The sequence below is a fragment of the Erythrobacter sp. R86502 genome, from assembly GCF_042466465.1.
GTDB lineage: Bacteria > Pseudomonadota > Alphaproteobacteria > Sphingomonadales > Sphingomonadaceae > Erythrobacter.
This window is the reverse complement of sequence record NZ_JAXHCJ010000001.1, coordinates 1-115343: the sequence shown is the minus strand read 5'-3', so window position 1 is coordinate 115343 and position 115343 is coordinate 1. Positions and strand designations below refer to the sequence as shown.

Sequence of the window (115343 nt, the reverse complement as noted above, 5' to 3'; positions counted from 1 at the left end):
CGAACACAGCATCGCGGCAAGATCAGTCTGGGAGATCATGGATTTGTTCAGTTTCCGGCGTGTAGGAGACACATGAGACACTGTCTAAGAGTAAAAAACCCGGCTTGCCAACCGGCACGGGCGCTTGTCCGGTCAAATGGATGCAAAAAGGCGGCAAAAACGATTTTCATCGGGCGATCACTACGTATCGGACACGGTGTAGGAAAGCGCGGCGAAGCCATCGGGGGCATCGCGCCAGAACCGCACTTCATCGCTCGCAATGATCGCCCAGATGCGTCCATCACCTGCCGCGCAAGCACGGTCGGTGGCTGAAGGTGCTGGCGGGCCATGCGGATGCGAATGGTAATATCCGATCACCTGCAACCCGCCCGCCCGCGCTGCCCGGTGTGCATCGATCAGGGTTTGCGGATCGATTTCAAAATGCGTCTCGGGCGTTAGATGCACGTTGGCGGCCTTGCGGACATCGGTAATGCGCACGCCATCCCCCAGCAAAATCCCGCACGCCTCGAACGGGTGGGCGGCGGCGGCAGCGGCCAGCATCTGACCACGCGCCCGGCTTGTCACGTGAACTTGCATCGCGCATGGCCATAGCATGTCCGAACCCGAAATCATCACCGGCGCTACCATCGCCCCCGCCCGCCTTGACAAGGCGCTTGCCGAAGCCACGGCTCTCAGCCGTGCGCGGGTTCAGGGGTTGATCGATGAAGGCCGGGTCGACGTTGCAGGCAAGACCGCCACATCGGCTTCGATGAAGGTGGCAGGCGGCACACCTTTCCGCATCATCATTGCCGCTGCCATGCCTGCGCAGGCCGCGCCAGAAGACATTGCGCTGACCATCGCTTACGAAGATGCGCACCTGATCGTGGTGGACAAGCCTGCAGGCATGGTTGTCCACCCGGCAGTGGGCAATATCACCGGTACGCTGGTCAACGCGCTGCTGCACCATTGCCGGGGCAATCTGTCGGGCATCAACGGTGTGGCGCGGCCGGGTATCGTGCACCGGATCGACAAGGATACATCGGGCCTGCTGGTGGTTGCCAAATCCGATGCCGCGCATGAAGGTCTGGCGGTGCAGTTTGCGGCGCACACCGTCCATCGCCGTTACATCGCCGTATGCGCGGGGCATCCCGCGCCATCCGAAGGCACGATCAACGCCCGCATCGGCCGGTCGGACGCTGACCGAAAGAAAATGACCGTGCTGCCCAACAATTCCTCACGCGGGAAAACCGCGATCACGCATTACAAGATGATCGAACGGCTGGACGGGGCGGCGATGATCGAATGCCGGCTGGAAACCGGGCGTACCCACCAGGTGCGTGTTCACTGTGCGTCAATTGGTCATGCGCTATTGGGAGATCCTGCTTACAGCAAGACCCCCAAGGCGCTTCGCCCGGTTCTCGATCAGCTGGCCTTTGCGCGGCAGGCGCTACACGCGGCCGAACTGGGATTTGTGCATCCGGTGACAGGAGAAGGCATAGAGTTTCGAAGCGAGCTACCAGCGGACATGCAGGAACTTATCGACCAACTGCGACTTAGTTATCGATGAAACGCGCATACGTTGGGCAGCGTTTTGCGTATATATAGAACCCGTGACCCGGATCACGGGATGCCCATCAGGGGTCCTGTGCAAGCGGTTGACACCAGAAAGGTTAGGTAAAACGTGGCCAGTTCCAGAAGTTCTTCGGTGCCCGCGCTGAGTGGTGAGCAAAGCCTCAACCGCTATCTGTCCGAAATCCGCAAGTTCCCGATCCTGACGGCAGAGCAGGAATACATGCTCGCCAAGCGGTATCAGGAACACGAAGACCCCGAAGCAGCAGCCCAGCTTGTCTCAAGCCACCTGCGCCTCGTCGCAAAGATTGCGATGGGGTATCGCGGCTATGGCTTGCCGGTGTCCGATCTGATTTCGGAAGGCAATGTGGGTCTGATGCAGGGCGTCAAGAAATTCGAACCCGATCGCGGGTTCCGCCTTGCCACCTATGCGATGTGGTGGATCAAGGCGTCGATGCAGGAATTCATCCTGCGGTCGTGGAGCCTTGTGAAAATGGGCACCACCGCAGCCCAGAAGAAGCTGTTCTTCAACCTGCGCCGGATGAAGAAGCAGCTTGAAGCCTATGAAGACAGCGACCTGTCGCCCGAAGACGTGACCAAGATTGCAACCGATCTGGGCGTGCCGGAACAGGAAGTCATCAACATGAACCGCCGCATGATGATGGGCGGCGATGCGTCGCTCAACGTCAGCTTGCGCGGGGATGAAGAAGGCGCCGGACAGTGGCAGGACTGGCTGGCCGATGACCGCCCCTTGCAGGACGAAACCGTCGCCGATGCCGAAGAATCGCAGATGCGCATGGCAATGCTTGGCGAAGCGATGGAAAGCCTGAACGAACGCGAGCGGCATATCCTGACCGAACGGCGTCTGACCGACAAGCCGCAAACGCTTGAGGAGCTGAGCCAGGCCTATGATGTCAGCCGCGAACGTATCCGCCAGATCGAAGTGCGCGCCTTTGAAAAGCTGCAGAAGGCGATGCAACGGATCGCAGGCGAACGGTTGTTGGCCGGCGTCGCATAAGCTGCCTCGCAATTGATCGAAAATGAAAAGGGCGCTGCAATCCGATTGCAGCGCCCTTTTTCATTGCCTTGCAGTGCAGGAACGGCGCGGGTCTGGTTGCAAGCGCAGACGCTTCCCTCACCCCGGGCGCTGCGCTAGAGCTACCGATGTGTTCACGGTTCTGCGTATTCTTGCCAAGGCGTTCGGCGCCTTTTTCGCCCTGACGCTGGCGTTGGTCCTGCTTTACAGCTTTCTGCCCGTCCCCGTTACGGCGACCATGCTGATGGATGAAAACGGCATCACCAAGGACTGGGAAAGCCTCGACGATATCGATCGCAATCTGGTCAGCGCGGTGATCGCTGCCGAAGATTCACGCTTCTGCGAACATTACGGCTTCGATGCCGAAGCGATCGAGCAGGCGATGCGCGAGAATCTGGAGGGCGGACGCGTCCGCGGCGGGTCCACGATCAGCCAGCAGACGGCCAAGAACGTGTTCCTGTGGCAGGGCGGCGGGTTTTTCCGCAAGGGTCTGGAAGCATGGTTCACCTTCTGGATCGAGACCGTGTGGAGCAAGCGCCGGATCATGGAGGTCTATCTCAACGTCGCGGAAACCGGGATCGGCACTTATGGCGCCGAAGCAGGGGCGCAGCGCTATTTCGGGCATACCGCAGCGCGTCTTTCAGCCGATGAGGCCAGCCGGATGGCCGCAGCGCTGCCCAGCCCCAAGACGCGCAGCGTCAGGAACCCCGGCGGGTGGCTGGCGCGCCACGGTAACAGCATCGAACGCCGTATCGGCCTCGTCAGGCGTGACGGGCTTGACGCTTGCGTCTACAACTGACCGACAATGGCCCACGCCCCCCATCTTCACACCCACGACAACGCCCCATCCGATTGCCACGGGCTGCATAATGCGCATGGGCACCATCATGGGCCGCAGGACTTCGGCAATGCCTTCCTGATCGGTATCGGGTTGAACATCATCTTCGTGGTGATCGAAGCCAGTGCAGGCGTGATCTACGGGTCGGTGGCGCTGGTGGCCGATGCCGGTCACAATCTGTCCGATGTGCTGGCCCTGGTGCTGGCCTGGGCCGCCAGCCTTGCTGCGCGGCGTCCGCCTTCGGGCCGGTTCACCTATGGCTACAAGAGCTCCACGATCCTTGCAGCTCTCGCCAATGCGCTGCTGCTGGCGGTTGCTGTGGGTGCCATCCTGTTCGAGACGGTGAACCGGATGGCGACACCGCAGGAACCGCAGGGTCTGGTCATGGTCATCGTCGCCGGGATCGGTATTGCGATCAATGCGTTGACAGCCATGCTGTTTCTCAAAGGTCAGGACGACATCAACATCCGCGGCGCCTATCTGCACATGGCGGCTGACGCGCTGGTGTCGCTGGGCGTGGTGATCGCAGGGCTGGCAATCATCGTTACCGGATTGTGGTGGATCGATCCGCTGGTCAGTCTGGTTATTGTGGCGGTGATCGCGTGGGGCACATGGGGCCTTGCACGCGACAGCCTGACGATGGGCCTGCTGGCCGCGCCCGCCCGGATCGATCTGGCCGCGGTCAAACATCACCTTGCCAGCTTTGACGGCGTGACGGCGGTACACGACCTGCATGTCTGGCCAATGTCGACCACCGAAGTGGCACTGACCGCGCATCTGGTCATGCCCGGCCGCCCTGCATCCGACAGTTTCCTGCGCGATCTGGCGGCTTCGCTCGACGCGCGCTTTGGCGTGGGCCATGCGACGATCCAGGTGGAAAGCGGCGAACACCCTTGCGGAGGCGGCTGCTGATGGCTGCCCGGCCCCGGTCTTCAAGCGACGAAGCACGCGAGGCGCTGCGCGATGCGATGGCACGACTGGCCGCGGGCGATCAGGCTGCGCTGGAAGAAATCTATCGTGCGACGCGGGTGAAACTCTTCGGCATAACCTTGCGTATCTTGGGCGACCAAAAGGAAGCCGAGGACGCCTTGCAGGACGTCTATATCAATCTGTGGCAGCGGGCCGACCGCTATGACCCTGCGCGGGCAAGCCCGATCGCGTGGCTGGCAGCGTTTGCCCGCAACAGGGCCATCGATCGGCTGCGCACCGGCAAGGTCCGCAGCGGCGCCGTGGCGGTGGAGGAAGCAGCGCCGCTTGCAGACACCACACCACTGGCGGACATGATGATGGTCGATGCGCAGCAGGCCGCACAGATCCACAAATGCTTGGCCGCTCTGGATGCCCGCACCCAAGGACATATCCGCGCCGCGTTCTTTGAAGGCTACACCTACGCACAGTTGGCCGAGACGGCCGATGTGCCGCTGGGCACGATGAAAAGCTGGATCCGCCGCGGCCTGCAACGGCTGCGCGCCTGCCTTGAAGCGAGTGAGACGACATGACGTCTCCCGATCAGACTGACGATACCGGCGTGACCCGCGATGATCCGATGATCGCAGCCGAATGGGCACTGGGCCTGCTCGAAGGCGAAGAGCTGATGGCTGCGCGCGGCAAGGCTGCGACCGATCCCGATTTTGCCTGGCGCAAGGACTGGTGGGACGATTGGTTCGCGCCGTTGACCGATGCCATTCCCGGCGCCGAACCAGGCCCGCACGTGTGGGACGGCATCACTGCGCATATCACGGCGCAGCCGCATCCCGGTGCGGTATCCGGATTGACCGCAGGCAATGTCACCGTGCTGGAGACCCGTGTGCGGCGCTGGCAATGGGTCGCTGGACTGACATCGGCCGCTGCCGCGGTTATGCTGGCCTTGTTCCTGTTTGTCCCCGGACAGCCCCCTTCCGGCGATGCCCCAAGCCAGATTGCCGCCGCGCCAATAGTTGCGACCATGCCGATCGGGGATTCCGGATTGCGGCTTGATGTGACTTACATGCCCGAAGTTGAAAAAATGCTGGTTTCGGCCATCGGCCTGACCGCTGATGGCGTGCATGATCACGAATTGTGGCTGGTGTCCGGTGATGGTTCTGCGATGCAATCGCTGGGAATCGTCGATCCGGGTGCAGTGCGCAGCCTGACCTTGCCTCGCACGGTCACTGCCAATCTGAACGCGGGCGCGCGCGTGGTTCTGACGCGTGAACCCATCGGCGGCAAACCGGCCGGTGCGGAACCGGGGCCCGTGGTGGCCGACGCCGCCTTCAACGCGGTCTAGGCCAGTTCGTCTCGCCGCGTCTGCGCGGCGCTTCATCCAAATTCGTCCCAACATCGCGCAACCCTTGCGCGGGGCGATGCGTATCCTTTTGCGACGACGGGAGAAGTCAACACACACGATTTTCTCAAGGAGTATGGTCCATGACCTCGAAGAACACCTTTGCCGCCCTGATTGCCGCTGGCCTCATGGCTTCCACCGGCCTTGTTGCCGCACCGGCGCTGGCCGATCACCACATGGAAAAGAAGGCAAGCGCCAACATCGTCGAAACCGCGATGGGCACCGGGATGCACAACACGCTGGTTGCCGCAGTAAAAGCGGCCGGCTTGGTCGACACCCTCAGCGGCCCCGGTCCGTTCACGGTCTTCGCGCCCACCGATGCGGCGTTCGGCAAGCTTCCCGCCGGCACCGTTGACACGCTGGTCAAGCCTGAAAACAAAGGCACCCTGACCACAATCCTGACCTATCATGCCGTGCCCGGTAAGGTCACGTCAGCCGATCTGGTCAAAATGATCAATGACAACGGCGGCAAGGCCACAATCACGACGGTCCAGGGCGGAACGCTGACCGCGATGCTCGAAGGCGGCAAGGTTGTGATTACCGACGCCAAGGGCGGCAAGACCACGGTCGCCAAGGCAGACGTAATGACCACGAACGGCGTGATCCATGTGACCGACGGCGTGTTCATGCCCGGCTGATGCAATAATCGGTTAGCGCTGCTCCACCCCATCCCCCCAAACGGGGCAGCGCTTCTCCCGGCCCCGTCCGGCCTTTCTCCTTGGCCGGGCGGGGTTTATGCCTGGCGGGTCCGGCGCATCAAAAAAGGCCCCTTCCGGAAGGAAAGGGCCTTTTTGCAATTCAGCGGTAAGGGTGCATAACCCTTACACGCGCGACGGACCGATCAGGCCGCCTCTTCCTTCTTCGCTTCGCCGATCACGCGGATCGGCTCTTTCTTGCCGGCAACCACATCGGCATCCAGAACGATTTCGGTCACGCCTTCCATGTCGGGCAGATCGAACATCGTGTCGAGCAACAGGCCTTCGACGATCGAGCGAAGCCCGCGAGCGCCCGTCTTACGCTTGATCGCACGTTCGGCAATCGCCTGCAGTGCGTCGGGCGTGAAGGTCAGTTCCACATCTTCTAGCTCGAACAGCTTCTTGTACTGCTTGACCAGCGCGTTCTTGGGCTCGTTCAGGATCGTCACCAGCGCCGGGATGTCGAGATCGTGCAGCGTCGCGATCACTGGCAGACGGCCAACAAATTCGGGGATGAGACCGAACTTGAGGAGATCTTCAGGCTCGCTCTTTTCCAGCAATTCGCCCACGCGGCGCTTGTCGGGATCGGCGACGTGCGCGCCGAAGCCGATCGAACGCTTCTGCAGACGGTCGGCAATGATCTTGTCGAGGCCCGCAAAGGCCCCGCCGCAGATGAACAGGATGTTCGTGGTATCGACCTGCAGGAATTCCTGCTGGGGGTGCTTGCGCCCGCCCTGCGGCGGCACCGACGCGGTGGTGCCTTCCATCAGCTTGAGCAGCGCCTGCTGCACGCCCTCACCCGAAACGTCGCGCGTGATCGAGGGGTTTTCGGCCTTGCGCGTGATCTTGTCGATCTCGTCAATGTAGACGATCCCGTGCTGCGCCTTCTCGACGTTGTAATCCGATGCTTGCAGCAGCTTCAGAATGATGTTCTCGACATCTTCGCCCACATAGCCAGCTTCGGTCAGCGTGGTCGCATCGGCCATCGTGAAAGGCACATCGAAAGTGCGCGCCAGCGTCTGGGCGAGCAGCGTCTTGCCCGAACCGGTGGGACCGACCAGCAGGATGTTCGACTTGGCCAGCTCGACCTCGCCCGACTTGCCCGAGTGCTTCAGCCGCTTGTAGTGGTTGTGCACTGCCACCGACAGCACGCGCTTGGCGCGGTCCTGGCCGATCACGTAATCGTTCAGGGTCGTGAAGATATCCATCGGCGTCGGGATTTCGCCATCCTTCTTGCCAGCGATCCCTGCCTTGGTTTCTTCGCGGATGATGTCGTTGCACAGTTCGACGCATTCATCGCAGATGAACACGGTTGGGCCTGCAATAAGCTTGCGCACCTCATGCTGCGACTTCCCGCAGAAGCTGCAATAGAGAGTGCTCTTGCTGTCGGATCCGCTCAATTTGGTCATTCCTGTGTCCTCGAATCCATCTGTGCAGGCGCCAAGACACGCTGCGCGGATTCGTCAAGTGTATCGCTCACGCCAGATGAATCAACACATGGCGCGCTATTTGGTGTTGTTACCATAGCCGGGCTTTCCGCGTACCCGCGGAAAAAACGTATCCCGCGGCAGACTGTCCGCACCGGTGCAGCCTGCCGGGAACGTGCGAGCACAAGGCTTAGGCAGGCGCGCCGCCCGACCCGTTGTCATCGCCGCTTTCGTCATTTTCGGGCCGGGTTTCAAACACCTTGTCCACCAAACCGAAGGTCTTGGCTTCCTCGGCTTCAAGGAAAGTGTCGCGGTCCATGGCCTTTTCGATTTCTTCGAGCGTGCGGCCTGTGAACTTCACGTAAAGATCATTCATCCGGCTGCGGATGCGCAGGATCTCACGCGCCTGAATTTCAATGTCCGACGCCATCCCGCGCGCCCCGCCCGAGGGCTGGTGGATCATGATCCGTGCGTTGGGGAGCGCGATTCGCATGCCTGGCTCACCTGCCGCGAGCAGGAAACTGCCCATCGAAGCGGCCTGCCCCATGCACACGGTCGACACGCGTGGCTTGATGTACTGCATGGTGTCGTAAATCTGCAGACCGGCTGTCACCACCCCGCCGGGCGAGTTGATGTACATGCTGATCGGCTTCGAAGGATTCTCGCTTTCGAGGAACAGCAACTGCGCTGTGACAAGGCTGGCCATGCCATCTTCAATCTGACCGGTGACGAAGACGATGCGTTCGCGCAGCAACCGGCTGAAGATATCGAAGCTGCGTTCGCCCCGGCTGGTCTGTTCCACAACCACAGGCACCAGCGCGCCAGTGTACGGATCGCGCGTGAACTGGCCCTGGGTGCCGTAGGTTTCGCCGGAATTGCCGAACAGATCGATCATGGGAGCTGCTTTTCCTTCGTATGTGTCGAGATGGCTATGTCGGACGCGGGGGGGCAATTTCAAGGGTGTTTACCTTGTCCCTGTGAATTGCCTTGCGCCGATCGCGGTCAGGCGGGGGATATCTTCAAGCAGGCCACAAAGAAAAGGCGCAGGCAGCCCAGCTGCCCGCGCCGTTATTTCTTTCAAGACAACAAGCGTTGAGATTAACCTCACCGCCCGCGCTCGATCACGCCTTGGGCGCAGCCTTCTTGGCCGCGGGCTTGGCTTCGCCTGCATCGGCAGCCTTCTTGGCCGAAGCCTTCTTGGCTGCGGGCTTGGCTTCGGCTTCGGCATCATCAGCCTTGGCCGCTGCGGCCTTCTTGGCAGGCGCCTTCTTTGCCGGCTTCTCGTCAGCGGCGGGGGCGCCTTCGCCCTCAACATCGGCCTTCTTGGCTGGCGCCTTCTTCTTGGCTGCGGCCTTCTTGGGCGCAGGGGCCGCTTCGGCGCTGTCTTCGGCTTCGATTGCGGCCTGAAGTTCCTCGATGGTCACTTCACGCTCGGTCACGTCGGCCTTGTCGAACAGGAAGTCGACCACCTTGTCTTCATACAAGGGCGCGCGCAGCTGAGCAGCGGCCATCGGTTCGGACTGGATGTATTCAACAAACCGCTGACGATCTTCCGGACGGTACTGCTGGGCCGCCTGCTGCATCAGCATGCCCATTTCCTGCTGGGTAACTTCCACGCCGTTGGCCTGGCCGATTTCCGAAAGCAGCAGACCCAGACGCACGCGGCGTTCGGCGATGCCCTTGTATTCGTCCTTTTCGTCTTCGATCTGCTTCAGCGCAGCCGCCGGATCTTCATCATTGGCCGCTTCCTGCTGGAGCTGCTGCCAGATCTGGGCGAATTCGGCGTCGACCATCGTGGCGGGAACTTCAAAGCTGTGACCGGCAGCGAGCTGATCGAGCAGCGCACGCTTCATCTGGGTGCGGGTAAGGCCGGCGGTCTGCTGTTCAAGCTGCGCCTTCATGATTTCGCGCAGCTTGTCCATGCTGTCGAGGCCAAGGCTCTTGGCGAATTCATCATCAAGCGTTGTTTCGGTTTCGGTCTTCACCGCCTTGACGGTGATGTCGAAGGTGGCGTCCTTGCCCGCCAGATGCGCGGCCTGATAGTCTTCGGGGAAGGTGACGGTGATGGTCTTTTCCTGACCCGTCTTCACGCCAACCAGCTGATCTTCAAAACCAGGGATGAAGGTGCCCGAACCCAGGACCAGCGCGGCATCTTCGGCCTTGCCACCATCAAATTCGACCCCGTCAAGCTTGCCGACGAAATCGATAATCAGCTGATCGCCGTCAGCCGCCTTCTTGGTCTTGGCGGCATCCTTGTAGCTCTTGTTCTGGCCCGCAATGTTGCCGAGTGCTTCATCGATCTGTTCGTCCGTCACCGGCACGGTCAGCTTTTCAAGCTTCAGACCATCAGTGCTGGGGGTGTCGATCGTGGGCAGCACTTCAAGGCTGACGGTGATTTCGGCGTCCTTGCCTGGCTCGTAATCGTCATTGAGAGCGATTTCGGGCTGCATAGCCGGACGCAGCGCCTCGTCGCGCATCAGCTTGTCGACCAATTCGCGGATCGTGTCGTTCACGACCTGGCCGTGCATGGCTTCGCCGTGCATCTTCTTTACGAGGTTTGCGGGCACCTTGCCCGGACGGAAGCCGGGCATCCGGACCTGCGGGGCAACCTTCTTGATCTCGGCGTCGATCTTCGCAGTGAGATCGGCAGCGGGAATCGTGATCAGGTAGGCGCGCTTGAGCCCTTCGTTGACGGTCTGCTTGGTTTGCATGGTGACTGGTCTAAAGCCTTCTTGCCAAAAATTCCGATGGTACGGGCATGATCAGGGCGAAGTTGGTGCGGGCGAAGGGACTCGAACCCCCACATCTTTCGATACCAGAACCTAAATCTGGCGCGTCTACCAATTTCGCCACGCCCGCATGCCCGAACGAAGCCGCGCGGGAAGCTGAGGGCCTCCCGCGCGTATTAGTCGCCGCCATTATCGCTCCTGAGCCAAAAGGGCAAGCAGAACACGCGTGCCAACCCGCTTGAACGCTTTTGGATTGGCAGATAAGGGCGCCGCCATGACCGAAGAAACACCCGAATCCGCTCCGACGACCGCTGCCACCTCGGGCAATGCGGACGTGCCGCCCGATCATCTGTCGGTCAATCCGCGCAGCCCGTTCTTTGATGCGGAAAAGCTGCAACGCGGGGTCGGTATCCGGTTCAAGGACCGTGTGCGCACCGATATCGAGGAATATTCGATCGCCGAAGGTTGGGTGCGTGTGCAGGCAGGCAAGGCGATGGATCGCAAGGGCCAGCCCTTGACGCTCAAGCTGAATGGCCCGGTCGAAGCTTGGTATGAGGACCTAGGCGAGAACCCGCCCGTCGCCAAAAAGGCCTGATCCAAGGGTCACGCTTGCCAAAATGGGCAATTGCGCCCACTTGGCGGGTGATATGCCCCTCCCCAAAAAGCCAGAAGTCGTCATCATCGGCCGCCCCAATGTGGGCAAGTCCACGCTGTTCAACCGACTGGTGGGCAAAAAGCTCGCGCTTGTTGACGATCAGCCGGGCGTTACCCGTGACCGCCGAATGGGCGATGCCAATATTGCCGGCCTGAAATTCACCATCGTCGATACCGCCGGGTGGGAGGACGAGGACGAACTCAGCCTGCCGGGGCGGATGCGCAAGCAGACCGAAGCCAGTCTGGCGGGCGCGGATGCCGCGGTGTTCGTCGTTGATGCGCGTGCGGGCCTCACCCCGCTCGACGAAGAAATTGCCCGCTACCTGCGCGAACAGGAAGTCCCGGTGGTGGTGGTGGCCAACAAGGCTGAAGGCAAAAGCGGCGAAGCCGGCGCAATGGAAGCCTATGCGCTGGGTCTTGGCGAACCGCTCGCCATGTCGGCCGAACACGGTGAAGGCATCGCTGACCTGTTCGGAGGGCTATGGCCGATTATCGGCGCGGCATCGGAAGAATGGGAAGAGATCAACGACATCAACCGCGCGGAAATCGCGGCGATGGAGGAAGAGGATCGCCCCACTGGCCCGCTCAAACTGGCGATCGTGGGCCGCCCGAACGCGGGCAAATCCACGCTGATCAACCGGCTGCTGGGCGAAGATCGCCTGCTCACCGGTCCTGAAGCCGGGATCACCCGCGATTCGATTGCGATTGACTGGGACTGGACCGATCCCAAGACCGGCGAGACGCGCGAGATCCGGCTGATCGATACCGCCGGGATGCGCAAGAAGAAGAACGTCACCGAAAAGCTTGAAAAGCTGTCGGTCGCCGATGCGCGCCGCGCTGTCGATTTTGCCGAGGTCGTGGTCTTGCTGCTCGATGCGACGCAGGGTCTTGAACATCAGGACCTGAAGATTGCCAGTCTGGTGCTGGAAGAAGGCCGCGCGCTGATGATCGCCATCAACAAGTGGGATGTGGCCGAAGACGCGAGCAAGCTGTTCAATGGCATCCGCGGCGCGCTGGACGATGGATTGGCGCAGGTGCGCGGATTGCCGCTGTTTGCCGTCTCGGCCAAGACCGGCAAAGGGCTCGATCAGATGCTGGGCGGTGCCTTTGAGCTGCGCGATGCCTGGTCAAAGCGCGTTTCAACTGCAGCCTTGAATCGCTGGTTCGATGATGCGCTGGAAGCCAATCCGCCCCCTGCGCCCGGCGGCAAGCGAATCAAGCTGCGTTATATCACGCAAGCCGGCACCCGCCCGCCCCGCTTTGTCATCTTCGGCACACGGCTCGATCAACTGCCCACCAGTTACGAACGATATCTGGTGAACGGCATCCGGGCCAAGCTGGGCTTTGATGCCGTGCCAGTGCGCGTAACATTGAAAACCAACAAGAATCCCTTCGCCAAGGACTAGCAGGTCATTATGCTGGAGCTGCTCGCCGCCGCCGCAGAGGCACGCCTGCCCTTCGCGTTGGAAATTTTCGAACGCACGGCATCGACCCCGCGCGTGCAGCAGGTGGTTCAGTTGAGCCTGGCGCCAGCGTTCCTGCTATCGGGCATCGGGGCGATCATGAACGTCATCATGAGCCGGATGATCTGGATCGCCAAGCGAATCGAGACCATCGAAGACAAGATGGAAGACCAGCGCACGCCGCGCCAGATTCGCGAATTTGGCTGGCTGATGCGCCGCCGCCGTTTGATGCAGGGCGCAATCATGTTTTCGACTGCATCGGCGGTGATGATCAGCGCGGTGATCGCGATGCTTTTCATATCAGCTTACATCACGGCACAGATTGGAACGCTGATCGCGTTCATGTGGGTGCTGACCATGGCACTGCTGGTCACGGGGCTGGGATTCTTTCTGCTGGAAACACGGCTAGCCGCGATCGGCGCGCGGGCGCCCAAGGAATAACCCACGCCAACGCAAAAAGGGCAGTGCCATCGACCGGCCCTGCCCTTTAATTCAATCACCCCTGCGATGAAGCCTTAGCTTTCCCCAGCGGGCTTGCTTTGCAGCTGGCAGTAATTGTGAAGACCCATACGCTCGATCATCTCGAACTGGGTTTCGAGGAAGTCGACATGCTCTTCCTCGTTCTTGAGGATGTAATCGAACAGGTCGCGGCTGACATAGTCGCGCACGCTTTCGGCGTATGCGATCGCGTCGCGCAGCAGCGGGATCGCCTCTTCCTCTAGCGCCAGATCGGCCTTCAGGATTTCCTCGACCGTCTCCCCGACCTTCAGCTTGTGGATTGCCTGAAAGTTGGGGAGGCCATCAAGAAACAGGATACGCTCGGCCAGTTTGTCGGCGTGCTCCATCTCCTCGATTGATTCGTGCCGCTCGTACGCGGCAAGCTTGGTGATGCCCCAGTGATCGAGCACGCGGTAATGCAGCCAGTACTGGTTGATCGCCGTCAGTTCGTTGGTGAGGCACTGGTTGAGATAGTCGATGATCTTGGCGTCGCCCTTCATGGGGAAGTCCTTTGCGTTGTATCAAAGCCGGATCGCGGCATTGCCTGCGATATACACGCTGCCGGGCTCTGTCCGCAAGGGCGCGCTAAGGATTATCTTTGCGAATCAGTAACTTGCGATCCGTTCGCAATCGCGGTTCAGGCAAGTTCTACTGCGAATCTCTTGCAAGCAACAGCGATCCGTTCGGCGTCGATAATTTCCTGAGCATCATCAAGGCACTGGCCGCAGTTGGGTCGCTTGCCCAGCGTGGCGTAGGTCGCCTCGGCGTCACCTTCGCACGCAAGCGCGGCTTTACGCAAATCAGTCTCACGAATGGCATTGCAGATGCAGATGTACATAGGTGCGCGAATCTTTCCTGCGAAGCGTTTGCAAGAAGCTTTGTATGCGAACCATTCTTAATAACAAGAAGATTTTTGTCTTAGTCTTCGAAACCCGCCACGCGCGGTCGTGCTCGCGATCGTTTCTGTTTGCACCGTATCTGCTGCAACGACGGTGCTTTTTACCGCCGCAACGGGAAAATCTGCCGATAGGTCAGGCACCGCCACAGCCATTCCAGCGGCCCGTAACGATACCGATCGAGCCATGGCTTTGACCATGCCAGCATCAGCGCACAGGTCAGCGCCACCACGATGTAAAGCTGCGGCCGATTGAGCTGTCCGAACAGCCCCAGCGCCCATCCGTGAAACACCAGCATCATCAATACCGATGTGCCAAGATAATTGGTGAACGCGGCCCGGCCCGCTGCGCGTACGCGGTCGCCCAGCCAGCCCGTTGCAAACGGCGCGAAGGCGACCAGCAAGGCGGCCAATCCCAGCACCATCCATAAACGCGGCAAAGTGCTCCAGCCGATGAAACCGGCCAGCGTGCCAAAATAGCTGAACCCGCCCGCCTTCACGACAAGCCCGATGACAAGGTGCGCAATTCCGCCCGCGATCAACCCGATCCAGCCCCATTTCAGCAGCTTTGCCCGATCGAAAGCACCGCTGAAGAACCCAAGCCGGTAGAAAGCCATTCCGATCAGTATCAGCGGCAAGGTTTCAAACCCGAACAGCGCAGCATTGGTCAGCGGCTCTGACCATTGTTGCGTGATACGGTGGTTCACAAGCGCGCCGTAATCGCCCGACAGGATAGCCTGCGTGGGGACCTTGCCCGCCGCAAGCGCAGGTTCGATGCTGGCCCTTATCTCCGCGCTTTCCTCGATCAGTTCGGGGCTCGAGTCGCCGAAGGATGTCTCGGTCATCGCCCATGGTACCGTAAGCGAAGCGCCCATGATGAGGGCACCGACCAGATAGCCTGCCAATCCCACCCAAAGCTGGGTTTTCACCTGCCATCTGAGGCAGGTGAGCGCGATAAGGCCGAACAGCGCGTAATAGAACAGAATGTCGCCTGCCCATATGAAGAAGAAGTGGATCATCCCGAACATCATCAGGATCACCAGACGCCAGGCCTGAAGCCACCGGGTTGCTCCGCGGGCCCAGGCCTTTTCCATGAACAGGACCATCCCGGCGCCGAACAACAGCGTGAACAGGCCGCGCATCTTGCCATCGATTAGGACGAATTGCGCAATCCACATCCAGCCACCCGGATCTGCCGGATCGGTCAGGAAGGCGGCGGGGTACATGTACGCTTCGAACGGCTGACCAAAGGCCACGATGTTGGCGGCCAGTATCCCCATCACCGCAAGGCCGCGAATGAAGTCGAGCGTATCGATCCGCTCAGCTGCGGCAACAGGCGCAACGGGCGGCGTGGGCGCAGTTAGGTCTGCTGCCCCCTGATCTGGCGTAAGAGTATTCTTCATGGCTGATCCCCGCCCTGTGTCCGGACAGTGATTAGCAGCAATCGGCCACTTGCAAAGCCGGTTAGCTTTGCCCCGTCACCACACAGTCCTTGCCATCGCGCTTCAGCGCGGCGCAGGCGCGTACCGCTTCGCCTTCAGTGTTGAAGCCGGCCGCAAGCAGCCGCGTCAATTTGCCGCTGACTACCAGAGTTTTCTTGGTGCCGGACAGCGCCGCGTGATTGCGCAGCTGTCCCCACATGCGGTCGGCGTTGGCGGCAACGCCAAAGGCGCCAAGCTGCACCCGCCATCTGCCCTGTTTTGCTGCAGGCGCCGGGGCAGGCGTACGTACCACCGCCGGTGCAGGCGCATCAGCCGGTTCGGCTGCAGCGGCAACCGTTACAGGTGCAGCAACCGGCGCCACAGCGGGGACGGTCCTTTGGGGCATTGCAACCGGAGCCGTCTGCGGCGGCGGGGCGACTGTACCCAGTTCGGCCGCAGCAAGTTCGGTGTTGCGCTGCGAATTTGCGCCTTTTTCCAGCTCACGCGCCAGCGACTGTGCCTGACTGCGCTGACCCTGGGGGATATACGTATCCATCTGCGCCAGCGCGCCGCTTGCTTGCGGCAGACCCGCGCCGTTTGCCAGCGTCATCAAGGCATAGGCGCGCACCCAGTCTCGTGCGGCATAGTCGGCATTGAAGTGCGACAATCCCAGCACATATTGCGCGCGCGGATCGCCGCGATCGGAAGCGGCGCGAATCAGCGGCATCGCCTTTTCCTGTTCGCCTTCCTGAAACAGCATGAGCCCGTAATTGTCGGCGGCCTTCACATGACCGCGGCTGGCTGCATCTTCATAGAGCTTGCGGGCGCGGACATTGTCGATGTCGACCCCCCGGCCCAGCCGGTACGCCTGGGCAAGATTGAACATTGCATCGGCATCACCAGCCGCCGCGGGCCCTTCCCATTCGGCCACGGCACGCGCAAAATCACCCGCGCTCCAGGCATCGACCCCCGCTTTCACATCGGCGAGCGCGGGCGGTGCAGTCATCACCAACGCTGCGGCGCACACCCCCGCCACAGCCGCCCGTGCGGCGCCGATTGCCCTGTTCGCTGCCAAATTGCGTGCCATCATCGTCCTGCTTTGGATAAGTGTGGGAAATCGAAACATCGCCAAAGTCCTAGCCGAAACACGGTTAGCAAAAGGTTGCCGTCCTGTCAGGCGCGCTACGGCGGCTTGCGACACCATGCAACGCGCCTGTCTCTCTTGCGCAAGGGTCAACCCCTTTAACCCTAAATTAGGGGTATCCTGCGATTCCGGTGTCTATCCAGCCGACAGCAGGCGTCGCAATAGGGCGGCCCGCAGCGGTTCAATCCAGGGGGACCCAAGCGTTGCGTGTACTCGCTTTGGCATCGCAGAAAGGTGGATCGGGCAAAACCACCTTGTCCGGACATCTCGCCGTTCAGGCCCAGCGCGCAGGCGCCGGGCCGGTCGTGCTTATTGATATTGATCCACAAGGCTCTCTCGCCGATTGGTGGAACGAGCGTGAGGCGGAATATCCCGCCTTTGCGCAAACCACAGTGGCGCGCCTTGCCAATGACCTTGCGGTGCTGCGCCAGCAGGGGTTCAAGCTGGCGGTGATTGATACCCCGCCTGCCATTACGATGGCGATCCAGTCGGTCATCAGTGTGGCCGAACTGATCGTGGTCCCAACCCGCCCCAGCCCGCACGATCTGCGCGCCGTGGGCGCCACCGTCGATCTGTGCGAGCGCGCGGGCAAGCCACTGGTGTTCGTTGTGAACGCCGCGACCCCCAAGGCCAAGATCACTTCGGAAGCCGCAGTCGCGCTGTCGCAGCACGGCACCGTTGCCCCGATCACGCTACACCATCGCACCGATTTTGCCGCCTCGATGATTGATGGCCGCACAGTCATGGAAGTCGATCCCGAAAGCCGCTCCGCCGCTGAAATTGCGGCGCTGTGGCGTTACATTGCTGATCGTCTTGAAAAGAATTTCCGCCGCACCGTGTTTGCGCCCACCCCCAATGGTCAGGCGCAGCAGTTGGGCGGTGTGCCGCGTCCCGCTGGCGGCTTCGGTCGCCGGGTCGCACAGTAAACGTGCGGAGGCGCTAGGCCATGTCCGAACCCGGTTTTGCCTCGCTTGGCCCATCGCTGCTCGCCCGCAAGGGTGGTGCGAAGCCCGCAATGCGCCCGCAGGTCGCGCCGCTTGTGGCCGATGAAGCGGCCATCGCTGCGCTTGCAGAAGAACAGCTGGAAGACCTTGGCTGGAACGACATGGGCGATTCGGACGCGGATGGTAGCCATCTTTCCTCCGCAGAGATCGTGCCGATCAATGCCGATGTCGCTGCCGATGATTTCGTCGCTGGCGCTGGCCCCATTGTCCGCCGCCAGCAACGCCGCCTTGAAGAGCGTGTGCTTGCCGATGCGGTGATGAACGGGCCCGACGATACCGAGACCGATGACGAAGACGCTGGCCAGCCCGTTTACGGCGAAGCATTCGGCAACAACGATCAATGGGACGACGAAGACGAACAGTACGAAACAGACGAAGGCGCCCAATTCGCCGCGCTGGCTTCGGGCCTGTCTTCCTCTGTCGTACCTGCAAGTTCCGTGATGCCGGAACCTGTCCGGGCCGCGCCAGCGGCGCGCGCACAGAAACTTGCCCGCATCCCGGCCCCGCTAGGCGGACGCCGCGCCGCCTTCACGCTTCGGCTCGATGCGGATCGCCATCTCAAGCTGCGACTGGCTGCGACAATGCAGGGGATCAGCGCGCAGGCGCTTGTGACCGAAGCGCTTGATCGTCTGCTCGCGGAATATGACGATCTCGACATCATTGCCAATCATCTGAAACGCCACTGAACGGCGATCAAACCTACCAAAGCCGACCACCATCAGGGGGAAATTGACTATGGACCGCAGCACCCAGACAGGCACCCGCGCCGCGCCGCGCATTGCGCTTGCGCTCACCACGGCGATTGCCGGTCTGACGTTCGCCAGCATGGCCGCTAACGCAGCGCCGCGCGCCGAAGAATCGTTCAGCGATGCACAGACCGCACTGAGCAAGGGGCAGGTCAACAAGGCAATTTCCCATGCCGAAGCCGCGGTGCAGGCGGATCCGCGCAATCCGGGCTATCGCGCCTTGCTGGGCGCTGCCTATCTTGAAGCGGGCAGGTTTGCATCTGCCGCCACCAGCTTCAACGACGCGCTGGATCTGGGCGACGACAATCCGCGCACCGTGCTAAGCTATGCGCTGGCGAAGATCGCCACGGGCGATTCCCGCGGTGCGGTTGCTGCGCTTGATGAATATGCGCAGGCCATTGATCCAACCGACCTGGGCCTTGCGCTCGCGCTTGCGGGCCAACCAGAGCGGGGAATGCACGTACTGATCAATGCTGTGCGTTCGGCTGAACAATCCACACCCAAGCTGCGCCAGAACCTTGCCTACACCTATGCGCTGTCAGGCAATTGGCGCGCGGCGCGCGTGATGGCTGCCGAAGATGTTCCCGGCGATCAGCTGGATGCGCGCTTGTCGGAATGGGCCGCCATGAGCGCGCCAGAACTGTTCCAGCACCGCATTGCCAGCCTTCTTGATGTAAAGCCGCGCAGCGATGCGGGACAGCCGCAGCATCTGGCGCTTGTCAATTTCCCGCAAGAAGGCGTGGCCCTTGCTGCGACCGAAGCTGAGGCATCCAATCTTCCCGCACCCGCTGCACCGCAGTTGGCAGTTGCCGACCCTGCCCCGGCCGCGGTCCGCGCAGTTCCATCGGCGCCAACTGCTACTTTTGCGCAAACCTTTGCCCAGTCGGAACCTGCAGCCCAAACCGCTTCATCATCCGGAATGCGCTATGTGTCGAACCCAGTGGTGCAGCAATTGCCTGCACGCGCCGCGCCTGCGCAGACGCGGGTCGCGGCGGCCTCGCCGCAGCGCCGCATGGCTCCGTCAGCGCGTCCAGCAGCTCCCATCCCGGCAGTCAGCGACAAGGCCGCAGCATCGCACCTTGTGCAATTGGGATCGTACAACAGCAAAGTCGAGGCCGAACGTGGTTGGAATGTGCTGATGGCCAAGTTCCCGCAGCTCAAGGATCACAAGCCTGTCATCACGCAAGCCGTGGTGAAGGGCCGCAATTTCTGGCGCGTGGCAGCCGCTGGCTTTGGCCCCAACAGCGCGCAGTCGATGTGCGGCGCGGTCAAATCGGCAGGACGCGGCTGCTTCGCCTATGCGGCCACCACGCCACCGGCTGGCGGCGTGAAACGCGATGTCCAGGTGGCATCACGCGCACGCTGACGCATCGCGCTTTTCCCTTTTATGAGCGCCTGCTCCCGGACGGCCCATCGCTGTCCGGGAGTTTTTTTGGATGGGATATGGCGGCCAGCGGCTCAGCCGACGACGCGCATTCCGCCCTTCCAAAGACCCAGCACGCGGCCCTGCGTGCCTTGACGATCGAAAGGCGTGTTGTCAGCGGTCGCCTCCATTTTGGCGCGATCGATGATCCAGGGCGCGTCGGGGTCGACAAGCGCAAGATCCGCTTCCTGCCCTACAACCAGTCGGCCTGCCGGGACGCCCAGCAAATCTGCAGGGTTGCGTGCAAGGCAATCGAAGGCGCGGACTGTGTCGATTACTCCGTCGCGCACCAACCCCAATGTCATGGCAAGCAGCGTTTCGGCCCCGGCCATGCCCGGTGCAGCGTCAGCGAAAGGCAAACGCTTGTCTTCCGCGCCGCGCGGATCGTGCCCGCTGGCAATCACATCGACCGTCCCGTCGCTGATGGCCGCAAGCGCAGCCTGACGGTCCTGCTCGCTGCGCAAAGGGGGTGATATGCGCGTAAAGGTGCGGAAGTCCGCGGTTGCGAGATCGGACAGCATGAAGTGCGCAGGCGTAATTCCGCATGTCACAGCGATCCCGCGTGCCTTGGCCTGACGCACCAGTGCAAACCCGCGTGCAGTCGTCACCTGCCGGATATGGAGCCGCGCTCCGGCAAGCTCGGCCAAGGCAATATCGCGAGCGATGGCCAGAGCTTCGGCTTCGGCTGGCGCAGCGGGCAGTCCCAATCTTGTGGCGATCTCGCCCGCAGTGGCAGCGGCCTCACCGGTCAGGCCGCCATCTTCGGCGTGCGTCACGACTACAAGATCCAGCATGGCCGCGTATTGCAGCAATCGCAGCATCACGCCGCTGTCTGAAATCCACCGCCGCCCCGTCGCGATGCCACGCGCACCAGCATCCTGCATCAGCGCGATTTCCGCCAGTTCACGCCCTTCAAGTGCGCAGGTGGCCGCAGCAAGCGGATGGACCCACAGATCCGGCTTGCCGCTTTTCGCGATGAAATTGACCCTGCTCGGCAAATCGAGCGGGGGCGACTGATCGGGCATCAGCGCCGCACGGGTGATCCCGCCGAAATGAAACGCAGGCTTGTCGACCGCGAATACACCCAGATCGACCAGCCCCGGCGCAAGCAGCTTACCCTTGGCCGAGAGGCGCTCGTCGCCCTCTTGCGCTGCGACATTCGGTCCCAACGCTGCGATCGCGCCGTCCACACAGCGCAGTGCCCCCGCAATAACACCTTCGGGCGTCACCAGCTGCGCATCGGTGATGGTGAGCGGCCGCACCTGTTTCATGCCGCCCATCCTTCGACGCCGCGGGCTTCGCGGGTGAGGATTTCCAGGCACGCCATGCGGATCGCCACGCCCATTTCCACCTGCCGCGTAATCAACGACTGCCCCACCAGATCGGCAACATCGCTGTCAATTTCGACCCCGCGGTTCATCGGCCCGGGATGCATCACCAAGGCGTTCGGCGCCGCCAGCGCCAGCCGCTTGGCTGTCAGCCCGTAAAGATGGCGATATTCGCGCGCGGACGGGACGAACTGCCCGCTCATCCGTTCGGATTGCAGCCGCAGCATCATGACCACCTCAGCGCCTTGCAAGGCCTTATCGAAATGATGGAACACCTCCACGCCCATCGCTTCGATCCCTGCCGGCATCAGCGCAGGCGGCGCGCAGACACGGACATTGGCGCCCATCGCGGTAAGGCACAAGATATTGGATCGTGCGACCCGGCTATGCAGAATATCACCGCAAATCACGACATTGAGGCCGGTGAAATCCTCTGCCCCCTCACCCCTCTCAGCCAGCGCATGGCGCAGCGTCAGGGCATCAAGCAAGCCTTGTGTCGGGTGTTCGTGGCTGCCGTCGCCTGCGTTCAACACCGGGCAATCGACCTTGTCGGCAATCAGCCCGGTTGCGCCGGACGATCCGTGACGGATCACGATCGCATCAGCGCGCATCGCATTCAATGTGATCGCGGTGTCGATCAGCGTTTCGCCTTTTTTCACGCTTGAGGTGGCAGCGTGCATGTTAACGACATCCGCCCCCAGCCGCTTGCCCGCGATTTCGAAACTCAACATCGTCCGTGTCGAGTTTTCGAAAAACGCATTGATGATCGTAAGCCCTGCAAGAAGATCGCTGTGCTTGGTGCGCTGGCGGTTCAGCGCGACCCATTGTTCGGCTTCGTGCAGCAGATAAAGTATCTCGTGCCGCTGCAGCTTTCCGATTCCGGTCAGATCACGATGGGGAAACGCCAGTCGCCCGGCTGGAAATCGGCCTGAAGCCGATGAAGTTTCGTGCGCGTTCATCAAGCCAAAGCCCCTAGTCGAGCCGCATCCGCTGCTCAACCCGTCGCGTAAGGTTTGCGATAGAAGTTATCGGCCAAAGCCCCTAGATCGGCTCGGACGATAAAAAGGGACGATTGCATGAGTTTTGTTGGCAAGGTCTGGAAGGTCCTGGTGGGGATCAAGGACGGGCTTGTGCTCCTGTTCATGCTGCTGTTCTTCGTGTTGCTGTTCGGCATCCTGTCGGCGCGCCCCAACCCCGGACAGGTGCGCGAAGGTGCGCTGCTGATTGCGCTGGAAGGCGTGGTGGTGGAAGAAAAGTCGGTCCTCGACCCGATCGGGGCACTGCTCTCAGGCACAGCGCCTATGGGGGAATACCGTGCCCGTGACATCGTGCGAGCGCTGGATGCGGCCGCGGGGGATGACCGGATCAAGGCTGTCGTGCTTGATCTGACGATTTTCCTTGGCGGGGGTCAGGTGCACCTGACCGAAATCGGCGAAGCCATGGATCGCCTGCGCAAGGCAAACAAGCCGGTGCTGACCTATGGCATCGGTTATGCCGACGATCACATGCTGCTTGCTGCCCACGCCAGCGAAGTTTGGCTTGACCCGCAGGGACTGGCCGTGATTTCCGGCCCTGGAGGCAATCAGCTGTATTTTGCCGAACTGCTGGAAAAGCTCAGCATCAACGCGCGGGTCTACCGCGTCGGTGCGTTCAAATCAGCGGTAGAACCCTATTCACGCTCTTCGATGTCGGATGAAGCGCGGGAAAATCTTGCCGGATTGTACGGCGCAATTTGGGAAGAATGGCAGGCTAATGTCAGCAAGGCGCGGCCCAAGCTCGCCCTTGCCCGCGTGACCAGCGATCCTGCCGCCTGGATCGAGGGCGCAAACGGCGATCTGGCGCGCGCGGCGCTGAATGCTGGCTTGGTTGACAGGCTGGGCGACAGAACACAGTTCGGGGCCCGTGTCGCGCAAATGGCGGGCAAGGACCCGTGGAGCGAATTGCCCGGCACCTATGCCTCCAGCGAGCTTGATGCTTTTCTTGCCGATCTGGGCACCGAACGCAGCGGCAAGGCCATTGGCGTTGTGACCATCGCAGGCGAAATCGTCGATGGCGACGCTGGCCCGGGAACCGCGGGTGGCAGGCGTATTGCCGACCTGCTTGATGACGCGCTTGATGATGATCTGGCCGCGCTGGTTGTCCGGGTGGATTCGCCCGGCGGATCGGCCACTGCTTCGGAAGAAATACGCCGCGCCATTCAACGCCACCGCGATCGCAAGATTCCGGTCGCGGTGTCCTTTGCCAATATCGCGGCAAGCGGCGGCTATTGGGTCAGCACTTCGAGCGACCGGATCTTTGCCGAACCGGGCACAATTACCGGATCGATCGGTGTGTTCGCAGTAATCCCGACATTCGAACAAGCCGCCGCCAGACTGGGCGTCAATGCCGATGGTTTCCAGACGACCCCGCTATCGGGCCAGCCTGACCTTATCGCGGGATTTACCCCGGCGATGGACACGTTGCTGCAATCGTCCATCGGCGGCACCTATAGCGATTTCATAAAGCTGGTCGCCAAGAACCGGGGCATGTCCGCCGAACGGGTTGAAGCGATTGCGCAGGGGCGTGTGTGGGATGGCGGTACCGCGCGGCAAAACGGTCTTGTCGACGAATTTGGTGGGCTTGACGAAGCGCTGGCTTGGGCCGCTGCCAAGGCTGGCCTCGAGGATGGTGGCTGGCACGCCGTGCATCTAGGCGCACAGAGCGACAATTACGATTTGCTGATTCGCCAGCTGGCCACCAGTCAGGCCGCGCGCGTGCCTGCGGTCAACAACGGCGATCTGTTCGCCATGACGGCAGCACGCAGTGCAAACCTCGGCACGCGGCTTGCGAAGGATGCTGACCGATTGCTGGGAACACGCGGCGTTCAGGCCTATTGCACCGAGTGCCCCGCACCTCTGGCGATGACAAAGCCGATGTCGGTGCGCAGGCAGCCTGAAGGGCTGTTTGGATTGCTGACATGGCTCGTTACGCGCTGAGCCATCGCGGATTCGCAGGAAATGGCGCCACCAACGCTTGCCAAGTCGGCAAGGCCGGATTAAAGGCGCCCCCCTGTCCGGGCCTCACGGCCCCTGGCCGGGCGCGTAGCTCAGCGGTAGAGCACACCCTTCACACGGGTGGGGTCACAGGTTCAATCCCTGTCGCGCCCACCATCTTTTCAATGACTTGGAAGAGATGGTGCCGGTTTCCATGGAAAAAACATGAAAAACGCGGTGTGGGCTGCCACCCGTTACCGGCGAATGAACTGGCTCTCAGAACGAGCTCAACTGGATTCCTCGCGATAGGCGCTGAAGATGTCCCGACCGCCGGCCTCAAGCAGAAGCCACGCAGCGTGGAACAGAACAGACCATCCGATTTCCGCTAGTACATAGGACGTTTGTCGCCCAAGCCTGATACGACCTTGCTTGATCCGCGCCTTCAATTCCGTCGAAGAAATTTGCCATCGACCTTGGTCTTTGTTTCGACGGATGGGCAATATAGCTTCAAGACCGCCTATCTCAGGTGCTTCGTCGACGCCCAAAGGTAACGCCTCATCTACAGCGACAATCTTCTTGGTCAGTGGGTCAGCATAAATGGGGTAGAACATTGACTCCCGATCAGCTCGTGCAGCTTCAGAGCCACGACGCATCATGGATGTCCAATCAGGCTCAATCCTCCGAATGCCTTGCTCGGCAAAGCCCTCCTCCTCCAAAGGCGCGATCACCTTTGATGTTCCACTAACGATTGACGATGGTGACCATTCGTTGCTCAAACGGATTCGCTGCGGCGCGGCGTCGCCAAGCATCACAAAGAACAGATATTCATCCGCTCGACGGAAGCCACCCGCAACCGAAACGCCCTTTGGGTTTATGATACTTGACACCATCTGCATCCGCGCATCTGGAAATATTTGGTTCAAGAGCAAGCCGAAACGGAGATATTCGCGCGCATCAATCGTAACGATCAATATAGAACGCCTGTGATTCAACAACTCCCTAGCAATTAGAAGCCGTCGCTCAATCATTGCGAGCCATTTTGAATGTCGATAAGCGTCGTCCTTTTCGACATACGAATTATTATATTTCCAATCAGTTGCACCAGAATTGTAGGGTGGATCGATATAGATCGCATCCACCTTGCCGCGATGGGTGAAGGTCAGCGCCTCCAGCGCGTGGAAATTCTCGCCATTAATCACGGTGTGAAACGGCTTGTCCCCGCCGCGCTCAACCTTCCCGGTGCTAACAAGGCCGGGATAGATGTAGTCTCGAAACTCGGCGACCACGCACAAATCGGCAACCAGTGCGTCGACCTGCTCCGGCTCATCGGTGTAAATCAAGGAAAGGCTGGCCGCGCGCTCAGCGCCCTTGCCAGCAAGGCTCATCACCTTCCAAAGCCGCGGATCGGGCGACCGGGAAGCTCGACATTCTCCGGGCGGTGCCGCTCAAAGTTGAGGCCAAACGCGCGGCGCGAAGACAGCGCTCGAAACTCCCGCTCCAGCTCCCGCCCCAGATCGGCATCCTTGGCCTTGGCCTTGGCAATCAGATCAGTCAGGCGCGACGTGGCACACCGCACGCTCGAAGCTGGATCAGACACACAAACGGAATTTTGGGCACTTAGAAGGCTCCCCTGCTAGGCCGCGCTCCTAACAGGAAAATAGGCGCGGCTGGAAGGCTTTATCGGCCACTTTCAAGCCGGCGATTTTTCCTAAGCTCGGCTCTTGTGTGTGTTCCGCAATCGCCGCACAAGGCTCGGACGGAGGTTTCAATGCAAACCGTATTCCGCTCTGTTGATGATCGCCCAGTTATCGAATTTACTGATGGGCTGGCATTTGTTTGGCGAGACGCTGAAGCCGGATGGTTGCCTGAGGACGGCGCTTGGGCCGAAGCGCGTGGGCTGTTCGGCAAAGAAGGTTCAACAATGTCGGTGGCTGCCTTCGTAGCGAAATTTCCTCACGCTGACCTATCGGTTATGCCTGAGATTGCGCGAACGTCCGCTTCCCCGCCACCTGAGAACAAGTCGCCAGCCTCGGCTATAATGAGCAAAGTTTTCGATAGGCAGTCGGAAGTGGCGAGGACGGAGACAGAGAAGGCCTACAAACGGGCACTGGCAGCCGATGCGCAAGCCAAAAGCCAACTTCGCTGAGCAACTGCAAAATTTGTGAAACCGGGGCGAAGGACTTGTCCTCTCTCTGCTCGATGGGTTGTCGACCGGTCGCCAACAGGCTCGGTGCTGAGCGGAAATCGCCATCGCGACGTTATCATACACTGTGCATCCGCTGCAGCGTCTACCCTAGTTAACCAGAAATTTAGGCAATCTGCGTCTACCTCGCCGGATGGCAAAGCGAACTATGATCTCCCCTGGCGAAGCATGCAGGTTAGTCAGCGTCAAATTTGACACGCGGAAGACCGCACAGTCCTTTCTCCTGAACTATGCTGGAGTTGGAAGCATCTACGTGCATGCAATCAACACACTTGAAAAGTCCGGAAAGGAGGCTTCCAACAAGCAGATATCGAGAACCATTTTCCAAAGGCAAAGAGGGACTATTGCGCCCTCATTCTGGAGCTCTGGACAGTGGGTGTATGGACGCACCACCTTCACTGGGATCCAGTTCGATAGGGATGACGTCCTCAAGGTCGCGGCCAGCCATGCGCCCGGATTTACGCGGGATCCGGCACGTGATCCAATACCCGGCAGCGGTCGGGATTCAGGAAAGCACGGGGAGCCCATAGCTACGATTGCGCTCCGCTATATAGACAGGCCAAGCGCCGAGATCGCTCGGATCACCGCAACATCGCTTCGCGACGAACTGGCTGCCGAATACAAACGCATCGGGAAGTCTGCGCCAGCGCCCAAGAACATGGATGGGATTTGCGCGGGCATACTCAGAGCCATCAAGACCAAGCAATCTGAAGCCTGAAACCCGCAGAAAACCTAATTCCGCCGCTTTCCCGGAGGTTTCGCTGGGAAGTAAACGCCTGATCTGGCGCGCATCTCACCGACCGTTCGCAACTCACTGTGAGTCGCGTCAACGGGAAGTGAAAAATGGAATTGATTACGATAAGTGAAACCATGCGGCGCCTGTCACTGGGCCGCACGAAAGTCTACGAACTGCTCGCAGACGGAACCCTGCAATCCATCAAAATTGGGAGATCCCGGCGCATTCTCGTGCAGAGCGTCGACGCGTTCGTGGGAGGTGCAGCATGAGCGTCCCCGCAACCGCAAGCCACCTTGGCTTCCGCGTAAAGAACGGCCAGCGCGTGGTGGCCACGTTCTACTTTCACGATGAAAAGGGCCGCATACGTTATCGCAAGCACCGTATCGAACCGGGCGAGAACGGAAGATCAAAGTCGTTCATTTATGACTCTCCGGACGTCAGCGGCGGGTGGAAAATCGGCAAGGGCGAAAAGGGCCTTCCTTACAGGTTGCCCGACCTGCTGCAGGCGCCTGATGGTGGAGCAATTTACATGACCGAGGGAGAGGCAAAAGCCGACAAGCTCGCCAAGTGGGGTTTAACGGCCACCTCGTTCAAAGATTGGCGTCCAGAGTATGCGCGCCTTGTCAGAGGCCGGGTGGTTTACATCTTACGCGACAATGACGAGCCCGGGCGCAGGCAGGCCGAAAAGGCGTACAGTGTGCTTCTGGCTTCCGGCGCATTTCCGAAAATCGTCGACCTTCCAGGGCTCCCCCACGGTGGCGACATCATCGACTGGCGTGGCAGCCGCAGGGACCTTGGCAACATTGTGAAGAAGGTCGCAGGCCCGGACAAGAATCCAGAGGGTTCTCCCGCTCCTTCGCCTGGCTCCGGTGGCTTCGAGTTCGTGCACGCCAGCGAGCTCAGGTTCACCCCGCCCGAGTTCGTGGTCGATGGCCTACTGGAGACCGACACGCTGGGCTTGGGCTTCGGGGCTCCCGGGTCGGCAAAATCATTTCTGTTCGTCGACATGGCGCTAAGCGTTTCAACAGGAACAGACTTCCACAACCGCAAGGTGAAGCAGGGCATGGTGTTTTACATTGCGGGTGAAGGGCACAACGGTCTTGGCCGCCGCTTCCAGGCGTGGAGCCGTCACCGCGGTGTGCCATTAGGCGATGCCCAATGTTTCGTCTCGAAGCGTTCTGCACAGTTCCTCGATGCATCGAGTGCCAAGGCCGTCGCGGCGAGCATCGCCGAGCTCGCGTCGCTTCACGGGCCTCCAGTGTTGATTATCATCGACACTCTGGCGAGGAACTTCGGGCCCGGAGACGAAAACAGCAACACCGAAATGGGCAAGTTCGTTGCAACGATTGACCGATTGCGTGCGAGGTTTCCCGGCTGCACAGTCTTGATTGTCCACCACTGTGGGCATTCGGCCAAGGACCGGTCTAGGGGAGCAATCGCGCTCCCAGGAGCCCTCGACTGCGAGTATCGCGTGGAAAAGGTCAAAAACTTGGTGACCTTGGTGAACACCAAAATGAAGGATGCGCCTCAGCCTCCGCCACTGGCCTTCACGCTTGAGGGTGTGGACATCGGCAACGGTGCCTCCAGTGCTGTGCTTGTCGAAACAAAGGCGCCGCCGCCAATGTCCCAAGCATCCTCGAACCACAGGTGGGCGCGGGAAACCTACATCCGCGCGGCAGTCGCAGGCACCTCATGGTCCCTTGGTGATAACGCTGGCCTGCACGTCGATGAATGGCGAGAGCGATTCAACGCCATGCATACAGCGGATAGCCCCGCCGCGAAGCGCCAGGCGTTTAGTCGCGCCCGGAGAGAGCTTCAGTCCGAAGGCGTAATCTCAGTAGAGGATGACATCTACATCTGGCACGATCCGGAGGTCGTGGACGCGATCAACTTACAGAGAAACTTGCGATTCGCCAATGAGGAGGGACCGCAACGCTGATACAATCGCCCGCGGTTCGGTGAAACGTGTGACACGTGTGACAGGTCTTATAGACCTGTCACACGTGTCACGGCATTTTCACCGCCGGTCACCTGATCGGGGGTCGTCGCGACGGCTTAAGCCCGGTTGATGTTGAAGTTCCTCCCGCTGGATACGCGAGCCTGTACCACAGTTCAGGCTGGCTGATAGGTTTGGGTTCTTTGAATACTTGGCGCGCCCCCGATGATCCCGAGGCCGCGCCACAATATAGCATCAGGCGGCGTTGCTATACTGGGCGGAAATCTCCCCTTCGAGATGGCGCTGATATCGGACGAGCTGTTCGGCTAGCCCGTGCTCCGGTCGCCGCCTCAGGAAGGCCGCGATCTGCGCGACCGCGGCCGTATGATAACGGATCCCATCGCGCCCTTGGGCTTCGCACCACGCGAACCAGGTAAGCGCCAGCAACAGCGTATCCAGTTCGACATGGTGCCGAAGCTGCTCCCATTGCTCAGCGCTCGTCGGCTTTATCGGCGAGGCTTTTGCGGCGATGAGCGCTGGTGGGATGACCAAGCGCAGGCAGACCTGCGAGAGGTGCGACCAGGATTTGCCCGCGCCTTTGATCAGCAGGCCAAGATCGATATGGGACCGGTCCCACGGAGTGTGCTTGGCCTGTAACTGGGACGGCAAGACGATCCCGTGGCGCATGGCTGCCAATACGACGACAGGGATATCAACGCTCACCCCGCCGAAGGTCAGCACCTTGTGCTTCGGCCGGCGCCGGATGAAATCGAGCGCCTGTTCGACCAGGGCTCCCTCGTCAGGCCAGTCGGCGAGCGTCCAGCTTGCCAGCGTTCCGATGGCGATCTCGCCGCTTGTTCCGATGGTAAATTCCAGCGCGGCGGCTGCGGTGACAGTTTTGATGGCGACAGCTTTGCGGCTGGACTTGGGATCGATCTGGCGGTGCATCTCGAACAGAGCCTCGTCAGTGCGGAATTCGAGGTCGAAGGCGATGTAGGACTGGGTCATTAGAAGATCTCCGAGGGGCCGAATGCGCCGAGGGGGCGTGCGCGCTGCAATGCCACCCAAGCCTGATATGCTGCGGCGAGCCGGGTGCGCTCGTGCATGTTTGGGCTCGAGAAATGGTGGACGAGGTAGAGGGCCTGGGCCTCCGCATCGCAGCAACGGGCCTGCTCCGCGGTAGTGTCGCCCCTGCCCGCGCGGCGGATGCCGTATTGCCGCGCCACGGCTGCCATCGCTTCCTCGGGCACCGTGACAGACCGCACGTTGGCATCTGGCCTGATAGCGGCCAAGACCTGCGCATCGGTGTGCACGGGCATGGGCCACCCCCGCGATAGATGGCGAACAAGCCCGCGCGGCAGTCGAGGTGCCCGCATGATGACCCGCGCGCCCGGCGGGATCATGGCAGCGATGTGCTCGATCGCAGCCTGACGCGACAGCGCAGGCAAGACGACGGCCGTGCGGACGTCGAAGGTGGTGGATTTCTCGTCATCGGTGACGACGAAGGCACTGGCGGCCACTGCCCGGCTGGCAGGGGCCAGTTCGGTGCAATCGCGCACGATGGACAGCGCGCAGGTGACGACTGGTGGGAAGTCAAAGGTATCCATGACTATTTTCCTGGTACGATTGCGGCGGCGTCCCCGTGTGGAGACGCCGCCGCTGGAAGGGATGGCTGGATGACGGAGGTTCAGGCGGCTGCTGCTGCGTGACCCCGCTTGGGACGGAGCTGGATACCGGGATAAGCGGCCTCTTCCTCGGGACCGTAATCGAGCAGCTTGGGCATCTCAGCCGCCGCGCGCAGGATGCCTGCTTCGCATTTCGCTGCTGACGGCATGGCGGCCGGGCGTAGCTGACCGCCAACGAGGTGCCACGCTTTGCCAAGACGCTGGCTGACCAGCAGCACAGGCTGACCCTGTTTGAGGCGTGCCGGTTCGACATTGTATGCAGTCGCACAGGAAGCGTCGGCGACGACCAGGACGAGGGAGCGGACGAGTTCGCCCGACGAGCGCCTTTTAGTCACACCAACGAGCAGATCCTGCTTCATCGTCACAGCCGATCGCATAACCAGCTCGAGCAGATCGTCACCCTCGTCATACATGATCGCGCCAACAGCGAAGGGCGCGTTTTTGATTGGTGGCGATGGCAAATCCATCAGGCGCGCGAGTACGGTCGCCAGCCCCCGGTGTAGGGCCACGACATCAAGTTCGGTATTCATCTTTATCTCCTTGCAGGCGATCCGCCGGAAAGGCTTTTCCCCTCCGCTTCTCAGATCACTGCCTGCCTCCCCCCTCAGAACTTCGCTGCGCGTCGCGGTCGAGAGCGAGGACAACGCTGCAGCTGGATCGCGGCTACTGTGCCACCCTGCTAACTCGGCACCACGGCGGTTTGGCCTAGTCTGCTTCAGCCGATGACGCTCGCTAACGACGACGGCACGGCGACAACAGCGCTGACCTCAGTTAAGTACAATCCCTATATAAATCAGAATCTTGCCCAGCTGTTAACCTCAATTGTGAACGAGGTGTCATTCATTGGCCTGCAACTGAGACGGACGTTTACAGAAGGTTGCGAAAGATGCGGATGAGCAGGCTTGGAAGATCGACGGGCTTTTTGATGTGCGGCGCTGCCAGCATCACACTGGCTGCCTGTGGTGGTGGCAGCAGTGGGGGTGGCGGCCCGGTTTCTGTTGGGCCCCCGCCAACAGGCCCGATTGCTGGGCCAGCCCCCTCACCTACTCCGACACCTACGCCAACGCCGGCACCAACGCCAACACCAACACCCACCCCGGCGCCGACCCCGGCTCCAACGCCCACTCCAACGCCGACCCCGGCTCCAACGCCGACCCCAACCCCTGCTCCCACTCCAACCCCTACGCCGGCTCCGACGCCTACCCCGGCACCAACGCCGACGCCCGCCCCGTGCACGCTTTCCGATCCGTGCGCTCCGGTGTTGCCGCCGTCGGGATATGTGATCACGCCGAAGGATCAGCAGCCGATCCGTTCGTCGAACGATACCGTCGAGTTCCGTCGCAACTACAACGCGACCGAATTCGTCAATGCGCTCTACGCGATCGACAACGGATGGACAGGTAAGGGTGTTGCTGTCGGCGTCATCGACAACGGTGCACGCGGAACAGCTGCTGAAGATCTCAACGGGGCCATCGATCCGCGTTCGCGTGACTTTGGTCAGGTGATCACTGGCGGCGTCCGCGCTGATCGCAATGTCATCGGCGATGAAAACTCGAACCACGGCAATTCAGTCAGCCAGATCATCGCAGGTCGTCGCAACGACCTGGGTGCCATGGGCTATGCGCCTGAAGCGAACATCGTCGTACTTCGCGTCGACGATTACAATGCAGACACGAAGGTGCAGACCTACGTATGGGACGTGCGAGCTTTGGACTATGCGACCGAAATCGGCCTCAAGGTCGTGAACCGTTCGCTCGGTAGTACCGGCCCGCGTACTGATCTACAAGCCGCGGTTCAAAAGTTCGGCGCTCAGGGTGGCCTGCTGATCAACTCGGCAGGTAACAACGAGGGCACAAACCCTGAAGACGCTGTCAACGTCACCTCTGCAAACCGCTCGGCATGGCTGTTTGTGGTGGCTCTCGATCCAGCGTTCGAAGAGCGGTATACCATCGCCGAATATTCCAACCATTGTGGCACCATGATGGATATCTGCGTAACAGCTCCGGGCACGAACATTGTGACGCGCCCTGGTTCGCCCTTCGCAGGTGGGATCGCTCCTTTCGGCGGCACCAGCTCGGCGGCGCCGGTGGCAACCGCTCTTGCGGCAACCATTCTGCAAAAGTGGCCGCAGCTGACCGGTCAGCAGGCAGGTGAGATCATTCTCAACACTGCCCGCGATATCGGAAAGCCTGGCGTCGATCCGGTGTTCGGTCGGGGTCTGATCGACTTCCGGGCGGCGCTCTCGCCGGTCAATCCGACGCTGAACAATGGTTCGCAGTCGCTGTCGATCGACAATGCCGTCATGGTCGTTGGCAATGCTTTCGGCGGAACTGCCAAGGGTGCGGAGTGCGTGAACTGCGATACCTCAATCAGCACTGCACTGAGCAATATCACGGTGCTCGATGCATACGGCCGCGACTTCAACGGCTCGTTTGCCTCGATGGTCGTGCGTCCAGATAACGCTGCAGCCAGCGGACACTGGCTGCGTCGCCGAATGGAAGCCCAGGCAAGCGCAGGAACCGCCGGCTGGCTGGGCCCGGGATCGAGTGCAACACTCGGCTTCGCCAGCCTGCCGACGATCCACCGCAATGCGGACGGAAGCGAAGTGCGCACCACCATGCTCACCAATGCCAACTTCCGCATGAACATCGGTGGTAACACCTCGGTGGTTGCAGGCTTCAACTCGACCGACGATGTCCAGCGCGACATCATGGGCCTGGCGCCCACGTCGGACGCGATGTTTGCCTACTCGCCGCTGGCTCAGACGAACATCGGTCTGAACCACAAAATCGGCAAGGGAAGCCTGGCCGTTATGGCCTATGCCGGCAATCAGGCGGATACCCGCACAATCGGCACCGTGGTGCGCTGGCAGAGCAAGGCTGGCACGCTCAAGGTGGGCGTGCTGGACGAAACCGGCGCGGTGTTCGGCACTCCGGTGGGTGCAGGCGCCCTGCGGTTCGGCGATGGGGCGACCACCCTGTTCACCGAGGTCGCTTCCGGCTTCGATGCCGGCGCCTGGAGCTTCGACGGCTATGCCAGCCTTGGCGCTACTCGCCTCAAGGTCGGCAGCGACATGCTGATCACCGATGCGGACACTTTCACCAGTGCACGCTTCGGCTTCAATGTCGGCCGGCAGGTGTTCCGCGGACGGGCAACCCTGGGTCTTGCCCAAGAGCTGGTCGCGCTGAATGCTCAGGCTACCTACACGGTCGGCAACGGTTACGACCTTGCCAATCGCAGCCTGACCTTCGGTCAGCGTCAGGTCGACTTCTCGGGTGAGATCAGCCCGCGACTGACGTTTGGCTACGAACAGCAGGGTGAACGCTCGGCGCTGCGCCTCGGCACCAGCGCTGATGGTGCGGCCCGCGATGTCCGTGCGGTCGGCACGTGGACGATCCGCTGGTGAGCGCGCTTCGCGTCAAGGCAAAACGCATCGGCACGTGCGGGATTGCGGGTTTTGCTCTCTGGCTCACATCGCCCGGCATGGCGCAGGACGAGACCGAGACATACTTGCCCACCCCGATCCCTGACGCGATTCGTGCTGCGATCTTGGCTGAGGCGAGCGTGGAAGATGCAGTCGCTTGGGCGCCAGTCGGGGACAGCGGTTATTATGTCAGCTATCTGCGCGGCCCAGGCCATTGCGGCTCTGGCGGATGCCGAGCGCGGGTCTGGCGGATGGAAGGTAACAAGGCGAAGGAGGTCGGCCACCTTTCGGTCGGTCACTTGCCGTTGGCCGCTTTGTGGGATGGTCCGGAAAGCGTTCCGGCGTTGGCTGTGACCGTGTCCGACAGGACCTTGCCCGAAGGCACGATGATCTCGTCAATATTCGCTGACGACACGTATGGGGAACCTGCGTGGGATTATCCGCTGCCCGCCGGCTCGGGCGACATTATTCTATCTGAAACCAGTTTAACGCCTGTCGAGACTTTACTCGGGCGGGGCAACGCGCGCGACCAAGCTGGCTTCGGCATTCTGCCCGGCAGCTCGGGTAATTTTTGCACCGGCTTCATCGGCAAGAAGCAAGCATTCACATGGGACTTCGGCGACCCAGTGGCTACAATCCGGTTCAACGGAAAGATCCGGTATCCGAAGGTACCGCAAAAATTCCTGTCGCCGCCGGCTGACGCAAGTTCCGAGTTCGATGACACCCAGTGGCTCGCCGACGACCTTGCAATCCAAGTGTACGAAATTGCACCTGTATCAGGGGGTGTTGCTGGACCTGAAAGCGATGCGTTCACGGTGCACACTGTGTCGTTTACGGGTGTGGGGGAGCGGTATTTCGACCGGGTCGAGATGAAAATCCATTGCGGTTCGTGAGGAGGAAATCAGAGAAATGATGAGGATGAAAGCCACTACTGCCGTTGCCTTGGCTATCGCTGCGTGTGCGACACCATTTGTCGCCACTACCACTCTGGCGCAGCCATCGGCGTCTGCCGCTCAAAAGGGCGATCCACGTCAATTCGATATTGCTGGCGTCATGATTGGCATGAGCCCGGTGGAGGCTCGTGCAGCGCTCAAGGCCCGTGGCTATGCCGTGGGCGCCGACAATACGGACAAATCAGATTATCATGCCTTGCTAACGAAGAAACTGCGAGAGCGTGAGCCGTCGCTTCCTTATGCAAGTGAGGGTATCCATATCCGACACTTCTCTGGCGAAGGACCTGCGGGCGAACAGGTTATCGTGAGCTTTAGTGAGACGCCGTCCGGTAATCGAGTGAGCGAGGTTAGCCTCTCTTTGAATTCAAATCGGATCGACGCATCAAGAATGCGAGGTGATGTCATGGCAAAATATGGCAAGCCAACAATCGCGCGCGACAGTCTTGGGTCGACGTGGTGGTGCCGCTCCTCGGAAACCCGCTGCGATCGGGTAGGCTATACCGATACTGTTCTGGAGTTTAGCGACGTGGCCGGTGTCACACTAAGGCTGGTAGACGACAACCGTATGCGGCGCGAAACCGATACCGCGATCGCTGCAGAGGTGGAGCGCCGGTACCCTCGGCGAGCAGCAAATTTCTGAAAGTGCTGTATCGTGGCAACAGCAATCAATATCAGCCCTTCCCCTTTGAAAGCTGAAGGTTCAGAGCCAGTTGCTGTTGCCGCAGCTTTCGTTCGGCCTCATCCTTCCGAAGTGCTTTTTTTTCAGTTGCAGCGAGATGAAGACGAAGTGCTTCGGCATGAGGGCCGGAAAGAGGTTTCAATCGGCTACGAAGGGCAGGTTCGCTGGCAATAGCCTCAGCGGCGGCTTGCTGACCCCTTTCATCTTCTTTGGCTTTGGCCTCCAGCCATTGGTCAAGGAGGGGATGCAGGCCCTTTCTAAGTTCCTGCACTAGAGGCTGCCCAAACTTGGCGGCCGTGATACGCGCGCGCTCCGCCTCCCGATCGAATTGGTCGGTGAGCTTTTCTGAAGGCTGACCACTAGGCGGAACCGGACTGGCCGGCTCAGTAGCGGCATGATCAGCAACGCGCTGCTCTATCGCAGTGGCGGCGGCTGCGATGTTGTTGTTCGGGCTGCGGCTGTTGCTGTTGCTGTTGCTGTTGCCGCTGTTATCATCAGCACGATGGATCGACGACAACGCCTTTCGAACCTGTGGGTCGTTAAAATGCATCCGCAGGGCAGCCTGTAGGCGTTTATCAGGCGACCGTAACGCCGCTGTTGTTCTGCCATCCTCCCGTCGGCGGAATGTGACCAGCGCCGGGTTATCCGTGATCACCTCAAGCAGGTCGTCGCGCGCTTGGTTCTGCTCTGCGTGAATGTCGGTGAGACGGGGCATGAGTTCGTGGTAGTTCGCCGCCGCAACAATTTCGGCAATGCGGGGATCTTCCACTTTGGGCACGACCACCCGGTCCCGAAGCACGAGACGAATGTTCTGTTCGAGCACGTACTTGATGAAGGCATCCATCCCCTCGGTGGTAAGCATGCGCTTGGGCGGGCTCGTGTTGTTGTTGCTGCTGCGGTGCTGGCGATCTTCCTGAGCACCCGGTTGCAGCGCATCTACCGGCAGTACACTGGACCTGTCCGACTGGCGTTGTGGGACAGCAACAGCAGCAGCTTCTTCCATCGCGCAGTCGAGAACCTGCCCGAACTCTGCCCGCAGGCGGTTCGCCTCGGCCTCATACCTTGCGGCTACCACCTGCGATCGGTCGATTTGTGCGAGTTCGTCCCCGAGCAGGATATTCAAGCCGGCAAGATGCGCCCGCGCTTCATCTAGGCGATCACGGTAAGCCTGCTCCTCCTTACGCAGGCGTTTGCTCGCCTTGCCAGCCTCGATAGCCGACAAATGCTTTATGCAGACCTGCTCGACCTTCTTCGCGCGCGAGGCGGTCCGGTCATATTGCTCTGCCAGCATTCGGGCGATGTGATCGTGCTCAAGCGCCGCAGCCTTGCAATGCTCATAGGCTCGGATCAGGCTTGTGGCTGTCTCGGCGACCTCGTCTTTCGGCTTTCGCGCGGCGAGCATTCGGCGCAGTTGCAGCGTTTCGGCCTCGAGTTCCTGCACCGCTTTGGCATAAGCGGCTTCGAGGTGGCCTATCCGATAGCGCCACTGCCGGTCCTCGTTTTGTTGCCCTACCGCGGTGGGTATGCCGCGCTCCTCGAGCTGAGACCGACTGCTCGACAGGTGCTCGTCCGGTTCACGGTCGATCCCCATTTGTTCAAAGGTGCGCGGATCGACCCTCCTGCTGGCGCCAGCGCGTTCGAGTTCGATATTGGTGAGCTCGGCAAGTCTTGCCCGCTGCATCTTTACACTGGGAATTGAAGCACCCCGGAGCTCAGGCTGGCCGAAAGGATAGGTCTCTTTGGTATTGCGAGACTTCGTTTTGGTATGGAGCGGGACGTCAAAGTTCCACCGACCAACGAACTGCTCCATGTGTGGCAGCCCGATTTGGGCAAGCGCCTTCGCCTTGCTTGTAATCTTCCTGGGCCCGTCACTCGGACACGGGCGCAGATGATCGTGCATGGGGTCGTGCGGATCATTGACGAAGCGAGCGACGGGCCGATCATGATAGATCAGGTGGAAGTGCCAGTTCTTGTCGTTGTTGCTGTGGTCAGGCGCGTGCATGACGATCATAAAGGGCAGATTCTGCTTGGCAAATGGCTCGGCGAACGCGCGTACTATGCGAAGGCGTGCTTCATGGCTGACCTCGGCTGGCAGTTCGCCCACCACGCGGAATTGTGTCTGGCCGTCGCGACCATCATGGAACTTGATACCGGTCTGCGCCTGATACTGAATGACGGCGGCATTGTAGTCTTTGCGGGTCTCGCCTTCGCGCTTGCGGCGTTGCTGCCGCCATCCATACCGCTTCAGCAACTTGCGCAAGTCAATGTTGCTGGCGACGGCGATCTTGGTCTGCTGTCCGGCGGGTGTCGTATCGAGCGCGGCCTGTAAGGTCTCTGGGCAATTGGGGTCTGCCCTGACCCTGGCCCAAAATTCAGGATTGGCGTGGGGCGTGACGGTCACGCGGTCCACCCCGCGCTCGTTGGCGTGATGTTCGACAAGCAGCCAAAATTCACGACGCTCTTCCGGATCGTCAGAAATGTTCGTGAACAGCGCCAACTGCCCGTCCCGGCTGACGGCCAGAGCTTCCTGACGTTCGATATAGTCGCTGCCTTCAAGCGCGCGGCTTTCCGTGGTGTTCGATCCGTCAGAATGCAGCAGCGTGTGATCGTCCCGGTCGAAACGGGCGACGGCACCTTCCCGCTCGAGATATCGCGAATGCTCGCGTACCGCTCCTGGCCGCAATCTGGTGCCCGACTGGGTGATCACCTCCTTCGAGACCTTCGAAATGGTTGAGTAGCTGAAGTGAAAGCTGGTGACGCCTTGCGGCGTGGCTGCACGAATGGGGCGGCTGATGGGAGCCCAAAATTTCGGGGTCAGGGTAATGGCCGAGTCCTTGACCATCTCACGCGACATATCTTCTGCGCCCCAATCATCTGCCCAGGTCTTCCGGTAGGTTGAGGCCTTCCCGGTGATGTGCTGGTCGGACGTGATGCCAAGATCGGGCACCGAGCTCAGTTGCGGCCCGCGCAGGGATCGGCGTGCGGCGGCGCGATCATTGCGCATCGATGTGGCCCGGGATAATGCCGTTGCTGTGCGCGCCGTTCGATTGTCTATGGGCGACCTTGACGCGGTCAGGTTGGGCCCCTGACTGTGTTGCGCAATCTTGGCCTCAATGCTGGCGAGAGCAGCACGGGCGCGGGCGATGTCGATTTCGTGTTGATTGGGCATTTACCATTCTAGGATAGACCACGTGTTTTTGAGAAGCGCCTGAGAGATATTTCTGAACACCTCGGCCAATCTCTGTCAAAAATCAGTTGTTGTTGCGGACCGCCGGAGGCTACCCCATCGGAGCTTGCGAAGACGCGCAGCAAACAGGGCTGAATGACTATGCATCCCTGTTTGCAATATTGCGCCTAAAAATCTGAAACTGCTCTTATTTATACCGAGTTCCGCCCTGTTCCTCACATCACCATATGAGGAATGTTCTATTTCAGTCATTTATTATTCTGCTGTTGCTGAGGCAACCTTCGTCGATACCATAGTTCACTGACGTATGATTTTCCTTCGCAAGTCTAAAAAAGGGGGGGCGACGGCCCCCCCTCTAAACGCTGCGACCAAGTTGGTCATGACGCGCTTTTGTTTGACGAAGTGCGCTCGATCGCACTCAGTCTTACTGCTTCAAACAACGAACCCTTTCGACCTGTGACCCCCATCGCTTTTGCCTGCGCAACAAACAGCTCCGCATTTGTGAGAACTTTAGCACTGCCCGGATCACGCTGCTCGGCGTCATCGAGGACGGGCTGCAAATCAGGCAAAGTCCTGACGTCAGCCGACTGCGCCGCTTGTCTGCCTACCCCGAGATCGGCAAGCACGAGATTGAAGTGTGCCTGACTGACACTTCCGATCGAGTTCGCATCCATCAGTTGGCGACGGATCGAGGCTCGAGACTTACCAGCCTCCAGTTCAGCCTCAATCGAGTTCGCCAGTCGTTTGATGGCTGCGGCCACACTTCCCTGTCTGTACTTCATCGCTTGTCACTCATTTGCACTTCCTGTGCTCAGGTCACCGCAATTACGGTGGCATTTTGCCTTTTAGGATCGAGCATTCGGAAACAACAAATGGGCGGATAGGCACCTTAGTTTCGGTCCGCGTAAGGCCTTCGGGCCTAGCGAGAGGATATCCCGCCCCACGGTGAGCCGGCGCGGAACCGCCAAAGAATGCCATTCAGCACACGCCGGTCATCAACGCGGGGAACACCCCGTGGCTTGTTAGACAGCAGTGGCTCGAAAATCGACCATTCCCCGTCAATCAGTTCGTATCGCTGCCGCGTCATCTAAAGCTCCTTCCTGAAGCCTTGAGTCAACCGAGCGTACTTGTCGCAAACCAATTTATGAATTTACGCCCTAGAAATTACGCTGCCAGCGCGGACGCTAACCAAGGCGAAGAAAGAACGGCCCGAGGACCGCTCATTCAGCATCGGTCAAAACGACTGGCAAAGCCGGCCCATCAAGGGCATGTGCCACCCGACCTGCGTCAGTTCACATCATTAATTTCTTGTTTCGTTGAAAAAAACGTTGAATCAACGAAGGACGATGAGGTTCAAATGCTTCGATCGAGGCTGGCAAGCCATCATGCCCATAAAATCGGCCTAGATTACAGTATAGGAATGCAATATTTTCCCAATTATACCCGAATGATTGTCAAAATGACAAAACTTACGGGAATTCATTAGAAACCTTTCATGGAAAAATACAAAGGGTAAATGCATGTTGTTTCATTGTAGTGTTTGCGGAAACCGTGGAATATTGAACGTCGAAGCTGGAATCGCCGCTCGTGACAACTTTCGTTGCTCAAATTGCCGATCGATGATGCGGCAACGAGACTTGGCTCAAATTATTGTCGATGAATTCGGGGATAGCACCTTCCTCGACCTGCGCCGCCTCGTCGAATCCGGTGGAATGAACCATCTAGCCATCTATGAAGCGGGGATTACCGGTCCTATCGCGGCGCGTCTCAAAAATTTGCCGGGTTACGTTCAGTCGTATTTTTGGGAGGACGCCAGACTCGGAGAAATCCGCGACGGAGTGTATTGTCAAGATCTCAGAGCACTCACATTTTCAGATCAAAGCTTTGATTTAATGATTTCAATGGAGGTACTAGAGCATGTTTTCGATCCTCTAAAAGTATTTTCAGAAATTGAGAGAGTCCTCAAGCCAAATGGTGTTCATATATTCACGATGCCAGTTGTTTATCCTTTTCCGAAGGTTTCTTCGGTTAGGGCTAGACTAGCTTATGATGGTAAGGTGGAGCACCTCTTACCGCCACGTTATCATATTGCCGGTGATGGTTCGAAGAGTCTCGTCGTAACAGATTGGGGCGGTGACTTGTTCGATTTGCATCGTCAGGCGGGCCTTAAATTAACGTCGATCCGCAGGTCCGCGCCGGTCGTAGAAGGAATTCCGAATGCAACTTTTATCGCGCGCAAAATGGTCCCTTCAAACGAGGCGCACGCCCGGCGGCAGCACAGCACTTTCGCAGCGAGAGACCAAGTGACCCCACACGAGCAACGCACGGAAAGGCGCTGAGTAATGTTGAATTCAAATTCGGAAATAGTTACGAAATTGCTCGAAACTGGAGTGCAGCCCGAACCGCCGGTCCTGTGTATTACGCCAACAGATTTGAGCGTTCTCTATAAAATCGCTAACGATTATCCGGAAGGCGTGACCGTTTTTTTCGCTCCAGGCGAGTATCTGATTTCCCAGACCATCCTTCTCCCCTCGAATACCTCCATGATCGGTGCTGGCAGGGCTCGGACAAAACTCATACTTGCCCGCGCAAGTCATTGTCATCTCTTCACGAATGCGGATCACGTAAGAGGAAACAGATCGATATTGCTGCGAGGCTTTTCGGTCGATGGGAATGGTGACACACAGGAGCGTCAACCTCATCACAAAGCACTTACATTTTGTTGTGCAATTTACATAAAGAATGCCCACGATGTGATGGTCGAGGAGGCAAATTTTATCGATATTAGACAAACAGCGGTGCATTTCAATGGTTCTGATAGAATAACAGTTCGAGACTGTAATATGCACAAGCTGGGATGGTCGGGTGTTTCCACTAGTAACGCGTCAAACATGTATATCGATATCATTGTGAGTGACGCCGGGCGAGACAAAATGCACTCGGCAGTTCACCTTGATGGAGGGATTGGTGTGCGATGCCGCGCACATGTTAAAGACACTACGGGCAATGGAATCATGCTAGATTCCGCGTACGGGGCGTTGCGTAATGTCGTTGTCGAAGGAAGCGCCAAAAATTGCAAACGAGGCGTTTCACTGAGCGGTTCTGCAGAAAAGGCGCTTGAATTCGTTTTGATATCTGGAAAATTTTCCGAAAACAACGAAACAGGTGTAATGATTTCCAACGCCTCAAATGTCATTTTGACAAATTGTGAGATCACGAACAATGCTCAATACGGGGTTTTATTTCAAGGGCGCGCGGGCGGACGGAACTGCATCGTTCATATGTCGACGATTTCTGATAATGGGGAAGATATCAAGGAACTTCATGCCAGCCATGGTAATTGGGTTTTCACCAACGATGCCTCTCTCGACCGAGAGATTTCAGCCAATGAGCGTGCATTGCAATCTCATGGCGTAAAACGTTAAAAGAGTCGAACCGTCTAGGAATATCCGCAGGCAAGGGTCGCCGAGTGCTCTGCCACCTGAAAACTGGACCATTTGCGGGTAGAGTTTTCCGCCGTAAGTTTCCTTGGCTGGGCGAGGAGGTATGGCGTGAAGGCATCGAAGTTCACGGACGCGCAGAAGGCGTTCGTCATCAAGCAGGGCGAGGAAGGAACGCCGGTTGCTGAGATCTGCCGGAAGGCGGGGATCAGCCAGGCGACCTACTTCAATTGGAAGATGAAATACGCGGGGCTGCTGCCATCGGAGATGCGGCGGCTGCGTGAGCTGGAGGACGAGAACAGCCGGCTCAAGAAGATCGTCGCCGATCTGACGCTCGATCGCGAGTTGCTGCAGGATGTTATCAAACGAAAGCTCTGAGGCCGGATCCGGTCGACGGGATGCTGGTGGACTGGGGCGTGTCGATCCGGAGGGCCTGCCGGGTTCTGCCATTCGACACTTCCAGTTACCACTATCAGTCCCGCCGCACGGATCCGGCCTTTCTGAAGAAGCGCATCAAGGAGATCTGCGAGACGCACGTTCGCTACGGCTATCGTCGTGTCTATCACATCTTGCGCCGCGAGGGCTGGATTGTGAACGCCAAGAAGGTCTATCGGCTTTACAGGGAGTTGGGCTTGCAGTTGCGCAACAAGACCCCCAAGCGGCGGGTCAAGGCGAAGCTGCGCGAGGATCGTGCCCCGGCGATCCGGCCGAACGATGTGTGGGCGATGGACTTCGTGCACGACCAACTGGCAACGGGTCGCAAGTTGCGCATCCTGACGGTGGTCGACACCTACTCACGGCTATCGCCGGTGGTCGACCCTCGGTTCAGCTACCGTGGCGAGAACGTCGACGCGACACTGGACCGGGCGTGCCGAAAGATCGGCTACCCCAAGACGATCAGGGTAAACAATGGCAGCGAGTTTATCTCTCGGGACATGGATCTGTGGGCTTACCAGCGCGGTGTGATCCTTGACTTCAGCCGGCCTGGCAAGCCTACGGACAATGCGTTCATCGAGGCGTTCAACAGCAAGCTGCGCAGCGAATGCCTGAACGCCCACTGGTTCCTGTCGCTGGAAGATGCTTGCGAAAAGCTGGAGGCGTGGCGTAGACACTACAACGAAGAACGACCGCACAGCGCGATCGGGAATATCCCCCCGATCATGCTGGCAAACTCAGCCGGTGAAACCAGCCCACCGGATCTGAGCAAGGCGGAAAACTCCAGACCCGAGTGGTCCGAGGTTGGGTAGCAGTGCAGTCTGTCCGTCCTTCAGGCCAGACTCTAATCGCTCGTGAAAGAAAATCAGGAGGTCAAGTCAATAATCCAGGCTAGACAACGTCATTGCTTAACGAATTCATCGATCACGCTCACAATTTTTTCCACCCGACTACCCCACGAGTGTTCGATTGGAAGATTGGAAGCTCTATCTTTGAAATCACCAGAGACATTTGCTACGATTGAGTATACCATTTGGATAAATTCATCGTGATTATTCGCGACATTTACAATTTTTCTCATTTCGTCAATGTTGGATACTGCGGTCGTAACTATCGGAACCCCTACCGAGCAGTACACATATAGCTTCAGGGGATTCATCAAATCGGAAACTTCATTATTTAAATGCGGCATAATTGCTACATCAAAAAATCGCATATAATTTAATGCAACTTCGTATGGCTTAACGCCAAGAAAGTGGACATTGCTAAGTTTCCGGAGCCGCAAAACGGGTGGATTACGATGCGCTGAACCTATTAGGATAATATTCCAGTCAGGCTGCTCAACTGCCATACGCTCAACTAGTTCGACATCGATCCGATCGCGGAGGTTGCCTACGTAACCTATGATAGGGCGCTTAAATCGACGAAGCTCCCATGGCGCTACTGCATTCGGTTCAATCGGCCTTAGAATTTCGGCTGCGTTAGTAACAATGTGCGCATCTGACCTGATCTCGGCGAATGCTTTAGCGGCAGCCATACAATTGGCAAAGACGATATCCACCCTTTTTAGAGTGTCGACATAACTCTGCGTAAGCTTGGCCTTATAGTCTGGGGTTGTCGGCATAGCGCGCTGGTCATCGATGATGTCGGCAATGCTTAGCTGGAATTTCAATTCATCATGCAACTGAGGATAATCAAAAACCACGGGGGTCACCCAACTTACGAAACTGCGAACTGGAGCGATCTCAGCTAATTGGCGGCGCACCCAATCAGCATAGTCGTCCTTAGCGGGGAGATCGCCACCAAGAAAGCTTTGGGCTTGCTCGCCATCTCGGTGAACGAATACACGGTTCGCAATATTCTCGCTGTCTGCACTCCGAACAATCCGCGAAAACACGTTCGCTAGGATCCGATTGTTTTGATCTATGAATGACCCGTCGCCATGCTCAACTCGGCTTAACTGGCGAAGCGCCATTGGCGCATCAAACTGTACGATTCGACCAATCCGAGGGTGTCCGGCGAGATATTTGATGAGCATGTCATGCCGCCGCCCATATATGCCGGTGTCATTTTGCTTCCAAAAAAAAGCAATATCAATTGGCCGGTCTTTCTTGATTGCCGGGGCTCCAATACTCGCCTTGCTCCAATAGGGAGTGTCTGTGGGGATTTCTACTCGAAACTGGGTTTTTAAAAACGAAAAGAGTTGTACAATCTCATCGCTCCATTTCCGGTATTTTTTTTCTGCTTCTTCAAATGCACCTTCAATTCGTTCTGATGCAGTTTTGTAGCTCAGCTCATCGATAAAATATTGACGTGAAGCCTCTTTAAATTTTTGTCCGCCAGCAGTTCCATTTGCTACTGAACGAAGAAACGCGTCAATTTGATGCTCGCTACGCACTTTTACGATGACACTAGGAGAAGGCACGTCGGTGAAAGGCGGAACATCGGTTACTGCCACCGGCACTGCGACTGAGAGCATGTCAGTTAGCTTGGCAGGTATTTGGTATTCAGCAATCGCCGACGCCTCTTGCTGAAAGAGGCAGGCGCCGTCTGCCAAATGGACCAAGGTTGGAAGATCCTCCCAAGGCCGGTCTTCATGCAAGTCAATTCTGGCTCCTGAGAAGTCGACCAACTGCTGCTCAATGCGCCGATCGTTGGGCGAGCCGATAATACAAAGAACCAGCCGTTCATCGCCAATGCGCCGCATTGCCTCAGCAATCCTGAAAATACCCTTGTGAGCCCTCGGCGTGCCCAAAAACAAGATTACGCGATCGCGCTCACAATAATTGAACTGAGCACGCACCCGATTTCGCACGGAAGCATCGGGTGCAAATTTTTCCTCATCCCGAGCGTGCCGAACGATGGTTCCTCCGAAACGCTTCTGAAGCACGATATTAGAAACTGTGACGCCATCAAAGTGTGGAATTAGCGTTTCACAAACACGCGTCCACGCCTCCCCGAAAGGCAATTCTAAACCTTCAATGGAATCTTGCCCCTTAATACATTGATCCACCGTGAGCGGTGCACGATTTGGAAAAAATGATAATTCATGGTCATCTATGTCTAAGATTACAGGGCAATTACAATTATATTTAAAAAGTAAGCCTAAAATCATGCTCGGCAAACGCGCTTTGCACGCGTAAACTATATCAGCCTCTATATCACGGATAAATTTTATCGAAGAGTTAATAAAATCATCCATCTTTTCAGCCGGAAAAGTACGGATTTTTATGTTTGAATTATTCAGTGGCCCCCACAATTTTCCCCCATATCGCTTAAACAGTGGGCCTATCAGTGTTACATCATGATTCTTACTCAGTACGTCGGCTAGCAAATACGCGCGTCCAACCGGGTTGTGCCCCATATCCCAAGCGATCACGACTACTCGCTTGCGACTAACCAATTGTGGGGGGCTGTCGACGTGGGCTGCCATCGGTTTGGTGCGTCCTTGCATGTTTTCAGGTTGAGTCAGGCTCATGTGTCGGAGGCCCTTGCGGTGCAAGAGGTTTTTCGACATTGATCGGCACCGGTTAAGCGCATAAATTTGTTGGCTGAACGTGGTTCCCTGAAATGAGACCGTTTGCTGTAAGAGAAGTATTTGTCCGGTGAAGGCCACGCTGTGATCGAGACCGGCGCGTAGGCCGGGTTATCCGGCGATCGCTTCGGTGCACAACGCCCGATTGCATGGCAGAAGCTCATGGAGCCGGGTTGTCGGGTGACCTGCGATGCGTGCGAGAACATCGCCAAGCCAAGCTTGCGGACCTCCGTTCGCGACAGCCCGCGTGTTTCCTCTACCGGTTGAAGTAAGGGGCCTACCTCATTCACGCCCTGCGGCAGATCACGTCGATCAGCATTCCCTGCTAGCCATGCTTTATGGCGACCACCTTGTGCGCGTCCGTAAAATTCAATGCCTTCACGCGCTCCCCGTCCAGCCAGGGGCGGATACAGCAAAAAAACTCTAGCTGCGAATGATCCAACATTCGGTTGGCAGCGCAGTCAAAAGACCATCATCTGGTACCCAACTCTTCAATCTTATACGGTAAAAAACTTGAAAGGTGTCGTAAGCGGGCGAATGCTGGGTTCTCTTGCATCGATTTTACGGCATTCGCGACGCGGTCCTGACCATGGACCTCACGAAGCTTCTCGGACCCGTTCTTCATAAGTGCCTGTCGCTTTTCGGTCTCATAACTCTTCGATTTTTCGTGAAATACGAATGTGTGAAGGGCGATCGCTAACAGGAACCCGGCGTTTGCTGCACGCATGCAGTAGTCGCTTTCTTCTCCATATCCGTGGGGAAACGCCAACTCATCAAAGCCACCTATCGCATCGCGCAACTCACGCCGAATCGCAAAACAGAAGCCGTGAACTAATGGTACAAGAGCGCTTGCATTGTTGTCTGCTTGCTGTTCGCACCAGCGATCCATGTCAGCTACTTTGAAGCCGTTTGGCAATTCGTTGATTGCTGTATTTTCGGCACTGCTGCGATGATCAGGTAAGGATTGGTGGCTTGCGGCGTTCGACAAGGGGCCCACTATGCCAATGTCCGGGAATGTGTCGAATGTGTCGAAGAGCTTTTCAATCCAACAAGGAGGAACCTCGGTGTCGCTGTTCAGTAATACCAAGGCTTCGCCAGCGCTCAGCGCCATGCCTGCGTTGGCCGCACGCGTGTAGCCTTGCGCGACATCATGTTCAATGAGGTGACAATTCTCATTTTGTTTAACAAATTCGCGCAGCCAATCTCCAGTATCGAGAGTTGATCCATCATTCACAATTATGATCCGATGGCATGACGGGTCTCTGTTAGCGGCGACAGAGGCCAAGCAGCGCTGAACACATTCAAGCGCATTGTGGACACAAACTATTACGTCCATTCGCCGTCCCGCCTGTGCTGCAATCCGAGCTTCCCGTATCTCGCGAAAGGGCGGCGCTGAAATTTCGGTATTTAACTGTCCTATAGATAACGTATCGCAATGACGTTCATGATCGACCAGAACTAGTTTACGGTGGTTCCTAGTTGAGACACTTGGTGACGTTATCCAATGGCACTCGACCTTGCTTGTTTGTATTGCGTAAGGCAGTGAAATTTGGTCGCGCCGGGAACCATTTTCAATTTCGCCCCACCATCGGTTCATAAGCATCGGCAAGTCAGGATGATTGACCCTGAACATCATTAGGTTGGTCTCGATTAGGAAATCTGGCGCCACATTTTCGGCCCTATAGCGGGCAAGCTGCCTATCGATAACGGCCTCGCCATCCTTTGCACGAGCAATGCAGACTACAGATTCGCCGTATATAGAAGCGCGAAAGGGGTGACGGATAACACCGATTGGCAATCCCGATCGAATGAATTCATCGATCTCCTCGGTCAAATCGCCCCTGATGATGATGTTACCGTCAACCCAAACTGCCACCTCGTAGTCGGAGGCAAAAATATGAGGGTGAGTTTTGACGAAGCGTGCGGTGCGTACAGGATCAGCGTTAAAGTAACAGAACGGGCGCACTTCGTATAAAGGATGAGTACGTAGCGTGTCCGAAAATAGCAGGTAATCAGCAGTAGGAACTAGATGCTCATGCCACTTAGGTGAATCGTAACCGCCTGAGATTGCGGAAATGAAGGCAATCCGCCCATCCGTACGCTTCCTTAAAAGGCGATAGCGATTTAAAACTGCGGCTTCAGCGGAATAGTGTAGTCGTGAATATTTTGCTGATTTTTGATAAGTACTAAAATTAGCGTCTACGGTATTTTCCCAAGGAGCGACATTGGGAGCCGGTAATGCGCCCTCAGGCGAACGATCCCCCAGACGCTGGCTGAGCCATTCAGCAAAAACCGACTCTTCCATGCCTAAACGGGCTGCAACGATTGCATGCCTTATCGATCTTGCTGGCTCTACATCGTGTTTGGGCGAGGTCATTTTTTCAACCTTGGCTGTTGACCATCTTTAGCGTCGATGGAGATTTGGTCGACACTGTGCGGCAAATCCCGGCGCTCCAGTTGGCCTCGCGTAAGATAATGAACGAGAGGATCGACCCCGGCTTCGGCAACATCAGGATACATGATGAGATATGCGTTCGAGTCGAAAATCCCTTGTTCGGCAAGGCCATCACGAAACTTTTGCCAAGATCGTTGACGACTTCCAAACAGCCTTCCCAGTGCTCTTTCGGGCATTTTCGACGTCGGAAATGCCAATCGTTCCGCAGCCATGAGTGCTATAATGCGCGAGGTAAGTTCAGCATGGTTATCGGCGCTACTAACGCATATCTTCGCGCGCCTATTTTCTAGCTTTAATTCTAACTTCTCGGCGAGCAATGCCTCCTGCTTCACTCGCAACGCCTTCAGCTTCGAACTCGCGACCGATTTTTCGATTGCCAACGCATCGGCAAGAGCTGTCTGGTTTTTCACGGCTCGGTGCAGAACCTCAGCCTTAGCCTGTAGAGCCGCATGCTGTTCACGAAGCTTGATAAGTTTGGCGTCAGCCACACCCTTTTTTTCAATGACTGTCTGGCGATCGGACACAGCAGTCGCTAGCTCGCCTTGCAACGCTCCAACCTGTTGCTGCTGCGCCGCAGCCTTCACCCGCTGCGCTTCGAGTTGCGTCTCAATGACTCGCCGAGCCTTTTTCTCAGCATCAAGGTCAGCCTGGGCCGACAAGGCGCTTTGTTCTGCGTTGCGGAGAAGATTGGCCAAGGAAACTATCTCATCAAGCGATGTGATCAGTTCGTCATTGCTCTTTCGCAATTGGTTTTCGAGGCCGAGCTCCCGCGCCCGTGCCTCGTGAGCATCGAGGGCAAGCGCCTCCGCCTGTTTCGCGATAGCATCCCGCTCGGCGTAAACATGATCAGTCTCTGCACGCTTCTGTTCAACCTCGCTCTTTAAAGCAGAAACACGTGCCTCCAGCTCGAACACAGTTTCCTGCGCCTGGGCAGCGTCAGCTCTGACTTGCGCCTCCTGTTCCCGCAGTAATTTAATCGCTTCCAGCAGCTCACTTATTTCTTTAGCGGCCGTTTCCGACGCTTCGCGCATACCCGCTAGCTCACCGGTTAAAGCATCTATCTGACAAGTCGCCTCCTGCTTTGCCGCCTCGGCCTCTGCTGCAGTAGCAAGGTTAGCTGATTGTGCATTGCTGAACAGCTTTGCAAGGTTTGCACGCAGCCCGCTTCCGTCATCGACTAACTCTTTCGTCATCTGCGTAAGTTTTGACTCTAGACCGTCGATCTCACTCATTTGTTCAGTAATGCTATTGACCACATCAGGAGATACGGCAGCCTCAGAAGCGGCCCCGGCCTCGATTTTGGATTGCAACTTCGCCAGCCCTGCGTTGTGATTGGCTAACGAACTTTGCATATCTTTGACGCGTTGCTGAACATCGTCGAAAACGAGAAACAGTGGGCGCACCTGATTGGCGAATTCACTGAACATTTTGTCAATTTCGTCAATCCGAGTGTAATCCTCAGCACGCTCGCCGCCGTCGGCCCAACCTACCAAAATGTCGTAGAGATCCTTAACAAGCGGATGGAGCATTCCAGCTCCCCCAAGGTCAGTCGATCTGTTTCGGTATAGGTTTTGATCCACAAACGCGTCGATCGATGCCGCTGTGGCATCATTCAGTCGCGGGAAAACCGCGCCGATGGAAACCTCTGCTTGCCGCAGAGTTTCACGCCAATCTGAAACAAGATTCGAGTAACGGAACAGAAAGCGACGGCGACCCCGCGTGCCAGTCTCTGCATCTAACATGTAACGCAGCCATAAGTACTGCCCTTGGGCAGTATCAATGCTGTTCCGCGCACCGAGAGAAGCGGCGACTTCGGCTGGATGTCTAAGCGGCATAAATACCGTCACTTCAAAGCCACTTGATTTTAAAATCTCATGCCAAACTGATGCAAGTCTGCAAAGTCGCGGGTCTTTGAGCACAATCATGGGCGCGTCATTAAAGGCCTCGCCTAATACAGAGCAGCCTTCTGCAACAAAACGATCAAAATAGGGCGTGTTGACCCAGTTGCGGTTTAAATCATCCCAACTTCGCCATTCAGCTCCAGAGAACGAGAGTATCCGATCATTGAACCGCGCTATAGGCTCAGCTTCCCAGTGGCCTTTGGGATTAGACGGGTTTGCGCCGATCATGTTTTCTGGCGCTGCAAATCCGAGCTGGGCCAAAATGCCAGCGGTGCAGCTTGTACCACTACGGTGCATCCCCACCACCAAAGCGCAGCTTCGTGCCTGCATTTCGAAAATCACCTCATTAGCCAGTCGATATCGGTATGAATCCGACACCCATCCCAATAAATCCAATCAGAGGGAGATGCTGGCGTGTCGCCTACTGCAGGATTGATTGCAAGAATGATCTTGTGTTTTTAGTCCACCAATTCACCATCTTCACACTCGCCAACAGGAGCGATGTCGATACTCATGACGATCCATTGCGAGCGGTGCCTCAGCTGTCGTTCCCGCACAGATTTCAAGGTGGCCGCTTCCGACCCAAACCACGCCGTTTACTGGTCAAACGACCAAGCGCAACTCTAGCCGGAAACGGACATTTACCAAGGGCCGACTTGGAGGCGAACGGAAAAACCTTTCTGGAATGTCCAACGGCGATGTCGAAACGGCAGCTGCCCGGCGATCAATGTCCGTCGATGTCGTCGAGCCAGCGGTCAACATATGCAAGGGTCCTGTTGGCCTCGCGTACATGCCGACAACGAGTTTTGACGAGCTGCATCGTTTGAGGATCCCTTAGAAGTTCAAGCCCCAGCCTTACGATGTCGAGTGTGCTCACCGTATCGACGCGAAACACGGCCTCCCACCCGAACCCCGCGAGCAGCGGCATCACCTTGGCCCCGTTGCTGATCTGATCGAGCGCAATGAAGGGTACGTTCTTTCGCAGCGCGGCAATTCCTCCGTAATAGCGGGTCGTCAGCACCAGATCACACGCAGCGTATTGTTCCTCGATCGCGTCAGCCGTGCGCCGGGAGCGAAGCAAATGATTTTCGATCTCAACAATACGCACAGAACTATGCCGAGCCAGCAGGTCAACCAATGCGGCAAACATCTGGCTGGCTTCGCGCCATAGACAAAGTTCTGAGCCATATTCATGCTGCTCTCCACGCAGAGCCAAGCCGATCACCGTTTTATCGTTGGACCGGCTCGGCAGCCGGTGGGAAGGTGTGTGAGGCGCACATATCGCGACGTCGCCAAAAGGCTCTGCGCCCCCCTGCCTTGCGAACGTTACGCAAAAAGGATTGCGATAATTCGGGTGGCCCTCGGCCATAAGGCTGACCCCAACGCCGACCAGCTGAGCGGTCGCAAAGTGCTCGAAGAAAGCCGTTAATTCTTTATGGTTGAGGAGTATTGGCCCACACACAAAGATCACCACATCGCAAGCGTCTGGCGTGAATTGACGCCAATCCACTCTAATTGCGCCGCTAATGTTAATGGAGTCAGCGGTCGCATGGAACACTTCATGCCCCCGCCCGACGAGGTGCGATACGATCGTTTCCAGCGAGCGCAGGTCTCCTATCGTGCCATGACCGGAAAATGATCCAAACCAACTGACAGGAAGGCGTCGTTTGAAAGGGCGCGATGATGGCTGCGCGTCCTCGGCATCGGCACAGAGGCGGGCGAACAGCGAGTTTATGCTAGGCTGGTTCTCGAACTTATGCGTCAGCTTGAAAACTGGCGCAGGCGGCGCTTTCAGCAGATCGTCAAGGTCGGCAGGCGGTGGGGCCAGAAGATCAGCGCTGTTCGGACCAAAATGAAACCGATGGGCTGCCGAGATCTGCGGCGTTCCATCCCACAGTTCACGGAAATCGAAATCCGTTTCGTAGACCGATGCGAACAACTGGTGAACCCAGAAATAGTCATCACGTTCAGTCCGCTCTGCCCAATATCCCACTGAAGCGCTTCGCCAACGCTCGACAATATATGAGCCCTTTTCAGCTGCAAGAAACCAAGTGGACACCATGCGATCTGGGCCTGGCCTTGCAAAAGCGAAAAAGCCGTAAGGCATCACATCCACTAGCCAGTCATCAAGCGGCGCGGCGCACATGAAGGTTGCATCGGCCCATACCCCACCATAGCGGTGCAAGAGTTCGAGGCGTATCTGGTCGCTTAAGGCCTCCGCTTCTTTGGGTGTCGACATGATACTTTCGACAATATCGGCGGGGAGAAAATGCGCGAGGGTGCGCAGGTCCAAGCATTGTATTGCCCAGCCAGGATTGCGGCTTTCCCAGGTATTACGACAAGCGCGGGCGACAGCCGGCGCACTGTCCCAGCCTTGAAGCCAGAGCAGCCATATGATCTTCGGGGGAAAGCTGCTCTTCCGTTCACTCATTTTTATCAAGGGTCCAGTGTGTTCCAAATATCCGCAATTTCAGCATAGCAGCGTCGATCCAATTTACCATTTTGAGCGGCTGGCGCCTCTGTCAGTTATTGCATGGCCGGCTGGCGCTAAATCGCGATGCTCGCCAAGGCTTCTTCAGCATCATCCCGCACCAGATGGCCGTAGTGCTTTTCGATCATGGCAACGCTCGTGCCGGACAGTTGCGCCACCGTGAGAATTGGCAGGCGGACGCGGATCAGGTCGGTAATCACGCTGTGGCGCAGGGTATAGGCAGATGCAGCACCGGGCAGACCAGCCGTCTTGACCGCGTCCTTGACCGGGTTTTTCCAAGCGTCTTTGTTCCATGCCGCACCATCAGTGCGGGCAAGGATCGAAGCGGCTGGCAGCTTGTCCTTTACCTGCGCTTCAAAGAAGTCGGCAATCACCTGCGGCATTGTCAGTTGGCGCGGGTTGCCGTTCTTATCCTTGCCAACGGTGAGCGCGCGGGTGCGCTTGTCGAAGTCGCCCACTTTTAAGTCTGCCAGCGCGCCGGGTCTCAGCGGCAAGAGGCACAGCGCCTTCACAAAGGGCTGCGCCTCATCGCACGTGGCATCGATCAGAGCCTTGCGCTCATCTCGGTCGAGGTATAGCTCCCGACGCTTGTCCGCCCCCTTGAAGGGACGCAACGCCTCTTGCCATGCCGCGTCAGTATTTGGCGGACCCGGCTTCAGAACCATGCCCAGTGCGGCGCGCAGCGGCACCATGTCGCGATTGACAGTCGATTGCGAGCGGGGCTTCATCCGGATCTTTTCAGCATCCTTCGTGCGCGTCACCAACGCGGGGGCTTGCTCCAGCCGCTTGCGCCATGCCTTCAGATGGTGCCGCCGGAGCTTGTCGAGCTTCACTTTGGCAATGGGATCGGAATAGACGTGCCGTCGGAAAACCCCCTCGGCAATCAATCCGGGCCTTTGCTCCAGATAGGTGTCGCAGGCATCCTTAACCGTTTCCATGTCGCGGGCACGCTCGCCGCCGGTTTCGACCGTCTCCGCCCATGCCTCGGCATCGGCCTTGGCCTGCTTGAAAACGTCATGGCCTGACAGGGTGCCGTAGTCGCCCAACCGCCTGCGGGCATTCCGATTGGCGTCCGCATCATAAAAGCGTGCATACCACGTGCCGCCCGCCTGCTTCCGCGACGGACGATAGCCAAGATAAACCCCTTGGCGCAGCCGTTGCCAGTGTGGCTCATCGCCCGCCTTCGGCTTCAGCTTTTCACGCTCTCCAATACGGCTCAGATCGGGCATTCTTGCTCCCCAAAAACCCATGGAAAAAACATGAAAAACATGGAAAAAACATGAAAAACATCAGCGGACACGCACGCACCCTTGCGGTTGTATTTATTGTATTTTTCTGTTCGTGTAAATCCGCCAAAAGCCGTTTTCACACCCTTCACACGGGTGGGGTCACAGGTTCAATCCCTGTCGCGCCCACCATCTTTTCAATGACTTGAAAGAGATGGTGCCGGTTTCCATGAATAGATTCGACTTACGGGCTCTACTGTCTGAACGCGCATCTTCGGATCGTGCCAAACGCAATCCGCCGCCGGTCGACTACCGGCAGCGTTATGCCTTGGTATCATCGCTCCGAAGTGCCATGTTTTGAAAAACGATCAGATCGTCAGCGGTCAGCCCCCAATCGTTCAGACCAACAGGATCAGCCGACTGGTTCGGTGCGCTTGCGCATGAGCGCTGCTGGGATCGACTGAAGCGCGGCGCGGGATTTGGCTGCCAAGCCTCCGAATCGATCGTAAAAAGGTTTTTTGTCCGGTTGTCTGGATGATCGACAGCTTCGCGCAGGGTCAGCACCGAGGACACGCAAGCATCGATGTGCTTAGATGCCTTTATCCAATAGGCAAGCGTCTGTTTGGCGATGATCGGGACGATTTGCGCCGCGCGCTCTGGCCAATCGATCGGATCGAGGTGATTTGCAAAATCGACAGGCTCGAGCCCAAGTGTTCGGACAAAGGTATCGTGAAATCGCAAAAGTCCGGACAGGCACGGTTCAGGCGCATATCCGGACTCTGGTTTCATTGCGGAGTTAGAAGAACAGGTCCACTTCCCACCCTGATACGAAGCAATTCGTAAGGCTTGCGGCGCAGATCCTTCCCGCCATGGAAGCCAGGCTGGCGATGGAGCTGATTGGCGGTGAAATAAAGGTAGCCATCGGTGCCGATCGACAGGGTGTCGGGCCAGCTGATGCGCGGGTCGCTGATCAAGGTTGACCAGCTGCCCCGGTCAAGCACGCGGATCGCGTTGTTTTCGTAGTCACCGGCAAAAACGCGGCCTCTTTCGTCTTCGGCGATCCCGTCAGATGCACCCTTACGCCCCATACTGCGGACCGCACGGGCGAGTTCCTCGTCCGGAACTGAGGGATCGCGCAGCATCGCCGTAGGAACGGCATAAAGCGTGCGGCCCGAAAGCGGCCCGTAATACAGCATGCTGCCATCCTTGCTCAGCCCGATCGCGTCACTTGCAATCGCGACAGGTGTTACAGGCCCATCAACGGGGCGGTTCATCAGAACCTCGCCATCGACGACCGGGGTGAAGCCGGGCTCGGGATTGGTGCTTGCGTGGCCTGACAGGCGGCGAAGCGGTTGCCCGCTAGCTATATCGACGACAATGATCCCGCCGATACCTGCATTGCTGCTGTCGGTGATGTAGGCAACACCCTCATCACCGTGCCGCAGATCGATGCGCACGTCGTTGAGGTAGGTTGTCGGCAACACGACACTCGGAGGCAGGACGATGGTTTTGACCACCCGGTTGGTTGCCAGATCGATTCCGACCAGTTTCGCACCCCCTGCCTGCGGCTGCGAGAAATTGGGCGCTGCCGTGTCAAGCACCCAGAGCCGGTTGGCCCCGTCTGCGACCACGCTCTGTACCGAGATGAAATGGCCTGCCGGGTCGGCAGGATCGGGGCGATTGGTCACAGCGTCAGGATAGGGCACCGCCTTGCCATCGACCAGTTCGGCCACGGTAAACGGTGGGTTGTCGCCCCAATGCGGGAAATTGACAAAGATGCGGCCATTAGGGGCAACGGTGACACCGGTCGGCATCGCACCGTCGAATGTGGCGACCTGTTCGATCCGCGGACCAGGCGCGGTTTCCCGGCTTGTCGCGCAGGCCGCAAGCGAAAGCACCGCAGCGGTGGCGAGCATAAGTTTGATGGAGCGCGTCATGGCTTCATTTCCTCAAGGATGCGTCCAGCTTCATGGGGCTCTGACCGCAGGTATTGCGGCGGCGCCTTGACCGATGCACCAAGCGCGGCGGCGGCGTGCCATGGCCAGCGGGGATCCCACAGCACCGTGCGCGCGATGGCGATCATGTCGGCGTCTTCGCTGACCAGAATCTGCTCGGCCTGCTGCGGATCGGTGATGAGGCCGACGGTGATCACCGGCATCGTCACAGCATCCTTGACCGTGCGGGCCAGCGGCACCTGATAGCCCGGTCCGACCGGAATATCCTGCCGCGGATCGAGCCCGCCGCTCGACACATGGATCGCGTCGCAGCCGCGCGCTTCGAGCTTTTGCGCGAAGATGGCGGTTTCCTCAGCCGTCCAGCCGCCCTCCACCCAGTCAGTGCCCGACACCCGGACAGTCACGGGCTTGTCGGCAGGGAAGGCCGCGCGCACCGCATCGAACACCTCAAGCGGGAAGCGCATCCGGTTTTCAAGACTGCCACCATATTCATCCGTGCGATTGTTTGACAGCGGCGAGAGGAATTCATGCAACAGATAGCCGTGCGCGGCGTGAATCTGAATTGCATCAAGTCCCAGCCGTCCCGACCGCTGCGCCGCTTCGGAAAACGCGGCCAGGATGCGATCCAGTCCGGCGCGGTCAAGCGCGGCGGGCGGGTTCTCGCCCTCCTCGAAGGCGAGCGCGCTGGGCGCCACTGTCTGCCAGCCATTGGCATCGCCGGGCGCAAGCTGTGCGCCGCCATCCCAGGGTTTGGCGCAGCTTGCCTTTCGGCCCGCGTGGGCAAGCTGGATAACCAGCGGCATGTCCGACCAGCGACGCACGCTTTGAAGCGCCTGACGCATCGCATCCTCGGTATGGTCGTCGTAAAGCCCGACATCGCCATAGGTGATGCGACCTTCCGGGCTGACTGCGGTGGCCTCGATCGTCAGCGCGCCAGCGCCCGACATCGCCAGCTGGCCCAGATGCATCTGATGCCAGTCGGTCATCGCGCCGTCCTCGGCCGAATACTGGCACATCGGCGCGATGACGATGCGATTGGCTAGCCGGAGCCCGCCAATAGCGATGGGTTCGAACAACTTTGCCATTACCATTCGCCCGTATTGGGCATCGATGCCCAGGGTTCGGCAGGCGCCTTGTGCTCGCCCTTCTGGAGCAGTTCGATTGAAATCCCGTCGGGCGAACGCACGAAGGCCATGTGCCCATCACGCGGGGGACGGTTGATCGTCACGCCGCCCGCCTGCAACCGCGCGCAGGTTTTGTAGATGTCGTCGACCCGGTAGGCGAGGTGGCCGAAATTGCGGCCGCCGGTATAGACCTCGGGCGCGCTGCCGTCTTCTGGCGGCCAGTTGTAAGTCAGCTCGACCTCGGCAGAGGCGCGTTCGCCCACGCCCCGGCTGTCTTCGTCTGCGGCAAGGAAAATCAAGGTGAAGCGGCCCTTTTCGCTATCGAACCGGCGGGTTTCGTGAAGGCCCAGCAATTCGAAGAAGCGAACGCTCGCCTCAGGATCGGTCACGCGAAGCATGGTGTGGAGATAATGCATGATCAGGCTGCCTTTTCCATGAGAGCTTCCATCACCAGTTCCGCCGTGCGAGTGGCAGAGGCAGGGTTCTGTCCGGTGACAAGATTACCGTCGCGCACGCCGAAAGGTTGGAAATCCGGACCGCTTTCATGGCGGGCGCCAAGTTCCTTCATTCGCGTTTCAAGCAGGAAAGGCACCGCTTCATCGAGGCCGACTGCGCGTTCCTCGCTGTCGGTGAAGGCAGCAACCCGGCGACCGGCAACCAGCGGAGTGCCATCGGGCTTCTTCGCGGAAACCAGACCTGCCGGGCCATGGCAGACCGCGGCAAAAATCTTTCCTTCGCGGTCAAAACGCTCGACCATCCGTGCCAGTTCCTCACTTCCGGGATAGTCAAACATCGTGCCGTGGCCGCCGGGCAGGAACAGCGCATCGTAGCCCTGCGGATCGATGGTGGTGAAAACAGGCGTATTGGCGACTTCTGCCTTGAGATCATCGTCTTTGAGATAGCGTTCAACCGACGCGTCGTTCTCGCCATCGGCGTTGACACTGCGCTGATCGACCGGGATTGCGCCACCCTTGATCGAGGCGAGCGTCACTTCTGCGCCCGCGTCGCGAAAAGCATAATAGGGGGTGGTCAGTTCTTCGAGCCACACACCTGTGGGCTCGGTTCCTGGGATCATCCTGTCGGCGGATGTGGCAATCATCAGAATACGGGTCATTGCTTTGGCTCCTTGGCCGTTTTGCTGGATCGGGCGACCGAATGCGGACGCGAGCGGCCATCCTGCTCCCACAATGGTGAGTGCGGCGGTGCCGGTCAGAAACTTGCGTCGGTCGTGCATCGCTCGGCTCCTTCGATGAAGAACAGGTAAGCCGAATGGTTCATCATAAAATCCAAGAGGAATAGCAGTTAGCTATAAATTGCGTTATGGAACACGCATGTCGCTCCAGCAGTTGCGCACCTTTGTCGAAGTTTACCGGCGACGCTCGCTGAGCGATGCGGCTCGCGCTCTCGGAATAACCCAACCAGCTGCCTCACAACACATCGCGTCGCTTGAAACGCAGCTTGGCCATCCCCTGTTTGATCGGCATTCGCGCGGGGTGCGGCCAACCGCCATCGCCGACGATCTTGCGCTGTCGATCGGCGGAAGCCTCGATATGGCCGAGGCTGCGCTTTCGGCGGCACGCGCGCGATCGGTCAGAACGTCCGGAACCGTTCACATTGCCGCCCCCTCCGACATGCTGGACGAGATGATCGCGCCGAAGCTGGGATCATTGCTTGCGACCGGGCTCGATCTGCGGCTGCATATTGGTGGACGCGATGCGCTGTATACCATGTTGCTGGATGACAAGGTACACCTCGGGTTCACAGCCTCGCAGCCGAACGACGTGCGGCTTGCCTATCAAAAAGTCGGGACCGAAGTTCTACGAGCCGTCGCGGCACCTTCTGTGGTCGAGCAGATCGGGCGTAGCCCTTTGGCAGACGCGCTTAATACGGTGCCCCATCTGGTCTATGATCTGGACCGGCCGCTGGTGCGCCATTGGCTGGAAGCGAACAGCATAGAACTGACACGCGCCCCCGCGCTGACGGCCCCCGATCTTCGCGTGCTGCGATCAGCGGTATGCGCGGGTTTAGGATGGACCGTGCTGCCAGGCTATCTCGCCAACACCCTTTGCCAGGCCCGCACCCTTGTCGAAATCGCGGCGCCAGTGACAGTACCAACCAATACGTTCTATCTCGTCTGGGCCAAATCATCCCTGCGCCACCCGCGCGTCGCCTTGGCCCGCGATGCGCTGATTGTCGCGTTGGGCGACAAGAGTTAGATTTCGCAGCTAACGGGCGATCCCAGGCCAATCGAGCAAGCACCGCACCGCTCCAAGTTCCGGACTTGACCGTTTCGCCGTCTTCGCGGCAAGGCTCGCGGTTCGCGCGTTCGGGCAGTTAAGCGGGGTGGTTTGATGGTTTGTAAGGCTTGGGGCCAATGCCTCGCAGTGATGGCAGCGATCGTTGGCGCAGCGCAGCCGGGTGCGGCGCAATCCTTTGGCCAAGGGCCGTTCGATACCGCCATTCCGACGTTGACGACAACCGTGGGACATGAACCCGGAACGCGCGTTACCTCACCCGATCAAACCTATGCCTATCTCAGCGCCTTGGCCGAGGCTGCCCCGGATCGTGCAAAGCTTGTCCAATACGCGGTGAGCTGGGAAGGTCGGCCGCTGTATTACCTCGTGCTGACGGCGCCTACGAACATGGTCAGGATCGAGGCGATCCGCGCCGATATGGCCGCTATCGCCGCGGGCCGTCCCGGCAGTGGGTCGGCCCTTCCGGTGACGTGGCTGGCTTACGGTGTTCACGGCAACGAGATTTCATCGACCGATGCCGCGCTGATGACAGCGTATCACCTTTTGGCGTCGCTAAATGATCCGCGATCGACCAAAATTCTCGACAACACCATCGTCGTCATCGATCCGATGCAGAACCCTGATGGCCGTGCGCGCTTCGTCAGCAATTTTCTCGCCGCGACCGGAATTGCGCCAGCGGCAGATCGGCAAGCCGCCGAGCATGACGAGCCGTGGCCTTCGGGCCGGGTCAATCATTACATGTTCGATCTCAACCGCGATTGGTTCACGCTGTCCCAGCCCGAAACCCGGGGCAAGGTCGCTGCGATCCGTGAATGGAACCCGGTGGTCGTGGTCGACCTGCACGAGATGGGTGGCGACGAAACCTACTTCTTCTCTCCAGCCGCCCAACCCTTCAATCCGAACCTCTCCGCTGCGCAGATCCGTAGCTACGAATTGATCGGCCGCTACAACGCCGCTGCGTTTGATGCGCGCGGTGAGCCCTATTTCACCCGTGAGGTCTATGACCTGTTCTACCCCGGTTACGGCGATACGTGGAACGCGCATCAAGGGGCGATAGGCAGCACGTACGAACAGGGCTCGGCACGCGGTCTGGTGTTTGCGCGGCGCGATGGGACCGATCTTACTTATGGCGACGGGATCGCAAATCACTTCACAGCCAGCCTTGCCACAGCCTCTGCGGTGGCGGACAATCCGCAGAAGTTTCTCGCCGATTTTGCCGCCTACCGCAGCGGGAACGCTGGCGGGGCAGCCGGCCGGGGAACCTATGTCATCGACCTTGGCGAAAGCCGCTGGAACGCCGAACGGCTGGGCCGGCGTCTGGCAGAACAGGGGATTACTGTCCTGCGCCGTGAAAGTGCGGCCAGCCTATGTGGCAGGTCCTACCCCGAAGGCTATCTGGCAGTGCCGCAGGCACAGCCCGCGGCGCGGTTGGTGCGCAGCCTGCTGGATCGCGATACGCCGCTGCCTTCCGACTTCCTTGCAGAACAGGAGCGCCGCCGTTCGGTCGATTTGCCGCACGAACTTTATGATGTGACTGCGTGGTCAGTGGGGCCGATGTCAGGCACCGATATCCGTCTGTGCAATGCTGCGGTCAGCGGCGATGCCATGCGCGCGGATGCACCGATTGCCGCCAAGGTGGAAGGGACCGGCGATTTTGCCATTGCCGTCCCATGGACCGACAGCGGGCAGGCGCGGCTCGTCGCTCTGGCACTGCGCGAGGGTATCGATGGGCGTGCAACCGACCGGGCATTCGTATCCGATGGCCGCGCATTCCCTCGTGGCACCGTGGTCTTTCCCGCCGGTTCCAATTCGCCAGACAAGATGGCGCGACTGGGCGTACTGGCCCGCGAAGTGGGCGCGCATACGGTCGCACTGGAAAGTGGCTGGGTGGACAGCGGGCCCAACCTTGGCAGCGAACATTTCGTGCGCTTGAAAGTGCCACGTGTCGCGCTGGCATGGGACGACGGCGTGTCACCGCTCAGCGCCGGGGCCTTGCGCTATGTGTTGGAACAACGACTGGGTTTGCCCGTAACGCCGATCCGCACCAGCCGCCTGAGCCGCGCCGACCTTTCCGATTACGATGTCGTTCTGGTACCCGAAGGCAATCCCGGCAGCCTTCTGGGCGACAACGGGAAGCGTTCCATGCGCAGTTTCGTCCAGCGCGGCGGTGTGCTGGTTGCAATCGGAGAAAGCCTTGATGCTTTCAGCGGCGGAGACGATCCACTGATCAGCGTCAAACGCGAGGCGGCTCTGGGACGCGGGCCTGCCGAGAAAGACAACGATGGGGGCGACCTTGCCGAAGGCATGGCGATTGCCAGCGACGCCGAATATCGCGAAACGATCAAGGATCAGGCCGCCTTGCCCGATACCTTGCCGGGAGCTCTGCTGAACGTTGTGGGCGAACCTGACCACTTCCTGTCTGCCGGTTACGATAGCGGCGCGGTTGTTCTGGCAACCGGCAGCCGGATTTTTACACCCCTAGACCGTTCGACGGGCGTTAACGTCATGCGGTTTGCCGCGCCGCAGGATCTGGTTGCCAGCGGCTATGTCTGGGACGAAAATCGGCGCCAGCTTGCCTACAAACCCTATCTGATGGCCCAATCGCACGGGCGCGGGCTGGTGATCGGATTTGCGCATGACCCTTCGGCTCGTGCTTATCTGGAAGGGCTGGATTTGTTGATCGCCAATGCCGTTCTGGTGGCTCCGTCGCGGGTGCGATAAGGCAGGTCTAGGCCACGCGGCATGATTGTGCCATCCTGCGGGGCAATGGCGCTGTTTGAAGTCCTCGTTGTTCTTCATGTTTTGACCGGCACGCTCGGGCTGACGGCGTTCTGGGGGCCGGTTATCACGCGCAAAGGTGCCACTCGCCACCGCGTATGGGGCAGGATCGCAAGCTTCGGTTTTCTGGGTGCTGGCGCTCTTGCCATTGCGATGGCGCTGATGTCGCTTTTCGGGTCGCAGATGCGCCACCCCGAAGTGACCGATCGCGTCCTGTTCGATGGGCTGTTTGGCTGGATGATGCTGTATCTTGGCACGCTGACCATCGGTTTTGTCGACTACGGGCTGGCAGTGATTCGCCATGCGCGCGATCGCCGGGCACTGCGCCGGGCGCGCTATCAGGCGGTGATCGCCGCAGTCATCAGCACCGGGGCGGCCTGCGGGATCTATGGTGCGACGATCGGGCACCCGCTGATGATGCTGGTCGCCTTTATCGGCATTGCGGCAATGCTGATCCAGCAACGCTATATCTGGCGCCGCGATGATCCGGCCAAGGGCGCGCATGTGGGCGAACATTTTCGCGCGCTGATTGGCATGGGCATTTCGGCCTACACCGCATTCCTGTCTGTCGGGCTGATCCGCATGATGCCGGATCAGGTGTTCAACCCGGTGATGTGGGCAGGCCCCAGCGTGATCGGGGTCAGCCTGATTGTGTTTTTCACCATCAGGGCCAGACCGGCTGCTGGCCGCAAGCCATCACGATCGCGCCCACATCCGCAATAGGTTGGCGATGGTCTTGTCCAGCGTCAGCAGCTCCGCCGACTGGCTTGGCAATTTCTGGCGCAGCGCGGCGCGCAGGTTTTCCAGATCAAACAGCATTTCGCGCTGCGCTGCATCGGCCACCGTGCTTTCGATCCAGCCTATGCACACCACCCGGGCGCCGCGCGTCACCGGTGTCACTTCATGTATGCTGCCCGAAGGGTAGAGCACAAGAGACCCTGCCTCGCCCTTGACGGCCTGTGTCATGCCCGCGGCGTGGATCACCAATTCACCGCCATCATAGTCATCGGGCGGGGTAAGAAAGAGCGTGAACGACAGGTCGGTGCGCAACCGCCGCGCCCCGCGTCCCATCATGGCATTGTCAACATGCGCGCCATATTTGCCGTCAATGCCCGTGCGGCTGATGATGACAGGAGAAAAGCGGCGCGGCTGCGCAGCAGCGGTGACGATGTCGTTGTCGGACACCAGCCGGAACAATTCATCCTGCAGCGCGCGCCCAGCTGTGCTTTTCATGCTGGCCTGTTCGTTGCGTTTGACCTCGCGCGCGACCTTGCCAGCCGTTTCGCGGCCATCGCGCCAATCAAGCATCGCAATCCGGTCGCTGATCGCGGCAAGGTGTTCGGAATCGCGGATGGCGTTGATGACAAGGATCATGACGCTCGCTCTAACGAGGGGCCCAGTAGCCGACAAGGTGGCCGTACAAATGCAGGCTCTGGCATACGGGGGTTCATGGTCCGTGCCCCGTCAGCGTTTCATGACCCCTTCGGCCAGCAGCCTGTTCACGCCGGCCGCAACATCGTCGGCCGCCGTTTGCCCGCCGCCCCACACCACATATCGCAGGCCCACGAACACGTTCATTCCCATCAGCGCCCAGGCTTCCAGTTCGCCCAGACCTTCGCGAAACACGCCGTCCGCCGTCCCCGCGCGCAGACGATCCGCGATGCGCGATGCAATGGTTTCATAATGTTGCCGATAGCTGGCGGGGTCGACGAATTCGGCCTCGTCGATGATCCGGTAAACTTCCTTGTGTTCGGCAGCAAAGCGCAGAAACGCCGCCAACGCGGCCTGTTCGATTTCGAGCGCGCCCATCTCCTCGTTCAATGCCGAACGCGCACTGGTGCGCACCTTTTCGCTCATGTCGGCGACCAGCGCCCGGAACAGTGCATCCTTGCTGTCGAAATAGGTGTAGAAACTGCCCAGCGCGACCCCCGCCCGGCGCGTGATCGAACTGACCGAAGCCTCATGAAAACCCTTTTCGCCGAACTCTTCGGCGGCTGCATCCAGCAGCTTGCGCAAGGTGCGCCGCCCACGCTCGGTCCGCGGCACCTTGGCGTCGCCGCATGCCGCCTCTGCGGCGCTTGTCACGCCGGCCTGAGTGTTGCCCATCAGCTACTCCCTCCGTGCTTTCGGTAGGCGGCACAGCCTTACGGCACAAGTCTAAACTTGAAAGGTGGTTCAACTTTCAATATCACAGTCGCCATAAAAGGGCCAGGAGAGGAAAACCCCATGAGAACTTCACCGTATATGCGTGCGCTGCTGCTTGCCGGTTGCGCAGGAATTGCCGGCTTTGCAGCACCGGTATCAGCACAGGATATGACGGCTGATGATGTGATGACGGCTGCTGATGCGGCTGAAGGCGAGATCATCGTGACGGCACGCCGCCGTGAAGAACGCCTTGTCGATGTGCCGGTCGCCGTGACCGCGTTCGAACAGGCCGATTTGCAGCGGCTTCAAGCGGTTGACCTGTCCGGACTTCAGGCGGCGGCGCCCAACCTCAATCTGGTGCAGGGCCGCGGCTCTGCGGCAAGCGCCAACATCTTCATTCGCGGTCTGGGCCAGCCCGATGCGCTGCAGACCTTCGACCCTGCCGTCGGCATTTATGTCGACGGGGTTTACCTGTCGCGTATTCAGGGCGCGCTTCTCAATCTGTTCGATGTCGAACGCATCGAAGTTCTGCGCGGCCCGCAGGGCACGCTGTACGGCAAGAATACCACCGGCGGCGCGATTTCGGTGGTCAGCCGCAAGCCCGATCTGAACGATGTCCGCGTCCAAGGCTCCGCGCTTTACGGCAGCTACGATCAGATCGTTCTGAACGGTTACGCCAATGCCCCGCTGGTGACGGACCGCATCGCCTTGAGCCTTGCAGGTCAGTGGGACAAGCGTGATGGCCTCGTCACCGATCCGCGCACCGGTCGGCGTTACAATGATCGTGACAGCCTTACCGTGCGCGGAATCTTGCGGGCACAGGCCACCGATGCGCTCGAAATCATCGCTTCGGGCGATTACAACCGGCAGCGCAATGCGCTGACGCTGGGCTATCCGACCGCCCGTCTGGGCGGTGTGCGGCCCATCCCGGCCAACCCCTACGGCGAATATGATTTCCGCGCCTCAACCAGCTTTACCGGTGATGAAGGGCAGCGACTTGAACATTGGGGAGCAAACCTCACCGCCAACCTGACGCTGAGCGATGCACTCACGCTCACCAGCATCACCAGCTGGCGCAAGCTCGACCCCGAACTGTTCGTCGACATTGATGCCACCGAGGCCGAACTTGGCGATGTCTTTGTTGGCATCGACCAGCGCCAGTTCAGCCAGGAAGTCCAGTTGAAGTGGGACACGGACCGTTTCTCGGGTGTGTTCGGACTGTTCTACCTCAACGAAACCGTCAGCTCGCATCAGGAAGCGTATGCCGATGATCTGTTCGGCGTTCCCTTCACGCGGCTTATCGATGATTCGCAGAACACCAAGAGCTACGCCGCCTTCGGTCAGGCGACCTATGATTTCACCGACCGGTTGAGCCTGACCGCAGGGCTGCGGTACACCAAGGAAGAACGCACCTACGATCGCTTTACAACCACGGTGTCGACCTTCCCCGCGCTGAACGGCATTTCCTTCAGCTTCCCCGGAAGTCTTCCTGCTCCGCTGAATGAAGACAACAAGGCTACGTTCGATGCCTTTACGCCCAGCGTCACGCTGTCGTTCAAACCGGGCGCTGACAGCCAAATCTACGTGACGGCAGCGCGCGGGTTCAAATCCGGCGGCTTCAACGGTCGCGCCAACAGCCTTGCCGATCTGACACAGGTCGTCGACGGCGTGCCGCAGCTGGTCACCACTTTCGAGCCCGAAACCGTCTGGACCTACGAAGGCGGGGCGAAAGCGAGCTTCCTTGATGGCCGCGTCTATGTTGCCGGCAGCGTGTTCTACAGCGACTTCCGCAATTTCCAGGCGCGCGTCGGCGGCGGCGCGGTGGCGACCTTCCCGGTTCTGAACGCCGGCAAGATGTCGATCTGGGGCGCAGAGCTGGAAGGCGTGGTCAAGCCGACCCGCAACTGGACGCTGCGCAGCACCTTCGGTTTCCTTGATGCGCAGTATGACGAATTCAACGATGGCCGCCGTCCGCCGACTTTCAGCTGCAACCCGACTGGCAACCAGATCACCTGCGAGCCCGCCTTCGCGCCGCCCATCACCTTCACGGTCGGCACCGATTATCGGATCCCGTTGGGCGATGCCGGATCGGTGACGCTGGGCGGCGATGCGCGCTTTGTGGATCGCCATTTCCTGAGCGTCGACAACCGGCCCGGACTGGTCGAGCCGGGGTACTGGCTGGCCAACGCCTTTGTCCGGTTCGATGACGCCGATCGCCGGTTCTATGTGCAGGGCGGCGTGAAGAACGTGTTCGACGAACTGTACCGCACCGATGGTCAGGAATTCAGCTCGGTCGGCAACATCCAGACCGTCTATTTCGGCGACCCGCGCACCTACAATGTGATGGTCGGCTTCGCGTTCTGACCGCAGCCATAACGGATCGCTGCGTTCGGAAAGGGGCGGCCTGCGCAGTTGTGTCGCAGCCGCCCCTTTCTCCCTCTTTCCTTGGGCTTTCCAAGCGGGCATAGGCCGACGCCATGCATGATATTCGCTTGATCCGAGAAAACCCGCAAAGCTTCGACGCTGGTCTGGCACGGCGCGGGCTGCCCGCGCAGGCTGTAGCACTGATCGCGCTGGACGAAGAACGCCGGGCGGTCACCACGCAGGTTCAGATCGCCCAGTCGCGCCGCAACGAAGCCAGCAAGCTGATCGGCGCAGCAATGGGCAAGGGCGACAGGGACGCTGCCGAGGCGCTGAAGGCCGAAGTCGCCGCGCTCAAGGACAAAATGCCGGCGCTTGAAACGCAGTCGGAGACGCTGGCAGCACAGCTCAGGGATGCGCTGGCGATCATTCCCAACCTTCCTGCTGACGACGTACCCGACGGTGGCAGCGAAGAAGACAACCGGGTGGAAAGTGAATGGGGCACACCCAGAAGCTTCGATTTCGCGCCCCGTGAACATGCCGATATTGCCCCTGCGCTGGGGATGGATTTCGAGACCGGCGCAAGGCTCTCAGGCGCACGTTTCACCTTCCTGCGCGGCCCGATGGCGCGCCTGCACCGGGCGCTCGGCCAGTTCATGCTCGACGTGCAGACCGGCGAACACGGCTATTCCGAATGCAACCCGCCCGTGCTGGTCAAGGACGAGGCGATGTACGGCACCGACAAATTGCCGAAATTTTCCGAGGATAGCTTCCATACGACAGAGGGCCGCTGGCTCATCCCTACTTCCGAAGTCAGCCTGACCGCCAGCGTCATGGGCGAATTGCTCGATGAAAGCGCCCTCCCTTTGCGCCTTACCGCGCTGACCTTGTGCTTCCGTTCCGAAGCCGGGGCGGCGGGGCGTGATACGCGAGGGTTCATCCGCCAGCATCAGTTCGAGAAGTGCGAACTGGTCAGCATCGTGAAGCCGGAAGACTCCGAAGAAGAACACCAGCGCATGGTGCGCGCCGCTGAAACCATCCTCGAACGTCTCGCCCTGCCCTATCGCAAGCTCCTGCTCTGCACCGGCGACATGGGCTTTGGCGCACGCAAGACCTATGATCTTGAGGTCTGGCTGCCGGGGCAAGGCGCCTATCGCGAAATCAGTTCCTGTTCGAACACCGGCGATTTTCAAGCGCGCCGCATGAACACCCGCTACCGCGTCGCGGGCGAGCAGAAGGCAACCCAATTCGTCCACACGCTCAACGGCTCCGGCCTCGCGGTCGGGCGCACGCTGGTAGCGGTGATCGAGAATTACCAGAATGCTGATGGCTCGGTCACGGTGCCTGAAGCACTGCGGCCCTACATGGGCGGGCTTGAGGTTATCACGGGGCAGTAACCATTTCCGTGATCCTGAATTCGTTCCACGATCTATCAATCCGCAAGCGTCGGCACCGAAAGGACAAATGAATGCTGAAACAAGTTCAGCGTGACGACGTTGGGGATGAGGCATGAGAATTCTCCTCACCAATGACGACGGCATCCACGCCCCCGGCCTGAAGGTGCTGGAAGAAATCGCCCGGCAATTTTCCGATGACATCTGGATTTGCGCGCCATCGGAAGAACAATCGGGCGCAGGCCATTCGCTTACGCTCAACCGTCCCGTGCGGCTGCACCAGCATGACGAGCGCCGCTTTGCGGTCACAGGTACGCCCACCGATAGCGTGATGATGGCGCTGCGCACGGTGATGCCGGAGGCGCCGGACATCATCCTGTCCGGCGTCAACCGCGGCGCCAATCTGGCCGATGACATTACCTATTCGGGAACCGTCTCCGCCGCGATCGAAGGCGCACTGGCCGGCATCCGCTCGATCGCGTTCAGTCAAGTCTATGCGCGCGAAGGGTTGGGCGATGACGTGCCCTTTGGCGCGGCGCGCGAATGGGGGCCGAAAGTTCTGGCCAAGCTGATTGACGCGCCGCTGGCCGACCGCACGCTTATCAATGTCAACTTCCCTGCGCTCGCACCCGATGCTGTGAAAGGCATACGCGTCGTGCGGCAAGGGTTCCATGATTACGCGCGCGGCACGCTGGTCGAAGGGCGCGATCCGCGGGGATACCGGTATTTCTGGTTCGGATTGGATCAGATTGAACACACAATCGACCACGGTACGGATCTGGAAGCGATCGATGATGGCTATGTTGCAGTGACGCCTTTGCAACTTGATCTGACCCACTATTCGACCATCGGCATCCTTGCCGAACGGTTTGGCGACTGATGGCCAGGGATCCGGCTCGCAACCCGTTCAGGCGCAAGACGTCGAGCCAGGAACGGTTCACCCCGCTGCGGCGGCAGGTCAAGCTGCCGGTATGGGGCGACATCGGCATCCGTCTGGGGATCGCGTTCTTCCTGCTGGGAATGGTTATCCTGATCCACTGGTACGACCGCGCAGGACTGATCGACAATGTCGACGGGGATATCAGCTTTCTCGATGTCGTCTATTTCACGATGATCAGCGTCACCACCACCGGGTTTGGCGACATCGCCCCGGTGTCGGATCGCGCGCGGCTGATCGAAGCCGTGCTGGTAACGCCCGTGCGGATCGCCGTATTGTTCATCTTCGTGGGCGCCGCCTACGATTTCGTTATCAAGCGCAGCTGGGAGAAATGGCGCATGGCTCGTATTCAGGAGCAGCTGACCGATCATGTCGTCGTGCTGGGCTATGGCGTTTCGGGTTCGCAAAGCGTGGGCGAACTGATCGAGCGCGGGGTCGATCCGCGGTGCATTGTCGTTATCGATCCGTCTGAAGAGCGGTTGAGCGAGGCCGAAAAGCTAGGCGTCAATGTCATGGCTGCCGATGCGACCCGCGATGTGACGCTGCAATCTGTGCGGATCGCCGAAGCGCAGAGCGTGCTGGTATCGGCGGGACGCGATGACACCTCGATCCTGATCGTACTCACCGTCCGGCATCTGGCGCCCAAGGTGCCCATCAGCGTGGTGGTGCGTGCGGACGACAATGAAACCCTGGCCCGGCAGGCAGGGGCGGACAATGTCATCAACCCCGTGCGCTTCACCGGTCTGCTGCTGGCAGGCAGTGTGAAGGGCGCACACATTGCCGACTATCTCGCCGATCTCGCCAGCGTGGGCGGGCGGGTGCAGCTGGTCGAACGCGTGGTCAGCGAAGCCGAATGCGGCAAGTCGATCGCCGAACTGAGCAGCGGCGGCCAGGGTCTGCGCGTGTATCGCAATGGCCGCGCCATCGGGTTCTGGGAGAACGAATGCCAGACGCTGCTACCCGGGGATGTCGTGGTGGAAATTGTACCGACCGCCGCACGGGACGGTGATCTGGCCTGATTAGGTTCGCAGCCATACGAACACGGCGCCCATCAACGCCATGCCAGCAATCAAATGGCCCGCGTCGATCAGGAACCGCGAAAGCGGCTGTTTCTGCTGTAGATAGTTGATCCCGACAGCGGGAATCATCACGCCAATCGCAAACCCGATTGCCATCATCATCACGACAAACGCGGGCGGGTCGGTGCGGGCCAGCAGATGCCACAAGACCATCGCGATCAGCATTTCAAAAGCGATGGTCAGCACCAACGCCAGCCCAAGGCCCAGCGGCCCGCGCTTGCTTTCCGCCTGCCAGCTGGCTGCACGCCGCGCGGGGACACGCGATGCCGGAAAGACCACGCCGTACCACAGCAGGCTGACAACGAAGAACGCCGCCGTTCCGGCCACGACGGGCCACAGTGCAAAGTCGTTCATGCTGCCTCGCTTGTCATTCCGGGCCAATCGAGCACGATTGACGCCCCTTCATCGATAACGCGCCATCGCGCCAGAAAGGCATCGAGTCCGGATCGGATCGTGCCGAGCCGCGTAAGTACGCCGTCAGGTCGCGGTACGTGTGATGCCGCCCAGGCAGGCTCAGCCATCGCCATAATCGCAGCGTCATCAGCCCCGCCACCCCAGCTTGCGGCTTCAAAACATTCGACCAGCCGTTCGGCCTGAAGCAATTCGATGATCGCCGTATCGGGGATCGCGGCCCGCTTCGCACTGGCATGCCCCCCTGCCAGCGCAAGCGCCTGCACTGCATCGGGTGCCAGCCCCGCCGCGACAAGCCCCCAGAACCCGCCAGCAAGGCCCAGTTCGCGCTCAACGAAAAAGTGGTAGGCATCGTGCGGATAGGGTCCCTTTCTGGGAACGGCGAAGGCGTCACGCGTCCCGTCTGCCCGATCAACTGCGACGTGATCGTGCGCCGCCCCTTTGGTGATCGTGATCCGCATGGCTTGCCTGTAGCGTAACTTGCGACTTCGGTGTAGAGGGCGCGCCAATCATGACCACTGCAACCACAATCCTTCCCGATCAGAAGAAGATCGGCATGGTCAGCCTCGGCTGTCCCAAAGCGCTCGTCGATTCCGAGCGCATCCTCACGCGGCTTCGCGCCGATGGCTATGCCTTTGCCGAAGATTACGCGGGCGCGGACATCGTGCTGGTGAACACCTGCGGCTTTCTGGATTCGGCCAAGGAGGAAAGCCTGGCCGCGATCGGTGAGGCCATTGCTGAAAACGGCCGCGTGATCGTGACCGGCTGCATGGGCGAGGAAGCCGACGCCATCCGCGCCGCGCATCCGCAGGTTCTGGCAGTGACAGGCGCCCATCAATACGAACAGGTGGTCGAGGCGGTACATACCCATGCTCCGCCATCGCAAGGGCCCTTCATCGACCTTATTCCGCAGCCCGATATCAAGCTGACCCCGCGTCATTACAGCTATCTCAAGATTTCCGAAGGCTGCAACCATTCCTGCGCTTTCTGCATCATTCCCGACCTGCGCGGCAAGCTGGCCAGTCGCCGGATCGACGCGGTGCTGCGCGAGGCCGAAAAGCTGGTCGCAGCAGGCACCCGCGAATTGCTTGTCATCTCGCAAGATACCAGCGCCTACGGTGTCGACACCCGCCACGAACCGCGCAGCTGGAAGGGCCGCGAAGTGCGGGCGCACATGACCGACATGGCCCGCGAACTGGGGCATCTGCGCACACCTGATGGCCAGACGCCGTGGGTTCGCCTGCACTATGTCTATCCCTATCCGCACGTCGATCAGGTCATCCCCTTGATGGCGGAAGGGCTGTTGACCCCCTATCTTGATATCCCGTTCCAGCACGCCAGCCCCAAGGTGCTGAAGCTGATGAAGCGGCCCGCGAACGAAGCCAAGGTGCTCGAACGCCTCAAGTCATGGCGCGCCATCTGCCCCGACATCGCGATCCGCAGCTCCTTCGTCGTCGGCTTCCCCGGCGAGACCGAAGACGATTTTCGATACTTGCTCGACTGGCTTGAAGAAGCGCAGCTTGACCGTGTGGGCGCCTTCCGGTTCGAACCGGTCGAAGGCGCTGCGGCCAACCACCTGCCCGATCAGGTGCCTGAAGCGATCAAGGAAGAACGCTACGCCAGGATCATGGAAGTGACCGAACGGATCAGCGCCGCCAAGCTGACTGCCAAGATCGGCCGTACCTTTCCGGTCATCATCGATGACATCGGCGAAGCCGACGAGGATGGCGATATCGGCGCGACGGGCCGCAGTCAGGCCGACGCGCCCGAGATCGACGGTGCGGTCTATCTGCGCAACGTTCCCGCTACCCTCAAACCCGGCGATATCGTCGCGGCTACCATCGAAGATGCCGACGCGCATGATCTGTTCGGCGTGATCGCCTGACACCGGATCGCAGCGGGCTTGCACCATCGCGGTGGCCTGTAGGAGACACATGAGACACTGTCCAAGGAACGAAAAACGTTCCCCCCGGACAGGGCCTCATACGTACCAATGTCCGCCTTGCGGCGCGCACCAACGATGACAAGGAGCCGGGCACGGGTGTAACCGCAAGGCTTGGCTGTAGGAAAGCAGGCGGGCCGGCATTGCCGCGACACCCGTTAACCCGCGACCCGCCAGCGTCCCCGCAAGGGACGGCGAATGGTTAACCTCTGGCGAGGATTCGTTAATCAAGGCATATACCATCGCCATGATCCGTACACTCGCCCTCACGTTCGCCCTTGCAGCCCTGCCCGCCGCCGCTGTAGCGCAATCCGGCGCCGATACCGGCCGCGCTGCCGAGGCCGCCGAAGTCGTCGCCGCGCAGGCGCAGCGCGCATTCGACACGGTCGATCCTGACGAGGCGATGAACGATGTAGATGGCGCAGCCTTCCCCACGATCACGGGCCTTCCGCCTCTGACTGCAGAGGCGCCCGGGCCGGTCACCTTGTCCAGCGCGCCTGCCATGACGGACGAACCCGCCGGCGATGCAGCCGCAGTGGCCCCGCGCGGCCCGGCGGTGCGGATGATTGCCGCGCCGGTGGTGCAACCACTTCCCACCGCGCCCATGCCTGTGGCCCCCACGCCAGCGGTCCTCACCAGCAATGATCCCTTTGTGATCAAGTCGATCCTGCCGATCGAGGGTTCGATCCGTTATGGCGACTGGTTCTGGGATGAAAGCGCAGCACTTGGCGCAGGCAAGCTGGTAATTACCGTCGATCTGGAAGCGCGCGTCATCAGTGCCTTCCGCGATGGGCATGAAATCGGAACAGCGGTGGCCTTGCTGGGGACGCAAAGCCATCCCACCCCGCTGGGCGCCTTCCCGATCCTGACGAAGGAGAAGGACAATGTTTCGGAAAAATACGACAACGCGCCCATGCCGCACACACTGCGCCTGACCTGGGATGGCATTGCGATCCACGGTTCGCCGGTGATGAATGGCTATGCCAGCCACGGCTGCATCGGCGTACCGGATGAATTTGCCGCCAAGCTGTATGCTGCCGCGCGGCGCGGAGACAAGGTCATCATCACCCGCGGCAAGATGATCGGGATTGGCGACAAGGTTCTGTAACGCGTTGTCAGTTGATCGTTCCGCGTGCCGGTTCTGCGCCAAAGCGCCAGACGCGCATCTGCACGCCAACCTTTTCCACCCTTTCAACGCCGGGCACCCCCAGCACGCCGCCTAGCGAGGCATTGTGTCCCGCCCACAGCCGGTCCCATGCACGTGACGCTTCGGCCCGGCTGGCGTGACCGCCCAGCGCGGCGATGATCGCCCGGATCGTTTCGATCCCGATCAGCCGCGGGACATTGGCACAATAGGCATAGCTTGCCGTGCCATCGGCATTGTCGCAGCGCATCACCATCTCGTGCCAGTCAAGTTCGGCGTACCATGCAAGCGCCTGCCACGCCTCGGCCAGATGCGCAGCACTGGTGGCCAGTGCGGCAGGATCGAGCCAGTCGGCATCCGCCATGTGCTGCCGCAGCCGTGCCCGGTCAAAGGTGATATCGGTGTTTGATGGATCTTGCGCGGGGACGATCCCGGCGCTGCTCACCAAAGCGGCCAGTTCTGCCTTGCGCCAACCGAGCAGCGGACGCAGCAAACTAATATCGCTGTCTTCGATCTGCGTTCGCGCACGCACGGCGGCGAGCCCCGCCAGTCCGCTGCCCCGGTTCAGCCGCATCAACACGGTTTCGGCCTGATCGTCGGCATGATGCGCGGTGGCGACCGCCCCCAGCGCCGCTTCCTGCGCCCATTCGGCCAGCGCGGCATAACGCGCAGCGCGAGCGCGGGCCTGCACATTGCCGGGGCCGACTTTCACCGACAGCGCGGTAAAGGGAATGCCGCGTTCGCGTGCGATCCGTTCGACCAGCGCGACTTCGCCTGCAGCCGCTTCGCGCAGGCCATGATCGATGCTGCATACCGCGATCTGTCCCGGCAGCGCCGCATGCGCAAGCAGCAGCAACGCGATGCTGTCCGGGCCGCCGGACACCGCCAGGCCCAACGGGCCGCTGCGCTCATCCTCGGGCCAGAGCGCTGCAAGCCCGGCGGCAAACCGCGCCGCCGCTGCCTGTGTCAGTTGCACGTCACCTGGTTCAGGCTGACGCGGTAATCATCCGCCAGCCTTCCGGTTGCAACCAGCGGATAGGTTTCGCCAAATTCCGCCAGCGCGATGCACGCCTTGCGCGTGTCGTTCAACGCGATCATCGCCTTGCCCAGATACAGCAGGCTGTCAGGCGCGCGGTCGCCGGCCTTGTTCGCCTGATAGTTCTTGAGGAACCAGCGCGCAGCTTCATCGGGCATGTTGTCGTCAAGGAAGGCGCGGCCCAGAAGGTTGCGGCCAAAGCTGATGCGCGAATGGCTGGGATATTGTTCGACAAAGCGGGTCAGTTGCTGACGCGCTTCGGGATAGAACCCGGCGTTCCACAGACGGAAGCCGTAGGAATATTCATCGTCCCCGGCATCGGCGGTCTGCGGCTTGGTGATGGCCTGCACCGCGGCAAGGCGCGCCGGACTGGGCGCTGCCACTGTGGGCGCAGGGGCAGGAGCTTGCGTGGGCACCGGGCGCGGCGCACTTGCCAGCGGCTGCGCCGCAGTGCTGGGAGCAGGCAGGGCTGACGCGGTCTGACCTGTCGCCATGGGGTTCATCGGCGCGGCGAGCGGCGCGTTGGTGGCGGTTTCCAGCGCGGCCAGCCGCATTTCCATCTGCGACAGGGCATTGGCCTGTTCTTCGGAACGGGCGGTCAGCGTACGAAGCTGCGTTTCCAGCGCATCAAGCCGTACAAGAATATCAGTGACCGCCGTGGCTTCGGCAGGGCTGGGCTGCGCCCCGATGGCGGGCTGCGCGGCAGTGCCGGGTGCGATCTGTGGTTCGAAATAGCGACCATCACCACCGGGGAAGACCTTGCGCTGCAAGGCGCGGACCTCTGCCTCGATTTTGCGGATACGCGCTTCGGCCTCGCCATCCTGCGCGAAGGCAGGGGACGGTGCGGCAAAGGTCGCCACGCTCGCCGCCAGCGCCAGAGCACCGGCAAGGCGCATGGGGATGATGGGCGCGGTAATGTTTCGCAAGCTGAGGGTCATGGCGCGTCAGGCTCCCTGTCAATGGCCGCACATCGTGGCGCGGCGCACATGAACGTGTTCCGAATCCCTGCCCCGTGCCGCGCATCAAGTCGAGTGCGGCAAAGAGCCTAATCAACGGGAAAAAGGGTTATTCGCTGGCTGCGGGCGCGGTTGGCCGTGCCAGAAGCGCTGCGGCTTGTACCGAAACGCCTGAAATTGTTTCAGCGCGATCGGATATCTTGGCAACCGGCTGTCCGCCGACAGACACCGACAAGGCATCGGGCCGCCCGGTGTTGATTCGCGGATCGGTGGCGGTGGCAGGCACAGTCACGGTTTCGCCTTGCGCAAGGGTGCGTTCAAACAGACGCTCGCCCCCGTCTTCATAAAGACGCACCCAGATGCCTTCTTCCAGCGCGGTCAGCACGACGGGGCCATTCGCTGCCGGGGCCGGAACCGCCGCTGGCGTGGGCGCCGCGGTCACTGCCGCAGGTGCAGTGGTTGCCCCGGGCGCGGGTTGCAGCAGCGAACCGGGCTCGGTCCCTGCGCCAAAGGTCGCGTTGAAAAAAGCATAGCCGCCTATGACAAGAAGCAGCACCGCCGCTGCCGCAGCCCAGGCCAGCCCGGCTGATGGCAATCGCGCCGGATCGCCCGGCTCCATCGCCGCAGATGGCGCCGTGCGCCGCATCGTCCCGTCCGAAAGCTCGGCGCGAACCGCATCGGTTATCTCAGCCGGATCAAGCCCCACGGCCTGCGCGAACGTCCGCGAAAATCCGATCGCATAGGCCCGGCTGGGCAGGCTTTCAAAACTGTCATCCTCGATCGCCGCAAGATGGCGAACCGGGATGCGGGTTTCTGCGGCGACCTGCGCCAGATCAAGCCCCCGATCTTCTCGTGCCCTGCGCAAGGTCGCGCCTGGCCCGGAAAGGGGCAGTTCAGGCGCACTGCCTGCGCTATTGGTGTTTTCGATGTCCATGACCCGGGTCCGCGCCTTCTTTTCGAGGCTTATTGAATGATTGATTGGGGGTGAATTGTCCTTGAACGGGACTCACCCTGTCGGGACGCTTCTGTCAAGCATGCCGACAACGCACTAGCGTATCGGGCGCACGCTTCTTCGCAACCCGGCGTTCAATCGTATTCGATCTCGCGTTCATCGGCCCATTGCGACAGCTTCTGCCTGAGGTCGAGCGCGGGGTCGGCCAGCCATGCTGTCATCGCCGCTGTCAGCTCGGCAAGGTCGATCTTGCGGACCAGTTCCTTGATCGGGCCGACCGCGGCGGGCGTGATCGACAGCCGGCGATACCCTATCCCGAGCAACGCCAGCGCTTCCAGCCTGCGCCCCCCCATCTCGCCGCACACCCCGATATCAACCCCGCTGCCGACGGTGTTCTGCATGACGCGCCGCAGAAACCGCAGGATCGACGGGCTGAGCCAGTCATAGCGTTCAGCCAGTTTGGGGTTGGCCCGGTCAGCGGCGAAAAGGAACTGGGTAAGGTCGTTGGTGCCGATCGACAGAAAGCTGAGCTTGGGCAAAAGCAGGTCGAGCACTTCGGCCAGCGCAGGCACTTCAAGCATCGCGCCGAAGTTGATCCGTTCAGGCAGCAGTTTCTTCTGCGCACGCAGGTAGGTCAGCTGTTCATCGAACACCGCCTTGGCCGCATCGAATTCCCACGGTTCGCTGACCATCGGGAACATGACGTAGAGCGAGCGCCCACCTGCCGCTTCGAGCAGCGAACGCGCCTGGATTTTCATCAGACCTTCGCGTTCCAGCGCCAGCCGCAATGCGCGCCACCCCATCGCGGGGTTTTCATCCTGCGCGGCGATTTCGGAAGCGAGATAGGGCACCGACTTGTCGCCGCCGATGTCGACGGTGCGGAAAATGACAGGCTTGTCGCCCGCCGCATCCAGCACGTCGCGGTACAGGCGGGTCTGGCGTTCGCGCTGCGGCAACGTGGCCGACACCAGAAACTGGAATTCGGTGCGGAACAGGCCCACCCCATCGGCGCCCGTCAGGCCAAGCGCGCTCATATCATCGCGCAGGCCTGCATTCATCATGACCTGAATACGCGTGCCGCACCGCGTGAACGGTTCCACATCGCGCAAAGAGGCATAGGCTGCCTGCTTTTCGCGGCTTTTGGCAAAGCGGGCCTGAAAGGCATCGGCCAGTTGGGGCAGCGGGCGCACATTGGCGCTGCCCGCTGTCGCATCGAGGAGGATTTCGTCGCCTTCGCGAATCGTGGCGCGCACGCCCTTGGCGCGGCCGATCACGGGCACGTTCATGGCGCGGGCCACGATCACCACGTGCGCCGTCAGCGATCCTTCTTCAAGGATCACGCCCTTCAAACGCCGCTTGTCATATTCAAGCAGTTCGGCCGGGCCAAGGTTGCGCGCGATCAGGATGGCGTCGCGCCGCAGTCCTTGCGACGCCGCAGTCCCCACCTGCCCCGCCACAATCCTGAGCAGCCGGTTCGCCAGATCTTCCAGATCGTGCATCCGGTCAGCCAGCAAGGGATCGTCGATCTCGCGCATCCGCATCCGCGTGTGCTGCTGCACGCGTTCGATCGCGGCTTCGGCGGTCAGGCCGCTGTCGATCGCTTCATTGATGCGCCGCGACCAGCCTTCGTCGTAAGCGAACATCTTGTAGGTTTCGAGCACCTCTTCATGTTCGCCGCCCGCGCCAAATTCGGCCTGGCTGGTAAGCGTGTCGATCTGTTCGCGCATCTTGTCGAAAGCGCGGTAGACCCGCTGGCGTTCGGCCTCGGTATCGTCGGCCATGACCTGCGTGATTTCGACTCGCGGCTGGTGATAGACCGCATGGCCTGCACCAAGGCCCTTTACCAGTGTCAGGCCGTTCACTGTTTGCGGCCCGGTTTGATCCGATGTCAGGCCGCGCGCCTGTTCCTCGTCGATCAGTTCGGCATTCGCGATCAGTTCGCTCAGCACCATGGCAGTGGTTTGCAGCGCCTCGATCTCCACCTCTTCATAGCGGCGCGGTTCGACATGCTGGACGCACAACACGCCCACCGCGCGGGCGCGGTAGACAATGGGCACCCCGGCAAAGGAATGAAACTTTTCCTCGCCCGTTTCGGGGCGATACAGGAAATCTGGGTGTGCCTTGGCCTCGGCGAGATTGAGCGTTTCCACCTTCTGCGCAATTGCGCCGGTTATGCCTTCGCCGATCGCCATCCGGGTGACGTGCACCGCGCTTTGATTGAGGCCGCGGGTGGCAAAGAGTTCCAGCATGCCTTCGCGCAGCAGGTAGATCGAGCACACCTCGCTCGACAGGCATTCGCCGATGATCTCAACCACCTGATCGAGCTTGCCCTGCGCATGCATGCGAGAGGCCATCACCTCGGTCAGGCGGGTCAGAATCTGGCGGGCGGAGGCTGCTGCGGACATATTCCTGCGGGCTTATTCATTCCGCACGATAAATGCAAAAGCGACCTTTGCAGCTTACCGCCCGCACAGGGCGTCTGGGTGGCGGGAGGGCGCCGATCAGGCCGAATTGATTTCTTCCTTCAGTCGCAGTTTCTGCTTCTTGAGGGCCTGGATCGTCGCGGTGTCAGGGATCGGACGCGCCATTTCGTCGCGCAGGCGGGCTTCAAGCCCGGCGTGCTTGTTCTGAAGCGCGTTGAGGTGGGAAGACACTGCAATCGATGCCATTATGCGTTCTCCTGTCTGCGGGGGAATGCCCCCGAAAAAGGCGACTCGGCGCTTGAAGCGGCCGGGCCGCTGGCTTCATTGAAACCACAGGCACGCTAAGATGCAAAGCCCTGACGAAGCGTGAATCGATACGTCCGCGCATACGCAGGACGAACCGTGCAACGCTGAATGATGGTTCGGCTGGGCGAAAGTGCCATCTGCCATCTACCAAATTCAGTCGCGAAGGCGTAGCGCACGGCGGGCATAGCATCGCGACAGGAAAGCAGGGGCCGCCATGACCGAGCAGGAGCTCAAGAAAAAGCTCGAATTGCTCAAGACCGAGCATCGTGACCTTGACGCCGCGATTGCCGCCTTGACCGAAGCGGCACGCGAAAGTGCAACGGCTGACCAGCTTCAGATCGCGCGTCTGAAAAAGCGCAAGTTGCGATTGCGCGATCAGATTGCGATCATCGAAGACACGTTGCTGCCCGATATCATCGCTTAAGGTGTGGTCGTCCGGCGACGGGTCCAGCACCGCTCGCGCCGTGCCATCGTGGTTACCAAAGCATGAATTGTGTTCCCGGGCGGGACGAAAGCAAAAATTGCTTGGAAAGTAACCATACCCATATGGCGGAGCCCCGTGTCGCAGCGTAACCTTGCCCGCATCATGGCTCGCACTTCCAATCTTTCCCGCCCGATCGTCGAGGCGCTTTACACCGAAGCCCTTATTCTGGCGGATGAGGTTCGCGCCGTTTTTGCCGCGGGCACGCGTGAACCGGTCGCCGGAGAAGACGCGTTTGCACGCCTTGCGCTGTCGACCGAAGGGTTGAAGACCACCACTCGCATGATGCACGTGCTGGCGTGGCTGCTGAACCAGCGCGCGCTGTTTCAGGGTGAGCTCAGCGAAAATCAGATGCGGCTGCACGGCGCCTTGCCACCTGATCGCGGATCGGATGACCGGCAGTTGGCAATGCTCGAACCCGAAACGCGGGCGCTGATTGCCGATACCGAACGCCTGCATCGCCGGATCGCCCGTCTGGATGATGCCTGGCGGCAGAATTTCGAGGTGGCATCGCCCGCGCGGGCGTTTCAGGATCGCATCGGGCGCGAATTCGGCCGCACGGGCTGATCGCTGCTGCGCGAGCGGGTCAAGCCGCGCTGAGCGCCTTTTTCCACGACGCCAGCCGTGCTGCCCTGACATCCGGTGCCATCTGCGGCACGAACCGCGTCAACCGTCCGCGCATCGCCTGCGCAGCGGTATCAAGGTCGGGAAACATTCCTACCCCGCACGCCGCCAGCATGGCCGCTCCCAGCGCGGTGGTTTCGACAAAGCCGGGGCGTTCCACCGTCACGTCCAGCATGTCGGCCAGATCCTGCGCCATCCAGTCATTGGCTGCCATGCCGCCATCGATGCGGAGCGTGTGCCATGGTGCGCCGTCGGCGCTGAAGGCGGCGCACAGGTCGTGGGTTTGATGCGCCATCGATTCCAGCGCCGCGCGCGCCAGCTGCGCCTTGCCGCTGGCAAAGCTGAGCCCGGCGATGACGCCGCGTGCCCCCGGCTGCCAGTGCGGGGCGCCCAGCCCGGACAAGGCCGGCACGATCACCACGCCGCCACTGTCAGGGATTGACCGCGCCAGTGCCTCGGTTTCTTCAGCGACCTGGACGATACCCAGCGAATCTCTGAGCCACTGCACCAGACTGCCTGCAACAAACACCGATCCTTCGATGGCATAGGTGCGGGCGCCATCCATCTGGGTCAGCACCGTACCCAGCAGGCGGTTGGTTGAACGGGGAATGCGGGTGCCCTGACACGTCAGCACGAAAGCGCCGGTGCCGAAGGTCGCCTTGGTCTGGCCGGGAGCCAGGCAGGCCTGCCCGATCGTCGCGGCCTGTTGGTCGCCCGCCATGCCCGCAATCGGAATGGCGCGGCCGAACAGGCTGGCGGCTGTCATTGCCAGCGGCCCGGACATGTCCACCACACCAGGCAACGCCGCCAGCGGCACGCCGAGAAGATCGCACAGCCCATCGTCGAACTGCGCATCTTCCAGCCCCATCAGCAACGTGCGGCTGGCGTTGCTGGCATCGGTGATGTGCGCCGCTCCTCCGGTCAGTTTGAAGGTCAACCAGCTTTCGACCGTGCCGAAAGCCAGCGTGCCGTTCTCCGCCGCCGCCTTCACTGCGGGCACGTTGTCCATCATCCAGCGCATCTTGGTGCCGGAGAAATACGGGTCGAGCAGCAGGCCGGTGCGTTCCTGCACGCCTGGTTCGTGCCCGGCATCGCGCAAGGCAGCGCACAGCGGCTCGGTGCGGCGATCCTGCCAGACGATCGCGTTGGTCAGCGGCTCGCCGGTCTGCCGGTTCCACCCCACCACGGTCTCGCGCTGGTTGGTGATGCCGATGCCTGCGATCATCGCCGCGCCGCCCGCCTTGCCGATAACCTCGTGCGCGCAGGCGAGCGTCTTGTCCCAGATCTCGCGCGGATCATGCTCGACCCAGCCGCTTTGCGGGTAATGCTGCGTCAGCGGTTCCTGCGCGCTCGCCACCAGCACGCCATCGGAAGCGAAAAGCATCGCGCGGGTGGACGTGGTGCCTTCATCGAGCACCAGAATATAGTCGGCCATCGGTATCCCTCTCTCCGGGGTGACATCTGCCATGGCGCTCGCCATATGCAAGAGCATGGTCACGATCCCTCCCCAGCCCTGGCCCACGGGCCTTGCCGAAGATGTCGAGCCTCTGGTGCGCCGCGTGCTGGCGCCCAACCCCTCGCCCTACACCTTCACCGGCACGCAGACCTATGTCGTCGGAATGGCCGACGGGCCGGACTGCGCCGTGATCGACCCTGGCCCGAACGACCCCGATCATCTCGAAGCGATCATGGCCGCCGTTGCCGGGCGCACCATCGTGGCGATCATGTGCACTCACACCCACCGCGACCACTCCCCCGCCGCCGCGCCGCTGGCTGCGCAGACCGGCGCGCCGATCGTCGGCTGCGCGCCGCTCGTGCTGGCGGTCGATGGCCCGCGTTCGGACGAGGCCTTCGATCCCACCTACGCCCCTGATCGCGTGCTGGCCGATGGCGAAGCGATGCGCGGCACCGGCTGGACGCTGACCGCCGTGGCCACGCCCGGCCATACCTCCAACCACCTGTGCTTCGCGCTGGAAGAAAGCGGCGCGCTGTTCACCGGCGATCACGTCATGGGCTGGTCGACCAGCGTCGTCATCCCGCCCGATGGCGACATGGGCGATTACATGGCGAGCCTCGACAAGCTGATGGCGCGCGAGGACGTGCGTTACCATTCGGCCCACGGTGCCGCGATCGAGAAACCGCGCCAGCTGGTGCGCGGCATGATCGGTCACCGCCGCCAGCGCGAGGGGCAGATCCTGCGACTGCTGGCCGAAGCCCCCCGCGCAGTCAGCGATTTCATCCCGGCAATGTACAAGGGCCTTGACCCGCGCCTCGTCGGGGCGGCGGAAATGAGTGTCACCGCGCATCTGATCGATCTGGAAAAGCGCGGGCTGGCCAAGCGCACCGGGGCACATGGGGACGAGACATGGCAGACGATTTGAAACGGCCCCCGGCCCAGACTTCCGTGCTTCCCAGGGTCAGCGCCAATGGCGGATCGCTTTCGGCGCGCAGCGAAAAACTGCTTATTGTCGTGATCGCGTTGCTCGCCGCGCTGTCGCTATGGCTGGGATGGCGGGCGTTCTATTATCAGGAGGAAGGGGATCCGGTGGCCAGCGCCATGCTCGCCTTCGAAAAGCAGAACAGCCTCGTGGTGTTTGCCAGCCGGTTCGAAGTCGTGGCGACAAGCGAATACGAACAGACCATCGCGACCGTGCCCGTGCGGCGCGTGCGTCAGGCGATGATCGTGCCCGCCAGCATCGATTACCGACTCGACCTGTCGGCGATGCAGCGCGATGATTTCGGGTGGGACGAAGCCAGCCAGACGTTGACCGTGACCTTGCCGCAATTGCAGACCTCGCGCCCCAATATCGACGAAGCCAAGGCGCGGCTGTTCACTGAAGGGCTGCTCAACACCGGCGGATCGCAGCAACGGCTTTCGGAAAAGAACTCGCAGGTGGCCGAGACCAAGGCCGCCGCATTTGCGCGAAACCCCGAAGTGCTTGCCCTCGCCCGCACCGCCGCGCGCGAGGCGGTGCGCCAGAACCTGGCCGTGCCCCTGCAGGTCATCGGCTATGACGCGGCGCGGGTCGATGTTCGCTTCGCCGACGAATGAATCCGCTCGAAAAGCGCCGAGCGTGCCCTATATCGGCGGCAACCAAGATAACGGGAACTGACCTATGAGCCTGCTGACCCGCAACCCCACCGGCACCGATCTGCTGGCTGAGATCAACCGCCTGCGCAAGGAACGCAACGCGGTGATCCTCGCCCATTATTACCAGACGCCCGACATTCAGGACATTGCCGATTTTGTGGGCGACAGTCTCGAATTGTCGCGCAAGGCCGCGGCGACCGATGCTGATGTGATCCTGTTTTGCGGCGTGAAATTCATGGCCGACACCGCCAAGATCCTGAGCCCGCAGAAGACCGTGATCCTGCCCGACATGGACGCCGGGTGCAGCCTTGAAGACAGCTGCCCGCCGGACAAGTTCCGGGCCTTTCGCGAAGCCCACCCCGATCACATCGCGCTGACCTATATCAACTGCTCGACCGAGGTGAAGGCGCTGTCGGACGTCATCGTCACGTCATCCTCCGCCGAGACGATCCTGGCGCAGATCCCGCCCGAACAGAAGATCATCTTCGGCCCCGACCGGCACCTTGGCGGCTACCTTTCCCGCAAGTTCGACCGCGAAATGCTGCTGTGGCCGGGCGTGTGCATCGTGCACGAAGCCTTCAGCGAGACCGAACTGCTCAAGCTCAAGGAGCAACACCCCGGCGCGCCGATTGCGGCGCACCCGGAATGCCCGCCGAACATCATCGACCATGCCGATTACGTCGGCTCGACCAGCGGCATCCTCAGCTTTGCCAAGACCTTCCCCGGCGACACCCTGATCGTCGCGACCGAGCCGCACATCATCCACCAGATGGAAAAGGCGCTACCCGAAAAGACCTTCATCGGTGCGCCGGGTGCGGACGGCAACTGCTCGTGCAACATCTGCCCCTACATGGCGCTGAACACGATGGAGAAGATGTACACCGCCCTGCGCGACCTGACGCCGCAGATCGAAATCGAGGAAGGCATCCGCCTGAAAGCCAAGCGCAGCCTCGACCGGATGCTGGAAATGGCCAGCGGCACGGTGGGTCTGGGCGATCTGGGCAAGGTCGCCTTTTCGGGCGATTGATCCGCTGCGGGGCGGCAGCGCAGACAAGGGGGCGAAGGAATGACGGCGCGCATCAGGGTTGTGTGGCAGGCCATCAAGGGCAGTTACTGGTTCTTTCCGGCCCTGCTTGCCGTCGCGGCGTTCTTTCTTTCCAGCGCCACGCTGTCGATAGATCGCACCAGCAATACGGCATGGCTGGGCGAACTGTATTTCATTGAACTGGCTGGGCCCGACAGTGCTTCGGACATTCTGACGCTGGTCGCAGGGTCGATGCTTGCGGTGGCCTCTACCGTGTTCTCGATCACGATTGCGGCGGTGGCCTATGCCAGCGGCACCTACGGTCCGCGGCTGCTGAACAATTTCATGGAAGACCGCGGCAACAAGGTCAGCCTTGCGGTGTTCATCGCCACCTTCGTCTATTGCGTGAATGTGCTGCGCACGATCCGGCATGACGGGGCGGTGACCACGGATGCAACCGGAGCCACGCTCGAACTGGCTTCGTTTGTTCCCAATCTTTCGCTGGTGGTAGCCTATGCGCTAATTATCGTAGCGGTCGGCACGCTGGTCTATTTTCTGCATCATATCCCGGCATCGATCCGGATCAACACGGTGCTGGAAAGCATCGGCCGCCGTCTGATGCACGACATTGCCGAAACCTATCCTGCCAAGGAAAGCGCGGCGATCATTGCCGATACCTTCACCGGCGTACCGATAACCGCCCATGTCGCAGGCTATGTGCAATCAATCAGCTTCGGTCAGCTTGCCGATGTGGCGCGCGACAGCGGTGGCCGGATCAGCCTGGCCTGCCGCACGGGGGATTTTCTGCATCCGGGCATGGTTCTGGCCCATTGGCAATCATGCGGCGCTTCGGACGAAGAGGCATTTGATTGCGACAGGGCGCGATCGGCCTTTGCGCTGGGGGGAATGCGAACCTCGGATCAGGACCTGCGGTTCCTGATCGACGAGTTGGTCGAGATCGGCCTGCGCGCGCTGTCGCCGGGGATCAACGATCCCTTCACCGCCATCACCGCGATCCACTGGCTGGGCGCCGCAACGGCGCAACTGGGGCAATGCAGCCTGATCCACAAGGAACCCGATCATTCGGATACGGACGTCGATGCGGCGCGTGTGATCCGGCGGCATACGCCCTTCAGCCACTATGTCGGGCGCGGTTTCGGTTCGATGCGCAGCGGTGTCGCCACCAGTCCGCTGGCTACCAGCGTGGCGCTTGAAACCATCGCCAACACGGCCAGCGTGATTAATGATGAAACCCGGCGCGGCGCATTGATGCGCGAAGCGGACCTGTTGTTTGCGCAGGCGCAGACCGCGATCACCGGTCCCGATCTTGATCTGGTGGAAGCGCGTTACCGCAGTATCAGGGCCTGACGCGGTTCAGGCGCGCGCCCGGCTCACCGCCAGTGCCGCGCCAACCATTACCATGCCGCTGATATCCATCGCGCTCAGCACTTCGCCAAAGGCCAGCCATCCGTAAAACGATGCGACTGCTGGCTGCGTAAGCAGCGCTAGCCCTACCACCAGCGGCGGGAAGTATTTCAGCGAATACACCATCAATCCCTGCCCGATCAGCTGACTGACGATGAACAGCCCGATCACCGGCGTCCAGCTTCCGGGCCACACCGGCTCGCCCAGCAGCAAAGCGATAGCAAGCAGCACCGGGCAGCCGAACAAGCTGACCCATGCCAGCAGGCTCCACGAACCAAACGCACCGCGGGCGCCCTGCAGGGTCAGCAGGTAAACCGCGTAAAGCAGACCTGCGGCAAGGCAGAACAGATCGCCGATCAGCGTGGCGTTGGATATTTCAAGGCTGCGGCCCATCAGGATCGCCGCGCCCGCAAGCGCGAAGACGATCGCCAGCCATTCCAGGCCCTTTGGCAACATGCGGGCTGCGATGAACCCCCAGAACAGCAGTACGATCGACCCGGCATTGCCGAACAATGTCGCATTGCCCAGCCGCGTCAGGCCGATGCCGATATGCCAGCTGGCCAGATCCAGCGCAAAGGTGATCGCCCCCAGCGCCACCAGTCCCAGCGTCTTTGCCCCCATTCCGGTTAGCCGCTGCCCGTTGACCCGTGCCAGCACGATCACGAAAGGCAGCGCCAGAAACAACCGCCAGAAGCCTGCCGCCACCGGCCCGGTATCGGCCATGCGGACAAACCAGGGGCCCAGCGCCAAGGCGATGTTTCCACCCAGCAATGCCGCCAACAACAGCCACGCAGCCGGACGCGCTTCGGCGGCCGCAGCTGTGCTGACAAGATTTGCTTGGCCGCCGCCCTCATTTTCCATCCTTGCGCCCTAGCTTCCCGCGCCCCAAGTGGATAGCCAATCGAAACTGGCTTAAAAGGATTACCCACATATGCACGATGCCCTGTTCCAGCCGCTCAAGATGGGCGCGCTCACGGCCAAGAACCGCATCCACATGGCGCCCCTCACCCGCGGGCGTGCGGCCGAACCGATGTTCGTTCCTAACGACATGATGGCGACCTATTACCGCCAGCGTGCAGGCGCGGGCATGATCCTGACCGAAGCGACCGGCATCAGCCGCGAAGGCCTTGGCTGGCCGAGTGCGCCCGGGATCTGGAGCGACGAGCAGGTCGAAGCCTGGAAGCCGATTACCAAGGCGGTGCACGAAGAAGGTGGCCTGATCGTGATGCAGCTGTGGCACATGGGACGGATCGTCCACCCGGTGTTCCTTGATGGCCAGCCCCCCGTCTCCGCCAGCGCCACCACCGCGCCCGGCGAAGCGCACACGCCCGAAGGCAAGAAGCCCTATGCCGAAGCGCGCGAAATGACACTGGAGGACATCCGCCGCACGGTTCACGACTATCGCCGCGCCGCTGAAAACGCGAAGGCGGCAGGCTTTGACGGGGTGCAACTGCACGGCGCGAACGGCTACCTTGTCGACCAGTTCCTGCGCGACAAGACCAACCTGCGCACCGACGAATATGGCGGCAGCCCCGAAAACCGCACCCGCTTCATGCGCGAAGTGCTTGAAGCCCTGATCGACGTCTGGGGTGCGGACCGCGTCGGCATCCGCCTGTCGCCCAATGGCGATTCGCAAGGCACCGATGACAGCGATCCCGCAGCCACGTTCGGCGCGGCCGCGAAGGTTTGCGAAGAGCTGGGCCTGGCCTTCGTCGAACTGCGTGAACCCGGCCCGGATGGCACCTTCGGCAGCACCGATGTGCCCAAGCAGAGCCCGCTGATCCGCAAGATCTACACCGGCCCGCTGATCCTCAATTCCGATTACACCGCCGAAGAAGCGGTCGCCGATGTTGAATCGGGCAAGTGCGATGCGGTGACCTTTGGCCGCCCGTATATCTCCAACCCCGATCTGGAAAAGCGGATCGCCGCCGGCGCAGACTGGAACCCGAACAAGGACGTGCCGCGCAGCTGGTACTTCCCGATCCCTGAAGGATATATCGACTATCCGACGCTGGAACAGGAACAGACCGACGCGGCCGAATAAGCTGCGGCCTTATTCCGCAGGTTCAGGGGCCGGGGCAGCAGGCGCTGTTTCGGCCCCTTCGCTTGCGGGCGGAACATTGATGCCGGGCGCCGGCATGACTTCGGGCTGTTCGGCATCGATGTCATCCACCGGCACTACCTGACGCGGCGCCAGCGGAGCTTGCGATTCCAGCTGTTCGAGCGGGATCATCGCGTCGCTGATTGAACCGGGCAGCACTTCGCCTGCCGGCTCGGAATCTTCGCCGGTTGGTGTGGTGGACGCATCATCGGTGCAGGCTCCGGCAAGCAGGCACAGGGCGAAAAGGGCAGATCTTGTCATCGGCACGCTCTTTTCGCGGCGGCGTCCAATGCGTCAAGGAAATCATCGCTTGCTGCCATCAGGGCATCGTCCCATTGCTCCGGCGATACGGTCATCCCCAGCCGCGCCAGACTGGTCACGCCGTATTCGGCAATGCCGCAGGGCACGATCCCGCCGAAGTGCGAAAGGTCAGGATCGAGATTCACTGAAAAGCCGTGCATCGTGACCCAGCGCCGCACGCGCACGCCGATCGCGCCGATCTTGGCCTCGGCACCGTCGATATCCTTTGTCCAGATACCCACCCGGCCCTCAGCCCTCCAGCTTTCCACCCCGAAACCCGCCAAAGTGGCAATCACCCAACCTTCGATGGCGTGAACGAAGCAGCGCACATCCTTGCCGCGTTTGGCCAGATCCAGCACCAGATAGCCCACCCGTTGCCCCGGCCCATGATAGGTATAACGCCCACCCCGTCCGGCCTCGACCACCTCGAACCGCGGATCCACCAGTTCAGCCGGATCGGCGCTGGTGCCCGCGGTGTAGACCGGCGGATGTTCAAGCAGCCAGACAAGCTCAGCCGCTTTGCCCGCGTGCACCGCGTCATTGCGTGCCTCCATCGCGGCAAGCGCTGCTGCGTAAGCCACTGGCGCGTGTTCGCGGCGCCATTCGATCGGATATGCCGGGCGCGAAGCCGGTGCGGTGCTTGCCATGGCGCATCGGTGGGGGCATTGAGCGGCGAGATCAAGAGACGATTGCAGTTGCGACGGCTCGCGGCAAAAAGGATCAAAAATGGCGAACCGCAAGCTCGATATGGGCATGGCCTGGACACAGGCGACCGGCGTGATCGGGGCCAATCGCGATCTGGTGAGCGTTCTGGCAGGGATTTTCCTGTTCATTCCGTTTTTCGTTCTGATCCTTGCGCTGTTCGGCAGCGACGTGGATTTCGGCAATGCCGGCAGCGAACCCGATCCTGAACGGATTGCAGCGCAGTTGAATGCGGTTCTGATGGCGAACTGGTGGGCGGTGCTTCTGGTGGCGTTGGGGCAGCTTGCCGGGGGCGCTGCCATTCTGGCACTGCTGGGAGACCGCAGCCGCCCCACTGTGGGCGCTGTTCTCAAGCGGGTGCCGCGCCTGCTACTGCCGCTGTTCGGGGCGCAAGTGCTGGTGGGCCTTGTGACCCAGTTGCCATCGTTTCTGACGGGACTTCTGCCCGAAACTGCCGCCGCATTTGCCGGTTTCGTCGTCCTGCCGGTCACGCTGTATCTGACGGTGAAATACTTCCTGACCAATGCGGTGATCGTGCTTGGCGAAAGTCGCAATCCGATTGCGGCGATGCGGCAATCGTGGCGGCTGACCAAAGCCAATTCGTTCCGGCTGCTGGCCTTCTTCCTGATGCTGACTCTTCTGGCGCTTGTGATCGGATTGATCATGGCGATGATCATCGGGCTGGTTCTGTCAGCGCTGGGCGAACAGGTCGCGTTGATCGGCAATGCCGCCTTCGCCGCGGCGATGGTGTCGACCTTCTACACCTTGTCTTACGCGCTGACCGTGTCGATCTATCGCCAATTGAGCGACAGCGTCCCGCCAGCAGACCTCGATCTGTTCGCCTAGGGTCGGGCGCGCAACCGTGACCCGGCCCCCATCCGATCCTGCGCGAACCGCGCCATCACCGGCGGCCACGGGTGCAATCCCCGCGCCGCGTATGGCGCTGTTGTTCATGGTCATGCTGGTCACGGCAGCGGGCAACACCGCGATGCAATCGGTCATGCCATCCATCGGTACAGCCTTGCAGGTGGAGGATGTGTGGATCAGCCTGGCCTACAGCTGGTCAGCGCTTTTGTGGGTGGTGTGCGCGCCGTTTTGGGCACGCAAATCCGATCAGCGCGGCCGCAAGGCGATGATGGCGCTGGGACTGACAGGGTTCATCATCTCCTTCGTGCTGTGCGGCGCCGCGCTATGGGCGGGCCTGTCAGGGTGGCTGTCAGGGTTCTGGACGTTGATCGCATTTGCCGCAGCGCGCAGCCTTTACGGCGGCTTTGGCAGCGCCGCGCCGCCTGCGGTCCAGGCCTATGTCGCATCGCGCACACCGCGCGCCGAACGCACGCAGGCACTGTCGCTGATCGCATCAAGCTTTGGGCTTGGCACCGTAATCGGGCCTGCGCTTGCGCCGCTGATGGTGGTGTCGTTTCTGGGGTTGGGATTGACCGGACCGTTTCTGGCCTTTGCCGCGATTGGTCTGATCGCGTTGATCCTGTTGCGGCTGCGCCTCCCCAATGACGAGCCGCAATATGCGGCGCGCGGGGCAGGTGTCGCCTATTCCAGCGGCACTGGCGCTCCGGTTGATCCGCAAGCCACGATGGAGGCCGAAGATGCGGGTGAGGCACCAGCACCGGGCGAACCGCCGCGTCTGGGCTGGCGCGATCCGCGGCTTCGCCCTTGGGTGTTCGCCGGGCTTGTAGGCGGCCATGCACAGGCAATGGTGCTGGGCATTTCGGGCTTTCTGGTGCTTGACCGGCTTGGACTGCGGGATACGCCGGCAGACGGTGCCGGGCCGGTAGGGCTGGTGCTGATGAGCGGCGCGATTGCGACACTGCTGGCGCAATGGGGCCTGATCCCGCGCTTCAACCTAGGCCCGCGTGCCGCCACGCTGTGGGGCATTGTAACGGCTGCGGTGGGTACGCTGGTTCTGGCCATTGCGGGCGATCTGCACCTGATTGCGCTGGGTTATGCGATTGCGTCACTGGGGTTCGGGCTGTTTCGTCCGGGAACCACCGCGGGCACATCGCTTGCCGTCACCCGCAGCGAACAGGGGCAGGCGAGCGGCATCGTCGCATCATTGGCCGGCGCAAGCTACATCTACGCGCCGGCCCTTGGCGTGTGGCTGTACGGCCATTCGGATTGGCTGGGATTTGGTCTGATCGTTGGACTGTGCGCGCTGGTGCTGCTGCATGGCTGGTTTGCGCTTCAGCCAGATTCCGACCTGACGCGCGAACGCGGCTGACCGGTCACAAGATTTCCAGCACCACGTCCTGCGGCCGGCACAGCCGCACCCCTTTGTCTGTTTCTACCAGTGGCCGCTCGATCAGAATGGGGTCGGCGACCATCGCGGCCAATACAATTTCGTCATCGGCATCCGCCAATGCTCTTTCGGCAGCATCCGTGCCGCGAAGCCGCAGACCTTGCTGCGGCGTGATGCCCGCATCACGGTAAAGCTGACGCAGCTTTTCGGCGGTGGGCGGCGACGTGAGATATTCGATCACCGTAACCTCAACGCGGCTGAGATTTTCGAGGATGGTCAATGTCTTGCGCGATGTGCCGCATGCAGGATTGTGCCAGATGGTCGCCTTCATCACTGCGCGTTCTCCGATATGAATATTGCTGCGACGTTAGGATACCTGCGTCCTGAAAGCCACATTGCTACGCGAACTTGCAGCGCTGTTGTGGTCAGGTTGCATTTGCGAGTAAGTTGCAATAGCGGCCTAGTCATATCGCAAGAAAGGTATTCCATGATTCTCCGTGCAGCGCGTGCCGCCCTGTTCTTTGGGTGCGCCAGCATCGCTTTCCCTGCCTTGGCTGAAACCGCATCGGCCGCCCCCGATACAACCGCAGATCCGAACGCTGCAGCCGTCGAAGCTGGAGCTGCGCCGATTATTGTGACCGGCAATGTGCTGTATACCGATCAGATCAACGCGGTGCGCACCCCCACCCCGATCATCGATGTGCCGCAATCGCTTTCGATCACCACCGCCGACCAGATCGTGCGTCAAGGCTTCGACAGTATCGGCGACATCATCAATTACACGCCGGGTGTCACCAACTCGCAGGGCGAAGGCCATCGCGATTCGGTGGTGTTTCGCGGCGTGCGATCGACCGCGGACTTCTTCGTCGATGGGGTGCGCGACGATGTCGAATACTACCGCGGGCTTTACAATCTGGAACAGGTCGAAATTCTTCGCGGCCCCAACGCGCTGCTGTTCGGCCGCGGGGGAACCGGCGGTATCCTCAATCGCGTGACCAAGAAGGGCGTCATTGGCGAAACCTTTGGCGGCGTGCGGACATCGGTCGACAGTTTTGGCGCCTATGATATCTGGGCCGATCTCAACCTGGCCACCAGCGACACATCGGCGCTGCGCATCAATGCCGCCTACGAACACCTCGACAATCATCGCGATCTGTTCGACGGCGAACAGTTCAGCATCAATCCGACCTTCCGCGCCGAAATCGGCAGCGCGACGACGATTGATCTGAGCTACGAATATCTCGATCACCAACGCTTTATTGATCGTGGCATCCCGTCGGACGACAACGGCGATCCGGCGCGGTTCCTGCAACGCATCACCTTCGGCGATCCTGACAACAACTTTGCCACATTCGAAGCGCACGTGCTGCGCGGAACGGTCCAGCATACCTTTTCGGACAACGTGAAGGGCAATCTCACCGCGTCCTTCGGCGATTATGCCAAGGTGTATTCGAACGCCTTTCCCGTGGGTTACAACCCGGCCCGGAACGAAGTGAGAATCGATGGCTATATTGATGCAGGCCAGCGACAGAACCTGGTTCTGTCGGGCAACCTGATCGGTGAGTTCGCAACCGGGGGGATCGGGCACACCCTGATCGTCGGCGGCGAATACATCGACACCAGCAACAACAACAATCGTTTCAATGCGGTGTTTGACACCTCGCAATCCGATGTCGAGACATTTGCCGCTGTCCGCCCCTTCCCGCTGCGCGGCGGCACCGGCACATTGGCGGACGGGCGCACCACCAATGTCGCCTTCACCGCCCTCAACGATGACACCGAAGCAGATTTGACGGTGTTTTCGGCCTATATCCAGGATGAGGTGAAGCTGGCCGAATGGCTTCGGGTGGTACTGGGCGCGCGGTTTGATTCGTTCGAGATCACCGTGCTCGACAACCGCAACGGCACCATACGCATGCGCAAGGATCAAGAGATCACACCGCGTGTGGGCGTCATTATCAAGCCGATGACGAACCTTTCGTTGTACGGCAGCTATTCGGAAACCTTCCTGCCGCGTTCGGGCGATCAGTTCGCCGATATCAACCCGCCCGCCGACGCGCTGGATCCCAATACCTTCTCGAACCTTGAAGCGGGGGTGAAGTGGGATATCCGCCCTGACCTTTCGCTGACAGCCGCGGTGTTCCAGATCGAACAGTCGTCGCCCCAGGTGGCCGACAGCAATCCCGATACGCTCGATGTCATCGATTCCAAGATCCGCGGGTTTGAAGCCCAGTTGCAGGGACAAGTGCTGGACAACTGGTTCCTCACCGCTGGATACGCCTATCTCGACGGCGCGCAGCAGGGCCGCACTGGGCCCACCGGACGCCGTCTGCGCGAACTGCCCGAACACAGCTTTTCGATCTGGAACAATTTCCAGGCAACCGATCAGCTTGGCTTCGGGCTTGGGCTGACCGCGCAGGACGAAAGCTTTGCCGACAATGCCAATTTTGCCACGCTGCCCGCCTATGCGCGGGTCGATATGGCGGTGTTCTATGACGTGAACCCTGACCTTCGGGTGCAGATCAATGTCGAGAACCTGCTGGATGAACTGTACTTCCCCACCGCCCATTCGGCAGACGAACTGACAGTGGCGCCGCCCTTGAATGCGCGGATCACACTGTCCGCTCGGTTCTGATGATCTAGTCCGGCGCTGGCACGCGCAGCGCCGGAACCGCCCGCGCGGCATCTTCAGGACTGATACCGGGGGCAGGCGCTGCGCTGACGCGTTCCTGCCGCTGCGCAACCCGGCCCGCCTGTTCCACTGCCTTGATGAGGCGCGGGTAAACCCCGCAACGGCAGATATTGGGGATCGCAGCATCCATGTCTTCGCGCGTGGGTGCGACATTGCGTTGCAATAGAGCGGCCGCTGCGATGATGATCCCCGAAGTGCAATATCCGCACTGAACTGCTTGCTGCGCCACCATCGCCTGCTGCACCGGATGCGACCGGTCGCGCGAGAGCCCTTCGATCGTGGTGATCAGCCGCCCTTCGGCTTCGGCCAGCGTGATGGCACAGGACCGCAACGCCACGCCATCGACCAGCACCATGCAGGCTCCGCCGCATTGCGCCCCGCCCCCGCACGCCTTGGTGCCGGTCAGATTCATCGCTTCACGCAGCGCGTAAAGCAGCGGCATCCGCGGATCGAGATCAAACTCGACCGGGCGTTCGTTGATCGTCATGCGGCTCATCGGCTTGCTTTCACAAGGTCAGGCCTGCGGCTGTTGGAGACACATGAGACACTGTCCAGGACACGAAAATCTGCCCCCATACCAAAAGGGCAAAAGACGAAAGGAAAAGGGCTACCGCAGCGCATCATTGCCGCCTGCCAGCCTTGCCCGCGGTAGGAAACAGGCTGCGATCAGCCAGCCGGCCCTAGTTGCGCCAGCTATCGTCGATCTTGTCGATCTTGCGCTTCCACGCTTCGAAATCGAACATGCCCGCACCGCCCTGCCCGCTCATCACTGACAGATCGCGCTGATGCACATCCACCACGTCCTGCGGGACAAGCACGGGATTGCCCATGCTCAGCGTCGCTACCTGAATTTCGCAGGCGCGCTGCAGGGCCCACATCTTCACGAACATGCCCTGGATCGTGCGATCCATCACCACAGGCCCGTGATTGCGCAGCATCAGGATCGAATGATTGCCAAGGTTCTGCACCAGCCGTTCGCCTTCTTCGGCGCGCACCGTGATGCCTTCAAAATCATGATAGCCGATCTGGTTCTGGAAATTGCAGGCATAGAAATTGGTCGGCAGCAACCCGTCCCTGTGGCTGGCCACAGCCATCGTCGCGGTGGTGTGGACATGGCAGATCGCATCGGCGCGCGCGCCCAGATGCTTGTGGAAATAGCCGTGCTGCGTGAAGCCTGCCTTGTTCACCATATAGGGCGAACCGCCGACATTGTTGCCTTCAACATCGATCTTTACGAGATTGCTGGCAGTGACTTCGGAATACATCAGCCCAAACGGGTTGATAAGGAAGGTATCGGCTTCCCCCGGCACTTTCAGCGAAATGTGGTTGTAGATCGATTCCGACCAGCCAAGGTGATCGAAGATGCGATAACATGCCGCAAGATCAAGCCGCGCCTGCCATTCTTCCTTGCTGCATTCACCCTGCTTGCCTTCGGGTGCGGGTTTGAGCTGGGTTGCCATTGCGCGGTTCCTCTCCTTTGATCCTCTTGCCTTGTTATCGCACGCGCAGGGAATGCTTTGCAAGCCACGTGCCTGCGGCTACGCCGCGAGGATCATGAGCGCGTCCGATCCCAGCCTGCCCCGCCTTGTCAGCGGATCGATCCCCGCGCATCTGGTCAGCCAGACCCTGCCGGCCGTTATCGGCGTGGCAGCAATCATGTCGATCGGCATCGTCGATGCCTATTTCATCGGGCAGTTGGGGCGCGAGGAACTTGCGGCCATCAGCTTCATCTTCCCTGTTTCGGTTGCCAGCACATCGTTGGGTGTGGGGGTGATGGTCGGCATCAATTCGGTGGTCGCCCGCGCCCTTGGCGAAGGTGATTTTGAACGCGCGGCGCGGCGCGCCAATTTCGGCATTGCCTTTGCCTGCGCCTGCGGTCTGCTGATGGGGCTCGCGTTGTGGTTGCTGATCGACCCGATCTTTGCCGCGATGAACGCGCCCGATAATCTCATGCCGCTGATCCGCACCTACATGGTGCCTTATGCCATTGGTTTCCCGTTAAGCTTCGCGATCATGGGTTTCAACGGCGTGCTGCGCGGTCAGGGCGAAGCCAAGCGAACAAGCACCGTCAGCATCGCCTATGCCGCGGCCAATTGGGTGCTTGATCCGCTGCTGATTACAGGCGCGATGGGCTTTGAAGGTTTTGGCATTGCAGGCGCAGCCTATGCCACGGCAATTGGCTGGGGCGTAGGCGTCGCGGTGGCCCTGTGGTTGCTGCGCGGCACCGCCTTGCCCCTGAATCTGGGTTTGCTGCTTCAGTGCAATCTGATCGATCCGGCCAAGGCGATCATCCGCGTTGGGCTTCCGGCGGCGTTTTCCAATGCGATCAATCCACTGGGCCTTTCGGTTCTGACCGCGCTGGTGGCGCTGGAAGGCGAAGCGGCGGTGGCAGGTTTTGGGGCGGCGGGGCGTCTGCAAAGTTTCGTCATCGTTCCGCTGCTGGGCCTGTCGGGTGCGATCGGGGCGATTGTGGGCCAGAACTGGGGTGCAGGCCGCCAGGATCGTGCGCGCGAAGCCACGATGTATGCGGCCGCATTCTGTGTCGCCTGGGGCCTGCTGGTGGCAGGCGCGATGATGGTAGCTGGTGAAAGCCTGGCGCAGATTTTCACCGATGATCCCGCCGTGGTGGCCGAATTCGCGCTGTATCTGAAGATTGCAGCCTGGGGTTATGCCGGGTTCGGTTTGTTGATTGTCGGCAACGGCATCATGAACGCGGTCGACAAGGCCGGTTTTGCGCTGGTGCAATCGGTGGCGCGCGTGTTTCTGGTGATGCTGCCGGTGGCACTGATCCTGCAGCCTGACATGGGTTCTGCGGCGATCTACACCGCGGAACTTGCCGCCAACCTGTTCGGTGCGGTAACGGCGGTTCTGCTGGTAAGGCACATCTTTGTCCGCCATGCCGCGCCGCATAAGGCTGCCGCCGCACCGCGCTAGGCGGTTGTTAACCAACCATGCCCCATAGTCTCTTGGCAAAAAAGGCTAAGAGGTTGCGCATCTGATGGACGATCTGCTGGCGGATTTCATCGCCGAGACCCGCGAGATGCTGGAGGCATCCGGCGGTGAACTGGTCGCGTGGGAAGCCGATCCGGCGGATCGGGCGCGGCTGGATACCATCTTTCGGTTTGTCCATACGGTGAAGGGCAATTGCGGTTTCTTCGATTTTCCGCGTCTTGCCGGGCTCAGCCACGCTGCCGAAGACGCGTTGGCCGATTGCCGGGCCGGTCGGCGTGAACCCGATCAGCAGCTTGTCACCGCGGTGCTCGCCATCATCGATCGCATTGCCTTGATGATCGATGCGATCGAAGCGGGTGAGGCATTTGCCGAAGGGGGCGATGATGTTCTGATTGCCGCGCTCGACGGATTTCAGGACAACGCCGCGGCCGCTGGCCCGCCCGCAGCGCCTGATGCGGCAAAGCCGCCGCTGCACGCGCCCGCCGATGCGCTTTTGTGCCCCGCCGACGAAACCGGCGGCCTCGCCCCGGCAAGCCCCCGCCGACAGGACAGCGCCGCAGCGCAGCGCACCATCCGCCTGCCCGTCGAACTGCTCGACCGGGTGATGAGCGGCGTGTCCGATATGGTTCTGGCGCGCAACGATCTGGCCCACCGTCTGCGCCAGGCGGGCAACCAGCCCACCATCGACGGGCCGTTCGAACGGCTGACCACGATCCTGTCCGACGTGCGCGATGCCATTACCCGGATGCGAATGCAGCGGATCGAGACATTGTTCGGCGCGCTGCCGCGTCTGGTGCGCGATCTGTCGGCGGAACTGGGCAAGCAGGTCATGGTCGATCTGGATGGCGGGGACGTGGAGCTGGACCGCGAAATGATCGAGACGATCCGCGATCCTCTCACCCACCTGATCCGCAACGCCATCGACCACGGGGTCGAACCGCCCTCTGCCCGCCTTGCGGGCGGCAAACGCGAAATCGGCCTGCTCGCCATCGCGGCGCGGCAATCGGGCAATACCATCACCATCGTCATTTCGGATGACGGACGCGGGCTCGATGAAGAACGCATCGCCGCCAAGGCAATCGCCACCGGCCTCATCACCGCCGCCGATCGCGCGGCAATGGGCCGGGACAAGATCATGAACCTGATCTTCGAACCCGGCTTTTCCACCGCCGAAACCGTCAGCAACGTATCGGGCCGCGGGGTCGGTCTGGATGTGGTGCGTCAGAATCTGGAAAAGGTCGGCGGCAGCATCAAGGTGGCCAGCCAGCCGGGACACGGAACGCTGTTCAGCTTGCAGATTCCCCTTACGCTCAGCATCATTGCCGGGCTGACGGTGGAAGTCGGCGGGCACTGCTTCGCAATCCCGCAAAGCTATGTCGAGGAAATCGTGCAAGGATCGGCCCGGACACTCGATTTCACCCGCATGGGCGAAACCGCGCTCATTACCTTCCGCGGCAACCGTGTGCCCTGTCTGATGCTGGGCGCGGTGCTGGGCCTGACCAGCGACGCGTGTGCCCCTGCCGATCCCACGCTTGTCATGCTGCGACTGGCGAATGGCGATCTGTTCGCGCTGGCGGTGGAGGGGATACACAACCACGGCGATCTGGTGGTTAAGCCGCTCGCGCCGGCGGTGATGCGATCCGGGCTATATGCCGGATCAACCTTGCTTGATGATGGCCAGCCGGTGCTGCTGCTTGATGTCGCCAATATTGCCGCGCAGCACAACCTTTTGTCCGACACCCGCGTGCGCACAATCGCGCCGTCGGAGGGCGAAGCTACTGGCGCTGTCAACGTGCCGCGTGCGATGGTGTTCACCGATTTTGCGGCACGGCGATCGGCGGTGCGCCTTGAACTGGTCCAGCGCATAGAAACCGCGCCGGTTTCGGCCATTGATCGACCGGGCGCTCGCCCGCGCGCCGTGATTGACGGCATCATCCTGCCGCTCGTCGGACTGCCGGAAGGTGAATTTACCCGGCCGCGCGTGCGTCTGCTGCGGTTGTCGGATGGTGCGTGCGAGCTGCTTTTTGCCGTGCGCGAAGTGGAAGACGCGGTTGAACTGACAGACACGCTGCACCCGGTGCCTGATGATCCGCTTGCCGAAGCGGTGACGCTTATCGACGGACGGCCCGTAACGCTGATCGATGCCCACGCGCTGTTTGCGCGCCATGGCGAACCGCCGCAAGCCGCAGAACGACCAGGCTGCGTGCTTCCGCCGGGCGATTGGGCGCGTACCATCCTTGCGCCGCTTGTCACCAGCGCAGGCTATGACATCCTGCCCGAAGGCACGGTGGATGACGCCGCCATCAGCATCATGTTCGAAGACGTTTTCGAAGTGGCCGAGGCGCTTGGCCATCCGCAACCTGCACGGGTGATTCGCCTGCGCGATCAGCCCGATGCGCCGCCCGGTACGGCCACGATCTACCGTTATGATCGCAAGGCGCTGCTGGCCGCGCTTGCGGCTGCCAAGACCGGAGAGGCGGCATGACCGGAGACCTGCTTGTCATCGCCCAGATCGCGGGACGCCGCTGTGCGCTTTCGGCGCTTGATGTGAAGTCGGTGATTGAAATTGGCACCATCACGCCAATTCCGCGCACCCCGGCATGGATCGCGGGCATTACCGCTTTGCGCAGTCAGGCGCTGACCGTGATCGATTGCCGCCATGCGCTGGGTTTTGGCATGGGGCCGGGGGGTTCCGAATGGCCCACCGATCACCGCGCTGCAGTGGTTGCAGACGCGGGGTATTCCTATGCGCTGATGGTCGATTCGATCGAGGATATCACCACCGCAGTGGGCGAAGCGGGGCAGGTGCCGGGAGGATTCGGGCCGGAATGGTCGCGCGTGGCGACCGGAATGATCGAAACCATGGCAGGACCGGCGCTCAAACTGGATCTGGCGGCGCTGCTGTCAGGCCCGGAAACCGCACGGAACGAAATCGAGGCAGTGCTGTGATGCCATCCGCAGTGATCGCCCTTCGCTTTAATCCAATGCTTACCAACTGTGCCTAGTTTCAGGGCCTCAAACGCAGGAACGCCCATGAAAACATGCCTTATCGTCGATGATTCCCGGGTCATCCGCAAGGTTTCGAGACATATTCTCGAAACGCTCGGATTTGCCGTGGAAGAGGCCGAAAACGGCAAGCTCGCACTTGATGCGTGCGAAGCAGCCATGCCCGATGTCGTGCTGCTTGACTGGAACATGCCGGTGATGACGGGAATCGAATTTCTTGTCCAACTGCGCCAGCGCGCAAACGGCGATCGGCCCAAGGTCGTGTTTTGCACGACTGAAAACGATGTCGCGCATATCCGCGAAGCGATTCAGGCCGGCGCGGACGAATATGTCATGAAGCCCTTCGATCACGAAACGCTCCAGATCAAGTTGCAGCTCGTCGGGTTTGCGTGACGCTTCCGTCCGCCCTTCCGCAGGGTTCTGCGCCAGCCACATCACCTGATGCAACTGATCGCCGCGCCCAAGCCCCCGCTGCAATCCGGGTAATGATCGTCGATGATTCGCTGACCGTGCGAACGATCTTCAAACGCATGGTCGAAAGCGATCCGGCATTGACGATCGTGGGCACCGCCAGCAGCGCCGAACTGGCGATCAAGCAGCTTGTGGCCGAACCTGCCGATGTCGTGCTGCTTGATCTGGAAATGCCGGGCATAGGGGGATTGGGCGCCCTGCCCGCTATCCTGGCCACCCCTGGCGGCCCGCAGGTTCTGGTCGTCTCTTCGCTGACGGTGGACGGGGCCGAACACACCTTGTCCGCGCTGCAGATGGGCGCCGCCGACACCTTGCTCAAACCCCGGCCCGGCGGCTTCAACGATGAATACCGCGCCCAATTGCTGGGCAAGGTCCGGGCACTGGGCACCCGTCCCGCCGAAGCCGATAACGCGCCGCCGCCCCGCGCCGAACCCAGCTTTGCACGAGCCGGATTCGCGCGGCGGGTGCAGCGGCCCGATGTCGTTGCGATCGGCGCATCGACCGGCGGTATCCATGCGCTTGGCCTGATGCTGCGCCGCATGGGGCCGGGTTTCGATCTGCCGATCCTGATCACCCAGCATCTTCCTGCATCCTTCATGCCTGTCTTTGCCCGCCAGATCGAAGCCGCCTGCGGCCGTCCGGCAGAAATTGCGGCCGATGGTTTGATACTGACACCGGGCCGCATCCTGATTGCGCCGGGTGACGGCCATATTGTGGTGCGGCGCAAGAGCGCGTCGGGTCTTGTGATACAGATCAGCCAAGACCCCGCGCCCAGCGGTTGTATGCCATCGGTCGATCCGATGCTGGCCAGTCTTGCAGCTGTCTGCGACGGGCGCGCACTGGGTGTAATCCTGTCCGGCATGGGCCGCGACGGTGTGCTGGGCGCCAAGGATCTGGTCGACGCCGGCGGCACGATCTACGCGCAGGATGCCGAATCCAGCGCGGTGTGGGGCATGCCCGGCGCCGTTGCGCGGGCGCGGCTTGCCAGCCTGATCGCCACCCCCGAACGGTTGGGCGAAGCCATCATGGGGCACGCGTTGTCCGCGGGCAAGGCGGCGGTGAAGTGATGGACGTGAGCGAAGCCTCTCACCAGATTATTGCCGACTTGCTCGAATCGCGCACCGGCCAGCACCTGACCGAAAGCCGCCGTTGGCGTGTGAATTCCGCACTTGCCGGGATCTTCCGCCAGCACGGCATCAACAATGTCGACCAGCTTGTCTGCCTGCTCGCGGCGCCTCCGGGCGGGCCGGAAAGCACCGATCTGTCGCAGGACGTGGTCGAAGCGCTGCTCAACAACGAAACCTATTTCTTCCGCGACAAGCCAACCTTTGACCAGCTGCCGGGAGAAATCCTGCCCGAGCTTGCCGAACGTCGCCGGGATGTGCGGCGCCTGTCGATCTGGTCGGCGGGGTGTTCGACCGGACAGGAAGTCTATTCGCTTGCCATGCTGTTTGCCGAGCAGGCCGAACGCTGGCACGGATGGACAATCGACATTCTGGGCACTGACGTGTCGCACCGTGCAGTCAACGCGGCGCGCAGCGGCACCTACAGCCAGTTCGAAGTGCAGCGCGGTCTGGGTGTTGCGCAGATGCTGCGCCATTTCGATGAAACGCCGCGTGGTTGGCAGGTGCGCGACGACGTGCGCTGCCAGGTGCGCTTTGCCCAGCACAATATCTTGCGGCCCTATCCGGCACGGGTGCCCTTCGATCTGGTGCTGTGCCGCAACGTGCTGCTGTATTTCGACCGATCGACCCGCACCGAAGCGTTCAGCCGGTTGAGCCAGGCGGTGATGAGTGACGGGTTCCTGATGCTGGGCGCGGGCGAAACCGTGGTGGGCCAGACCGACCGATTCGTTCCGACATCGCGGCGCGCCAGCTTCTTTGAGCCCGCAGACGTGTCCGCCGCCCTACGCAAAATCGCGTAAAAAGTCGCTTTCAGCGCCCGTTTCGCAGCGTCGGGGCGCATCCCGCGCGCAGCTTTACCCTTCCTTAGCCGCTTTTGTTTAGCACGATACAGCAAGAGGGCGCACATGGCGCGTCCATCGGGAAACCAGAGAGTGGCGACGACAAAGCAACCCTTGCATCTGACTCCGATCGGGCTGGTGTTCATCCCTATCGGTGTCGCCAGCGTGATGACGGGCGCACTGGTGCTGGGCGTAAGTTTCAGCGATACGATGACGATCGGTTCGCGCAGCGGATTGATGATTTCCGCCATTTTGATTTACACGGCCACGCTGTTCTTCCTCGGGCGCAGCGGGGTGGCCAGTGTCCGGGGTCTGGAATTGTGGGCCAACACCGATCATCTGACAGGGTTGCCCAACCGCCACACGCTGCACGAAGATATTCTTCACCTGTCCAAGACTGAAGACGAAGTCGCCTTGGCGATGATCGATCTCGATGCGTTCAAACAGGTCAACGATCATTATGGCCACGCTGTCGGCGATCAGCTGATCGCGATGTGCGCCACGTTGCTGCGCGAAGCCTGCGGCGCGGAGGCGCGCTGTTACCGGTTGGGCGGCGATGAATTTGCCGCGGTCATGGCGGGCAAGGTGTCCGGGACGATCCTTGAAGGCATGTGCCGCACACTGCTGGAACGGTTGGGGACACCTGTGTCGCTGGAACACCGCCAGATCACGGTGGGTGCCAGCATCGGGTTGACCCGTTCCACCCACGACATGCGCGTGCCATCGACAGAAATGCTGCGCCGCGCCGATGTGGCAATGGACATGTCCAAGCGCGGCGGGAAGATGCGCTGCACCTGGTTCAACGAAAGCTTCGATCAGCGCCGCGAACGCCTGCGCGAAATCGAAGACGAAATCCGCACGGGCATCGCCAAGGGTGAATTCAATCTGGCCTATCAGCCGCTGGTCAGCGCCGATGATGGCCGGATCGTCGCTGTCGAAGCACTGCTGCGCTGGGACCGCGGCCAGCGTTCGCCGCTGGGGCCGAACATCTTTGTGCCCGTGGCCGAGGATTCGGGGCTGATCAATCCGCTCGGCCTGTGGGTCTTGCGCCAGGCGGTATGCGATGCGGGCCGCTGGGGCGATATCACGCTGTCGGTCAACATCTCCGCCGCGCAGCTGCGCAATGCCGAATTCCCGATCAAATTGGGCGAAGTGCTCGAAGAAACGGGCTTCCCCCCGCATCGTCTGGAACTGGAAGTCACCGAAACGTGCCTCGTGCTCGATCCGGTGGTGGCCGAGCGCACCTTGGACGTGATCCGCAGCTTCGGGGTACGAATCGCGCTTGACGATTTTGGCACAGGCTATGCGTCGATCGGGTTCCTGCGGCGCTTCCGGTTTGAAAAGCTGAAACTGGATCGCAGTCTGGTGGAACTGGCCGGTGTTGATGATGGCAGCCGCGCCATGATGCTGTCCAGCATCGCGCTGGCCCGTGCGCTCAACATGGGGGTTACGGCCGAAGGGGTCGAAACCGAAGAGCAGGCCGAACTGGTGCGTCTGGCCGGATGTGATCAGATTCAGGGCTGGCTCTATTACCGCGCCCTGCCCGCCGCCGATATCGACCGTCTGATTGCCGAGCAGACCCGATTGGAAGCACTGTCGGGCACGAACCACAAGGACGAACAGGCGGCATGAGCGCTCTTCAGGACATTGCCCTTGACCTCAACGCCGAAAGCGCAGGGCCGCAGGCACCGCGGCCGGATACGCGTGCCGGGCGTGCGATGCAGTGGTTTCACGCCTTGTCGATCGGCAGCAAGATCACCTTGTTCTTCACCCTCAATCTGGGCTTTGCACTGCTCGCCGGATTGTTCGTGGTGGCGGGTTATGTCGAACTGGGCCAGCGGGCCGAACGCATCCGATCCACGCACGAAGCTGCGCTGAAGGCGGAACGGCTGCTGGTTCATCTGAACGAAGGTCAGCGCCATGCCGAATTGCTGATTGCAGATGGCGATGCAGCACGGGCCAGCGCCGCACGCGAGGCGCTCGACCAGGCCGAAGCCAGCGCCGCTGCCCTCGCCGCCCGCGCCGAAGCCGCTGGGCTCGATGCACAAGGCAGCCTTGCCCTGATCCGCGAAGGTATCGCCGATCTGGGCCGTCAGGTGACAAGCTACGACACCGCAGATGCAGCCCGTCGCAGCACTCAAGGCGCTGAAATCGCAGCCACCAGCAGCGCGATGCTGGATGCCGGACGCCGGATTACCCTGACACTGGGTCAGGAAGCCGACACCATGGCTGATGACGGCGCCGCGCTGATTTCACGTCTCCTTGTCATGTGGATCGCGCTGGCCACTCTGCTCACACTTATCACTCTGTTTGCGCAGCGCTATTTCAATCGCACTGTCGGCGCCACATTGAAGGCTATCGCGAACCAGATGACCCGCATCGCAGCAGGCGAACGCACGGTTGCGATCAGCGGCAAGGACCGATTGGACGAAATTGGCGACATGGCCCGCGCGACCGAGGTGTTTCACCGCGCCGGGGTGCGATTGGAACGTCTCAGCCGCGAACGCGCCGACCGTGCTAGGCTCGAACTTGATGAACAGGCCCGCCAGCAGGTGCTGCGCGAAGAGGCACGTATCGAACGCGACCGCGTGCTGCGCGATATTGCCGATCAGTTCGAACGCACAGTGGGCGAGGTCGTGACCGAAGTCGTCTCCGCCTCCAGCCAGCTTCAGTCCACGGCATCGCGGATGGCCACCACCGCGCAAGATGCGAGCATCCGCACCGGTGAAGCATCCGCCGCGATGCAGGAAGCCAACCTTGGTGCCACCGCGGCGGCTGCGGCCAGCGATGAATTTGCGATGTCGATCGGCGAAATCAGCCGTCAAGCCGCCTCGTCTGCCGCGCTTGCCCGCGAAGCCGGTGTGTCGGCCCGTCAGGCAGATAGCACCATCGGGGCGCTGTCATCATCCGCGCAGGAAGTGGGCCAGATCGTCGAACTGATCCAGACCATCGCCCAGCGCACCAATCTTCTGGCGCTCAATGCCTCAATCGAGGCGGCACGCGGCGGGGAAGCGGGCCGCGGCTTCGCGGTGGTCGCCAGCGAGGTCAAGGAACTGGCCAACCAAACAAGCCGCGCCACCGAAAAGGTCGCCGATCAGATCCGTGCGATGCAATCCACGACCGGCGCCAGCGTGTCCGCCTTGCGCAATATCGCCGCCCAGATCGAAAGCCTCGAGACCACTGCGGTATCGATCGCCACCGCGGTCGATCAGCAATCGGTGGCCGGGCATGATCTGGCCCGCAGCATCGATCTGGCAGCCCGCGGCACCGAAAAGGTGGCCGCCCATGTCGAAACCGTCCGCGACCTTTCGCTTTCAACCGGTGCAGCAGCAGGCGAAGTGCTTTCGAGCGCCACCAGTCTTGAAGCGCAGGCAGCCACCCTGCGCAGCCAGGTGCAGGGCTTCCTTTCACGGGTGCGCGCCGGATAGGCAGCGGCAATCGCCCCCCACTCAAGCATTTGGAAAGAATTATGCTTTACCAATGCTTGAAAGAGACTTGGGGGGATTGCGGCATGAACATGATGAGCTTGCAGGAGCGTCGCGAGGAACAGGCCGTTCCCGATTTTGTGCGACAGATCAGGCTGGAAGAAGAATTTGACCCCAGCGACCTGACGCCTTCTGCACCCGCGCAGCCGACACGCATGGGCCTGCTTGAACGCGCTGCGTGGTTCCGCAATCGATCCTTGTCAGGGAAGATCCGGGTGATTTTCGGCGCGCTTGTCGCGTCGGCGGCGCTGATGGTGATGGTGTTGGGCGTCGGACTTGCCGAATTGTGGAACCGCTACAACACATCGGCGCATCTGCAGGAAACGCTGGTGGCGGCAGGCCAGTTGCAATCATCGGCTGCAGACCTGCGTTACCATTCGGTGCGTGCGCTCTACGATCCCAGCACCACCGTACGCGAAGCACAACGCAGCGAATCCAATAACCTGCGCCAGCAGCTTTCCGCGATCGAAACGGTTTTGGCCGAAACCGCGCCTGAACTTACCGCCCGCGCAGATGACATGCGTGCCCAGATCTCAAGCTTTGAAACCCGCTTTGCCAGCGCCTCTGACACGATAGGCCGTGACGGCGATGCCAACATTGCCGCCCGCACCGTAGCAGCCGAGGGAAGAGCCCTTACCGATGCCGCCGGACGGCTTGCGGCTGATGTAGCCATTCGCAGCGAAACAGGTGAAGCTGACGGCATTCGCTACTTCTTCAACATGATTATGATCCTTGCAGGATTGGCGTTGATCGGCGGTGCGGCGTTGGGATTGGGCCTCAGCTATCTTTCACGCGATTTTTCGCGCAAGCTCATCGAAATCACCAATGGCATGACGCGCCTTGCTGAAGGCGACCGCAACTTCACCATCGAAGGCGAAGACCGTCAGGATGAAATCGGGGCCATGGTTCGTGCGCTCGAAATGTTCAAACGCGCCAGCAAGCGATTGGAAAGCTGGGCACGCGAACGTTCGGAAAAAGCCGAGCAGGAACTGCAACTGCAACAGGAAAGCGAGCGCGAACGGATCGAAGCCGAAGCGCGCCGGGCCGCGTTGCTTGATGAAGTGGCCCGACAGTTTGAACGCACTGTGGGCGATGTCGTGAACGGCGTGGCGGCGGCGTCTAGCCAGCTCCACACCACCGCATCACGCATGGCGACCAGCGCTGAAGAGGCAAGCCGCCGCACCGGGGAAGTGGCAACTTCGATGGAGGAAGCCAACGCGGGCGCGACAGCGGCGGCAGCGGCGAGCGATGAATTTGCGCTTTCGATCAGTGAGATCAGCCGTCAGGCCGCTTCGTCGAGCGAGCTTGCACGCCTTGCCACGGTCGCCACCGGCGAAGCGGACGAGACGATCTCTGCGCTTGCGGCGTCTGCCGAAGAGGTCGGCCAGATTGTTGAACTGATCCAGACCATCGCCCAGCGCACCAACCTGCTCGCATTGAACGCTTCTATCGAGGCAGCGCGCGGCGGAGAGGCGGGCCGGGGGTTTGCGGTGGTGGCGAGCGAGGTCAAGGAACTCGCGATGCAGACCACCCGTGCAACCGAAAAGGTCGCAGACCAGATCCGCGCGATGCAATCCACGACGGGCGCCAGCGTCAAGGCACTGCGCGCGATTGCCGGACAGGTCCAGGATTTGGAATCGACCGCGGTTTCGATCGCGACCGCTGTCGACCAGCAATCGGTGGCGGGGCGTGATCTGGCGCAGAGCATCGATTTGGCGGCACGGGGGACGGAGAGGGTTTCGGCGCATATCGAGGATGTGCGGCAGCTATCGCTATCCACCGGGGTTGCGGCATCGCAGGTTTTGTCGAGCGCCAACGAACTTGAAGCGCAGGCGGCCCATCTGGGCAATCAGGTGCGCGGGTTTCTGCGCACGGTGCGGGCGGGGTAAGGCGGCGCGTGCTCGGGCGCGTCAGCTCTTGCGCCGAGTGGCGAGCCATACGGTCAAGGCGATAGCTGCGAGCACGGCGGCAAGCCCGCCCAGCATTGTCATTCTGAAGTTCGCCCTCGCCTCGGCATTGTTGACTGCGGCCCGCTAACGGCGAGCCTCTGCAGATTGGATAGCGAAATAATCATGCGGCGGGACGGATTTACCGCGCAGGCTGGTTCGGACGTTTTCGACGTTATGCCTCGTATCATCGTGGAGGAACGGCTCGGAACACGGCGCTTGCAACAATTGCAGAAGATCGGGACGGCGGGTCGGGAAGGCCGTAGCGCTTCCTCCTCGGAGCGGTAGGTTTTGCCCCTCAGCGCTGACAGCCCCGATCAGCAGAGGTGTCTCGATTTCCAACTCTTCGGGAATCCCGAACGTCGAGTTCCACCATTAAAGCTGCAGCTTCTTCCGCACCTTGCCTTTGATTACCTTGTCAACGCGGACCGTAAGAAGCCCGTAATCGTCAGGCGAACCGGGGCGGCCCGGAGACACCGGCTCATAGGCGACAAGCTGCCCGGTGAAGACTGCATCAGCTTGTCGAATATCTTCGATTTCGAAGGGCGCGATATCGATGCAGGCTTGCGCGGCGCTGGCGCATGTCAGCATCGCGAATGCTGCCATGGCTGATGGGATCGCGTTCGTCATGGGGCGAATGTCTTGGGGCTCACGTTGAAAGGCAAGCGAGAATCCGCTCACCCTCGCACCGCCAGTTCCTCCATCTCTTCCACCTCGCGCGCAAGGCGTTCCGCAGCGATCCCCGGCGCGTGGGCGCGGAAGGCTGTAACGAGGCCGCGATAGTACCACAGGCTCCCGCCCTTCCCGCCGGTGAAGCGGCCCCAGACCGCTGCGCCGACAGCGCGCAGATCGGCGTTGATCGCGTTGGCATTGTGGGTCTTGTCGGCAAGGCTGACCGCGAGGCTACGCGCTGATTTATGCGCGAGGCTGGCGATATAGGCTTCCTTGCGCGGTCGCCAGGCGGGCTTGGGCTCTTCATGCGCGTCGGTGCAGTCGGCGACGATCTGCGCGACATCATCACCGAAGCGCTGCCGGATCTCCTCGAGCTGCGCGAGCCCGCCCTGATCCTCGACCGCATCGTGGAGCAGCGCGGCGATGGCCTGATCCTCGTCCGCCCCGTTCTCGAGCGCGATCGCCGCCACCGCAAGCAGGTGCGACACATAGGGCACGCCCGATCCCTTGCGGATCTGGGTGTGGTGCAGGCTGCTGGCATAGGCCAGCGCCGCGTCGAAGCGGTCGGTGAGGATGGGAGTGCTTGCAAGGTCGCTCGTCATCTGTCGTTTCGTGTCGCGACCAAAACCGCCCGCTAGAAACGCCGACTGCGCCCTGCAGCTAGGCTGTGGGCGTAGGTGGGATTGATTTGTGTTGGTTTTCAAACGGTGGTTGCGGGAGTTGGATTTGAACCAACGACCTTCAGGTTATGAGCCTGACGAGCTACCGGGCTGCTCCATCCCGCGATACCGATGGCGTAGAGACGCCAAAAGGGCTGCCCTTGTGGGGTCAGCCCTTTGACTTTGTGAATGGGTTATACCCGCGTTCCACTGGCTTCAATGCCTGGCGACGCCCTACTCTTCCGTACCTTGAGGCACAGTACCATCGGCGCAGTCTGGTTTCACGGCCGAGTTCGAGATGGGATCGGGTGGGTCACAGACGCTATGGCCACCAAGCAATGGGGCCAGTGGATGCGGGTTTTCAAATCGATGCACACTCAAGAGTTTTGAGTGGTTTAAAGGGCGTATCTGGCTGGAGACGTTCTCCACCGCACGACGTGCTTGCCACTGAGGCAGGCCTGTCGTTGACAGTGCGAATTCTCAAGCATGATATGAACTATTAGGACCGGTTAGCTCCATACATTACTGCACTTCCACACCCGGCCTATCAACGTGATGGTCTATCACGGTTCAAAGATACCTAATCTCAAGGGAGGCTTCCCGCTTAGATGCTTTCAGCGGTTATCCCGTCCATACATAGCTACCCTGCGGCACTCTTGGCAGAATGACAGGTACACCAGAGGTATGTTCACCCCGGTCCTCTCGTACTAGGGGCAACTCCTTTCAAGTATCGACGCCCACGGCAGATAGGGACCAAACTGTCTCGCGACGTTCTGAACCCAGCTCACGTACCACTTTAATTGGCGAACAGCCAAACCCTTGGGACCTGCTCCAGCCCCAGGATGTGATGAGCCGACATCGAGGTGCCAAACGATTCCGTCGATATGAGCTCTTGGGAATCATCAGCCTGTTATCCCCGGCGTACCTTTTATCCGTTGAGCGATGGCCCTTCCACGAGGGACCACCGGATCACTATGACCGACTTTCGTCTCTGCTCGACTCGTCAGTCTCGCAGTCAGGCAGGCTTATGCCATTGCACTCTAACAGACGGTTTCCAACCGTCCTGAGCCTACCATCGCGCGCCTCCGTTACTCTTTAGGAGGCGACCGCCCCAGTCAAACTACCCGCCACAGAGGGTCCCTACACCGGCTAACGGTGCGAGGTTAGATATCAGAAAACAGCAGGGTGGTATTTCACCTATGGCTCCATGTCAGCTGGCGCCGACACTTCAAAGCCTCCCACCTATGCTACACAACTCTTTCCTAATACCACTCTGAAGCTGCAGTAAAGGTGCACGGGGTCTTTCCGTCTAACCGCGGGTACTCCGCATCTTCACGGAGAATTCAATTTCGCTGAGCATATCCTGGAGACAGTGGGGAAGTCGTTACGCCATTCGTGCAGGTCGGAACTTACCCGACAAGGAATTTCGCTACCTTAGGACCGTTATAGTTACGGCCGCCGTTTACTGGGGCTTCAATTCGGAGCTTGCACTCCTCCTCTTAACCTTCCAGCACCGGGCAGGCGTCAGACCCTATACGTCGTCTTGAAGCCGACTTAGCAGAGTCCTGTGTTTTTGATAAACAGTCGCTACCCCCTGGCCTGTGCCCCCCACCAGTGCTTGCGCATAGATGGGGCCTCCTTCTTCCGAAGGTACGGAGGCAATTTGCCGAGTTCCTTCAGGATACTTCTCTCAAGCGCCTTGGTATACTCTACCTGACCACCTGTGTCGGTTTCGGGTACGGTCTATACGGTGGGGCTATTTCCTGGAACCTCTTCACCGCCCCTCCAATCCAATAAGGAGGAACAATTTACGAGATCCGTCACACACCACCAGGCCCACGAATATTAACGTGGTTCCCATCGACTACCCCCTTCGGGCTCGTCTTAGGGGCCGGCTCACCCTACGCTGATTAGCATTGCGTAGGAACCCTTGGTCTTTCGGCGACAGGGTATCTCACCCTGTTTGTCGCTACTCATGTCAGCATTCGCACTTCCGATACGTCCACGGTCGGTTACCCTCCCGCTTCACTCGCCTACGGAACGCTCCGCTACCGCTCAGAATAAATTCTGAACCCTAAGCTTCGGTGCATATCTTTAGCCCCGTTACATCTTCGCCGCAGGAACCCTTGTTTAGACCAGTGAGCTGTTACGCTTTCTTTAAAGGATGGCTGCTTCTAAGCCAACCTCCTGGTTGTTTTGGGATTCCCACATGCTTTCCCACTTAGATATGACTTGGGGACCTTAGCTGTAGGTTAGGGCTGTTTCCCTTTTGACGACGGACCTTAGCACCCGCCGTCTGTCTGCCAGACAAGACTCGATGGTATTCGGAGTTTGGTTAGGTTTGGTACCGCTCGCGCAGCCCTAGCCCATCCAGTGCTCTACCCCCATCGGCATACATCTGACGCTCTACCTCAATAGATTTCGCGGAGAACCAGCTATTTCCCGGCTTGATTGGCCTTTCACCCCTAAACACAAGTCATCCGATAATTTTTCAACATTAAACGGTTCGGTCCTCCAGTGCGTGTTACCGCACCTTCAACCTGCTCATGCCTAGATCGCCGGGTTTCGGGTCTAATCCAACATACTCAGTCGCCCTATTCAGACTCGCTTTCGCTTCGCCTACACCTAACGGCTTAAGCTCGCATGCTAGATTAAGTCACTGACCCATTATGCAAGAGGTACGCTGTCACCCCCTAAAGAGGCTCCAACTGCTTGTAAGCATTCGGTTTCAGGTACTGTTTCACTCCCCTAATCGGGGTGCTTTTCACCTTTCCCTCACGGTACTGTGTTCGCTATCGGTCATGTACGAGTATTTAGGCTTGGAGGGTGGTCCCCCCATGTTCAGACAGGATTTCACGTGTCCCGCCCTACTCTAGTCCTTCATCATCACTTTCGCATACGGGGCTGTCACCCGCTACGGCCAAACTTTCCAGAATGTTCTGCTAGTTGAAATGAAGGCACTGGCCTGGTCCCGGTTCGCTCGCCACTACTACGGGAATCTCTGTTGATGTCTTTTCCTCCAGGTACTGAGATGTTTCAGTTCCCCGGGTTCGCTTCACCAAGCCTATTTTATTCAGCTCGGTGATACCTTATCCACCTCGCCCAGCAGGCCCGAAAGCCAACTGGAAGAAATGGTGAAGGTGGGTTTCCCCATTCGGAAATCGCCGGATCAAAGTTTGCTCACAACTCCCCGACGCTTATCGCAGCGTGCCACGTCCTTCTTCGCCTGTACATGCCAAGGCATCCACCAAATGCTCTTACCTCACGCTTGAGAATCCACACTATCAACGACAAGCCTGCATAGAGCCTGGCGCCTTGCGATAGTGAGGAGAATTATCTCAGCCAGATAATCAATTTGATTAATGTGATGATATTCGCCGCCCTGTCACAAACCCGAAGGCCTGCACAGATACGACGATACCGCCACGGCATCGATTTAAAAACCCATTCACAATGTCAAAGATCGGCGATCCCATGCAAAACATGGCAAACGCCTGACCTGCCGAAGCAGGATCAGTTTTCGTTTCATCTATCGGATGTCAGAACGTCCGCGGCTTATCGCGACGTACCATGTGTACCTGACCAGGTGGGTACCTGGTGGAGCCTATCGGGATCGAACCGATGACCCCCTGCTTGCAAAGCAGGTGCTCTCCCAGCTGAGCTAAGGCCCCTAAAGGTATATGGTGGGCCTGAGTGGATTCGAACCACTGACCTCACCCTTATCAGGGGTGCGCTCTAACCAACTGAGCTACAGGCCCACACCACCGTATCCGGCCGCCATTCCCGAAGGAACAGGCTGCCGCAAACGGGCGTGAGCCGGCTCAGGCACACAGCCTGCAAACACGATTGTGCTGCAAGCTGTATCCGATTGATGAAAGGACATGAGGACGACGGCAATGTTCTTTGGAAGCCACGAAGCTCTTCCCAGGGCTAGCCCGGGCGCTTTCGTGAATATCCTTAGAAAGGAGGTGATCCAGCCGCAGGTTCCCCTACGGCTACCTTGTTACGACTTCACCCCAGTCGCTAAACCCACTGTGGTCGCCTGCCTCCCTTGCGGGTTAGCTCAACGCCTTCGAGTGAATCCAACTCCCATGGTGTGACGGGCGGTGTGTACAAGGCCTGGGAACGTATTCACCGCGGCATGCTGATCCGCGATTACTAGCGATTCCGCCTTCATGCCCTCGAGTTGCAGAGGACAATCCGAACTGAGACATCTTTTGGAGATTAGCGCATCCTTGCGGAATAGCTGCCCACTGTAGATGCCATTGTAGCACGTGTGTAGCCCAGCCTGTAAGGGCCATGAGGACTTGACGTCATCCCCACCTTCCTCCGGCTTATCACCGGCAGTTTCCTTAAAGTGCCCAACTTAATGATGGCAACTAAGGACGAGGGTTGCGCTCGTTGCGGGACTTAACCCAACATCTCACGACACGAGCTGACGACAGCCATGCAGCACCTGTCACTAGGTCCCCGAAGGGAAGAAATCTGTCTCCAGAAGTCGTCCTAGGATGTCAAAGGCTGGTAAGGTTCTGCGCGTTGCTTCGAATTAAACCACATGCTCCACCGCTTGTGCAGGCCCCCGTCAATTCCTTTGAGTTTTAATCTTGCGACCGTACTCCCCAGGCGGATAACTTAATGCGTTAGCTGCGCCACCCAAACTCTATGAGCCCGGACAGCTAGTTATCATCGTTTACGGCGTGGACTACCAGGGTATCTAATCCTGTTTGCTCCCCACGCTTTCGCACCTCAGCGTCAATACTTGTCCAGCGAGTCGCCTTCGCCACTGGTGTTCTTCCGAATATCTACGAATTTCACCTCTACACTCGGAATTCCACTCGCCTCTCCAAGATTCTAGCTTCCCAGTTTCAAAGGCAGTTCCAGGGTTGAGCCTTGGGATTTCACCTCTGACTTAAAAAGCCGCCTACGTGCGCTTTACGCCCAGTAATTCCGAACAACGCTAGCTCCCTCCGTATTACCGCGGCTGCTGGCACGGAGTTAGCCGGAGCTTATTCTCCAGGTACTGTCATTATCATCCCTGGTAAAAGAGCTTTACAACCCTAAGGCCTTCATCACTCACGCGGCATTGCTGGATCAGGCTTTCGCCCATTGTCCAATATTCCCCACTGCTGCCTCCCGTAGGAGTCTGGGCCGTGTCTCAGTCCCAGTGTGGCTGATCATCCTCTCAGACCAGCTATGGATCGTCGCCTTGGTAGGCCTTTACCCCACCAACTAGCTAATCCAACGCGGGCCCATCTAAAGGCGATAAATCTTTGGTCCGAAGACATTATCCGGTATTAGCAGCAATTTCTCACTGTTATTCCGAACCTAAAGGCAGGTTCCCACGCGTTACGCACCCGTGCGCCACTAGACCCGAAGGTCTCGTTCGACTTGCATGTGTTAGGCATGCCGCCAGCGTTCGTTCTGAGCCAGGATCAAACTCTCAAGTTGTGTCACACACCAATCAGGCACGGGAATAAACCCGCCAGCCAGAAAGGCATGAGCTGCAAGGAGCCAATACCTGCTGTCAAACGTAATGGATACGAATGAACATGCTTAACATCCGCCCAGCCGTGGTGGCTGAACAAATGCGGCATCGGCTTAAATTAACCGGTACCCGGAGCCTTGAGGTCCCCGGACCGGGCGCCGTCGCCCACATGTCCCTTCATCAAAAATCAACAATGTCAAAGAACCACCAGACAGTAATAGCGGACAGCTCTAGGTTCCCCGATTTACACCGGGGGACCGGCTATCCGATTATGTTGGCGACCAACGTTGCAGAAGAGGCAGAAGCCGTCAGCGCCGCGTCGGTGGAGCCCATCTATGAGCACACCGCGATTCGGTCAACAGGGTTTTTGCAATTTTGTTTC

100 protein-coding genes, 6 tRNA genes, 3 rRNA genes and 2 pseudogenes (1 of these 111 running past the window's edge) are annotated in these 115343 nt (G+C 60.2%); 55 read left to right on the top strand and 56 right to left on the bottom strand.

Annotated features, from left to right (window positions below; translation table 11 throughout):
• Both SJY33_RS00555 and SJY33_RS00550 read right to left on the bottom strand, forming a co-directional pair.
• Positions 1 to 39 carry the start of a histidine phosphotransferase family protein gene (locus SJY33_RS00555; protein ID WP_379920543.1) on the bottom strand. Its footprint begins 615 nt before the window's first position, so the window shows 39 of its 654 coding nt (coding positions 1–39); its start codon is at positions 37 to 39; its stop codon lies beyond the left edge, outside the window.
• A gap of 141 nt (positions 40 to 180) precedes the next feature.
• Positions 181 to 576 (bottom strand): Mov34/MPN/PAD-1 family protein, encoded by a 396-nt coding sequence (locus SJY33_RS00550; RefSeq protein WP_379920542.1) that lies wholly within the window; start codon positions 574 to 576, stop codon positions 181 to 183.
• Between the two features lie 16 nt (positions 577 to 592).
• On the opposite strand from SJY33_RS00550, the gene SJY33_RS00545 reads away from it, so the two are divergent.
• The 7 genes from SJY33_RS00545 (at position 593) to SJY33_RS00515 (ending at position 6383) form a co-directional block, all read left to right on the top strand.
• Positions 593 to 1546 carry an RluA family pseudouridine synthase gene (locus tag SJY33_RS00545; RefSeq protein WP_379920541.1) on the top strand — a complete coding sequence of 318 codons (954 nt, stop codon included), beginning with the start codon at positions 593 to 595 and terminating at the stop codon, positions 1544 to 1546.
• A 114-nt stretch (positions 1547 to 1660) separates the two neighbouring features.
• Complete coding sequence (gene rpoH / locus SJY33_RS00540; RefSeq protein WP_379920540.1) at positions 1661 to 2566, top strand: RNA polymerase sigma factor RpoH; 906 nt, start codon at positions 1661 to 1663, stop codon at positions 2564 to 2566.
• Between the two features lie 148 nt (positions 2567 to 2714).
• Positions 2715 to 3383, top strand: coding sequence for a monofunctional biosynthetic peptidoglycan transglycosylase (gene mtgA, locus SJY33_RS00535; protein WP_379920539.1), 669 nt, complete (start codon positions 2715 to 2717; stop codon positions 3381 to 3383).
• A gap of 6 nt (positions 3384 to 3389) precedes the next feature.
• Complete coding sequence (locus SJY33_RS00530; protein ID WP_379920538.1) at positions 3390 to 4334, top strand: cation diffusion facilitator family transporter; 945 nt, start codon at positions 3390 to 3392, stop codon at positions 4332 to 4334.
• Entirely contained in the window at positions 4334 to 4921 is a 588-nt protein-coding gene (locus tag SJY33_RS00525) for a sigma-70 family RNA polymerase sigma factor (RefSeq protein ID WP_379920537.1), read from the top strand. The genes SJY33_RS00530 and SJY33_RS00525 overlap by 1 nt, the downstream gene beginning before the upstream one ends.
• Positions 4918 to 5688 carry an anti-sigma factor domain-containing protein gene (locus tag SJY33_RS00520; RefSeq protein ID WP_379920535.1) on the top strand — a complete coding sequence of 257 codons (771 nt, stop codon included), beginning with the start codon at positions 4918 to 4920 and terminating at the stop codon, positions 5686 to 5688. Before SJY33_RS00525 ends, SJY33_RS00520 begins: the two co-directional genes overlap by 4 nt.
• Before the next feature lie 140 nt (positions 5689 to 5828).
• Complete coding sequence (locus SJY33_RS00515; protein ID WP_379920534.1) at positions 5829 to 6383, top strand: fasciclin domain-containing protein; 555 nt, start codon at positions 5829 to 5831, stop codon at positions 6381 to 6383.
• A gap of 203 nt (positions 6384 to 6586) precedes the next feature.
• On the opposite strand, the gene clpX is transcribed toward SJY33_RS00515, so the two are convergent.
• The 4 genes from clpX to SJY33_RS00495 all read right to left on the bottom strand — a co-directional run bounded on the left by clpX (position 6587) and on the right by SJY33_RS00495 (position 10726).
• Entirely contained in the window at positions 6587 to 7849 is a 1263-nt protein-coding gene (gene clpX, locus SJY33_RS00510) for an ATP-dependent Clp protease ATP-binding subunit ClpX (RefSeq protein WP_379920533.1), read from the bottom strand.
• 208 nt (positions 7850 to 8057) lie between these two features.
• On the bottom strand, positions 8058 to 8762 hold the full coding sequence (locus SJY33_RS00505) for an ATP-dependent Clp protease proteolytic subunit (protein WP_379920532.1): 705 nt from the start codon (positions 8760 to 8762) through the stop codon (positions 8058 to 8060).
• A gap of 226 nt (positions 8763 to 8988) precedes the next feature.
• Positions 8989 to 10578: a trigger factor gene (tig, locus tag SJY33_RS00500; RefSeq protein WP_379920531.1), complete on the bottom strand. Its 1590-nt coding sequence runs from the start codon at positions 10576 to 10578 to the stop codon at positions 8989 to 8991.
• Between the two features lie 63 nt (positions 10579 to 10641).
• Positions 10642 to 10726 (bottom strand) — tRNA-Leu (locus SJY33_RS00495).
• Between the two features lie 144 nt (positions 10727 to 10870).
• Here SJY33_RS00495 and SJY33_RS00490 point away from each other — a divergent pair.
• Genes SJY33_RS00490 through SJY33_RS00480 form a run of 3 tightly spaced genes read left to right on the top strand, consistent with a single transcriptional unit; the run spans position 10871 to position 13154 of the window.
• Positions 10871 to 11191 carry a DUF3297 family protein gene (locus SJY33_RS00490; protein ID WP_379920530.1) on the top strand — a complete coding sequence of 107 codons (321 nt, stop codon included), beginning with the start codon at positions 10871 to 10873 and terminating at the stop codon, positions 11189 to 11191.
• 52 nt (positions 11192 to 11243) lie between these two features.
• Positions 11244 to 12656, top strand: coding sequence for a ribosome biogenesis GTPase Der (gene der / locus SJY33_RS00485; protein WP_379920529.1), 1413 nt, complete (start codon positions 11244 to 11246; stop codon positions 12654 to 12656).
• Positions 12657 to 12665: 9 nt separating this feature from the next.
• On the top strand, positions 12666 to 13154 hold the full coding sequence (locus SJY33_RS00480) for a DUF2721 domain-containing protein (RefSeq protein WP_379920528.1): 489 nt from the start codon (positions 12666 to 12668) through the stop codon (positions 13152 to 13154).
• Positions 13155 to 13228: 74 nt separating this feature from the next.
• Here the strand turns inward: SJY33_RS00480 and bfr are convergent, their stop codons facing one another.
• The 4 genes from bfr to SJY33_RS00460 form a co-directional block, all read right to left on the bottom strand.
• The gene (bfr, locus tag SJY33_RS00475; RefSeq protein WP_379920527.1) at positions 13229 to 13711 is read right to left on the bottom strand and encodes a bacterioferritin; all 483 of its coding nucleotides are present in this window, start codon (positions 13709 to 13711) and stop codon (positions 13229 to 13231) included.
• 137 nt (positions 13712 to 13848) lie between these two features.
• Positions 13849 to 14049, bottom strand: a complete 201-nt coding sequence (locus SJY33_RS00470; protein ID WP_379920526.1) for a bacterioferritin-associated ferredoxin — start codon at positions 14047 to 14049, stop codon at positions 13849 to 13851.
• A 161-nt stretch (positions 14050 to 14210) separates the two neighbouring features.
• Positions 14211 to 15509 carry a DUF418 domain-containing protein gene (locus SJY33_RS00465; RefSeq protein ID WP_379920525.1) on the bottom strand — a complete coding sequence of 433 codons (1299 nt, stop codon included), beginning with the start codon at positions 15507 to 15509 and terminating at the stop codon, positions 14211 to 14213.
• 61 nt (positions 15510 to 15570) lie between these two features.
• Complete coding sequence (locus SJY33_RS00460) at positions 15571 to 16617, bottom strand: SPOR domain-containing protein (protein WP_379920524.1); 1047 nt, start codon at positions 16615 to 16617, stop codon at positions 15571 to 15573.
• Positions 16618 to 16874: 257 nt separating this feature from the next.
• Between SJY33_RS00460 and SJY33_RS00455 the strand changes: the two genes are divergently transcribed.
• From SJY33_RS00455 to SJY33_RS00445, 3 genes are read left to right on the top strand one after another with little or no spacing between them, the layout of a single operon-like run.
• Entirely contained in the window at positions 16875 to 17597 is a 723-nt protein-coding gene (locus SJY33_RS00455; protein WP_379920523.1) for an AAA family ATPase, read from the top strand.
• Between the two features lie 20 nt (positions 17598 to 17617).
• Positions 17618 to 18361, top strand: a complete 744-nt coding sequence (locus tag SJY33_RS00450) for a hypothetical protein (RefSeq protein WP_379920522.1) — start codon at positions 17618 to 17620, stop codon at positions 18359 to 18361.
• Positions 18362 to 18410: 49 nt separating this feature from the next.
• Positions 18411 to 19787, top strand: a complete 1377-nt coding sequence (locus tag SJY33_RS00445; RefSeq protein WP_379920521.1) for a tetratricopeptide repeat protein — start codon at positions 18411 to 18413, stop codon at positions 19785 to 19787.
• A gap of 92 nt (positions 19788 to 19879) precedes the next feature.
• Here SJY33_RS00445 and SJY33_RS00440 read toward each other — a convergent pair whose 3' ends face one another.
• Both SJY33_RS00440 and SJY33_RS00435 read right to left on the bottom strand, forming a co-directional pair.
• On the bottom strand, positions 19880 to 21115 hold the full coding sequence (locus SJY33_RS00440) for a dihydroorotase family protein (protein WP_379920520.1): 1236 nt from the start codon (positions 21113 to 21115) through the stop codon (positions 19880 to 19882).
• Positions 21112 to 22131, bottom strand: coding sequence for an aspartate carbamoyltransferase catalytic subunit (locus tag SJY33_RS00435; protein WP_379920519.1), 1020 nt, complete (start codon positions 22129 to 22131; stop codon positions 21112 to 21114). Before SJY33_RS00435 ends, SJY33_RS00440 begins: the two co-directional genes overlap by 4 nt.
• Positions 22132 to 22248: 117 nt before the next feature.
• Here SJY33_RS00435 and sppA point away from each other — a divergent pair, with 117 nt between their 5' ends.
• Both sppA and SJY33_RS00425 read left to right on the top strand, forming a co-directional pair.
• On the top strand, positions 22249 to 24147 hold the full coding sequence (gene sppA / locus SJY33_RS00430; protein ID WP_379920518.1) for a signal peptide peptidase SppA: 1899 nt from the start codon (positions 22249 to 22251) through the stop codon (positions 24145 to 24147).
• Between the two features lie 99 nt (positions 24148 to 24246).
• A tRNA-Val gene (locus SJY33_RS00425) sits at positions 24247 to 24321 on the top strand.
• A gap of 110 nt (positions 24322 to 24431) precedes the next feature.
• Here the strand turns inward: SJY33_RS00425 and SJY33_RS00420 are convergent.
• On the bottom strand, positions 24432 to 25529 hold the full coding sequence (locus SJY33_RS00420) for a DNA methyltransferase (RefSeq protein WP_379920517.1): 1098 nt from the start codon (positions 25527 to 25529) through the stop codon (positions 24432 to 24434).
• A complete protein-coding gene (locus SJY33_RS00415) occupies positions 25529 to 25741 on the bottom strand; it encodes a hypothetical protein (RefSeq protein WP_379920516.1) in 213 nt (70 codons plus the stop codon). The genes SJY33_RS00420 and SJY33_RS00415 overlap by 1 nt, the downstream gene beginning before the upstream one ends.
• A gap of 171 nt (positions 25742 to 25912) precedes the next feature.
• Between SJY33_RS00415 and SJY33_RS00410 the strand changes: the two genes are divergently transcribed.
• The 4 genes from SJY33_RS00410 (at position 25913) to SJY33_RS00395 (ending at position 29022) form a co-directional block, all read left to right on the top strand.
• Positions 25913 to 26290: a hypothetical protein gene (locus SJY33_RS00410; RefSeq protein WP_379920515.1), complete on the top strand. Its 378-nt coding sequence runs from the start codon at positions 25913 to 25915 to the stop codon at positions 26288 to 26290.
• A gap of 205 nt (positions 26291 to 26495) precedes the next feature.
• Positions 26496 to 27065, top strand: coding sequence for a hypothetical protein (locus SJY33_RS00405; RefSeq protein WP_379920514.1), 570 nt, complete (start codon positions 26496 to 26498; stop codon positions 27063 to 27065).
• Between the two features lie 125 nt (positions 27066 to 27190).
• Positions 27191 to 27352, top strand: a complete 162-nt coding sequence (locus SJY33_RS00400; RefSeq protein WP_379920513.1) for an excisionase family DNA-binding protein — start codon at positions 27191 to 27193, stop codon at positions 27350 to 27352.
• Positions 27349 to 29022 (top strand): AAA family ATPase, encoded by a 1674-nt coding sequence (locus SJY33_RS00395; RefSeq protein WP_379920512.1) that lies wholly within the window; start codon positions 27349 to 27351, stop codon positions 29020 to 29022. The genes SJY33_RS00400 and SJY33_RS00395 overlap by 4 nt, the downstream gene beginning before the upstream one ends.
• 252 nt (positions 29023 to 29274) lie before the next feature.
• On the opposite strand, the gene SJY33_RS00390 is transcribed toward SJY33_RS00395, so the two are convergent.
• The 4 genes from SJY33_RS00390 to SJY33_RS00375 all read right to left on the bottom strand — a co-directional run bounded on the left by SJY33_RS00390 (position 29275) and on the right by SJY33_RS00375 (position 31991).
• On the bottom strand, positions 29275 to 30027 hold the full coding sequence (locus tag SJY33_RS00390) for a hypothetical protein (RefSeq protein ID WP_379920511.1): 753 nt from the start codon (positions 30025 to 30027) through the stop codon (positions 29275 to 29277).
• Entirely contained in the window at positions 30027 to 30626 is a 600-nt protein-coding gene (locus tag SJY33_RS00385; protein ID WP_379920510.1) for a hypothetical protein, read from the bottom strand. Before SJY33_RS00385 ends, SJY33_RS00390 begins: the two co-directional genes overlap by 1 nt.
• An 80-nt stretch (positions 30627 to 30706) precedes the next feature.
• On the bottom strand, positions 30707 to 31234 hold the full coding sequence (locus tag SJY33_RS00380) for a hypothetical protein (protein WP_379920509.1): 528 nt from the start codon (positions 31232 to 31234) through the stop codon (positions 30707 to 30709).
• Between the two features lie 337 nt (positions 31235 to 31571).
• Positions 31572 to 31991, bottom strand: a complete 420-nt coding sequence (locus SJY33_RS00375) for a hypothetical protein (protein ID WP_379920508.1) — start codon at positions 31989 to 31991, stop codon at positions 31572 to 31574.
• On the opposite strand from SJY33_RS00375, the gene SJY33_RS00370 reads away from it, so the two are divergent.
• Genes SJY33_RS00370 through SJY33_RS00360 form a run of 3 tightly spaced genes read left to right on the top strand, consistent with a single transcriptional unit; the run spans position 31984 to position 35721 of the window.
• Positions 31984 to 34110 (top strand): S8 family serine peptidase, encoded by a 2127-nt coding sequence (locus SJY33_RS00370; RefSeq protein WP_379920507.1) that lies wholly within the window; start codon positions 31984 to 31986, stop codon positions 34108 to 34110. The two genes, SJY33_RS00375 and SJY33_RS00370, sit on opposite strands and share 8 nt — an antisense overlap.
• Entirely contained in the window at positions 34107 to 35021 is a 915-nt protein-coding gene (locus SJY33_RS00365) for a hypothetical protein (RefSeq protein ID WP_379920506.1), read from the top strand. The genes SJY33_RS00370 and SJY33_RS00365 overlap by 4 nt, the downstream gene beginning before the upstream one ends.
• A 25-nt stretch (positions 35022 to 35046) precedes the next feature.
• Complete coding sequence (locus SJY33_RS00360) at positions 35047 to 35721, top strand: hypothetical protein (RefSeq protein WP_379920505.1); 675 nt, start codon at positions 35047 to 35049, stop codon at positions 35719 to 35721.
• A gap of 31 nt (positions 35722 to 35752) precedes the next feature.
• On the opposite strand, the gene SJY33_RS00355 is transcribed toward SJY33_RS00360, so the two are convergent.
• The 3 genes and pseudogenes from SJY33_RS00355 to SJY33_RS00345 form a co-directional block, all read right to left on the bottom strand.
• Positions 35753 to 38929 carry a MobA/MobL family protein gene (locus tag SJY33_RS00355; RefSeq protein ID WP_379920504.1) on the bottom strand — a complete coding sequence of 1059 codons (3177 nt, stop codon included), beginning with the start codon at positions 38927 to 38929 and terminating at the stop codon, positions 35753 to 35755.
• 395 nt (positions 38930 to 39324) lie between these two features.
• Positions 39325 to 39729: a hypothetical protein gene (locus tag SJY33_RS00350; protein ID WP_379920503.1), complete on the bottom strand. Its 405-nt coding sequence runs from the start codon at positions 39727 to 39729 to the stop codon at positions 39325 to 39327.
• A 140-nt stretch (positions 39730 to 39869) separates the two neighbouring features.
• A pseudogene (locus tag SJY33_RS00345) lies at positions 39870 to 40034 on the bottom strand (transposase); the annotation flags it as partial.
• 472 nt (positions 40035 to 40506) lie between these two features.
• Here SJY33_RS00345 and SJY33_RS00340 point away from each other — a divergent pair.
• The 3 genes from SJY33_RS00340 to SJY33_RS00330 all read left to right on the top strand — a co-directional run bounded on the left by SJY33_RS00340 (position 40507) and on the right by SJY33_RS00330 (position 43634).
• A complete protein-coding gene (locus SJY33_RS00340) occupies positions 40507 to 41286 on the top strand; it encodes a class I SAM-dependent methyltransferase (RefSeq protein ID WP_379920502.1) in 780 nt (259 codons plus the stop codon).
• A gap of 3 nt (positions 41287 to 41289) precedes the next feature.
• Positions 41290 to 42372, top strand: a complete 1083-nt coding sequence (locus tag SJY33_RS00335) for a right-handed parallel beta-helix repeat-containing protein (RefSeq protein WP_379920501.1) — start codon at positions 41290 to 41292, stop codon at positions 42370 to 42372.
• A 126-nt stretch (positions 42373 to 42498) separates the two neighbouring features.
• Positions 42499 to 43634, top strand: a protein-coding gene (locus tag SJY33_RS00330) for an IS3 family transposase (protein WP_379920500.1) whose coding sequence is annotated in 2 segments (ribosomal slippage) — positions 42499 to 42754 and positions 42754 to 43634 — 1137 coding nt in all. Because the reading frame shifts where the segments join, the coding sequence is not laid out codon by codon here.
• An 89-nt stretch (positions 43635 to 43723) separates the two neighbouring features.
• Here SJY33_RS00330 and SJY33_RS00325 read toward each other — a convergent pair.
• The 6 genes and pseudogenes from SJY33_RS00325 to SJY33_RS00300 all read right to left on the bottom strand — a co-directional run bounded on the left by SJY33_RS00325 (position 43724) and on the right by SJY33_RS00300 (position 54433).
• Positions 43724 to 46300: a glycosyltransferase gene (locus SJY33_RS00325; RefSeq protein WP_379920499.1), complete on the bottom strand. Its 2577-nt coding sequence runs from the start codon at positions 46298 to 46300 to the stop codon at positions 43724 to 43726.
• A gap of 168 nt (positions 46301 to 46468) precedes the next feature.
• Positions 46469 to 46582, bottom strand: a pseudogene (locus SJY33_RS00320) (transposase domain-containing protein); the annotation flags it as partial.
• Between the two features lie 247 nt (positions 46583 to 46829).
• Complete coding sequence (locus SJY33_RS00315) at positions 46830 to 48734, bottom strand: glycosyltransferase family 2 protein (protein ID WP_379920498.1); 1905 nt, start codon at positions 48732 to 48734, stop codon at positions 46830 to 46832.
• A complete protein-coding gene (locus SJY33_RS00310) occupies positions 48731 to 51055 on the bottom strand; it encodes a hypothetical protein (RefSeq protein WP_379920497.1) in 2325 nt (774 codons plus the stop codon). Before SJY33_RS00310 ends, SJY33_RS00315 begins: the two co-directional genes overlap by 4 nt.
• Positions 51056 to 51437: 382 nt before the next feature.
• Complete coding sequence (locus SJY33_RS00305) at positions 51438 to 53144, bottom strand: capsular polysaccharide synthesis protein (RefSeq protein ID WP_379920496.1); 1707 nt, start codon at positions 53142 to 53144, stop codon at positions 51438 to 51440.
• 116 nt (positions 53145 to 53260) lie between these two features.
• Positions 53261 to 54433, bottom strand: coding sequence for a tyrosine-type recombinase/integrase (locus SJY33_RS00300; protein ID WP_379920495.1), 1173 nt, complete (start codon positions 54431 to 54433; stop codon positions 53261 to 53263).
• A gap of 108 nt (positions 54434 to 54541) precedes the next feature.
• On the opposite strand from SJY33_RS00300, the gene SJY33_RS00295 reads away from it, so the two are divergent.
• A tRNA-Leu gene (locus SJY33_RS00295) sits at positions 54542 to 54622 on the top strand.
• 129 nt (positions 54623 to 54751) lie between these two features.
• Here the strand turns inward: SJY33_RS00295 and SJY33_RS00290 are convergent.
• The 5 genes from SJY33_RS00290 to SJY33_RS00270 all read right to left on the bottom strand — a co-directional run bounded on the left by SJY33_RS00290 (position 54752) and on the right by SJY33_RS00270 (position 58743).
• Complete coding sequence (locus tag SJY33_RS00290) at positions 54752 to 55003, bottom strand: hypothetical protein (protein ID WP_379920494.1); 252 nt, start codon at positions 55001 to 55003, stop codon at positions 54752 to 54754.
• A gap of 212 nt (positions 55004 to 55215) precedes the next feature.
• Positions 55216 to 56367: an L-dopachrome tautomerase-related protein gene (locus SJY33_RS00285; RefSeq protein ID WP_379920493.1), complete on the bottom strand. Its 1152-nt coding sequence runs from the start codon at positions 56365 to 56367 to the stop codon at positions 55216 to 55218.
• Positions 56364 to 57470, bottom strand: a complete 1107-nt coding sequence (locus SJY33_RS00280) for an NADH:flavin oxidoreductase/NADH oxidase (RefSeq protein ID WP_379920492.1) — start codon at positions 57468 to 57470, stop codon at positions 56364 to 56366. Before SJY33_RS00280 ends, SJY33_RS00285 begins: the two co-directional genes overlap by 4 nt.
• Positions 57470 to 57928, bottom strand: a complete 459-nt coding sequence (locus SJY33_RS00275) for a VOC family protein (protein WP_379923488.1) — start codon at positions 57926 to 57928, stop codon at positions 57470 to 57472. The genes SJY33_RS00280 and SJY33_RS00275 overlap by 1 nt, the downstream gene beginning before the upstream one ends.
• Positions 57928 to 58743: a type 1 glutamine amidotransferase domain-containing protein gene (locus SJY33_RS00270; RefSeq protein WP_379920491.1), complete on the bottom strand. Its 816-nt coding sequence runs from the start codon at positions 58741 to 58743 to the stop codon at positions 57928 to 57930. Before SJY33_RS00270 ends, SJY33_RS00275 begins: the two co-directional genes overlap by 1 nt.
• Positions 58744 to 58840: 97 nt before the next feature.
• On the opposite strand from SJY33_RS00270, the gene SJY33_RS00265 reads away from it, so the two are divergent.
• The 3 genes from SJY33_RS00265 to SJY33_RS00255 all read left to right on the top strand — a co-directional run bounded on the left by SJY33_RS00265 (position 58841) and on the right by SJY33_RS00255 (position 63265).
• Positions 58841 to 59725, top strand: coding sequence for a LysR family transcriptional regulator (locus SJY33_RS00265; RefSeq protein ID WP_379920490.1), 885 nt, complete (start codon positions 58841 to 58843; stop codon positions 59723 to 59725).
• 171 nt (positions 59726 to 59896) lie between these two features.
• On the top strand, positions 59897 to 62485 hold the full coding sequence (locus SJY33_RS00260) for a M14 metallopeptidase family protein (protein WP_379920489.1): 2589 nt from the start codon (positions 59897 to 59899) through the stop codon (positions 62483 to 62485).
• 21 nt (positions 62486 to 62506) lie between these two features.
• Positions 62507 to 63265 (top strand): hypothetical protein, encoded by a 759-nt coding sequence (locus tag SJY33_RS00255; protein ID WP_379920488.1) that lies wholly within the window; start codon positions 62507 to 62509, stop codon positions 63263 to 63265.
• Here SJY33_RS00255 and SJY33_RS00250 read toward each other — a convergent pair.
• Both SJY33_RS00250 and SJY33_RS00245 read right to left on the bottom strand, forming a co-directional pair.
• Positions 63239 to 63916 carry a Fe2+-dependent dioxygenase gene (locus tag SJY33_RS00250; RefSeq protein WP_379920487.1) on the bottom strand — a complete coding sequence of 226 codons (678 nt, stop codon included), beginning with the start codon at positions 63914 to 63916 and terminating at the stop codon, positions 63239 to 63241. The genes SJY33_RS00255 and SJY33_RS00250 overlap by 27 nt on opposite strands.
• Before the next feature lie 90 nt (positions 63917 to 64006).
• Entirely contained in the window at positions 64007 to 64648 is a 642-nt protein-coding gene (locus SJY33_RS00245) for a TetR/AcrR family transcriptional regulator (RefSeq protein ID WP_379920486.1), read from the bottom strand.
• A gap of 120 nt (positions 64649 to 64768) precedes the next feature.
• Between SJY33_RS00245 and SJY33_RS00240 the strand changes: the two genes are divergently transcribed.
• The 4 genes from SJY33_RS00240 (at position 64769) to SJY33_RS00225 (ending at position 70398) form a co-directional block, all read left to right on the top strand.
• Entirely contained in the window at positions 64769 to 67051 is a 2283-nt protein-coding gene (locus SJY33_RS00240; protein WP_379920485.1) for a TonB-dependent receptor, read from the top strand.
• Between the two features lie 113 nt (positions 67052 to 67164).
• On the top strand, positions 67165 to 68445 hold the full coding sequence (gene serS / locus SJY33_RS00235; RefSeq protein ID WP_379920484.1) for a serine--tRNA ligase: 1281 nt from the start codon (positions 67165 to 67167) through the stop codon (positions 68443 to 68445).
• Positions 68446 to 68557: 112 nt separating this feature from the next.
• Positions 68558 to 69322: a 5'/3'-nucleotidase SurE gene (gene surE / locus SJY33_RS00230; protein WP_379920483.1), complete on the top strand. Its 765-nt coding sequence runs from the start codon at positions 68558 to 68560 to the stop codon at positions 69320 to 69322.
• A complete protein-coding gene (locus SJY33_RS00225; protein ID WP_379920482.1) occupies positions 69322 to 70398 on the top strand; it encodes a potassium channel family protein in 1077 nt (358 codons plus the stop codon). The genes surE and SJY33_RS00225 overlap by 1 nt, the downstream gene beginning before the upstream one ends.
• On the opposite strand, the gene SJY33_RS00220 is transcribed toward SJY33_RS00225, so the two are convergent.
• Positions 70399 to 70812, bottom strand: a complete 414-nt coding sequence (locus SJY33_RS00220; RefSeq protein ID WP_379920481.1) for a DUF1761 domain-containing protein — start codon at positions 70810 to 70812, stop codon at positions 70399 to 70401.
• Complete coding sequence (locus SJY33_RS00215) at positions 70809 to 71330, bottom strand: hypothetical protein (RefSeq protein WP_379920480.1); 522 nt, start codon at positions 71328 to 71330, stop codon at positions 70809 to 70811. Before SJY33_RS00215 ends, SJY33_RS00220 begins: the two co-directional genes overlap by 4 nt.
• Before the next feature lie 50 nt (positions 71331 to 71380).
• On the opposite strand from SJY33_RS00215, the gene rimO reads away from it, so the two are divergent.
• Together rimO and SJY33_RS00205 are read left to right on the top strand one after the other, a co-directional pair.
• Positions 71381 to 72754: a 30S ribosomal protein S12 methylthiotransferase RimO gene (gene rimO / locus SJY33_RS00210; protein ID WP_379920479.1), complete on the top strand. Its 1374-nt coding sequence runs from the start codon at positions 71381 to 71383 to the stop codon at positions 72752 to 72754.
• Between the two features lie 304 nt (positions 72755 to 73058).
• Positions 73059 to 73919 (top strand): L,D-transpeptidase family protein, encoded by an 861-nt coding sequence (locus SJY33_RS00205; RefSeq protein WP_379920478.1) that lies wholly within the window; start codon positions 73059 to 73061, stop codon positions 73917 to 73919.
• A 7-nt stretch (positions 73920 to 73926) separates the two neighbouring features.
• Here the strand turns inward: SJY33_RS00205 and tilS are convergent, their stop codons facing one another.
• From tilS to SJY33_RS00180, 5 genes are all read right to left on the bottom strand, one after another.
• Entirely contained in the window at positions 73927 to 74931 is a 1005-nt protein-coding gene (gene tilS / locus SJY33_RS00200; RefSeq protein WP_379920477.1) for a tRNA lysidine(34) synthetase TilS, read from the bottom strand.
• Positions 74922 to 75929: a tetratricopeptide repeat protein gene (locus SJY33_RS00195; RefSeq protein WP_379920476.1), complete on the bottom strand. Its 1008-nt coding sequence runs from the start codon at positions 75927 to 75929 to the stop codon at positions 74922 to 74924. The genes tilS and SJY33_RS00195 overlap by 10 nt, the downstream gene beginning before the upstream one ends.
• A gap of 127 nt (positions 75930 to 76056) precedes the next feature.
• Positions 76057 to 76881, bottom strand: a complete 825-nt coding sequence (locus SJY33_RS00190; protein WP_379920475.1) for a helix-turn-helix domain-containing protein — start codon at positions 76879 to 76881, stop codon at positions 76057 to 76059.
• A 152-nt stretch (positions 76882 to 77033) separates the two neighbouring features.
• Positions 77034 to 79304: a phosphoenolpyruvate--protein phosphotransferase gene (gene ptsP / locus SJY33_RS00185; protein WP_379920474.1), complete on the bottom strand. Its 2271-nt coding sequence runs from the start codon at positions 79302 to 79304 to the stop codon at positions 77034 to 77036.
• A gap of 96 nt (positions 79305 to 79400) precedes the next feature.
• Positions 79401 to 79568: a YdcH family protein gene (locus SJY33_RS00180; protein WP_379920473.1), complete on the bottom strand. Its 168-nt coding sequence runs from the start codon at positions 79566 to 79568 to the stop codon at positions 79401 to 79403.
• Between the two features lie 274 nt (positions 79569 to 79842).
• On the opposite strand from SJY33_RS00180, the gene SJY33_RS00175 reads away from it, so the two are divergent.
• Both SJY33_RS00175 and SJY33_RS00170 read left to right on the top strand, forming a co-directional pair.
• Positions 79843 to 80052, top strand: a complete 210-nt coding sequence (locus SJY33_RS00175; protein ID WP_379920472.1) for a DUF465 domain-containing protein — start codon at positions 79843 to 79845, stop codon at positions 80050 to 80052.
• Between the two features lie 135 nt (positions 80053 to 80187).
• Positions 80188 to 80676, top strand: coding sequence for a DUF1465 family protein (locus tag SJY33_RS00170; RefSeq protein ID WP_379920471.1), 489 nt, complete (start codon positions 80188 to 80190; stop codon positions 80674 to 80676).
• A 19-nt stretch (positions 80677 to 80695) separates the two neighbouring features.
• Here SJY33_RS00170 and glpK read toward each other — a convergent pair whose 3' ends face one another.
• Entirely contained in the window at positions 80696 to 82168 is a 1473-nt protein-coding gene (glpK, locus tag SJY33_RS00165; protein WP_379923487.1) for a glycerol kinase GlpK, read from the bottom strand.
• A 55-nt stretch (positions 82169 to 82223) separates the two neighbouring features.
• Between glpK and SJY33_RS00160 the strand changes: the two genes are divergently transcribed.
• The 4 genes from SJY33_RS00160 (at position 82224) to SJY33_RS00145 (ending at position 86216) form a co-directional block, all read left to right on the top strand.
• Positions 82224 to 83114 carry an MBL fold metallo-hydrolase gene (locus tag SJY33_RS00160; protein WP_379920470.1) on the top strand — a complete coding sequence of 297 codons (891 nt, stop codon included), beginning with the start codon at positions 82224 to 82226 and terminating at the stop codon, positions 83112 to 83114.
• A complete protein-coding gene (locus tag SJY33_RS00155; RefSeq protein WP_379920469.1) occupies positions 83099 to 83785 on the top strand; it encodes a DUF4230 domain-containing protein in 687 nt (228 codons plus the stop codon). The genes SJY33_RS00160 and SJY33_RS00155 overlap by 16 nt, the downstream gene beginning before the upstream one ends.
• A 64-nt stretch (positions 83786 to 83849) precedes the next feature.
• The gene (gene nadA, locus SJY33_RS00150; protein WP_379920468.1) at positions 83850 to 84851 is read left to right on the top strand and encodes a quinolinate synthase NadA; all 1002 of its coding nucleotides are present in this window, start codon (positions 83850 to 83852) and stop codon (positions 84849 to 84851) included.
• Positions 84852 to 84890: 39 nt separating this feature from the next.
• A complete protein-coding gene (locus SJY33_RS00145) occupies positions 84891 to 86216 on the top strand; it encodes a DUF2254 domain-containing protein (RefSeq protein WP_379920467.1) in 1326 nt (441 codons plus the stop codon).
• Positions 86217 to 86222: 6 nt separating this feature from the next.
• On the opposite strand, the gene SJY33_RS00140 is transcribed toward SJY33_RS00145, so the two are convergent.
• Positions 86223 to 87134, bottom strand: a complete 912-nt coding sequence (locus SJY33_RS00140; protein WP_379920466.1) for a DMT family transporter — start codon at positions 87132 to 87134, stop codon at positions 86223 to 86225.
• A gap of 70 nt (positions 87135 to 87204) precedes the next feature.
• Between SJY33_RS00140 and SJY33_RS00135 the strand changes: the two genes are divergently transcribed.
• Positions 87205 to 88317 (top strand): alkene reductase, encoded by a 1113-nt coding sequence (locus tag SJY33_RS00135; RefSeq protein ID WP_379920465.1) that lies wholly within the window; start codon positions 87205 to 87207, stop codon positions 88315 to 88317.
• Positions 88318 to 88326: 9 nt separating this feature from the next.
• Here the strand turns inward: SJY33_RS00135 and SJY33_RS00130 are convergent, their stop codons facing one another.
• Positions 88327 to 88635, bottom strand: coding sequence for a hypothetical protein (locus SJY33_RS00130; protein ID WP_379920464.1), 309 nt, complete (start codon positions 88633 to 88635; stop codon positions 88327 to 88329).
• The gene (gene lipB / locus SJY33_RS00125) at positions 88632 to 89321 is read right to left on the bottom strand and encodes a lipoyl(octanoyl) transferase LipB (RefSeq protein ID WP_379920463.1); all 690 of its coding nucleotides are present in this window, start codon (positions 89319 to 89321) and stop codon (positions 88632 to 88634) included. The genes SJY33_RS00130 and lipB overlap by 4 nt, the downstream gene beginning before the upstream one ends.
• A gap of 79 nt (positions 89322 to 89400) precedes the next feature.
• Here lipB and SJY33_RS00120 point away from each other — a divergent pair, with 79 nt between their 5' ends.
• Together SJY33_RS00120 and SJY33_RS00115 are read left to right on the top strand one after the other, a co-directional pair.
• Entirely contained in the window at positions 89401 to 90222 is an 822-nt protein-coding gene (locus SJY33_RS00120) for a hypothetical protein (protein WP_379920462.1), read from the top strand.
• Positions 90223 to 90313: 91 nt separating this feature from the next.
• The gene (locus SJY33_RS00115; RefSeq protein ID WP_379923486.1) at positions 90314 to 91612 is read left to right on the top strand and encodes an MFS transporter; all 1299 of its coding nucleotides are present in this window, start codon (positions 90314 to 90316) and stop codon (positions 91610 to 91612) included.
• A 4-nt stretch (positions 91613 to 91616) separates the two neighbouring features.
• Here the strand turns inward: SJY33_RS00115 and SJY33_RS00110 are convergent, their stop codons facing one another.
• Entirely contained in the window at positions 91617 to 91961 is a 345-nt protein-coding gene (locus SJY33_RS00110; RefSeq protein ID WP_379920461.1) for an arsenate reductase family protein, read from the bottom strand.
• 156 nt (positions 91962 to 92117) lie between these two features.
• Here SJY33_RS00110 and SJY33_RS00105 point away from each other — a divergent pair, with 156 nt between their 5' ends.
• Positions 92118 to 94265, top strand: coding sequence for a TonB-dependent receptor (locus tag SJY33_RS00105; RefSeq protein ID WP_379920460.1), 2148 nt, complete (start codon positions 92118 to 92120; stop codon positions 94263 to 94265).
• A 4-nt stretch (positions 94266 to 94269) separates the two neighbouring features.
• Here SJY33_RS00105 and SJY33_RS00100 read toward each other — a convergent pair whose 3' ends face one another.
• Both SJY33_RS00100 and SJY33_RS00095 read right to left on the bottom strand, forming a co-directional pair.
• A complete protein-coding gene (locus tag SJY33_RS00100; RefSeq protein WP_379920459.1) occupies positions 94270 to 94818 on the bottom strand; it encodes a (2Fe-2S)-binding protein in 549 nt (182 codons plus the stop codon).
• 184 nt (positions 94819 to 95002) lie between these two features.
• Entirely contained in the window at positions 95003 to 95782 is a 780-nt protein-coding gene (locus SJY33_RS00095; RefSeq protein ID WP_379920458.1) for a class II aldolase/adducin family protein, read from the bottom strand.
• A gap of 94 nt (positions 95783 to 95876) precedes the next feature.
• Here SJY33_RS00095 and SJY33_RS00090 point away from each other — a divergent pair, with 94 nt between their 5' ends.
• The 9 genes from SJY33_RS00090 (at position 95877) to SJY33_RS00050 (ending at position 108088) form a co-directional block, all read left to right on the top strand.
• Positions 95877 to 97256 (top strand): MATE family efflux transporter, encoded by a 1380-nt coding sequence (locus tag SJY33_RS00090; RefSeq protein WP_379920457.1) that lies wholly within the window; start codon positions 95877 to 95879, stop codon positions 97254 to 97256.
• Positions 97257 to 97320: 64 nt separating this feature from the next.
• On the top strand, positions 97321 to 99759 hold the full coding sequence (locus SJY33_RS00085; RefSeq protein WP_379920456.1) for a chemotaxis protein CheA: 2439 nt from the start codon (positions 97321 to 97323) through the stop codon (positions 99757 to 99759).
• On the top strand, positions 99756 to 100223 hold the full coding sequence (locus tag SJY33_RS00080; protein WP_379920455.1) for a chemotaxis protein CheW: 468 nt from the start codon (positions 99756 to 99758) through the stop codon (positions 100221 to 100223). Before SJY33_RS00085 ends, SJY33_RS00080 begins: the two co-directional genes overlap by 4 nt.
• An 84-nt stretch (positions 100224 to 100307) precedes the next feature.
• On the top strand, positions 100308 to 100673 hold the full coding sequence (locus SJY33_RS00075) for a response regulator (protein WP_379920454.1): 366 nt from the start codon (positions 100308 to 100310) through the stop codon (positions 100671 to 100673).
• Positions 100674 to 100765: 92 nt separating this feature from the next.
• Positions 100766 to 101818 (top strand): chemotaxis-specific protein-glutamate methyltransferase CheB, encoded by a 1053-nt coding sequence (gene cheB, locus SJY33_RS00070; protein ID WP_379920453.1) that lies wholly within the window; start codon positions 100766 to 100768, stop codon positions 101816 to 101818.
• On the top strand, positions 101818 to 102675 hold the full coding sequence (locus tag SJY33_RS00065; protein ID WP_379923485.1) for a CheR family methyltransferase: 858 nt from the start codon (positions 101818 to 101820) through the stop codon (positions 102673 to 102675). The genes cheB and SJY33_RS00065 overlap by 1 nt, the downstream gene beginning before the upstream one ends.
• 105 nt (positions 102676 to 102780) lie before the next feature.
• A complete protein-coding gene (locus SJY33_RS00060; protein ID WP_379920452.1) occupies positions 102781 to 104346 on the top strand; it encodes a putative bifunctional diguanylate cyclase/phosphodiesterase in 1566 nt (521 codons plus the stop codon).
• Complete coding sequence (locus SJY33_RS00055; protein WP_379920451.1) at positions 104343 to 106142, top strand: methyl-accepting chemotaxis protein; 1800 nt, start codon at positions 104343 to 104345, stop codon at positions 106140 to 106142. Before SJY33_RS00060 ends, SJY33_RS00055 begins: the two co-directional genes overlap by 4 nt.
• Before the next feature lie 83 nt (positions 106143 to 106225).
• The gene (locus SJY33_RS00050) at positions 106226 to 108088 is read left to right on the top strand and encodes a methyl-accepting chemotaxis protein (RefSeq protein WP_379920450.1); all 1863 of its coding nucleotides are present in this window, start codon (positions 106226 to 106228) and stop codon (positions 108086 to 108088) included.
• Between the two features lie 432 nt (positions 108089 to 108520).
• Here SJY33_RS00050 and SJY33_RS00045 read toward each other — a convergent pair whose 3' ends face one another.
• The 8 genes from SJY33_RS00045 to SJY33_RS00010 all read right to left on the bottom strand — a co-directional run bounded on the left by SJY33_RS00045 (position 108521) and on the right by SJY33_RS00010 (position 114924).
• Entirely contained in the window at positions 108521 to 108775 is a 255-nt protein-coding gene (locus SJY33_RS00045; RefSeq protein WP_379920449.1) for a hypothetical protein, read from the bottom strand.
• Between the two features lie 47 nt (positions 108776 to 108822).
• Positions 108823 to 109419 carry an HD domain-containing protein gene (locus SJY33_RS00040; protein ID WP_379920448.1) on the bottom strand — a complete coding sequence of 199 codons (597 nt, stop codon included), beginning with the start codon at positions 109417 to 109419 and terminating at the stop codon, positions 108823 to 108825.
• 106 nt (positions 109420 to 109525) lie between these two features.
• Positions 109526 to 109602 (bottom strand) — tRNA-Met (locus tag SJY33_RS00035).
• 95 nt (positions 109603 to 109697) lie between these two features.
• A 5S ribosomal RNA gene (gene rrf, locus SJY33_RS00030) occupies positions 109698 to 109812 on the bottom strand.
• A gap of 143 nt (positions 109813 to 109955) precedes the next feature.
• Positions 109956 to 112747 (bottom strand): 23S ribosomal RNA (locus SJY33_RS00025).
• A gap of 324 nt (positions 112748 to 113071) precedes the next feature.
• Positions 113072 to 113147 (bottom strand) — tRNA-Ala (locus SJY33_RS00020).
• A 10-nt stretch (positions 113148 to 113157) separates the two neighbouring features.
• Positions 113158 to 113234: transfer RNA gene (locus SJY33_RS00015), tRNA-Ile, on the bottom strand.
• Positions 113235 to 113437: 203 nt separating this feature from the next.
• Positions 113438 to 114924, bottom strand: a 16S ribosomal RNA gene (locus tag SJY33_RS00010).
• The 16S, 23S and 5S rRNA genes sit together here with 3 tRNA genes alongside, the layout of an rRNA operon.
• A gap of 95 nt (positions 114925 to 115019) precedes the next feature.
• Here SJY33_RS00010 and SJY33_RS00005 point away from each other — a divergent pair.
• Positions 115020 to 115343: hypothetical protein (locus SJY33_RS00005; protein ID WP_379920447.1), on the top strand; the 324-nt coding region annotated here is incomplete at its 3' end.

Coding starts and splice junctions, on each gene's coding strand:
- sppA (WP_379920518.1), top strand. CDS start 22,249: ATGAGTTTTGTTGGCAAGGTCTGGAAGGTCCTGGTGGGGATCAAGGAC.
- SJY33_RS00140 (WP_379920466.1), bottom strand. CDS start 87,134: ATGGAAAATGAGGGCGGCGGCCAAGCAAATCTTGTCAGCACAGCTGCG.
- SJY33_RS00195 (WP_379920476.1), bottom strand. CDS start 75,929: ATGACCCTCAGCTTGCGAAACATTACCGCGCCCATCATCCCCATGCGC.
- SJY33_RS00240 (WP_379920485.1), top strand. CDS start 64,769: ATGAGAACTTCACCGTATATGCGTGCGCTGCTGCTTGCCGGTTGCGCA.
- SJY33_RS00215 (WP_379920480.1), bottom strand. CDS start 71,330: ATGCGGATCACGATCACCAAAGGGGCGGCGCACGATCACGTCGCAGTT.
- SJY33_RS00155 (WP_379920469.1), top strand. CDS start 83,099: ATGGCAGACGATTTGAAACGGCCCCCGGCCCAGACTTCCGTGCTTCCC.
- SJY33_RS00335 (WP_379920501.1), top strand. CDS start 41,290: ATGTTGAATTCAAATTCGGAAATAGTTACGAAATTGCTCGAAACTGGA.
- SJY33_RS00315 (WP_379920498.1), bottom strand. CDS start 48,734: ATGACCTCGCCCAAACACGATGTAGAGCCAGCAAGATCGATAAGGCAT.
- SJY33_RS00360 (WP_379920505.1), top strand. CDS start 35,047: ATGAAAGCCACTACTGCCGTTGCCTTGGCTATCGCTGCGTGTGCGACA.
- SJY33_RS00260 (WP_379920489.1), top strand. CDS start 59,897: ATGGCAGCGATCGTTGGCGCAGCGCAGCCGGGTGCGGCGCAATCCTTT.
- SJY33_RS00085 (WP_379920456.1), top strand. CDS start 97,321: ATGGACGATCTGCTGGCGGATTTCATCGCCGAGACCCGCGAGATGCTG.
- SJY33_RS00045 (WP_379920449.1), bottom strand. CDS start 108,775: ATGACGAACGCGATCCCATCAGCCATGGCAGCATTCGCGATGCTGACA.
- cheB (WP_379920453.1), top strand. CDS start 100,766: ATGATCGTCGATGATTCGCTGACCGTGCGAACGATCTTCAAACGCATG.
- serS (WP_379920484.1), top strand. CDS start 67,165: ATGCATGATATTCGCTTGATCCGAGAAAACCCGCAAAGCTTCGACGCT.
- tig (WP_379920531.1), bottom strand. CDS start 10,578: ATGCAAACCAAGCAGACCGTCAACGAAGGGCTCAAGCGCGCCTACCTG.
- SJY33_RS00395 (WP_379920512.1), top strand. CDS start 27,349: ATGAGCGTCCCCGCAACCGCAAGCCACCTTGGCTTCCGCGTAAAGAAC.
- SJY33_RS00380 (WP_379920509.1), bottom strand. CDS start 31,234: ATGAATACCGAACTTGATGTCGTGGCCCTACACCGGGGGCTGGCGACC.
- SJY33_RS00175 (WP_379920472.1), top strand. CDS start 79,843: ATGACCGAGCAGGAGCTCAAGAAAAAGCTCGAATTGCTCAAGACCGAG.
- SJY33_RS00075 (WP_379920454.1), top strand. CDS start 100,308: ATGAAAACATGCCTTATCGTCGATGATTCCCGGGTCATCCGCAAGGTT.
- SJY33_RS00090 (WP_379920457.1), top strand. CDS start 95,877: ATGAGCGCGTCCGATCCCAGCCTGCCCCGCCTTGTCAGCGGATCGATC.
- SJY33_RS00480 (WP_379920528.1), top strand. CDS start 12,666: ATGCTGGAGCTGCTCGCCGCCGCCGCAGAGGCACGCCTGCCCTTCGCG.
- SJY33_RS00445 (WP_379920521.1), top strand. CDS start 18,411: ATGGACCGCAGCACCCAGACAGGCACCCGCGCCGCGCCGCGCATTGCG.
- SJY33_RS00305 (WP_379920496.1), bottom strand. CDS start 53,144: ATGAGTGAACGGAAGAGCAGCTTTCCCCCGAAGATCATATGGCTGCTC.
- SJY33_RS00265 (WP_379920490.1), top strand. CDS start 58,841: ATGTCGCTCCAGCAGTTGCGCACCTTTGTCGAAGTTTACCGGCGACGC.
- SJY33_RS00325 (WP_379920499.1), bottom strand. CDS start 46,300: ATGAGCCTGACTCAACCTGAAAACATGCAAGGACGCACCAAACCGATG.
- ptsP (WP_379920474.1), bottom strand. CDS start 79,304: ATGTCCGCAGCAGCCTCCGCCCGCCAGATTCTGACCCGCCTGACCGAG.
- SJY33_RS00355 (WP_379920504.1), bottom strand. CDS start 38,929: ATGCCCAATCAACACGAAATCGACATCGCCCGCGCCCGTGCTGCTCTC.
- SJY33_RS00040 (WP_379920448.1), bottom strand. CDS start 109,419: ATGACGAGCGACCTTGCAAGCACTCCCATCCTCACCGACCGCTTCGAC.
- SJY33_RS00470 (WP_379920526.1), bottom strand. CDS start 14,049: ATGTACATCTGCATCTGCAATGCCATTCGTGAGACTGATTTGCGTAAA.
- glpK (WP_379923487.1), bottom strand. CDS start 82,168: ATGGCCGACTATATTCTGGTGCTCGATGAAGGCACCACGTCCACCCGC.
- SJY33_RS00350 (WP_379920503.1), bottom strand. CDS start 39,729: ATGAAGTACAGACAGGGAAGTGTGGCCGCAGCCATCAAACGACTGGCG.
- SJY33_RS00435 (WP_379920519.1), bottom strand. CDS start 22,131: ATGAACGCGCACGAAACTTCATCGGCTTCAGGCCGATTTCCAGCCGGG.
- SJY33_RS00520 (WP_379920535.1), top strand. CDS start 4,918: ATGACGTCTCCCGATCAGACTGACGATACCGGCGTGACCCGCGATGAT.
- SJY33_RS00055 (WP_379920451.1), top strand. CDS start 104,343: ATGAGCGCTCTTCAGGACATTGCCCTTGACCTCAACGCCGAAAGCGCA.
- SJY33_RS00115 (WP_379923486.1), top strand. CDS start 90,314: ATGGCGCTGTTGTTCATGGTCATGCTGGTCACGGCAGCGGGCAACACC.
- clpX (WP_379920533.1), bottom strand. CDS start 7,849: ATGACCAAATTGAGCGGATCCGACAGCAAGAGCACTCTCTATTGCAGC.
- SJY33_RS00550 (WP_379920542.1), bottom strand. CDS start 576: ATGCAAGTTCACGTGACAAGCCGGGCGCGTGGTCAGATGCTGGCCGCT.
- surE (WP_379920483.1), top strand. CDS start 68,558: ATGAGAATTCTCCTCACCAATGACGACGGCATCCACGCCCCCGGCCTG.
- SJY33_RS00080 (WP_379920455.1), top strand. CDS start 99,756: ATGACCGGAGACCTGCTTGTCATCGCCCAGATCGCGGGACGCCGCTGT.
- SJY33_RS00065 (WP_379923485.1), top strand. CDS start 101,818: ATGGACGTGAGCGAAGCCTCTCACCAGATTATTGCCGACTTGCTCGAA.
- SJY33_RS00420 (WP_379920517.1), bottom strand. CDS start 25,529: ATGAGCCTTGCTGGCAAGGGCGCTGAGCGCGCGGCCAGCCTTTCCTTG.
- SJY33_RS00120 (WP_379920462.1), top strand. CDS start 89,401: ATGGCGAACCGCAAGCTCGATATGGGCATGGCCTGGACACAGGCGACC.
- SJY33_RS00515 (WP_379920534.1), top strand. CDS start 5,829: ATGACCTCGAAGAACACCTTTGCCGCCCTGATTGCCGCTGGCCTCATG.
- SJY33_RS00300 (WP_379920495.1), bottom strand. CDS start 54,433: ATGCCCGATCTGAGCCGTATTGGAGAGCGTGAAAAGCTGAAGCCGAAG.
- nadA (WP_379920468.1), top strand. CDS start 83,850: ATGAGCCTGCTGACCCGCAACCCCACCGGCACCGATCTGCTGGCTGAG.
- rimO (WP_379920479.1), top strand. CDS start 71,381: ATGACCACTGCAACCACAATCCTTCCCGATCAGAAGAAGATCGGCATG.
- SJY33_RS00270 (WP_379920491.1), bottom strand. CDS start 58,743: ATGCACGACCGACGCAAGTTTCTGACCGGCACCGCCGCACTCACCATT.
- SJY33_RS00255 (WP_379920488.1), top strand. CDS start 62,507: ATGATTGTGCCATCCTGCGGGGCAATGGCGCTGTTTGAAGTCCTCGTT.
- SJY33_RS00385 (WP_379920510.1), bottom strand. CDS start 30,626: ATGGATACCTTTGACTTCCCACCAGTCGTCACCTGCGCGCTGTCCATC.
- SJY33_RS00505 (WP_379920532.1), bottom strand. CDS start 8,762: ATGATCGATCTGTTCGGCAATTCCGGCGAAACCTACGGCACCCAGGGC.
- lipB (WP_379920463.1), bottom strand. CDS start 89,321: ATGGCAAGCACCGCACCGGCTTCGCGCCCGGCATATCCGATCGAATGG.
- SJY33_RS00105 (WP_379920460.1), top strand. CDS start 92,118: ATGATTCTCCGTGCAGCGCGTGCCGCCCTGTTCTTTGGGTGCGCCAGC.
- SJY33_RS00280 (WP_379920492.1), bottom strand. CDS start 57,470: ATGGCAAAGTTGTTCGAACCCATCGCTATTGGCGGGCTCCGGCTAGCC.
- SJY33_RS00490 (WP_379920530.1), top strand. CDS start 10,871: ATGACCGAAGAAACACCCGAATCCGCTCCGACGACCGCTGCCACCTCG.
- SJY33_RS00145 (WP_379920467.1), top strand. CDS start 84,891: ATGACGGCGCGCATCAGGGTTGTGTGGCAGGCCATCAAGGGCAGTTAC.
- SJY33_RS00180 (WP_379920473.1), bottom strand. CDS start 79,568: ATGGCATCGATTGCAGTGTCTTCCCACCTCAACGCGCTTCAGAACAAG.
- SJY33_RS00285 (WP_379920493.1), bottom strand. CDS start 56,367: ATGACGCGCTCCATCAAACTTATGCTCGCCACCGCTGCGGTGCTTTCG.
- SJY33_RS00220 (WP_379920481.1), bottom strand. CDS start 70,812: ATGAACGACTTTGCACTGTGGCCCGTCGTGGCCGGAACGGCGGCGTTC.
- SJY33_RS00405 (WP_379920514.1), top strand. CDS start 26,496: ATGATCTCCCCTGGCGAAGCATGCAGGTTAGTCAGCGTCAAATTTGAC.
- SJY33_RS00450 (WP_379920522.1), top strand. CDS start 17,618: ATGTCCGAACCCGGTTTTGCCTCGCTTGGCCCATCGCTGCTCGCCCGC.
- SJY33_RS00525 (WP_379920537.1), top strand. CDS start 4,334: ATGGCTGCCCGGCCCCGGTCTTCAAGCGACGAAGCACGCGAGGCGCTG.
- SJY33_RS00190 (WP_379920475.1), bottom strand. CDS start 76,881: ATGGACATCGAAAACACCAATAGCGCAGGCAGTGCGCCTGAACTGCCC.
- SJY33_RS00440 (WP_379920520.1), bottom strand. CDS start 21,115: ATGAAACAGGTGCGGCCGCTCACCATCACCGATGCGCAGCTGGTGACG.
- SJY33_RS00110 (WP_379920461.1), bottom strand. CDS start 91,961: ATGAAGGCGACCATCTGGCACAATCCTGCATGCGGCACATCGCGCAAG.
- SJY33_RS00545 (WP_379920541.1), top strand. CDS start 593: ATGTCCGAACCCGAAATCATCACCGGCGCTACCATCGCCCCCGCCCGC.
- SJY33_RS00050 (WP_379920450.1), top strand. CDS start 106,226: ATGAACATGATGAGCTTGCAGGAGCGTCGCGAGGAACAGGCCGTTCCC.
- SJY33_RS00205 (WP_379920478.1), top strand. CDS start 73,059: ATGATCCGTACACTCGCCCTCACGTTCGCCCTTGCAGCCCTGCCCGCC.
- SJY33_RS00390 (WP_379920511.1), bottom strand. CDS start 30,027: ATGACCCAGTCCTACATCGCCTTCGACCTCGAATTCCGCACTGACGAG.
- SJY33_RS00135 (WP_379920465.1), top strand. CDS start 87,205: ATGCACGATGCCCTGTTCCAGCCGCTCAAGATGGGCGCGCTCACGGCC.
- der (WP_379920529.1), top strand. CDS start 11,244: ATGCCCCTCCCCAAAAAGCCAGAAGTCGTCATCATCGGCCGCCCCAAT.
- SJY33_RS00095 (WP_379920458.1), bottom strand. CDS start 95,782: ATGGCAACCCAGCTCAAACCCGCACCCGAAGGCAAGCAGGGTGAATGC.
- SJY33_RS00465 (WP_379920525.1), bottom strand. CDS start 15,509: ATGAAGAATACTCTTACGCCAGATCAGGGGGCAGCAGACCTAACTGCG.
- SJY33_RS00245 (WP_379920486.1), bottom strand. CDS start 64,648: ATGGGCAACACTCAGGCCGGCGTGACAAGCGCCGCAGAGGCGGCATGC.
- SJY33_RS00225 (WP_379920482.1), top strand. CDS start 69,322: ATGGCCAGGGATCCGGCTCGCAACCCGTTCAGGCGCAAGACGTCGAGC.
- SJY33_RS00250 (WP_379920487.1), bottom strand. CDS start 63,916: ATGATCCTTGTCATCAACGCCATCCGCGATTCCGAACACCTTGCCGCG.
- SJY33_RS00410 (WP_379920515.1), top strand. CDS start 25,913: ATGCAAACCGTATTCCGCTCTGTTGATGATCGCCCAGTTATCGAATTT.
- SJY33_RS00060 (WP_379920452.1), top strand. CDS start 102,781: ATGGCGCGTCCATCGGGAAACCAGAGAGTGGCGACGACAAAGCAACCC.
- bfr (WP_379920527.1), bottom strand. CDS start 13,711: ATGAAGGGCGACGCCAAGATCATCGACTATCTCAACCAGTGCCTCACC.
- SJY33_RS00130 (WP_379920464.1), bottom strand. CDS start 88,635: ATGACAAGATCTGCCCTTTTCGCCCTGTGCCTGCTTGCCGGAGCCTGC.
- SJY33_RS00400 (WP_379920513.1), top strand. CDS start 27,191: ATGGAATTGATTACGATAAGTGAAACCATGCGGCGCCTGTCACTGGGC.
- SJY33_RS00160 (WP_379920470.1), top strand. CDS start 82,224: ATGGTCACGATCCCTCCCCAGCCCTGGCCCACGGGCCTTGCCGAAGAT.
- SJY33_RS00460 (WP_379920524.1), bottom strand. CDS start 16,617: ATGATGGCACGCAATTTGGCAGCGAACAGGGCAATCGGCGCCGCACGG.
- SJY33_RS00100 (WP_379920459.1), bottom strand. CDS start 94,818: ATGAGCCGCATGACGATCAACGAACGCCCGGTCGAGTTTGATCTCGAT.
- SJY33_RS00530 (WP_379920538.1), top strand. CDS start 3,390: ATGGCCCACGCCCCCCATCTTCACACCCACGACAACGCCCCATCCGAT.